General features: G+C 74.5%; 58 protein-coding genes and 1 pseudogene. 20 read left to right on the top strand and 39 right to left on the bottom strand.

Annotated elements, in window-relative coordinates; translation table 11 throughout:
- The 5 genes from AB0G56_RS29920 to AB0G56_RS29940 form a co-directional block, all read left to right on the top strand.
- A partial coding sequence (locus tag AB0G56_RS29920; protein WP_360975142.1) for a carboxyl transferase domain-containing protein occupies window positions 1-191 on the top strand: 191 nt, incomplete at its 5' end.
- 304 nt (window positions 192-495) lie between these two features.
- On the top strand, window positions 496-1,383 hold the full coding sequence (locus AB0G56_RS29925; protein ID WP_360975145.1) for an AfsR/SARP family transcriptional regulator: 888 nt from the start codon (window positions 496-498) through the stop codon (window positions 1,381-1,383).
- 70 nt (window positions 1,384-1,453) lie between these two features.
- The gene (locus tag AB0G56_RS29930; protein ID WP_360975148.1) at window positions 1,454-2,302 is read left to right on the top strand and encodes an acyl carrier protein; all 849 of its coding nucleotides are present in this window, start codon (window positions 1,454-1,456) and stop codon (window positions 2,300-2,302) included.
- A gap of 12 nt (window positions 2,303-2,314) precedes the next feature.
- Window positions 2,315-4,411: a polyketide synthase gene (locus AB0G56_RS29935; protein WP_360975151.1), complete on the top strand. Its 2,097-nt coding sequence runs from the start codon at window positions 2,315-2,317 to the stop codon at window positions 4,409-4,411.
- Window positions 4,408-5,325 (top strand): 4'-phosphopantetheinyl transferase superfamily protein, encoded by a 918-nt coding sequence (locus AB0G56_RS29940; protein WP_360975154.1) that lies wholly within the window; start codon window positions 4,408-4,410, stop codon window positions 5,323-5,325. The genes AB0G56_RS29935 and AB0G56_RS29940 overlap by 4 nt, the downstream gene beginning before the upstream one ends.
- Before the next feature lie 147 nt (window positions 5,326-5,472).
- Here the strand turns inward: AB0G56_RS29940 and AB0G56_RS29945 are convergent, their stop codons facing one another.
- The gene (locus AB0G56_RS29945; protein ID WP_360975157.1) at window positions 5,473-6,270 is read right to left on the bottom strand and encodes an alpha/beta fold hydrolase; all 798 of its coding nucleotides are present in this window, start codon (window positions 6,268-6,270) and stop codon (window positions 5,473-5,475) included.
- Between the two features lie 320 nt (window positions 6,271-6,590).
- Between AB0G56_RS29945 and AB0G56_RS29950 the strand changes: the two genes are divergently transcribed.
- Window positions 6,591-7,412, top strand: a complete 822-nt coding sequence (locus tag AB0G56_RS29950; RefSeq protein ID WP_360975160.1) for an AfsR/SARP family transcriptional regulator — start codon at window positions 6,591-6,593, stop codon at window positions 7,410-7,412.
- Window positions 7,413-7,556: 144 nt separating this feature from the next.
- On the opposite strand, the gene AB0G56_RS29955 is transcribed toward AB0G56_RS29950, so the two are convergent.
- From AB0G56_RS29955 to AB0G56_RS29965, 3 genes are all read right to left on the bottom strand, one after another.
- Window positions 7,557-7,808 (bottom strand): phosphopantetheine-binding protein, encoded by a 252-nt coding sequence (locus tag AB0G56_RS29955; protein WP_360975163.1) that lies wholly within the window; start codon window positions 7,806-7,808, stop codon window positions 7,557-7,559.
- A 141-nt stretch (window positions 7,809-7,949) separates the two neighbouring features.
- Window positions 7,950-10,544, bottom strand: a complete 2,595-nt coding sequence (locus AB0G56_RS29960) for an AAA family ATPase (protein ID WP_360975166.1) — start codon at window positions 10,542-10,544, stop codon at window positions 7,950-7,952.
- Window positions 10,545-10,643: 99 nt separating this feature from the next.
- Window positions 10,644-10,916, bottom strand: a complete 273-nt coding sequence (locus AB0G56_RS29965) for a PqqD family protein (protein WP_360975169.1) — start codon at window positions 10,914-10,916, stop codon at window positions 10,644-10,646.
- A 738-nt stretch (window positions 10,917-11,654) separates the two neighbouring features.
- Between AB0G56_RS29965 and AB0G56_RS29970 the strand changes: the two genes are divergently transcribed.
- Window positions 11,655-12,275 (top strand): acyltransferase domain-containing protein, encoded by a 621-nt coding sequence (locus AB0G56_RS29970; protein ID WP_360975172.1) that lies wholly within the window; start codon window positions 11,655-11,657, stop codon window positions 12,273-12,275.
- 728 nt (window positions 12,276-13,003) lie between these two features.
- On the top strand, window positions 13,004-14,275 hold the full coding sequence (locus AB0G56_RS29975) for a helix-turn-helix domain-containing protein (protein ID WP_360975175.1): 1,272 nt from the start codon (window positions 13,004-13,006) through the stop codon (window positions 14,273-14,275).
- A 54-nt stretch (window positions 14,276-14,329) separates the two neighbouring features.
- On the opposite strand, the gene AB0G56_RS29980 is transcribed toward AB0G56_RS29975, so the two are convergent.
- Both AB0G56_RS29980 and AB0G56_RS29985 read right to left on the bottom strand, forming a co-directional pair.
- Window positions 14,330-19,678 (bottom strand): amino acid adenylation domain-containing protein, encoded by a 5,349-nt coding sequence (locus tag AB0G56_RS29980; protein ID WP_360975178.1) that lies wholly within the window; start codon window positions 19,676-19,678, stop codon window positions 14,330-14,332.
- A 376-nt stretch (window positions 19,679-20,054) separates the two neighbouring features.
- Window positions 20,055-20,540: a hypothetical protein gene (locus tag AB0G56_RS29985; protein WP_360975181.1), complete on the bottom strand. Its 486-nt coding sequence runs from the start codon at window positions 20,538-20,540 to the stop codon at window positions 20,055-20,057.
- A 435-nt stretch (window positions 20,541-20,975) separates the two neighbouring features.
- On the opposite strand from AB0G56_RS29985, the gene AB0G56_RS29990 reads away from it, so the two are divergent.
- From AB0G56_RS29990 to AB0G56_RS30010, 5 genes are all read left to right on the top strand, one after another.
- A complete protein-coding gene (locus AB0G56_RS29990) occupies window positions 20,976-22,319 on the top strand; it encodes an aminotransferase class V-fold PLP-dependent enzyme (RefSeq protein ID WP_360975184.1) in 1,344 nt (447 codons plus the stop codon).
- A 310-nt stretch (window positions 22,320-22,629) separates the two neighbouring features.
- Complete coding sequence (locus tag AB0G56_RS29995; protein WP_360975187.1) at window positions 22,630-23,166, top strand: toxin-antitoxin system HicB family antitoxin; 537 nt, start codon at window positions 22,630-22,632, stop codon at window positions 23,164-23,166.
- A 95-nt stretch (window positions 23,167-23,261) separates the two neighbouring features.
- Window positions 23,262-24,104: a DUF4097 family beta strand repeat-containing protein gene (locus AB0G56_RS30000; protein ID WP_360975190.1), complete on the top strand. Its 843-nt coding sequence runs from the start codon at window positions 23,262-23,264 to the stop codon at window positions 24,102-24,104.
- Between the two features lie 130 nt (window positions 24,105-24,234).
- On the top strand, window positions 24,235-25,299 hold the full coding sequence (locus tag AB0G56_RS30005) for an ATP-binding cassette domain-containing protein (RefSeq protein WP_360975192.1): 1,065 nt from the start codon (window positions 24,235-24,237) through the stop codon (window positions 25,297-25,299).
- Window positions 25,296-26,090: an ABC transporter permease gene (locus AB0G56_RS30010; RefSeq protein ID WP_360975194.1), complete on the top strand. Its 795-nt coding sequence runs from the start codon at window positions 25,296-25,298 to the stop codon at window positions 26,088-26,090. Before AB0G56_RS30005 ends, AB0G56_RS30010 begins: the two co-directional genes overlap by 4 nt.
- A gap of 115 nt (window positions 26,091-26,205) precedes the next feature.
- Here AB0G56_RS30010 and AB0G56_RS30015 read toward each other — a convergent pair whose 3' ends face one another.
- From AB0G56_RS30015 to AB0G56_RS30160, 30 genes and pseudogenes are all read right to left on the bottom strand, one after another.
- Window positions 26,206-26,958 carry an alpha/beta fold hydrolase gene (locus AB0G56_RS30015; RefSeq protein WP_360975197.1) on the bottom strand — a complete coding sequence of 251 codons (753 nt, stop codon included), beginning with the start codon at window positions 26,956-26,958 and terminating at the stop codon, window positions 26,206-26,208.
- A gap of 140 nt (window positions 26,959-27,098) precedes the next feature.
- Window positions 27,099-28,439, bottom strand: a pseudogene (locus tag AB0G56_RS30020) (beta-ketoacyl synthase N-terminal-like domain-containing protein); the annotation flags it as partial.
- Between the two features lie 104 nt (window positions 28,440-28,543).
- Window positions 28,544-44,728, bottom strand: a complete 16,185-nt coding sequence (locus AB0G56_RS30025; protein ID WP_360975200.1) for a type I polyketide synthase — start codon at window positions 44,726-44,728, stop codon at window positions 28,544-28,546.
- A 119-nt stretch (window positions 44,729-44,847) separates the two neighbouring features.
- Window positions 44,848-46,203 (bottom strand): methylaspartate mutase, encoded by a 1,356-nt coding sequence (locus AB0G56_RS30030; RefSeq protein ID WP_360975203.1) that lies wholly within the window; start codon window positions 46,201-46,203, stop codon window positions 44,848-44,850.
- Window positions 46,200-46,700 carry a cobalamin-dependent protein gene (locus tag AB0G56_RS30035; RefSeq protein WP_360975206.1) on the bottom strand — a complete coding sequence of 167 codons (501 nt, stop codon included), beginning with the start codon at window positions 46,698-46,700 and terminating at the stop codon, window positions 46,200-46,202. Before AB0G56_RS30035 ends, AB0G56_RS30030 begins: the two co-directional genes overlap by 4 nt.
- On the bottom strand, window positions 46,697-47,944 hold the full coding sequence (locus AB0G56_RS30040; protein WP_360975209.1) for a type III PLP-dependent enzyme: 1,248 nt from the start codon (window positions 47,942-47,944) through the stop codon (window positions 46,697-46,699). The genes AB0G56_RS30035 and AB0G56_RS30040 overlap by 4 nt, the downstream gene beginning before the upstream one ends.
- Window positions 47,941-49,473, bottom strand: a complete 1,533-nt coding sequence (locus tag AB0G56_RS30045; RefSeq protein WP_360975212.1) for an AMP-binding protein — start codon at window positions 49,471-49,473, stop codon at window positions 47,941-47,943. The genes AB0G56_RS30040 and AB0G56_RS30045 overlap by 4 nt, the downstream gene beginning before the upstream one ends.
- A gap of 333 nt (window positions 49,474-49,806) precedes the next feature.
- Window positions 49,807-51,051, bottom strand: coding sequence for an FAD-dependent monooxygenase (locus tag AB0G56_RS30050; RefSeq protein WP_360975215.1), 1,245 nt, complete (start codon window positions 51,049-51,051; stop codon window positions 49,807-49,809).
- 443 nt (window positions 51,052-51,494) lie between these two features.
- Entirely contained in the window at window positions 51,495-52,274 is a 780-nt protein-coding gene (gene mftE / locus AB0G56_RS30055; protein ID WP_360975218.1) for a mycofactocin biosynthesis peptidyl-dipeptidase MftE, read from the bottom strand.
- A complete protein-coding gene (gene mftF, locus AB0G56_RS30060; protein WP_360975221.1) occupies window positions 52,271-53,713 on the bottom strand; it encodes a mycofactocin biosynthesis glycosyltransferase MftF in 1,443 nt (480 codons plus the stop codon). Before mftF ends, mftE begins: the two co-directional genes overlap by 4 nt.
- The gene (locus tag AB0G56_RS30065) at window positions 53,710-54,576 is read right to left on the bottom strand and encodes a mycofactocin-coupled SDR family oxidoreductase (protein ID WP_360975224.1); all 867 of its coding nucleotides are present in this window, start codon (window positions 54,574-54,576) and stop codon (window positions 53,710-53,712) included. The genes mftF and AB0G56_RS30065 overlap by 4 nt, the downstream gene beginning before the upstream one ends.
- Window positions 54,577-54,601: 25 nt before the next feature.
- Window positions 54,602-55,495 carry a mycofactocin-associated electron transfer flavoprotein beta subunit gene (locus tag AB0G56_RS30070; protein WP_360975227.1) on the bottom strand — a complete coding sequence of 298 codons (894 nt, stop codon included), beginning with the start codon at window positions 55,493-55,495 and terminating at the stop codon, window positions 54,602-54,604.
- Window positions 55,492-55,827, bottom strand: coding sequence for a 4Fe-4S dicluster domain-containing protein (locus AB0G56_RS30075; protein WP_360975230.1), 336 nt, complete (start codon window positions 55,825-55,827; stop codon window positions 55,492-55,494). Before AB0G56_RS30075 ends, AB0G56_RS30070 begins: the two co-directional genes overlap by 4 nt.
- Window positions 55,824-57,158: an FAD-dependent oxidoreductase gene (locus tag AB0G56_RS30080; protein ID WP_360975233.1), complete on the bottom strand. Its 1,335-nt coding sequence runs from the start codon at window positions 57,156-57,158 to the stop codon at window positions 55,824-55,826. The genes AB0G56_RS30075 and AB0G56_RS30080 overlap by 4 nt, the downstream gene beginning before the upstream one ends.
- The gene (locus AB0G56_RS30085; RefSeq protein WP_360975236.1) at window positions 57,148-58,164 is read right to left on the bottom strand and encodes a mycofactocin-associated electron transfer flavoprotein alpha subunit; all 1,017 of its coding nucleotides are present in this window, start codon (window positions 58,162-58,164) and stop codon (window positions 57,148-57,150) included. The genes AB0G56_RS30080 and AB0G56_RS30085 overlap by 11 nt, the downstream gene beginning before the upstream one ends.
- The gene (locus AB0G56_RS30090) at window positions 58,161-60,128 is read right to left on the bottom strand and encodes a mycofactocin system FadH/OYE family oxidoreductase 2 (RefSeq protein ID WP_360975239.1); all 1,968 of its coding nucleotides are present in this window, start codon (window positions 60,126-60,128) and stop codon (window positions 58,161-58,163) included. The genes AB0G56_RS30085 and AB0G56_RS30090 overlap by 4 nt, the downstream gene beginning before the upstream one ends.
- The gene (locus tag AB0G56_RS30095) at window positions 60,125-62,119 is read right to left on the bottom strand and encodes a mycofactocin system FadH/OYE family oxidoreductase 1 (RefSeq protein ID WP_360975310.1); all 1,995 of its coding nucleotides are present in this window, start codon (window positions 62,117-62,119) and stop codon (window positions 60,125-60,127) included. The genes AB0G56_RS30090 and AB0G56_RS30095 overlap by 4 nt, the downstream gene beginning before the upstream one ends.
- A 2-nt stretch (window positions 62,120-62,121) precedes the next feature.
- Window positions 62,122-63,435, bottom strand: a complete 1,314-nt coding sequence (gene mftC / locus AB0G56_RS30100; RefSeq protein ID WP_360975242.1) for a mycofactocin radical SAM maturase — start codon at window positions 63,433-63,435, stop codon at window positions 62,122-62,124.
- On the bottom strand, window positions 63,432-63,752 hold the full coding sequence (gene mftB, locus AB0G56_RS30105) for a mycofactocin biosynthesis chaperone MftB (protein ID WP_360975245.1): 321 nt from the start codon (window positions 63,750-63,752) through the stop codon (window positions 63,432-63,434). The genes mftC and mftB overlap by 4 nt, the downstream gene beginning before the upstream one ends.
- Before the next feature lie 14 nt (window positions 63,753-63,766).
- The gene (gene mftA / locus AB0G56_RS30110) at window positions 63,767-63,886 is read right to left on the bottom strand and encodes a mycofactocin precursor MftA (RefSeq protein ID WP_360975248.1); all 120 of its coding nucleotides are present in this window, start codon (window positions 63,884-63,886) and stop codon (window positions 63,767-63,769) included.
- Window positions 63,887-64,073: 187 nt separating this feature from the next.
- Window positions 64,074-64,670 (bottom strand): TetR family transcriptional regulator, encoded by a 597-nt coding sequence (locus AB0G56_RS30115; protein WP_360975251.1) that lies wholly within the window; start codon window positions 64,668-64,670, stop codon window positions 64,074-64,076.
- Between the two features lie 198 nt (window positions 64,671-64,868).
- Window positions 64,869-65,774, bottom strand: a complete 906-nt coding sequence (locus AB0G56_RS30120; protein WP_360975254.1) for a proline iminopeptidase-family hydrolase — start codon at window positions 65,772-65,774, stop codon at window positions 64,869-64,871.
- 66 nt (window positions 65,775-65,840) lie between these two features.
- Window positions 65,841-71,924 carry a type I polyketide synthase gene (locus AB0G56_RS30125; protein ID WP_360975257.1) on the bottom strand — a complete coding sequence of 2,028 codons (6,084 nt, stop codon included), beginning with the start codon at window positions 71,922-71,924 and terminating at the stop codon, window positions 65,841-65,843.
- A gap of 10 nt (window positions 71,925-71,934) precedes the next feature.
- Window positions 71,935-77,034 carry a type I polyketide synthase gene (locus AB0G56_RS30130; protein WP_360975260.1) on the bottom strand — a complete coding sequence of 1,700 codons (5,100 nt, stop codon included), beginning with the start codon at window positions 77,032-77,034 and terminating at the stop codon, window positions 71,935-71,937.
- A 19-nt stretch (window positions 77,035-77,053) separates the two neighbouring features.
- Complete coding sequence (locus AB0G56_RS30135; RefSeq protein WP_360975263.1) at window positions 77,054-85,570, bottom strand: SDR family NAD(P)-dependent oxidoreductase; 8,517 nt, start codon at window positions 85,568-85,570, stop codon at window positions 77,054-77,056.
- A gap of 383 nt (window positions 85,571-85,953) precedes the next feature.
- The gene (locus AB0G56_RS30140) at window positions 85,954-87,348 is read right to left on the bottom strand and encodes an FAD-dependent monooxygenase (RefSeq protein ID WP_360975266.1); all 1,395 of its coding nucleotides are present in this window, start codon (window positions 87,346-87,348) and stop codon (window positions 85,954-85,956) included.
- 16 nt (window positions 87,349-87,364) lie between these two features.
- The gene (locus AB0G56_RS30145; protein WP_360975269.1) at window positions 87,365-87,583 is read right to left on the bottom strand and encodes a ferredoxin; all 219 of its coding nucleotides are present in this window, start codon (window positions 87,581-87,583) and stop codon (window positions 87,365-87,367) included.
- Window positions 87,577-88,806, bottom strand: a complete 1,230-nt coding sequence (locus AB0G56_RS30150) for a cytochrome P450 (protein WP_360975271.1) — start codon at window positions 88,804-88,806, stop codon at window positions 87,577-87,579. Before AB0G56_RS30150 ends, AB0G56_RS30145 begins: the two co-directional genes overlap by 7 nt.
- A gap of 222 nt (window positions 88,807-89,028) precedes the next feature.
- Entirely contained in the window at window positions 89,029-99,714 is a 10,686-nt protein-coding gene (locus AB0G56_RS30155) for a type I polyketide synthase (RefSeq protein WP_360975274.1), read from the bottom strand.
- A gap of 42 nt (window positions 99,715-99,756) precedes the next feature.
- Entirely contained in the window at window positions 99,757-100,944 is a 1,188-nt protein-coding gene (locus AB0G56_RS30160) for a DUF993 family protein (RefSeq protein WP_360975277.1), read from the bottom strand.
- Between the two features lie 229 nt (window positions 100,945-101,173).
- Here AB0G56_RS30160 and AB0G56_RS30165 point away from each other — a divergent pair, with 229 nt between their 5' ends.
- Complete coding sequence (locus tag AB0G56_RS30165) at window positions 101,174-101,593, top strand: VOC family protein (protein WP_360975280.1); 420 nt, start codon at window positions 101,174-101,176, stop codon at window positions 101,591-101,593.
- Between the two features lie 36 nt (window positions 101,594-101,629).
- Here the strand turns inward: AB0G56_RS30165 and AB0G56_RS30170 are convergent, their stop codons facing one another.
- Entirely contained in the window at window positions 101,630-102,460 is an 831-nt protein-coding gene (locus AB0G56_RS30170; protein ID WP_360975283.1) for an SDR family NAD(P)-dependent oxidoreductase, read from the bottom strand.
- An 89-nt stretch (window positions 102,461-102,549) separates the two neighbouring features.
- On the opposite strand from AB0G56_RS30170, the gene AB0G56_RS30175 reads away from it, so the two are divergent.
- From AB0G56_RS30175 to AB0G56_RS30190, 4 genes are all read left to right on the top strand, one after another.
- A complete protein-coding gene (locus tag AB0G56_RS30175) occupies window positions 102,550-104,145 on the top strand; it encodes an MFS transporter (RefSeq protein ID WP_360975286.1) in 1,596 nt (531 codons plus the stop codon).
- A 326-nt stretch (window positions 104,146-104,471) separates the two neighbouring features.
- Entirely contained in the window at window positions 104,472-105,320 is an 849-nt protein-coding gene (locus tag AB0G56_RS30180) for a mycofactocin-coupled SDR family oxidoreductase (RefSeq protein WP_360975289.1), read from the top strand.
- Window positions 105,321-105,405: 85 nt separating this feature from the next.
- The gene (locus AB0G56_RS30185; RefSeq protein ID WP_360975292.1) at window positions 105,406-106,359 is read left to right on the top strand and encodes an ACP S-malonyltransferase; all 954 of its coding nucleotides are present in this window, start codon (window positions 105,406-105,408) and stop codon (window positions 106,357-106,359) included.
- A gap of 387 nt (window positions 106,360-106,746) precedes the next feature.
- Window positions 106,747-108,291 (top strand): AMP-binding protein, encoded by a 1,545-nt coding sequence (locus AB0G56_RS30190; protein ID WP_360975295.1) that lies wholly within the window; start codon window positions 106,747-106,749, stop codon window positions 108,289-108,291.
- Window positions 108,292-108,482: 191 nt separating this feature from the next.
- Here the strand turns inward: AB0G56_RS30190 and AB0G56_RS30195 are convergent, their stop codons facing one another.
- The gene (locus AB0G56_RS30195) at window positions 108,483-109,223 is read right to left on the bottom strand and encodes an SDR family oxidoreductase (RefSeq protein ID WP_360975298.1); all 741 of its coding nucleotides are present in this window, start codon (window positions 109,221-109,223) and stop codon (window positions 108,483-108,485) included.
- A 469-nt stretch (window positions 109,224-109,692) separates the two neighbouring features.
- Between AB0G56_RS30195 and AB0G56_RS30200 the strand changes: the two genes are divergently transcribed.
- Window positions 109,693-110,067, top strand: a complete 375-nt coding sequence (locus tag AB0G56_RS30200; protein ID WP_360975301.1) for a DUF805 domain-containing protein — start codon at window positions 109,693-109,695, stop codon at window positions 110,065-110,067.
- Between the two features lie 85 nt (window positions 110,068-110,152).
- Here AB0G56_RS30200 and AB0G56_RS30205 read toward each other — a convergent pair whose 3' ends face one another.
- Window positions 110,153-110,548 (bottom strand): nuclear transport factor 2 family protein, encoded by a 396-nt coding sequence (locus AB0G56_RS30205; protein ID WP_360975304.1) that lies wholly within the window; start codon window positions 110,546-110,548, stop codon window positions 110,153-110,155.
- Between the two features lie 458 nt (window positions 110,549-111,006).
- On the opposite strand from AB0G56_RS30205, the gene AB0G56_RS30210 reads away from it, so the two are divergent.
- The gene (locus AB0G56_RS30210; RefSeq protein WP_360975307.1) at window positions 111,007-112,461 is read left to right on the top strand and encodes an MFS transporter; all 1,455 of its coding nucleotides are present in this window, start codon (window positions 111,007-111,009) and stop codon (window positions 112,459-112,461) included.
- The last annotated feature ends 430 nt before the right edge of the window (window positions 112,462-112,891 follow it).

Consider the following 112,891-nt stretch of genomic DNA (forward strand, 5'->3'; position numbering starts at 1 on the left):
CCATGCGGCAGAAGATGGTCAAGGAGTACAAGGCCGAGCTGATGCACCCGTACTACGCCGCCGAGCGCGGTCTCGTGGACGACGTCATCGACCCGGCCGACACCCGGGAAGTCCTCATCCGGTCGCTGGCGATGCTGCACACCAAGCACGCCGAGCTGCCCTCCCGCAAGCACGGCAACCCGCCGCAGTGACGAAGGAAGAAACCGTCCAGTCTGTTATGTGTCGTCGGAGCGGGGTTAGGCGGTCTGTTTACCGGCGCGCCTCGTGGCGTCCACCCTGTGCAGATGGTGGCGTGAGTCCGTACGCGACCCTGGGCGATTGATCGTCAACCCGGCGTGTGGGCACGGTAGTTGCAGGTCAGGTAGATGTTTCTTGCTCCGCTCCAGGGTTGCTGAGGGCGTGCTAAAAACAGCCTATGCGGTCTACTATTGACAGACCGGGCGTGCTGTTTTTTAATCGAAGACGCCAGCAGCGCAGGCGGACTAGGGAGACGGCGTGGACATCGACGTACTGGGCGCACTGGACGTGAGGGAGAACGGGAAGTCCGTGGCTCCGACAGCGCCGAAGCCACGCCAGGTCCTGGCCTTGCTGGCCCTGCACGCGGGCCGGGTGGTGCCGGTCGCCTCGCTCGTCGACGAGCTGTGGTCGGACCGGCCGCCGCGCAGTGCCCGCACCACCCTGCAGACCTATGTGCTGCAACTGCGCGAACTCATCGCCGCGGCACTGGCCGAGGGGCCCGGCGTCGGGGGCGGGGGTGAGCCGGCCGGCGGGGACGGGCCGGTGCCGCGCACCGCCAAGGACGTGCTGATGACCCTGCCCGGCGGCTATCTGCTCTCCGCCGACGGCGGCAGCAGCGACGTCCGTACGTTCGAACGGCTGGCCGGTACGGGCTACCGGGCCATGGACGCCGGTGACTTCGCGGGCGCCTCCCGGCTGCTCGGCGCCGCGCTCGACCTGTGGTCCGGGACGGCCTTCGCGGACGTGCAGAAGGGGCCGCAGCTGACCATGGAGAGCAAGCGCCTGGAGGAGAGCCGGCTGTGCGCCCTCGACCAGCGCATCGAGGCCGATCTGCGGCTGGGCAGGCACCGCGAGCTCCTGGCCGAACTGACCGTGCTGACCAGCCGGTACCGCACCCACGAGAACCTGCACGCCCAGTTCATGCTGGCGCTGCACCGCTCGGGCCGCCGGGGCGAGGCGCTCGGCGTGTACCAGCAGTTGCGTACGACGCTCGTGCGCGACCTCGGGCTGGAACCCTCGCCGAGGCTGCACCGGCTCCAGCACTCGATCCTGGTGGCCGCCGCGGACTGCGCGCCCGCGCCGCAACCGGTTCCGGCGGAACCGGCGCAGTCGCCGCGGAGCCGCCGCCTGGCCCAGGCGAGTTGACGCGCCGCGCCCACCCGGCGCCCCCACCGTCCGTACTCGGGAGACCGGCACCTACCCAGGAGGCACCACCATGACCAGCCAGCCGCGGCCCGGGTCACGTACGGCACCCGTCGGCGCCCGAGCCGGCGTCGGCACCGGCCCCGGCAGCGGGTCCGGCGCCGGCGCCGGACCCGGAGTCCTCGCCGAGCTGACGGCTGTGCTGGCCGAGCTGCTGGAGGTCGCCCCCGAACGGATCGACCCGAGCGAGCCCTTCCACGTCCTCGGGTTCGACTCCATCCTCACCGCCGAGTTCGTCGCCGCGGTGAACGCCCGCTTCCGCACCCGCCTCGCGGCAGCCGTGCTCTACGACCACCCGACCCCCCAGGCGCTCGCCGCCCTCATCGCGGCCGACGGCGCACACTCGGGAGCCCCGGGCGCGAGGGCGACGGGGCCGGGCGCGGCCGGGATCCTGGAGGCGCTGCGCGCGCAGCTGGCCCGGATACTGCGCTGCGACCCCAGGGAGATCGACACCCGGGAGGCCTTTCCGCTGCTCGGTCTCGACTCCATCCTCGGCGCCCAGTTCGTCGCGGCGGTCAATGCCGGGTACGGGCTCACGGAGCGGCCCGTCACGCTCTACGACCATCCCGACCTCGCGGCCATGGCCGAGTACATCGCCGCCACGGCGACTGCTCCTGCTCCTTTCCCTGTCACTGCCGCCACCGCCACCGCCACCGCCACCGCCACCGCCGCATGCGACGCGGCGCCCGGCGGCACGGCGAGCGCGAGTACGGACGCGGGCGCCGGCAGGAGCACGGGGGCGGCCGACGAGCGGCGCACCATGACACCGGAAGAGGTCAACGCTTTGCTCGACGCGGTACGCGACGACATGCTCAGCGTCGACGAGGCGGTCACCCTCCTGTCGTCGTCCCGGCTCGCCTGAGCGAGGATCCGCATGGACGACAAGGAGATCCTGACCGGCTTCAAGAACGGCGCCCTCGCCCGCGAGGAGGCGGTGGCCCTGCTGACGGGGACGCCCGTCGTGCCGCCCGCCCCCGCCGCTCCGCACGCTCTCACCGTCGCGCCCGCGACCCCCGAGCCCCCGTCGGCGCGTGTCCCGACCACCGCGCCGACGGGCGGAGGGGAGCCGGAGCACGCCGATCCGTACGCGATCACTGCCGATCGGTACGCGAAGGCCCACCAGTGCGCCATCGCCGACCAGTACGCGATCGCCGACCAGTACGCGATCACTGCCGTACACGGACGCTTCCCCCAGGCCGACGACCTCCACGCCTTCTGGCGCACCGCACTCGACGAGCGCGACACCGCCTCCGCCCCGCCGCCCGGCCGCCCGGCCGGTACGACGCCGGGTTACTTCCTCGACGGCGTCGGCGAGTTCGACGCCGCCTTCTTCGGGCTCACCGCCGACCACGCCGCGCTGATGGACCCCCAGGAACGCGTGCTCCTGGAAACGGCCTGGCAGACCCTGGAGAGCGGCGGCTACACAGGCGCCCGCCTCGGCACCCTCACCGCCACGGACGGCGAAGTCCGCGACGTCGGCGTCTACGTCGCCCACGGTCCCGCCGACCACGTCCTGCTCGCCGCCGAACAGGGCGACGAGCGGCAACCCGCGCCACGGGCCGGCTGCCACGGCACACTGCCGGGCAGGCTGTCCGCGCTGCTGGACCTGCGCGGGCCCAGCCACTGCGTCGACAGCGGCGGCTCCTCCTTCCTCACCGCCCTGCACCTGGCGCTGGGCGCCCTGCGCGTCGGCGAGTGCGCGGCGGCCCTGGTCGGCGCCGTCGACCTGCGGCTGCACCCGGGCCGTCAGGTGTCGGGCGGCGGCGAAGGCGCCGGTGCCGTGCTGCTCAGACCGCTCGCCGCCGCCCGCGCCGCGGGCGACACCGTGCACGCGGTCGTCCGCGCCACCGCCGTCGCCCACACCGGACACGGGGCGCCCGGGGCCGTCACGGACCGGCTGACCCGGCGTACGGCCGCGGCAGCGGGGACCGACGCGGCCGACGTCACCCTGTGGGAGACCGGGGCCGGCGCGGCGGCCACCGCCGGGGACGCGGGCGCCGCCACCGGCTTCGTCGCCCTGGCACGGGCGGTGCTGCAACTGCGCCACGGCACCCTGCTGCCCGTGCCCGGCGGCCCGGCCGCAGCCCCCTGGCGCCGCCGGTACGACGCCGAGGGCCGCGAACGCCCGCGCCGTGCCGCCGTCACCGTGCACGGCGCGGCCGGCGCCGCGGCCCAGGTGATCCTGGAGGAGGCCCCGCACCCCTGGCCCGTTCCGGACCGTACCGCACCGCACCCGGTGCACGCGGCGGACCCGGCAGGCGCCGCGGGCCCCGCCCGGCGGCGGGAGGAACTGGTCCTGGTGTCCGCGCCCACCCCGGAACACCTGGCGGCCTCCGCGCGGCGGCTCGCCGATCACGTGGGCCGGAGTGGCGCGGTCCAGGACACCCCGCGGGAGCTGGCCGCGCTCGCCCGCGAACTCAGGCTGGGCCGCGCCGTCCTGCCCTGCCGGCTTGCCGTGATCGTCCGCGGCACGGCGGAACTCGCCGCCGCGCTGACCGCGTTCGCCGCGTTCGCCGCTGACTCCGCTGACTCCGCTGACTCCGCTGACTCCGCGTTCGCCGCTGACTCCGCTGACTCCGGCTCCGGCATCGGCTCGGCTGCCGATTCCGGCTCCGGCTTCGGCATCGGCTCGGCCGCCGACTCCGGCGCCCATGCCGATGCCGCCGGTCCCGGCGCAGACCAGCCCGGTACCGGTCCCGGCCCCGCCGGTGGCGCGGTCCGCCGGGCCGACCTGCGGGCCCGGCCCGACCGTTCCCCGCTCCTCGACGACCTGCCCGAGACCGACGCCTACCTGGCCGCCCTGTGGCGCGGGCGCCGGCTGGAGGCGCTGGCCCGGCTGTGGCTGGCGGGCGTCGACGTCACGGCGGGCAGGGCGGCCGGGGCCCACCCGGTGGTGCCGCTGCCCCTGACCCCGCTGCTGCGCCGCCCGCTGCGGGCCGGCCGCCCGAGGACGGACGAGCGGGAACGATGACCCTTACCACGACCGAGGCCCCCGGCCCTCGCACCGCCCACACCGCGCTCACCGCGTCCGCCGCCGGGCCGGCCACGACGCCCGCGCCGGTCAAGCTGTGGCTGTGCCCCAACAACGACCTCGCGCCCGCCCTCGCCCAGGTACTCGCCACCCACTGGTTCGACGAGCGGGAGCGCGAGACCGCGGGACGGTTCCTCTTCGAACGTGACCGGCGCCAGTATCTCGTCGCCCACACCCTGGTACGGCGGGCACTGGCCCTGGAGGCCGGACTCGCCGAGGCCGAGCTGGTCATCTGGCGCTCCCGGCGCGGACGCCCCTTCCTCCAGCCGATGCCCGGCGGACTGCCCCGCGGCGGCTCGCACCTCGACTTCAACCTGTCGCACGCCGGCGGCTACAACCTGCTGGGCATCGTCCGCAGCCACCGGATCGGCGTGGACGTCGAACGGCTCGACCGCGACGCGCAGGCCATCGAGACCATCACGAGCACCTTCGCGCCCGAGGAGCAGGAGTGGGTGGCGTGCGCGGCCCCGGGCCGGCCGCGGGACAGAAGGGTGCTGCGGCTGTGGACCCTCAAGGAGGCGTACTCCAAGGCGCTGGGCCTGGGACTCGGTCTGCCCTTCGACGAGTTCGCCTTCACCCTCGCCGAGGACCGCGGTGTGACGGCCTTCCGGCCGCCCGCCGAGGACCGCTCCGGGCGGTGGCGGTTCGTGGAACTGGAACCGGTGCCCGATGTCCTGGCCGCGGTGGCCGTACCGGACGACGGCGACCGGCCGCCGGTGCTCCAGCTCCACCACGGATTCCCCTGGGGAAGAGCGGCCCCACAGAACATCACCCTGCCCGCACCGGTAGGAGCGACAGGCAACGAGGCCAACCAGGGAGAACAAGCAGGGAGATCGAATAGGGGGAGCGAGTAAGGGGAGCGAGTAAGGGGAGCGAGTAGGGGGAGAAGGCAGGGAGGGAAATAAGGAGACGAATAAACAGAGCGCGTACGTGCCGATTGCCCACCGCGGTGATTTCCGCCGCGGTGGTTTCTCGTGTGCCGGCCGGAAAGGGATTCCGGGTCAGCGGCCGACCGCGCGGGCCTGCCGCGCGAGCAGGGCCGTACGGACCTCGCCGACGACCGCCTCGGTCAGGGTGCGCAGGTCGTCCTGGAAATAGAAGTGGCCGCCGGGGAAGAGGTGGACGCCCAGGAAGCAGGCGCAGTGCTCCGCCCACCGGGCCAGGGCCCCGGGGTCCGCCGCCCGGTCCTCGGCGCCGCCGAACACGGACACCGGCACGGGCAGCGGAGCCGTCGCGGGGGACGGGCGCCAGTTCGCCACCAGGTGCAGGTCGGCGCGGATGACCGGGGCGAAGACACGCCACAGGCCGGGGTGGTCCAGCACCTTCGCGGGGGTGCCGCCCAGCACGCTCATGCGCCGGTGCAGTTCGTCGTCGCTCAGGTCCCGCAGGGGCTCCGGCAGGCGCGGCTCGGCGGGCGAGGGGGCACCGCAGGCGGAGACACCCAGCCACACCGGCGCCGTTCGCCCCTCGGCGAGGAGCCTGCGGGTGAGTTCGTACGCGACCAGGGCGCCCATGCTGTGGCCGAAGAACGCGAACGGCGCGCCGTCCGACTGCAGTTCGGGGCCGAGCCGGCCCAGGAAGTGCTCGATGAGGGCTTCGCCGTCGGTGAGGAGGGGCTGTCCCAGGAGCGCGCCGTGCCCGGGGGCGTCCATGGCCAGCACCTGCCAGCCGGCCGGGACGTGGGCCGCCCAGCCCTGGAACGCCAGGGCGGAGCCGCCCGCGTGCGGGAACGCGTACAGGCGCAGTCCGCCACCGGCCTCGGACCGCTCGCCGCGGGGGACCGAACCGTGCGATGTCATCGGGACTCCGTCCTGGTGGGCGCCGGCGGGAGAAAAACACCGCGGCAGGAAACACGTGTGCCGCCAGGTTATCCACCGTTGGTCTTTTCGGCGCCCCATCGGCAGGCTTTCGGGGCGGAATCCACAGTTCATCTCCAGTGCTCGTGCAAGTGTTCTTGAGAGCGTTGAATGCCGTGCGCAACACCGCACTTGGAAGTCCGCTAGAGGACCACTACAGAAAAGCGCTCGGCGGGGACGGACGCCGCTAGCGTGCTTAGTGGCGAAGATTTCTGGCCAACGGCAGGAAATGAACAGGAAGTCGACGAGGTACGGAGGACACCGTGAAGATTCAAATTCTGGGTCCGTTGAGTGCCGAGGTCAACGGGGGGTCGATCGTTCCGTCAGCCGGCAAGCCTCGGCAGCTGCTCTCGCTCCTGGCCCTCTACCCGGGGCGGGTCATGCCCGTGCCGACCCTGATGGAGGAGCTGTGGAGCACGGAGCCGCCGGCGAGCGCGCTGACGACCCTGCAGACGTACATCCTGCAGTTGCGCAGGAAGCTCGGTACGGCGATGGGGCCGGGGTCCCCCGCGGGCGCCAAGGACATCCTGGCGACACGGCACGGAGGCTATCTGCTGCAGATCGAGGAGGACTGCGTCGACGTGCACCAGTACGAGAAGCTGGTGCGGGAGGGACAGGTCGCCTTCGAGGCGGGGGACAACGCGGTCTCCGCCGCCAGCTTCCGTGCGGCCCTCGGGCTGTGGAGCGGCGCCCCGCTGGTGGACGTCAAGGTCGGTCCGGTCCTGGACATCGAGGTCATGCGGTTGCAGGAGAGCCGCCTGGTCACCGTCGAGCGGCGCATCGACGCCGATCTGCGGCTCGGCCGGCACTGCGAACTCATCGCGGAACTGGCTGACCTGACGGCCCGTCATCCGCATCACGAGGGACTGCACTCGCAGGCGATGGTGGCGCTGTACCGCTCGGGGCGGCAGGCCTCCGCCCTGGAGGTCTACCGCAGGCTGCGCATGCGGCTCATCGACGAGCTCGGTGTCGAGCCCTCGCCGCAGTTGCAGCGCATGCACCAGGCCGTGCTCTCGGTCGACCCCCAGCTGGACGTGCTGGCCGGACCGCGCAACACCTCGACCTTCGACCTGTTCGCGGCCTGACCGCCCGACCGCCTGACCGCCCGACCGCCCGACCGAAGGGCACACGGGCACACGGGCACGCGGGCACACACACCGAGCGCACCGGCCCCCGAGGGGACCGGCGCGCGGTGGTGTTCGCCCGGCGGCGCGGAACGCCCTGCGGGGTCAGAGCCCCGCCGTCTGGAGCTTCCTGACCGTCTCCCACAGCACCTCAGGGGTGGCGAAGGTGTCCAGGGACAGTGCCTCGTCCACGAAGCGGACGTCGTAGGCGCTCTCCAGCGACCCCAGCAGCTCCACCGCGCCGAGCGAGTCGAGGCCGCAGTCCCGCAGGTCCGTGTCGGGAGCGAGCGGCTCGTCGCCGTCGAGGAACGGCAGGTACTCGCGAAGCAGTTCTTCGAACTTCTGGTCCCACGCCATGGTGACCCCACCTTTTCCACTGTGTTCGTCGGTCGTTCGGTCGGTCAGTCAGTCGGTCGTTCGCCGGGCCGGTGCCCGGGAACACGAGCTAAGGCCGGGGGAGCGGGACAGGGGAACCCGTCCCCCACCCCTGTCCCGCCTTCACTGCCCTGCCTGTACGGTTCCCAGGGCCAGGTCGATCGGAAGGTCCGCGCGGCCGTTGATCCGCAGCTTGCGGTAGACCTTCGTCAGATGCTGCTCGACCGTGCTCACCGTGAGGTACAGCTTGGTCGAGATCTCGCGGTTGGTGAGCCCCTGGGCCGCCAGGGTGGCCACCCGCTGCTCGGAACTGCTCAGCCTGTTCTCCGGCCGCTCGGGTCCCGGCTGGGGGACGCGTTCGGGCGCCGGATCGCTGAGCGGGGCGTCGGGCAGGATCTCCTTGCACAGCGCCGTGGCCCCGCACTGCCGGGCCAGGCTCCACGCCGCCCTGGTGGTCGCCGTGCCCTTCATCGGCGCGTTGCCGTCCGCCTGCATGGACTGGCCGAGGTCGGCCATCGCGCGGGCGGTCGCCAACCGGTCCCCGGAGCGGTGCAGTTCGTCCACCGCCTGCTCCAGCAGCGAGATGCGCTGCCGGAACGAGCTGACGCTCAGCGCCCGCCGGTGCAACGACAGCCCGCGCACCCACGGCCTGCGGGCATCGGGCAGGGCGAGCTGTTGCAGCACCAGGCGCTCGGCCTGCTGCGGCTTGCCCAGCCGTTGCAGGGCCTGCGCGGCGTCGCTGCGCCACGGCAGGCAGGCGGGCCGGTCGATGCGTCGGCTCTGCACGATCCGGCCGATCGCCATGAAGTCGGTGAGAGCCGCCTGCGGCTGGTTCCCGGTGAGGTGGTGCAGACCGCGGGCCCGCAGGAAGGCCAGGCCGTGCAGGCTGTCGAGCAGCCCGTCGGGCAGCGGCCGGTCACACTCCCGGGACGCCTCCGTGTAGTTCCCCATCGCGCTGTGGGCGCCCACCAGGACCGCGAGGGCCGCGTACCGGAACGTGCCGCCGCCGCCCTCCGGCAGCGCTTCCAGCGCCCGCCCGGCGTACGACGACGCGCCGGCGAGGTCGCCGATCCGCAGCAGCGCCTGCGCGTGCAGGGTGGCGAACACGGCGGCCCAGCCGGGCGCGCCCCGGCGTTCGGCGTCCTCCAGCAGCGTCCGGCTCCAGGGCACCGCCCGTTCCGGCTGGTCGCACAGGAGCAGCGAGCGCACGGCCTGGACGACGGCCGTCATCGTCGCCTCGGTCAGCGTGGCCGACCGCAGCAGGCGTTCGGCCGCCGTGGCCCCCGCGTCGATCACGACGTCCAGCGGTGAGACGCCCGGCTCCTCGTCCTCCTCGTCCCGCTCGCCCAGCAGCTCGGACGCCTCCGTCAGCCGGCCCTGGAGCAGCAGCAACTGGGCCAGCTGGTGCACGGGTTCGCCGTCGAGGCGGCCGGAGCGCAGGGCCGCCAGCGGGCCGGCGAGCCGCCGTTCGGCCGCCGCCGGGTCGAACCGCCAGGTGATCTGCGCCAGGCGGGCCTCGATGACGTTGCGCCGCCGTTCGTCCTCGCACACCTGGTGGGCCAGCTCCAGCAGCCTGAGGGCCGGACGGCCGTCGCCCGCGGCCAGCCGGATCTCGGCGGCCTCGCACAGCAGCTCGGTCTCCGCCGGGGAGGCCACCCAGCGGGTGTGCCGGTGGGCGGCGGCCGACTGGAGGTGCCCGGCGGCCTCGGTCGCCGGCCGGCCGGACCGGTGCAGGAGCAGCGCGGCCCGGCGGTGCAGCGCGATCAGGGCGGTGGGCGCCAGCCCGCTGAGGACGGCGTCGCGGACCGCCGGGTGGCGCAGCCGGACCCCGTCCACCAGGCCGGCCGCCGCCAGGGCGCTCAGGCCCTGGCGGACGGCGGCCGGGGCGAGTTCCAGCAGTTCGGCGGCCTCCTCCGCACGGGTGGCCGTGCGCAGCAGCGCGACGGCCTGGGCGACCGCGGCGGCGGTCGGGCCGGTGCGGTGCAGACAGGCGCGGACCGCCTGGGCGAACGAGCCGCCGGGCCCGGGGGCGACGTCGTCGCCCGCGCCGGTGCCCGACTCGTCGAGGAGCGCCCGCAGCAGCAGCGGATTGCCTCCGGAGATCTCGTGCAGGGCCCGGGCGCCGCCCCCGCGGCCGTAGCCCTCGGCGAGCGTCCGCGTCTCCTCGCGGGAGAGCCGGTCGAGGCGGATCCGCCGGAAGGCGGGCTGGCGCATGAGTTCCGTCGCGAAGGCCGGGTCGCCCGCCTCGTGGTGCGGCGCGTCGGTGACCACCAGCAGGACACGGCCAGAACGGGTGGTGCGGGCGAGGTACTGGAGGAAGGCCAGCGACTCGTCGTCGGCGTACTGCACGTCGTCCACGCACAGCACCACCGGGTGCCGCTCGCTCACCTCGCGCAGCTCGGCGCAGAGTGCCTGCATCGTCTCGGCGCGCGGCGGCGTGCTGCACGCCCGCTGCGCGCTGGTGAGGGCCAGGGCGCGGTCGCTGTCCAGGAGCTGGCGCAGCACGCCGTACGGGGTGCCGCGCTCGGCGGGGGAGCCGGCCGCGCACAGGGTCACCGCGTCGGTGGCCGCGGCCAGTTCGAGGAGCGTGTGCAGGAGCGCGCTCTTGCCGCAGCCCGTGGGCCCCTCCACCAGGACCGTGCGGGGCCGTCCCGCCGCGCAGTCCGCGAGGGTCTGGTCCAGTGTTCCGATCGCCGCCGTTCTGCCGACCAACGTCATAGTCGCCCCGTCCCGGTTGGTCCACCCCTAACCTGGGCCAGCATGCGCAGAGCGCCTACAGGGGTGGTCGAGCCGCGGCTGAACAGCCGGTCGGCGCCGTCAGGGGGAGCGCGGTTCGCTGCGCACCAGGCCGGCGTCGCGCATCTCCTCGACCCAGATGTCAAGGTCGGCACGGGCGTTGGCGGGTTCGGTCTCCCACAGGGACGCGAGCATGCGGGCGGCGGCGGCCACGTCCCCGTCGTGCTGGCACAGCGCGAGCCACATGGCGGTGCCCACGGGGCCGCAGCGGACGTGCCGGGCCGGGGCCGCCACGTCCAGCCGGCCGTCCGCGTCGACGCTGACGTTCAGACCGGGCACGGGTCGGACACGCACGCGCACCTCCAGCCGGCGAACTGACCACGGCTCCCACGGTCATGGCTCCCACGGTCATGGCTGCCACGGTCATGCCTCCCGTGGCCGCGGCTTTCATGACCGCGGCTTTCATGACCAACGGTTTCCCGTCGGACACGAGGGCCGGAAAACAATTGGCACCGGGCACGCTGGGGCGGCGAAAGCATGCAATCCATCGTCGTGTGCGCGGACGCGGGTGGCAACACTGACGCCCCCCTACAGGGGAGTGCGCGAGAGGCCCCGCCGTAGGGGTGTCCTGCGCGTTTGACCCGCGCGCCCCCGACGGCGGAGACCGGGGGGAGAGAACAAGCCGAATGCATTTCCGAAATCCCCGGGAAACTGGCCGAATAACATCGCAGCGGCCCGCGGAGGCCGGTGCCGGGTAAGGCGAGCAGAGCCGGCCGAGACGGAGTGCGGCGGGGTACCACTGCGTACGACGGAATTACGCGTCCGTGCTTTGCCGGGTTTCCGGTTTCCCCCGCCGCCCGGCGCGGAACGCCCCTGAGCGGGGGACTTGCCGCCCCCGCCCGGCGGACGGCGCGCGCGACCCCCGCTCCAGGACGTCTCGTCCCGGTCTCCGGTGCACCGCGAGACCGTCGGGGCCCCAGCCGCAACACGGGAGGAGGCCGAGCGATGACCACAGCACCGACCGGGACCGCCCCGCGGCCCGCGGGCCCAAAACGCACGCCCGCTCCGGGAGTCGGCGAGGGAGGCACAGCGGTGCTGTTCCCGACCGGTCGGCGGGTGCGGCCCGGGATGGCCCGCGCGCTGTACGGGACGTTCCCCGCCTTCCGCAGGGAGTTCGACACCGTGTGCCGGGCGCTGGACCCGCGCCTGTCGCTGCCGTTGGCCGTCGCGGTGTTCGCGCCCGAACGCGGCGTGGACACCCGGCTGCTGCACCGGATGGAGTTCGGCCGGGCCGCGCTGTTCGCCTACCAGGTGGCCCTGTTCCGGATGTGGCAGGACTGGGGGCTGCGGGTCGGCGCGGTGGCCGGCGACGGTATCGGCGCCCTCACGGCCGCGCACGTCACCGGCCGCCTGGGCCTGCCGGTCGCCGCACGGCGCGCGCTGACCGCGCGCCGGCTGCGCGAGCGCGAGGAGGCGCGGGCCGTACGGGCGCTGCGCACGACCGGACTGCGGCGCGTCCTGGCCTGCGGCCCGGGCGCGGAGGGGTCCCTCGCCGCCGGGACGGAGGGCTCCGTCGCCGTGGGGGACGTGCCGGGCCTGCTGACCGCCGTGGCGGAACTCCAGCTGTGCGGCCCGCGCATCGACTGGGAGGGCCTGTGGAAATCAGGCCACCCGGACCCCGAGGCACCGGGGGCAGCAGCCCACAGGCGCTGAGGCGGGGCCTGCTTCCCGCCCCGCTGACCAAGGCCGGCGTACGCGCTCCGCCGGCCTGCCGCCGCGACCGAACTGCCGGACAGGGACGCCTAGGTGGCCTGGTCTGATTCCGGCCGCCGCTTCCGCTTCGTCCGCCGTTTCGGCTTCGTCCGCCGTTTCGGCCTCACCCGCCGTCCAGGCCCCGCCCGCCGGATCAGCCCCGGCGGCACGGACCGTCCTGCGGAGCGCCGCCTGCCGAGGCGCCGCACCGGGGCTGCCTGCTCCCGTACGTCCCCTACGAAGACTGCGCCGCCATTGGCACTCGGCGCGGCACCTCGACCGGGCGGCCGACGGCGTCGAGGGGCGTCCGCTCGCGGGGAGTCAGGACTTGGGCCAGCCGATGTCGTCGTCGTCGGACGGCGCGCCCCGCGCCGGTCGCTTCGGCGTGCCGCCGCTCACGGGTGCGCCTGGCCAGGCGGCAACCGGGTGCTTCATGGACGACTCCCGGACGAGGACGGACGACGGACGGGCGTTTTCCCAAGGGGCACTGGAGATCCTGACCGGAACCGGTGGAGGACCACTTGAGGAACGCGTGAGAGGCCCGTGAGATCCGCAAGAGGACCAGGGCACGGCGCCTGGCAAAGGTTTGCCCGGTCGTTGCCCGCGGACCTACGCTCGACGAGGCGGCCCTGGTGGCCCCACCCGTCAGCGGTCGCCTCCGTCCGCGCGTCCTGTGAGGGAATGGTCACATGCTCCGACAGCCCGCGTTCGGCCGCCGCCTGAGGAAACTGCGCACGGCCCAGGGACTCTCCCAGACCGCGCTGGCCGGGGAGGGCATGTCCACCGGATACCTGTCCCGGCTGGAGTCGGGTGCGCGCCAGCCGACCGAGCGGGCCGTCGCCTACCTCGCCGAGCGGCTGGGCATGAAACCCGACGACTTCGAGGAACCCGCCGGCGGCTCCCTGGCCCACGCGCTCACCCTCGTCGCCTCCACCGGGTCCGAGGACGCCGTGGAGATCCTGCGCGAGGCGCTGGCGGCCGAGCAGCACGAAGCACCCGTACTGCGCTGGCAGGCGCTGTGGCAACTGGCCGGGCACCGGCGGCTGCAGGGCGACCACGAAGGCGAACGCGAGTACCTGGAGGGCCTGGTCCGGCTCGGCGACGAGGTCGCGCTGACCGAACTGAGGGTGCGCGGCCTGACGCGGCTCGCGCGCTGCCTGCGCTCCCTGGGCGAGATCTCCGCCGCGCTGGACGCCGCCGTGACCGCCCACCACCTCGCCCGGGACGGCGCCCTCGGCGCGGAGGACCGGGCCGCCGTGCTGCTGGCGCTGGTGTCGGTGGAGGCCGAGGCCGGCCGGCTGCCGGACGCCCGCGCGCACGCCGACGAACTGACCGCCCTCGTCGAGGGCCGCACCGACACCCTGTGGGCCGAGGCGATGTGGACCGCGGCGGCCGTCCGGATGCGCCAAGGCGACCACCCGGCCGCCGAGCACTGCCTGGAGCAGGCGCTGGAGGGGTTCAGCAGCAGCGAGGACCTGGTGCTGTGGCTGCGGTTGCGGCTCGCCGCCGGCCGGCTGCACCTGCAGAAGGTCCCCGCCGACCCGCAGGCCGCCGAGCGGTGCGTGGCCGCCGCCGAACCGGCCCTCGCCTTCGTCGGCAGCGTGAACCTGCGCCAGGAACTCACCGCGCTCAAGGCCGACCTGGCCTTCCTGACCGGGCGGTACGACGAGGCCCGCGCGCTGCTCGGCGAACTCGCGGAGGAGCAGCCCCGCATGACCTACCGCGACCGCGTCCGGCTCGACATCCTCCGCCACCGGCTGCGGATCCTGTCCGGTGACGCCGACGGCGTCGCGGGCGGCGTGGCGGGGCTGCGCGCCCTGGCGGAACAGGCGCAGGCGGACGCCAACATCGACCTCGCCGCGGAGATCTGGCGCATCCTCGCCGAGGCGCTCGCCCAGACCCGGCGCGCCCCGGCCGCCCCGGCCGCCCCGGCGGCGCAGGCGGTGCAGGACATCGCCTGAGGCGGGCCCGCCGGTCCGCCCGGCGTCGCCCGCCCCACCGCCCCCGCCCGCTCCTCAGAGCGAGTGGCCCAGACGGTCGTTGATGTGGTCGAGGCACAGTTCGTACAGGTCCTCGGCGTGGCTCTCGTGCCAGCCCTCGGGCACCCCCGCCGCGGCGGGCCACAGCGCGTGGTGGCCGGAGGTGTCCGCGAGGACGACGAACGTGGCGAACTCGTCGGCGAACGGGTCGTCCTGCGCCGGGTGGTCCAGGACCCGCAGGCCGCCGTCGGCGTCCAGGCGGGCCGCCCGGCCGGTGCGCCACATGAGCGCGGTGGAGCCGTCCTGCCCGGCGAACGGGTCGGGCAGGAACCGCTCGCCGGTGGCGCCCGGCGCCCCCGCGTAGCCCCGGGCCACCCCCGCACCGCCGACGTACAGCGCGCCGGTCTCGCCGGGGGCGACCGGACGCAGCCGCGCGTCGAGGACGTAGGCGCGGTGGCCAGGCGCGGGCCGGGCGGGCCGGCCGGGACCCTGCTCGACGACGAGCCGGCCCTCCGTCCAGCCGCCGCTCACGGTCAGCCTGACGCCGTCCGCGCGGGCCAGCGCCGTCAGCGCGCACATCATGTCGTCGGCGCCGCCGAGGACCACCCGGGCGTCGCGCTGCCGCAGCCACCGCAGCACCTCGTGCGGCACGGCGTGCACCAGGGACTCGTCCGGCACCCGCACCCGGGCGCCGCTGACCAGCGCGCCCAGCAGGCCGAGCGCCGCGTCCCCGTCCGGGTAGCCCCGTACCAGCCAGGCCGCGTCCGCCGGTTCCGCCAGGGTCGCCGCGGCCACAGCCTCGGGCCCGATCACCACCGTGCCGTCCTCGGCGGGCACCAGCAGGGCCGCGTCGTCCGCTCCCGGCGGGCGCGTCCGGTCGGCGTCGGTCACCGGCCAGCACCCCGCCGCCGGCAGCCGGTCGGCGGCGTCGTCACGGACCAGCCGCGCCGCCCCGGGTACGGCGGGCAGCAGCAGGTCGGCCGTCTCGTCGAGCAGCAGCACCACCGGCCGCGACCCCTCGGGGAGTTCCGCCGACGGGGCCACCGGCAGCAGCGCGGCACCCGTCTTCGCGACGGCGAGCGCCGCCACCGCGAACCCGCTGGGCGAGGACACCGCGGTCAGCACCGAGGTGCCGGGACCCGCCTGGTGCTCGATGAGGGCATGCGCCAACAGGTCGGAACGGGTGTCGAGTTCGGCGTAGTCCATGCCGGCCAGCGCGGGTGCCTGCGGGGCGCGTGCCACCTGCGCCGCGAACAGCGCCGCCACGCCCTGGGCCGGGACCGGGGCGCTCGGCACCGCCCACACTCCGCCCCGCGCGGCCGTGCCCGGCAGCAGCCGCAGCCCGCTGAGCGTGGTCCGCGGGGACTCCAGCGCCGCCTGGAGTACGGCGATCAGCTGGCCGGTGAACGAGGCCGCCGCCGCCTCCCCGACCGTCTCGGGCCGGTGCGCGGTGGTGACGGTGATGCCCGCGGGCGCGCCGGTGGGCGTCTGCCGCTCGGTGAGGACGAGCGCCACGTCGGCCGCGGGCAGCGGCAGTCGGGGGCGAGCCGGCTCCACGGTCAGCCCGGCCGCCTCGAACCGGCCCCCGCCCGCCTGGAGCACCGCCAGCGCCACCCCGCCCGGCCGGGCCAGCGCGGCCCCGCCGTCCCGGTAGGCGGCCAGGTCCGCCTCCTTGACCCGGCGCAGCAGCTCCGTGAAGGCCGGGTCGCCCGAGGCGTCGACCGGCAGGGCCAGGACCCGCCCGTACGGGCCCACCGCACCGCGCAGCCCGGCGCCGCCCCGGGCCGGGACCGGCGCCGCCACGGTGATCTCGCCGGGCGCGCCCAGCCGGGCGAGCAGCGCCGTGAGCGCGGCGTGCACCACCATGAACAGCGTGGTGCCGTGCTCGGCCGCGAACCGGGTGAGCCCTTCGTGCAGCTCCGCACCGAGTTCCGCGTCCAGGGCGGCGCAGGACCCGTACGCGGTGCCCGGCGCGCTGCCCGGCACGGCGGTGGCCGGCAGGTCGCCGAGGCACGCGCGGGCGGGCGCGTCCAGCCCCGCGGGCGAGCGGCGCGGGGTTGCGCCGGTGGCCCGCGCGCCGTAGGCCTGGGCGAGTTCGGCGGCCAGCGGCAGCTGGGACCACAGGTCGACCGAGTCGGCGGGCAGGGCCAGCTCCAGCAGGTGGTCGTCGGCGGCCTGGGCGCGCAGCCGGGTCCCGGCCGAGCCCAGCCGCGAGTTGCGCAGCACCTCGTGCCTGCGGCCCAGGTCCTCCAGCGCCTCGTCCAGGGCCCGCCGGTCCAGTGCGCCGCGCAGCCTGAGCGGCAGCACCGCGCTGTCGGTGCCCGCGCCGAAGGGGCCGGTGGCGGTGGCCGGGGCGTCGCCGACGAGCGCGGCGAACCGGGCCGGGGTCGGCGCCTCGTACAGGGCGCGGCTGCCGGGGTCGGCGCCCAGCGTCTCCCGGACCCGGGTCAGCAGCCGGGCCGCGGCCAGCGAATGGCCGCCGATGCGGAAGAAGTCGGAGTCGGCGTGCACCGCGCCGCGCGGCAGGCCCACGGCCTCGGCGAACAGGTCGCGGACGATCTCCTGGAGCGGTGAACCCGGCTGCGTGCCGGGGCGCTCGGCGGTGAACACCGGGGCGGGCAGCGCCCGGCGGTCGACCTTGCCGTGCGCGTTCAGCGGCAGCGCGTCCAGCGTCGTGAGCACCGACGGGATCATGTGGCCGGGCAGCCGTTCCCGCAGGTGGGTGCGGAGGACGACCTCCAGGTCGACGCTCCGGTCGAACGTGGTCGGTGTGTTGGCGAACGTCTCGACGGCCGCCGCGGGCGCGCGCTGCACGCCGGTCAGCACGCCGTCGGGGACCTGCGCCGGGTCGACGTAGACGATGTCGAGGAGGTGGGCGCCCTCGGCCGACCAGGTCGGCAGCGCGCGGTAGCCCAGGCGCTCGCCCGCCGCGCACAGCGCCTCCGGGTCGGGCGCGGGCGCGTCCTGGGGCGGCAGGTCGAGGCCTTCGAGCGGGTTGTCGAGCGCTTCCATGGCGGCGTACTCGTCGTGCACCCGCCGGTTGGGCACCCCGGCCAGGCGCAGCGTCGCGGGCCGGTGCGCGGCGAGGTGCGCCCCGGCGCCGTCGGCGGAGGCGATCTCGCGGCCCCAGGCGACGGCGGGGGCCTGGGCGAGGTCGGCGGCCGGCTCGGCGGTGGAGAGCACGGCATCGTAGCGGTAGCGGGTCAGCTCGTTGTGGTGGACGCCCCGCTTGACGCGTACGTCGACGGCGCGCACCCGGGGCAGTTCGCGGGCGAGGGCGTCGAACAGGGCCGGGGAGAGCAGCAGTTCGGTCTCCGTCGCCACCCGCTGGTCGATCCGGCGGCGCTGGGCGTCCCGGTCGGCCTCGTAGGCGTCGGGCCGGGCGAGTTCCACGCCGGTCTCCAGGCAGCGGGCCAGATCGAGGTTGCGCAGGTCGCCCAGGAACAGCGAGCCGCCGGGAGCGAGCAGGCCCAGCGCCCGTTCGATCACCGTGCGCAGGTAGGCCAGGTTCGGGAAGTACTGCACCACGCAGTTGAGCACGATCGTGTCGAAGTGCCCGGCGGGCAGGCCGGTGGTGTCCCGCGCGCTCTGGCAGCGCAGGCGGACCTTGTCGCGCAGGACGGCGTCGGACTGGACGCGGGCGGTGAGCGCGGTCACGGCGGACGCGGAGAAGTCGGTCGCCCAGTACTCCGCGCACTCCGCCTCGCGGGCCAGCCGGCTCAGCAGCGCGCCGGTGCCCACGCCGATCTCCAGCACCCGGCGCCGGGGCAGTTCGCGGATCCGCTCCAGGGTGGCGCGCTGCCACTCCCGCAACTGCTCGGCCGGGATCGGCAGGCCGTCGTAACTGCTGTGCCAGCCCGCGAAGTCGGTGCCCGGCCGGGCCGCTCCGGTGCCGGTGGCGGCCGTGTCCGCGTCCGTGCCGGGGGCGGCCGTGCCCGCGTCCGTGCGGGGTGCGTCGTAGAGGGCGTCGTAGATCTCCTGCCAGCCGGTGAGCTGCGCGTCCTGGTCCACGGGGCCGCCGGCCGGTGCGGCGGGCACCACGTGGGCGACGAGGTGCTTGTCGCCGTCCGGTGTCTCGTGCAGGGACACCGCGGCGGCGGAAACGCCCGGGTGGGCGGTGAGCACCGACTCGATCTCGCCCGGCTCGACGCGGAAGCCGCGCAGCTTGACCTGGTCGTCCAGCCGGCCGGTGAACTCCAGGGCGCCGTCCTCGCGCAGCAGCATCAGGTCCCCGGTGCGGTACAGCACGCCGCCGCCGGTGAACCGGTCGGTCACGAACCGCTGCGCGGTCAGCTGCGGCCGGTCCAGGTACCCGGAGGCCAGCCCCGGCCCGCCGAGCAGGAGTTCACCAATCTCCCCGGCGGTGACGGGGGTGCCGTCGCGGCCCACGACGACCGCGGTGGTGGCGCCGATCGGGCGGCCGACGGGGACCGTACGGTCGCCGTCGGCGGGCTCGGTGACCTCGTGCCAGGTGGCGAACGTGGTGGCCTCGGTCGGCCCGTACACGTGGAGCAGGCGCTCGGGCCCCCCGGCGGCGAACACCTCGCGCACCCGGCGCGGGTCGCACGCCTCGCCGCCGAACAGGAGGGCGCGCAGCGGGGCGAAGGCGGCGGGCCGCTCGCGGGCGACGAGGTTGAACAGCGCGGTGGTCAGGAAGGCCACGGAGATGCCGTGCGCGCGGACCGCCTCGGCGAAGCAGTCCGGGTCGGTGACGGTGTTCCGGCTCAGGCCGACCAGCCGGGCGCCGGCGGTGAGGGTCGCCCAGACCTCGAAGGTGACCGCGTCGAAGGCGGGGTTCGCGGCCTGCGCCACCACGTCGGAGGGTGTCAGCCGCAGGTAGTCCGTGGACCCTACGAGGTCCAGCACGGCCCGGTGCGGGACGACGACGCCCTTGGGCGTGCCCGTGGTGCCGGAGGTGTAGCAGACGTAGGCGGTGTCCTCAGGTGAGGCCGCGGGGGAGGGCAGGGCGGCGCAGCGCGCGGCGATCGCGGCGGCCTCGGCGTCCACGGCGACGACCGTGGCGTCCAGTCCCTGGTACTGGGCGGCGCCCGCGCCCTCGGTGAGCACCGCGCGGGCCGCGCTGTCGCGCACGACCAGCCGGCGCCGCTCGGCGGGGTCGGCCGGGTCCACCGGGACGTAGGCGGCGCCGGACCGCACGATCCCGAGGAGCGCGGTCACCAGCCCCGGGCCCGGCCTCAGCGAGGTCACGACCCGGTCGCCGCGCCGCACGCCACGCTCGCGGAGATGGGCGGCGAGGCGGTTGGCCGCGCGGCTCAGCTCCGTGTAGGTGAGGGACGCGCCGTCGCCGCCGAGCCCGGGGTAGGCGACCGCGATCGCGTCGGGCCGTGCCTGGACCTGCTGCTCGATGAGGCCGGAGATGGACATCGACTCGCTCCTTAGGACAGCGCCTTCCGGGCTTGGCAAAACCTTGCCTGAATAGTGGCAACCCCTTCCTGAGGCGGCGTCTCGGAATGCTGGAGTGCTGCTGGAGTCGCAGGTGGCGGGCGCGGTGTTTGTGCCAGGCGGAGGGGCGGGGGTTGCCAAAAGAGGGCTCGGGGCAGGCTGAGAGTTCGGGGCAGGGATGAGTGGGGGCGGAGGTCGGGGCGCGGGCGCAGGGTGCCGGGTTCGGGTCCGGGTCCTGGAGGCGGGCGCCGGGAGCCCCGTGCCGGAACGACCGAAGCCCCCGCTACGGCACAGGGCCGGCGGGGGCGTCACGGTGGAGCGGACTCCGGTTGCCCGTCAGGGCGATGGGCGGGGGTGCTCAGACGGCGGCGACGGTCGGCCAGCCGATGTCACCGGCGGGCTTCTTGGTGGAGGCGGTGGAGGCGGAGGCGGGGGCGACCGGCCAGCCGATGTCGTCGGTGTGCTCGGCGACGGCCTGGGTGGCGGTGGGCCAGCCGATGTCGCCGGCGGGCTTCTTGGCGGAGGCGGAGGAGGCGGGGGCGGCCGGCCAGCCGATGTCGTCGTTTGTACGGGCGGAGGCGGCGGTCACGGTCGGCCAGCCGATGTCGCCGGCCGGCTTCTCGGCGGAGGCGGTGGAGAGGGCGGAGGCGGTGGAGGCGGAGGCCGGGGCGACGGGCCAGCCGATGTCGTCCGAGTGCACGGCCGAGACGCTCGCGGCGGTGCCCGTGCCGGGCGCGGTCGGCCGGCCGATCGAGTCGGCGGAGGCGGCGCCGATCCCGGCGGCGGAGAGAGCGACGGTGGCGGTGGCGGCGGCGACGGCGGCGATCCGGGCGATGCGGTTCATGGCGGGCTCCTCTGTGACAAGTTCGTGTTCGACGCTTGGCAACCTCTTGCCAAGAAGGTTGGCAAGGGAATCTCGGGAATCGGTGGGGAATCGATCGAGATCGGGTCGAGGGGGCGGCCAGGAACCCTCCAGAACGCTGGACAGCACACCGGCGTTGACTCATCGAATCCGCTTTGAACTGGGAAGACACGGCAGGCTGGCAGAGCATCAGCCGCTTTGGCAACGCTCGGCAAATCCTCGGGAAGCGAGCCGGAACGGTTCGAGGAACGAGCCACAGAGGGGCGGCCGACGGCTTTCACCGGGCAGAAGGGCTTGCCAGGACTGCGTCACTAGAGCGCCGCCTGAGCGTACGTTGCCAACTCGCCCACGAGGTTGGCAATCTGTTGCCATGAAGGTGGCAACAGATTGCCCGCCGAACGGGGGGAGGCCCCGGAAGTGAACGCGATCTCCCACGGTGACCGATGGGTTCACCTCAACACCGCGGGCCTGGGCCGCATGCCGGCCCCCGCACGCGCGGTCCTGCTGGAATGGACGCGCCACGAGGACCGCCACGGGCCCCACGAGCTGGAGGAACACCTCCACGACGAGGTGCGGCACGAGCTGGACGACCGGCTCGCCGCACTGCTGGGCACACCGCCCGGCGACACCGTCCTGTTCACGAGCGCCGCCGACGCGTTCGCCACCGTCCTGTCCCGGCTGCCGCTCGGCCCGCGCGACCGCATCTGGACGACTCCGTACGAGGGCGCCGCCAACCTCACCACCCTGTTCGCGCTGCGCGACCGCGCCCGCTGCGGCCTGGACGTCGTACCGCTGCGCCCGGACGGCGACCTGGACCTGGAGTGGATGGCCGCGCACATCGACGACGACGTCGCGCTGGTCTCCGTGGCGTACGTCCCGGCGGGCTGCGGCATCGTCAACCCGGTGGAGGAAGTGGGGCGCATCCTCGCTCCGTACCGCTCGCTGTACGCTGTCGACGCGTCGTACGCCGTCGGCCAGCTCCCCGTGGACGCGGCCCGCATCGGCTGCGACCTGCTCACCGGAGACGGCTGGCGGTTCCTGCGCGGCCCGGAGTCCGTCGGATTCGCCTACGCCGCACCGAAGCTGAGGCAGGCCCTGGCGCCGCACCGCGTGGCACCGCTGGTCGCGCCGCACGGCGCCGCCGTCGCCGCGCTGAACACGGCCCTGGCCCACCCCGCGCCGGCCGCCGCCCACCGGGACCTGGCACCGGGGCTGCGCGCGGCCGTCGAGGAGGTGCCCGGCACCGAACTGATCGCCCCCGGGCGGACCCAGTCCGGCATGCTCACCTTCCGGCACGCCGGGCTGCCCGCCGCGCTCATCAGGCGGCGGCTGGCGGAGCGCGGGGTCGTGGTGTGGAAGACGGTGGGGCAGGAGACGCCGCTGTTCCTGCCGGGACGCGGGGTCACCACGGCCGTACGGGCCTGCGTGCACGGCGACAACGCGGCGCAGGACGTGGACCGCTTCGCCGAGGCCCTGCGCGAGGTCGTGCACGACGCCGCACGCGCGGCGGCCGTGCGGCACGAGACGGCCGCCGCGCCGGCCGCGCACGCGCTGTCCGGCGTGCCCGCCGCGTCCCGGGGCGGCCTGCGGGCGGTGGCGTCCGTGCCCGGGCAAGCCGGCCCGGCTCCGGCCCCCGCCCCGGCGCGTGCCGGAGCCGGGGATGCGGGAGCCGGGGGTGCGGGAGCAGGGGGTGCGGGAGCAGGGGGTGCCGGGCGGCGCCCGGCGGGTCGGCACCATCTGACCCTGGTCCCGGCTCCCTGAGCGAAGCCACCCCTGAACGAACCCCGGTCACGGACGGAAGCCGTGGCCGGGGTTCGCCACGTGTCCGGGCAGTGTCCGGGCAGGTGCCATGTGATGCCACTCTGCGCCGTGTGGCGCCAGGTGGTGCCGAGGTGGTGCCACTTCGACTCCGCGAAGAGCGGCTGTCGAGGCTTGACGCCACCCTGGCTCAGACTTCGGATTCTCGTTTCCCCAGGTCAGGCCAGGTAGCCTCGGGTGTGGCGCCATGGACGGTCCCGCGAGTGTGTCATCGGGCTTGCATGTGGCGCCATGGTGGTGCCATGATGACGTCATGGACCTCAACCCGTATGTCGACACCCTCCGCCGCGAACTCGCGGTGGCCGCCGAAGCCGGCGGGGAGGACGCCCGTGAGCTGGCCGAGCGGCTCACCGCCCCCCTGGAGTCGGCGACCCGGCTGACCATGCTCAACGTGCTCTCCGCCGCGATGGACGAGATCACCCGTGAACTCGCCCCCGGCTCGGTCGACGTACGGCTGCGCGGTCTCGACCCCGACTTCGTGGTGACGCTGCCGCCCACCGGCACCGGCCCCGCGGAAGCCGTCGCCGCGCCCGTCGAACCGCTCCGGGCCGCGGCACCGGCCGACAGCGAGGAGGGCGGCACCGCCCGCGTCAACCTGCGTCTGCCGGCCCACCTCAAGGCGCGCGCCGAGGAGGCCGCGAGCCGCGAGGGCCTGTCGGTCAACGCGTGGCTGGTCCGGGCCGTGTCGGCCGCGGTCGACGGCGGCGCCCGGCCGCGTACGCCGGACAGGACCCGCGCCACCGGAACCGCCGAGATCACCGGGAACAGCTTCTCGGGCTGGGTGCGCTAGCAGCGCCCTCGGCCGCACCACTGCACGCTCCCCACTTCACCCGCACCGCGCTCACCTGCGCGGATGCCTCCAGGACTCATGAGGACGGTACAGCCATGCCTTCTTTCGACACTCCCGGACCGATCGCGGTGACCGCCCACGTGGGCGCCGGTTCCGTCCAGTTCACCGCGGGCGACCGCACCGACACGGTCGTCTCGGTGCAGCCCGGCGACCCGAAGCGGGACAAGGACGTGCGGGCCGCCGAGCAGACGGAGGTGGACTACGCGAACGGCGTCCTGACCGTCAGGACCAAGGAGCGCCGGTTCATCGGACCCAGCGGCGCCGTCGGCGTCAGGGTGGAGCTGCCCGAGGGCTCGGACATCGACGTGACCGGCTCCTGGATCCAGGTGCTCGGCGAGGGCCGGCTCGGCGAGGTCCGGGTGAAGACGTCGGTCGGTGACGTCCGCCTCGACGCCACCGGGCCGCTCCACCTGACCTCCTCGCACGGCTCCGTCACCGTGGACCGGGTCGAGGGCGCGGCCGAGATCACCAGCAGCTCCGGCAGCGTGCGGGTCGGGCTCCTCGACGGCCCCGCCGTCCTGAAGAACTCGCACGGCACCACTACCGTCGACGTCGCCACCGGCGAGCTGCGCGTCAGCGGCGCCAACGGCGACATCGACATCCGGCGCGCCGAGGACTCGGTCACCGCCGTCACCGCGAACGGCACCCTCCGGGTGGGCGAAGTGGCGCGCGGCAACGTGCAGTTGAAGACCTCCTACGGTGCCATCGAGGTCGGCATCCGGGAGGGGACGGCCGCCTGGCTCGACGCCCACTCGGACTCCGGGCAGGTGCGGAACAGGCTCACCTCGTCCGACGCCCCGGCGCAGACCGAGGAGACCGTCGAGATCCACGCCCGCACCCGGCACGGCCACATCGACGTCGTCCGCGCCAAGGCCTGACCGCTCCGCACGCACCGGCCCCGCTCCACCCGCTTCTCCCGGCACTTCTCCTGGTACCTGGGCCGCCCTCTCTCCCGGCACCTCTCTGCCGTACCTCTCCCGCCACTTCTGCCTTCGAACGGAGGGCTCCATGCCTTCTTCTGTCATGCCCACGCCCAGGCAGGGCGACGGCCACCCGTCGCCGGCCGCCGTCTCCGCCGTCGCTCTGCGCAAGTCCTATGGCGACAAGACCGTCCTCGACGGCATCGACCTGCGGATTCCCGCCGGCTCCGTGTTCGCGCTGCTCGGGCCGAACGGTGCCGGCAAGACCACCACCGTGCAGATCCTCTCCACGCTCATCAGCGCCGACGGCGGACAGGCCCAGGTCGCGGGCCACGACGTCGCCGCCTCACCGGCCGGGGTGCGCGCCGCGATCGGTGTCACCGGGCAGTTCTCCGCCGTCGACGGGCTGATCACCGGCGAGGAGAACATGCTCCTCATGGCGGACCTGCACCACCTGTCCAAGCGGGAGGGGCGGCGCGTCACCGCCGAACTGCTGGAGCGGTTCGACCTCGTGGAGGCCGCGAAGAAGCCCGCCTCCACCTACTCCGGCGGCATGAAGCGCCGCCTCGACATCGCGATGACCCTGGTCGGCAACCCGCGGATCATCTTCCTCGACGAACCGACCACCGGCCTCGACCCGCGCAGCCGCCACAACATGTGGCAGATCATCCGCGCGCTCGTCGCCGACGGCGTCACCGTCTTCCTCACCACCCAGTACCTGGACGAGGCCGACGAACTCGCCGACCGCATCGCGGTGCTCGACGACGGGAGGATCGCCGCCGAGGGCACCGCCGAGGAACTGAAGCGGCTCGTCCCCGGCGGGCACGTGCGGCTGCGCTTCTCGGACCCGGCCGCGTACCGCGGCGCGGCCCTGGCGCTGGGCGAGGCCACCAGGGACGACGAGGCGCTGGCGCTGCAGATCTCCAGCGACGGCAGCCAGCGCGACCTGCGCTCCGTCCTCGACCGGCTGGACGCGGCCGGCATCGAGGCCGACGAGCTGACCGTGCACACCCCCGATCTCGACGACGTGTTCTTCGCCCTGACCGGCGGCACCGGACGGCCGGGGCAGCCCGACCAGACGCAGCAGCCGGGACGGCCCGGCCGGTCGCCGCAGTCACAGCAGCCGAACCAGTCCAAGGAGAACGTCCGATGAGCAACTCCCTCTCCCTCGCCCTGCGCGACTCGTCCACGATGCTGCGGCGCAACCTGCTGCACGTCCGCCGCTACCCGTCCCTGACGCTGAACCTGCTGCTCACGCCGGTCATGCTGCTGCTCCTCTTCGTCTACATCTTCGGCGACGTGATGAGCGCCGGCATCGGGAGCGGCCACGCGGACCGGTCCGAGTACCTCGCGTACCTCGTCCCGGGCATCCTGATGCTGACCATCGGCGGCACCACGATCGGCAGCGCCGTCTCGGTCTCCATGGACATGAACGAAGGCATCATCGCCCGCTTCCGCACGATGGCGATCCACCGCGGGTCGGTGCTCATCGGGCACGTCGTCGGCAGCGTGCTCCAGTGCGTGATGAGCGTGGCCCTCGTCGGGGCCGTCGCGGTGGCCATCGGGTTCCGGTCCACGAACGCCACCGTCGTGGAGTGGGTCCTGGCGTTCGGCCTGCTGGCGCTCGTCTCCCTGGCGCTCACCTGGATCGCGGTCGGCATGGGCCTGTCCAGCCCGAACGCCGAGGCGGCCAGCAACAGCGCCATGCCGCTGATGATCCTGCCGCTGCTGTCCAGCGCCTTCGTGCCGCTCGACGCGATGCCGGGCTGGTTCCGGCCGTTCGCCGAGTACCAGCCGTTCACGCCGGCCATCGAGACCCTGCGCGGGCTGCTGCTCGGCACCGAGGTCGGCAACAACTGGTGGATCGCCGTGGCCTGGTGCCTGGGCCTCGCGGCACTCGGCTACCGCTGGTCGAAGGCGCTCTTCGACCGCGACCCGAAGTGATCGCGGCCGGCAACGTGCGCGACGCCGAGGGCGGCGTACCCGGACATCACGTCGGGGTACGCCGCCCTCGGCGTCCGCGCGACCGCCCGGGGAGGGGGGAGGCCACGCGATCACCTCACTTCATGTGGTCCTTCAGGGCCGCGATCACCTCCGCGGCCTGTGTGTTGAGGTAGAAGTGCCCGCCGGGGAACACCCGCAGGCCGAACGGCCCCGAGGTGTGACTGCCCCAGGCGCGCGCCTCGTCCAGCGTGACCTGCGGGTCGTCGTCCCCGGTGAGGGCGAAGAGCGGGCAGGACAGCTTCGGGCCCGCCGTCCAGCGGTAGGTCTCCGCGGCCCGGTAGTCGGCGCGGACCGCCGGCAGGATCATGCGCAGCACCTCGGGATCGCCGAGCACCTGCGTGTCGGTGCCGCTGAGCCGGGTGATGTCCGCGATCAGGCCGTTGTCGTCCTTCAGGTGCACGCGCTCGTCCCGTACGGTCGACGGCGCGCGCCGGCCCGAGGCGAACAGGCCGTGCAGCACGGTGCCGCGCGCCTCCAGGCGGGAGGCGACCTCGAACGCCAGGGAGGCGCCCATGCTGTGCCCGAAGAACGTGACGGGCCGGTCGGCGCACCACGGCGCGAGTTCGTCCACCAGGACGTCCGCGAGCGCCGGAATACTGTCGAGGCAGGGCTCGTGCCGCCGGTCCTGACGGCCGGGGTACTGGATCGCCAGCACGTCCGCGTGCGGGGCGAGGGTGCGGGAGACCGGGAAGTAGAAGGAGGCGGAGCCTCCCGCGTGCGGGAAGCACACCAGACGGTGCGCGGCCTGCGGAGCGGGATGGAAACGCCGTATCCACGCACCGGTCTCGACAGTTGCCTCGGTGGTCACGTCAGGCTCCACTTCTGTTTCTGTGTCGTCGTCGTCACCAGTGACCTGACGGGACGTCAGGCAGCGGGTGCGGGTGCGGGTGCGGGTGCGGGTGCGGGGGTGGATGTGGGGGTGGATGTGGCTGCGGATGCGGATACCGCGGCGGGGGCTTCCTCGATGATCACGTGAGCGTTGGTGCCGCTGATGCCGAACGAGGAGACCCCGCCCCGGCGCGGCCTGCCGGTCTCAGGCCACGGCTGCGCCTCGGTGAGCAGCCGCACGTGCCCGGCCTCCCAGTCGACCTGCGGGGTCGGCCGGTCCACCCCGAGGGTCTTCGGCAACAGCCCGTGCCGCAGCGAGAGGACCATCTTGATGACGGAGGCCACCCCGGCGGCGGCCTGCGTGTGCCCCAGGTTGGACTTCACCGAGCCGAGCCACAGCGGCCGGTCGGCGGGCCGGGCGCGCCCGTAGGAGGCGAGCAGCGCCTGCGCCTCGATCGGGTCGCCCAGCTTCGTCGCCGTGCCGTGCGCGTCGACCGCGTCGACGTCGTCGGGCCGCAGCCCCGCGCTGTCCAGGGCCTGCCGGATCACCCGCTGCTGCGCGGGCCCGTTGGGCGCGGTCAGGCCGCTGGACGCGCCGTCCTGGTTGAGGGCGGAGGAACGGATCACGGCCAGGACGCGCCGCCCGCCCCGCAAGGCGTCCGACAGCCGCTCCAGCAGGATCATGCCGGAGCCCTCGCCCCATCCGGTGCCGTCCGCCGCCGCCGCGAAGGACCGGCACCGCCCGTCCCGGGACAGCCCGCGCTGCTTGGTGAAGTACTGGAAGGTCTCCGGGGTGACCATCACCGTCACCCCGCCCGCCAGCGCCAGCGAGCACTCTCCGGACCGCAGCGCCTGGCTCGCCAGGTGCAGCGCGACCAGCGAGGACGAGCAGGCCGTGTCGACGGTCACCGCCGGGCCCTCCAGGCCCAGCGTGAACGCGATCCGCCCGCTGATCAGACTGCCGCCGGTGCTGGCGCCCTCGTACTCGTGGTACATCAGCCCGGTGAACACCCCCGTCCTGCTGCCCTTCAGGGACAGCGGGTCGATGCGTGCGTTCTCGACGGTCTCCCAGGCCGTCTCCAGCAACTGCCGCTGCTGCGGGTCCATCTCCAGCGCCTCACGGGGCGAGATGCCGAACAGCTCGGCGTCGAACCCCGCGGCGTCGGCCAGGAACGCCCCCTGCCGGGTGATGCTCTTGCCGGGGGCGCCGTCCTCGGGGTCGTACAGGCCCTCGACGTCCCAGCCCCGGTCGGTGGGGAAGTCGGTGACGCCGTCCCGTTCCTCGACGAGCATCCGCCACAGATCCTCGGGGCTCTCCACCCCGCCGGCGAACCGGCAGGCCATGCCCACGATCGCGATCGGCTCGGCCTGACGGCTCGCGAGCCGCTCGTTCTCCGTGCGCAGCCGTTCGTTCTCCATCAGCGAGGCGCGCAACGCCTCGACGATCTCGTTGGTGTCCACGTGGCTCGGGGCCTCCCCCTCGGTCCTCGTTCTCGGTTCCTCGGTACGGAACGTCCTCGGTTCCCCGGTACGACACGTCCTCGGTTCCCCGGTCCGACGCGTTCTCAGTCCGACGTCCTGGCGGCGAGCGCGGCCCGCACCAGATCGTCGATGCCCATGTCCGCGATGGCGCCGGCCGGGGCGGACTCCTGGGCGGGCCGGGCGGCCTGCTCGTCCTCGGCGGCCGGCGGTGCCAGCTCCTCCAGCAGGAACTCCGCCAGGGTCTCCGGGTTCGGGTAGTCGAACATCATCGTCGCGGGCAGCCGCAGCCCGGTCGCCGCGCCGAGCTGGTTGCGCAGCTCGATCGCCGCCAGCGAGTCCAGACCCAGCTCGGTGAAGCCGCGCCGCATGTCGATGGCGTCCGGGTCGTCGTGGCGTACCACCGCCACCTGGGCCCGTACGACGTCCAGCAGGATCTGCAACTGCTCCTCCCGCGCGAGCCCGGCCAGCCGCCGCTCCAGCGACTCCGCCTCTCCGGCTCCGGCCCCGGCCGCGGCGCTCGCGTCCGCGGTGACGGCGTCGGCGCCGGTCGCCGCGGCCCGCGTCGTGCGCGCCCGGACCGTGGCCGCCACCTCGCTCAGCGCCGCGGGCACCGAGCCCGAGGCGGCCAGCGCGGCGGCGTCGAGGCGCAGCGGGACGAGCGCGCTCTCGCCGGTGGCGAGGGCCGCGTCGAACAGGGCGAGCCCGTCCCGCGGTGCCAGGGCCGGAGTGCCCAGGCGGCGCTGCCGCTCGAACACCGCCGGGTCGAGCCGGGACCCCATGCCGTCGCCCTCCCACAGGTGCCAGGCCAGGGAGACGGCCGGGAGTCCGGCCGCCCGCCGGTGCTGGGCGAGGGCGTCGAGGAAGACGTTGGCTGCCGCGTAGTTGGCCTGCCCGGCGTTGTCCAGGAACCCGGTCGTCGACGAGAACAGGACGAACGCCTTGAGTCGCGGGGCCAGTTCGGCGGTCAGCTCGTGCAGGTGCCAGGCGGCGTCCGCCTTCGGCGCGAGCACCGCGTCGAACCGCCGCGGTGTCAGCGAGGCGATCAGCCCGTCGTCGACGATGCCGGCCGCGTGGACGACTCCGGTGAGCGGGTGGGCGGGGTCGATGGCGGTGAGGAGGTCGGTGAGTGCCTGGCGGTCGGTGACGTCGCAGGCGGCGAGGGTGACGTCGGCGCCGAGGGAGGTGAGTTCGGCCTTGAGGTCGGCCGCTCCCGGAGCGTCGGGTCCGCGCCGGCTGGTGAGGACCAGGTGGCGTACGCCGTGCTCGGTGGCGAGGTGGCGGGCGACCAGCGCGCCCAGTCCGCCGGTGCCGCCGGTGACGAGCACGGTGCCCTCGCCGTCCCACGGCGCGGCCTCGTCGCCCGCCGTGGCCGGCCGCAGCCGCGGCACCAGGGCCGTGCCCGACCGCAGCGCCAGCTCCGGAGCCCCGGAGGCGACCGCCGCGGGCAGCGCCCGCTCGGACTCCGGCGTACCGTCCAGGTCCACCAGGACCAGCCGCCCGGGATGCTCGGCCTGCGCCGCCCGGACCAGACCCCACACGGGCGCCTGCGTCACGTCGACGGCGTCGCCGTCCGCCGCCCGTACGGCCCCGCCGGTCGCCACGACCAGCGCCGAGTCGGCGAACCGCGCCTCGGCCAGCCAGCCCTGCACCGCCGCGAGCACGTCGTGCACCACCGCGTGCGCCCCTGCCACCGTGCCGGCCGCGTCCGCCGTTCCCTCCGGAGCGGCACCGGCCACCCGCAGCAGGGCGTACGCGGGCACGGCGCCACCGTCCGCGTTGCCGCCGAGGACATCGGCGAGCGCGGGCAGGTCGGGTCCGGCCCCGGCGGGCGCCGGAGCGGGCAGCCAGCCGAAGCGGTACAGGTCGTCGGCCCGCGCGGCAAGCTGCTCGCGCGCCACGGGCCGGGACACCAGACGTTCGACCGTCGCGACCGGACGTCCGTGCGCGTCGGCGATCCGCAGTTCGGTGACCTCGTCCCCGCCGGCCCGGCGCAACAGCACCCGCAGCGCGGTGGCCCCGGAGGCGTGCAGGCTCACCCCGCTCCACACGAACGGCAGCAGCGTCGCGTCCGCGTCGTCGAGCAGGTCGACGTGGCTCGCCGCGTCCAGGAGCGCGGGGTGCAGTCCGTAGCGCAGGGCGTCGGCGCGGGCGGCCTCGGGCAGCGCGACCTCGGCGAAGACGTCGTCGCCGCGCCGCCAGGCCGCCTTGAGGCACTGGAAGACGGGACCGTAGTGGTAGCCCCGGCCGGTCAGGCGCTCGTAGACGTCGTCGAGCGGAACCGGTGTGGCGTCGGCGGGCGGCCATGCCGTGAGGTCGAAGGCGGGCGCCGGGGACGCGGTGGTGAGCGTGCCCGTGGCGTGCCGCTCCCACGCGGCCTGCGTGTTCTCCGGCCGGGTGTGGACGCCGACCGTACGGCGGCCGGTCGCGTCGGGCGTGCCGAGCACGACCTGGAGGGCCAGCGCGCCGCGCTCGGGCAGGGTCAGCGGTGCCTGGAGGGTGAGTTCCTCCAGGTGCGGGGTGCCGGTCTCGTCGCCCGCGCGGATGGCGAGTTCGACGAGTCCGGTGCCTGGCAGCAGCACCGTGCCCAGGACGTCGTGGTCGGCGAGCCAGGGGTGGGTGTCGAGGGACAGCCGGCCCGTGAGGACCACCCCGCCGTCCGGCAGGTCGATCGCCGCGCTCAGCAGCGGATGCCCCGTCGCGGCCTGCCCGTGCCCGGCCGCGCCCGTGGCCGCCGTCACCGCGTCCGCCGCCGGCGCCTCCAGCCAGAAGTGCCGCTTCTCGAAGGCGTACGTCGGCAGGTCGACGCGCCGGGCACCGGTGCCCGCGAAGTGCGCGGCCCAGTCGATCCGGCGGCCCGTGGCGTACAGCACGCCCAGCGCACCGGCGAGTTCCCGGTCCTCGCCACGGTCGCGCCGCTGGGCGGCGATGTAGGTGGCGTCGTCGTGGGTGGCGGGCCCGAGGGCGCTGAGGACGGCGTCGGGGCCGATCTCCAGGAAGGTGGCGGTACCGGTCCGCGCCAGCTGAGCCAACGCGTCGGTCAGCCTGACCGGCTTGCGGATGTGTTCGGTCCAGTAGGCGGCCGTGGTGAGTTCGTCGGTGACGGACTCACCCGTGACGGTGGAGACGAAGGGGATACGGGGCCGGCTGTACGTGAGTGATTCCGCGACCGCACGGAAGTCGTCGAGCACGGGGTCCATGAGGGGGGAGTGGAAGGCGTGGCTGACGGTGAGCTGTTTGGTCTTGCGGCCTTGGGCGGCGAAGTGCTGGGCGATGGCCCGTGCTTCCGCCTCCGCGCCGGATATGACGGTGGACTGGGGTGAGTTGAGGGCGGCGATGCCCACTTGCTCGGTGAGCAGTGGCAGGATCTCGTCCTCGGTCGCCTGTAGGGCGATCATGGCGCCGCCTGCGGGGAGGGCCTGCATGAGCCGTCCGCGTGCGGTGACCAGCCGTGCCGCGTCGTCCAGGGAGAAGACTCCGGCGACGTGCGCGGCGGCGATCTCGCCGATGGAGTGCCCGGCGAGATAGTCGGGGGTGACACCCCAGGACTCGACGAGCCGGTACAGGGCGACCTCGAAGGCGAACAGGGCGGGCTGGGTGTACTGGGTCTGGTTCAGCAGGTCCGCGTCCTCGCCCCACATCACCTCCCGCAACGGCCGCTCCAAGTGCGCATCGACGGCCGCGAACACGTCCTCCAGCGCCTGCGCGAACACGGGATACGTGTCCGCCAACTCCCGCCCCATACCCGCCCGCTGCGCACCCTGCCCCGTGAACAGGAAGGCCACGGGTGCGTCGGAGCGGTCGGGGCCGGTGACGACCGACGGAGATGCGGCGCCGTCAGCGAGGGCGGTCAGGGCGCGCAGGGCCTCGTCGGTGTCGGACGCCAGGACCGTGACCCGGTGGTCGAGAGCGGCGCGGGTGGTGGCCAGCGAGTGGGCCACGTCGAACAGGCCGGGGTGGCCGGGCGCCTCGAAGAGCGCCTTCAGCCGCTCCGCCTGCGCCGGCAGGCTCCGGGCGTCCTTGGCCGACAGCGGGAGCACCGCCGTACGGGCCGCGGGCACGCCGGCCGTCGGCGCCTGTGCCGGGGCGGCCTCCTGCCGTGCCGTCCGCGGCGCCTGCTCGACGATGACGTGCGCGTTGGTGCCGCTGAGCCCGAAGGAGGAGACCGCCGCACGGCGCGGGCGGCCGGTCTCGGGCCAGTCGCGGGCCTCGGTCAGCAGCCGGACGCCGCCGGCCGACCAGTCCACCTTCGGCGAGGGCTCGTCCACGTGCAGGGTCTTCGGCATGACGCCCGCACGGATGGCCATGACGGCCTTGATGACACCGCTGATGCCCGAAGCGGCCTGCGCGTGGCCGATGTTGGACTTGATCGAGCCCAGCCACACCGGCCGGTCCTCGGTCCGGTCCTGGCCGTAGGTGGCCAGCAGCGCCTGGGCCTCGATCGGGTCACCGAGGGTGGTGCCCGTGCCGTGGCCCTCGACCAGGTCCACGTCCTGCGTGGTCAGTCCGGCCGCCGCCAGCGCGCGCTGGATCACCCGCTGCTGGGAAGGGCCGTTGGGTGCGGTGAGGCCGTTGCTCGCGCCGTCCTGGTTGGTGGCGCTGGAGCGGATGACGGCCAGCACGGGGTGGCCGTTGCGCTCGGCCTCCGACAGCCGCTCCACGAGCAGCAGGCCCACGCCCTCCGACCAGCCGGTGCCGTCCGCGGCGGCGGCGAACGCCTTGCAGCGGCCGTCGGCCGCCAGACCGCGCTGCTGGCTGAAGTCGACGAAGATCTCGGGTGTCGGCATGACGGTCACACCGCCGGCCAGCGCCATGGTGACCTCGCCCTGGCGCAGCGCCTGGCAGGCCATGTGCAGCGAGACCAGCGAGGAGGAGCAGGCGGTGTCGACGGTCACCGCCGGGCCCTCCAGACCCAGGGTGTAGGCGACTCGGCCCGAGGCGATGCTGCCCGCGCTGCCGTTGCCCAGGTACGGGGAGAGTTCGTCGGGCGCGGAGCCGTGCAGGGTGGCGTAGTCGTGGTACATGACGCCGACGTAGACACCGGTCTGCGTGCCGCGCAGCGACGACGGGTCGATGCCGGCCCGCTCGACGGCCTCCCAGGAGGCCTCCAGGAGCAGCCGCTGCTGCGGGTCCATGGCCACCGCCTCGCGCGGCATGATCCCGAAGAACTCGGGGTCGAACTCGGCGGCGTCGTGCAGGAACCCGCCCTGGACGGTGTACGTCCTGCCGGGCGTGCCCGGCTCCGGGTCGTAGATGCCCTCGGGGTCCCAGCCGCGGTCGGCCGGGAAGCCGGACACCGCGTCGCGGCCCTCGGCGACCAGCTGCCACAGGTCCTCGGCGGAGCGCACCCCGCCGGGGAAGCGGCAGGCGATGCCGACGACGGCGATGGGCTCGTCGGCCGCCGCCGCGGTGCGCGTCGCGGCCTGCGCGGGCGCCGGGGCGCTGGTGCCGGAGATCTTCTCCTTGATCAGCGCGGCCACGGCGCGGGCGCTGGGGTGGTCGAAGACGAGGGTGGCGGGCAGCCGCAGCCCGGTGGCCGCGTTGAGGTTGTTGCGCAGCTCCACCGCGGCCAGCGAGTCGAAGCCCAGTTCCCGGAACGCCTTCTCCGGGCCGACCGACTCGATGCCGCTGTGCCCGAGCACGGAGGCCACCTCGCGGCGGACCAGCTCCAGCAGCGCGCGGTCGCGTTCGCCGTCGCTCAGCCCGCTCAGCCGTTGCGCCAGCGCGCCGGTCTCCTCGGCCGTGGCGGCCTGGGCGGTACGGCGGCCGGTGGTCCGGGCCAGGCCGCGCAGCAGAGCGGGCGGCGCGTCGGTGCGCGAACGCAGGGCCGTACGGTCCACGCGCACCGGGACGACCAGCGGCTCGCCGGTCGCGAGGCCCGCGTCGAACAGGGCCAGGCCCTCGGCACTGTCCAGCGCGGGCATGCCCAGCCGCCGCATCCGGTCCAGGTCGGAGTCGGCCAGCGGGCCGCCGAGGCCGGTGTCCACCGCCCACATGCCGAAGGCGAGGGCGGTGGCCGGGAGCCCGGCGGCGCGGCGGTGGTGGGCGAGGGCGTCGAGGAAGACGTTGGCCGCCGCGTAGTTGCCCTGGCCGGCCGCGAGGACGAGGCCGCCCGCCGAGGAGAACAGGACGAACGCCTTGAGCTGCGGGGCCAGTTCGGCGGTCAGCTCGTGCAGGTGCCAGGCGGCGTCGGCCTTCGGGCCGTAGACCTTCGCGGTCTGCTCCTCGGTGAGCGTGCCGACCAGGCCGCTGTCCACCACGGCCGCCGCGTGGACGACTCCGGTGAGCGGGTGGGCGGGGTCGATGGCGGTGAGGAGGTCGGTGAGGGCCCGGCGGTCGGTGACGTCGCAGGCGGCGAGGGTGACGTCGGCGCCGAGGGAGGTGAGTTCGGCCTTGAGGTCGGCCGCTCCGGGGGCGTCGGGTCCGCGCCGGCTGGTGAGGACGAGGTGGCGTACGCCGTGTTCGGTGGCGAGGTGGCGGGCGACCAGGGCGCCCAGGCCGCCGGTGCCGCCGGTGACGAGGACGGTGCCCTCGCCGTCCCACGGCGAGGCCGGGTCACCGAGACCGGCGGCCGGGACGAGACGCGGCACGCTCAGCGCGCCGGCGCGCAGGGCGGCCTCGGGCTCGCCGGAGACGGCCGCCGCCGCGAGCGCCGCCGCCGACAGCTCGGTGCCGTCGGTGTCCAGCAGCGCGAACCGTCCGGGGTTCTCCGCCTCGGCGGCCCGGACCAGACCCCACACCGGGGCCTGCGCCAGGTCCACCGCGTCCTGGTGACCGGTGGCGACGGCGCCGCCGGTCACCACCACCAGGCGCGAACCGCCGAACCGGTCGTCGGCCAGCCACGTACGGACCGTCTCCAGGACGGACGACGTCACCGCGCGCAGCGCGCCCGGCACATCGTCCGTGCCCGATACGTGGTCCGCGCCCGTGCCCCCGGTCACCACCGGGGCGAGCACGACCTCGGGCAGCGGCTGCCGTCCCGCCTCCACGGCGGCGCCCAGCGCGGCCAGGTCGGCGAACTCCGGCACCAGACCGGTCGGGTCGGCGGTGCCGGACAGGCGTACGACACCCGAGGCCGGAGCCTGCGGCAGCGGCAGCCCGGTCCAGCCGACGTGGAACAGCGCGTCCGCACGGCCGGACCTGGACGCCTCCAGCTGCTCACTGGCCACCGGCCGGGAGACCAGCTCGTTCACCGTGGCCACGGGACGTCCCGTGCCGTCGGCGACCCACATCGCGGAGACCTCGTCGCCGCGGACCCGGCGCAGCAGCACCCGCAGTTCGGTCGCGCCGGACGCGTGCAGGGTCACACCGTTCCAGGAGAACGGCAGCAGCGTCTCGCCGGACGCCTCGCCGTGCTCGTCGACGAGGTCGCCGTGCATGGCCGCGTCGAGGAGGGCGGGGTGCAGGCCGAAGCGGAGCGCGTCGGCGTGGGCGGTCTCGGGCAGGGACACCTCGGCGTAGACGTCGTCGCCGTGGCGCCACACGGCCTTGAGGCCCTGGAAGACGGGCCCGTAGTGGTAGCCCCGGCCCACCAGACGCTCGTAGACGTCGTCGAGGGGGAGGGGAGTGGCCTCGGCCGGTGGCCAGACGGTGTGGTCGAAAGCGGGGGCGGCGGACGCGGCCGTCAGGGTGCCGGTCGCGTGCCGCGTCCATCCGGACCGCCCGTCCTCGGGGCGGGTGTGGAGGGCGACGGTACGGCGTCCGGTGGCGTCCGGGGCACCGAGGACGACCTGGAGGGCCAGCGCGCCGCGCTCGGGGAGCGTCAGCGGTGCCTGGAGGGTCAGTTCCTCCAGGTGCGGGGTGCCCGCCTCGTCGCCCGCGCGGATGGCGAGTTCGACGAGTCCGGTGCCCGGCAGCAGCACCGTGCCCAGGACGTCGTGGTCGGCGAGCCAGGGGTGGGTGTCGAAGGACAGCCGGCCCGTGAGCACCAGGCCGTCCGAGTCCGGGGACGGTATCGCGGCGCTCAGCACCGGGTGGTCCACCGGAGTGAGGCCGGCCGAACCCACGTCGCCCACCGGGGCGGTCGGGTCCAGCCAGTAGCGCTCCCGCTGGAAGGCGTACGTCGGCAGGTCCAGACGCGCACCGTCGCGCTCCCCGAAGAACGCGGTCCGGTCCACGGCGACACCCCGCGCGTACAGCCGCCCGACACCCCGCACCAGTTCCGGCGCCTCGTCGTGGTCGCGGCGCTGGGCGGCCACGAAGACGGCGTCCTCGGTCACGGCCGGTCCGAGGGCGGTGAGGACGGCGTCGGGGCCGATCTCCAGGTGGGTGGTGGCCGGGAGGTGCGCCAACGCGTCGGTGAGCCTGACCGGTTTGCGGATGTGTTCGGTCCAGTAGGCGGGGGTGGTGAGTTCGTCGGTGACGGTGTCGCCGGTGACAGTGGAGACGAAGGGGATCTGTGGCTGCTGGTACGTGAGTGTTTCCGCGACCGCACGGAAGTCGTCGAGCACGGGGTCCATGAGGGGGGAGTGGAAGGCGTGGCTGACGGTGAGCTGCTTGGTCTTGCGGCCCTGGGCGGCGAAGTGCTGGGCGATGGCCCGTGCCTCTGCCTCGGCTCCGGATATGACGGTGGACTGGGGTGAGTTGAGGGCGGCGATGCCCACTTGCTCGGTGAGCAGTGGCAGGATCTCGTCCTCGGTCGCCTGTACGGCGATCATGGCGCCGCCTGCCGGGAGGGCCTGCATGAGCCGTCCGCGTGCGGTGACCAGCCGTGCCGCGTCCTCCAGGGAGAAGACTCCGGCGACGTGCGCGGCGGCGATCTCGCCGATGGAGTGCCCGGCGAGGTAGTCGGGGGTCACACCCCAGGACTCCACGAGCCGGTACAGGGCGACCTCGAAGGCGAACAGGGCGGGCTGCGTGTACTGGGTCTGGTTCAGCAGGTCCGCGTGCTCGCCCCACATCACCTCCCGCAACGGCCGCTCAAGGTGCGCATCGACGGCCGCGAACACGTCCTTCAGCGCCTGCGCGAACACGGGATACGTGTCGGCCAGCTCCCGCCCCATACCCGGCCGCTGCGCACCCTGCCCGGTGAACAGGAACGCCGGCTTCCCGCCGACGGCCTCCTCGATGTCCTTGCCCGTGGTGGTGATCCGGTCCAGGGACTCGGCCAGTTCCTCGCGGCCGGTGCCGGTGGCCACGGCGCGGTGGTCGAGGGCGGCGCGGCTGGTGGCGAGGGCGCTCGCCGCCGTGGTCAGGTCGCCGTCGGCGAGGGTGTCGAGGAACGCCCGCAGCCGTGCCGCCTGGGCGCGTACGGCCTGCGGGGTGCGGCCGGAGACCGGCCAGGCGACGACCGGAGCCTCCTCGGGCGCCTCCCCGGCCGCGGCCGTGGGCTCGGCGGCCGGCTGCTCGATGATGACGTGGGCGTTGGTGCCGCTGATGCCGAAGGAGGACACGCCCGCCCGGCGGGGGCGCCCGGTCTCGGGCCAGGCCCGTGACCCGGTGAGCAGTTCGACGGCGCCCGACTCCCAGTCGACCTGCGGGGACGGCTCGTCCACGTGCAGAGTCGCGGGCAGGACGCCCTCCCGCATCGCCATGACGACCTTGATGATCCCGGCGACGCCGGCGGCGGCCTGGGTGTGGCCGAGGTTGGACTTGATCGAGCCGAGCCAGAGCGGTTCGTCGCCCGCGCGGTGCTGCCCGTAGGTGGCGAGCAGGGCCTGGGCCTCGATCGGGTCGCCGAGGGTGGTGCCGGTGCCGTGCGCCTCGACCGTGTCGACGTCCGCGGGGGACAGTCCGGCCGATGCGAGGGCCTGCTCGATGACCCGCTGCTGGGAGGGGCCGTTGGGTGCGGTGAGGCCGTTGCTGGCGCCGTCCTGGTTGACGGCCGAGCCGCGCACCACCGCGAGGACGCGGTGGCCGTTGGCCCGGGCGTCGGAGAGGCGTTCCAGGACGAGCATGCCCGCGCCCTCGCCCCAGCCGGTGCCGTCCGCGGCGGCGGCGAAGGACTTGCAGCGGCCGTCCGAGGCGAGGCCCCGCTGGCGGCTCATGTCGATGAAGGTGTCCGGGGTGGACATGACGGTCACGCCGCCGGCGAGCGCGAGGGAGCATTCGCCCGCGCGCAGGGCCTGCGCGGCCCAGTGCAGGGCGACCAGGGAGGACGAGCAGGCGGTGTCGACGGTCACCGCGGGGCCCTCCAGGCCCAGCGTGTAGGAGACGCGTCCGGAGACCACGCTGGCCAGGCTGCCGTTGCCGAGGTAGCCGGCGACCTCGTCGGGGACGCGGTCGCCCAGCCGGGTGCCCCAGTCGTGGTACATGACGCCCGCGAAGACGCCGGTGCTGGTGCCACGGGCGGACAACGGGTCGATGCCGGCCCGCTCCAGTGCCTCCCAGGAGGTCTCCAGGAGCAGCCGCTGCTGCGGGTCCATGGCCAGCGCCTCGCGCGGGCTGATCCCGAAGAACTCCGGGTCGAAGTCGGCCGCGTCGTACAGGAAGCCGCCCTCGCGGGTGGAACTCTTGCCGGAGACGCCGGGCTCGGGGTCGTAGAGGGCGTCGACGTCCCAGCCGCGGTCGGAGGGGAACAGGGAGATCCCGTCGCGGCCCTCGGCGACCAGGTCCCACAGTTCCTCGGGGGTGGTGACACCGCCCGGGTAGCGGCAGCTCATGCCGACGATGACGATCGGGTCGTCGTCGCCGGCGGCCGGGGCCGGCGCGGGGGCCGCGGGCCGGGCGGCCGGGGCCTGCTCGGCCGGGACCAGCTTGGCGCCGATGTGCTCGGCGAGCGCGCGGGGGGTCGGGTAGTCGAAGACGAGGGTGGCGGTCAGCCGCAGTCCGGTGGCCGCGTTGATGCTGTTGCGCAGTTCGACGGCGGCCAGCGAGTCGAAGCCGCTCTCGCTGAACGCGCGGCCCGGGTCGACCGCGTCGGCGCCGTCGTGGCCGAGGACCGCGGCGACGTGGGTGCGGACCAGGTCCAGCAGGGCCGTGGCGCGGTCGTCCGGGGACAGGCCCGCCAGCTGGCCGGCGAGCGAGTCGGCGACGGAGACCGTACCGGTCGCGGCGGCGGACGCGGTGGCCGCCGCGCGGCGCGCGGGCCGGGCCGGGGCCAGGGCGCGCAGCACCGCCGGAACGCCGTCCGAACGGTCCTGGAGGGCGCGGGCGTTGACCCGTACGGGGACCAGGTGCGGGGTGTCCAGGCGCAGCGAGGCGTCGAGGAAGGCCAGGTTCTCCGCGGCCGACAGGGGCTCCAGGCCGAGCTTGGCGATGCGCTGGAGGGCGGCGGCGTCCAGCCCGGCGCCCATGCCCACGTCGCCGGTCCACAGGCCCCACGACAGGGCGGTGGCCGGGAGTCCGGCGGCGCGGCGGTGGTGGGCGAGGGCGTCGAGGAAGACGTTGGCGGCCGCGTAGTTGCCCTGGCCGGCTCCGTCGAGGAATCCGGCGGTGGACGAGTAGAGCACGAACGCCTTGAGCTGCGGGGCCAGTTCGGCGGTCAGCTCGTGCAGGTGCCAGGCGGCGTCCGCCTTGGGGGCGAGGACCGCGTCGACGCGCTCGGGGGTGAGCGCGGGGATCAGCCCGTCGTCGACGATGCCGGCCGCGTGGACGACCCCGGTGAGCGGGTGGGCCGGGTCGATGGTGCCGAGCAGGTCGGTGAGGGCCTGGCGGTCGGTGACGTCGCAGGCGGCGATGGTCGCTTCGGCGCCCAGGGAGGTGAGTTCGGCCGCGAGGTCCGCCGCGCCCGGGGCATCCGCACCGCGTCGGCTGGTGAGGACGAGGTGGCGTACGCCGTGTTCGGTGGCGAGATGGCGGGCGACGAGGGCGCCCAGGCCGCCGGTGCCGCCGGTGACGAGGACGGTGCCCTCGCCGTCCCACGGCGAGGCCGGGTCACCCGCGCCGGTGGCGGGGGCGAGGCGCGGCACACGTATCTCGCTCGCGCGGACGGCGACCTCGGGCTCGCCGGTGGCGAGGGCGGCGGGCAGCAGGTCGCGGGCCGTGTCGTCGTCGAGGTCGACGAGGACGATGCGGCCGGGGTTCTCCGCCTGGGCGGCCCGGACCAGACCCCACACCGGGGCCTGCGCCAGGTCGGGGCTCTCCCCGTCGGCGGCGGGGACGGCGCGGCGGGTGACGAAGACCAGGCGGCCGTCGGCCTCCGGGTCCGCGAGCCAGGTGCGCAGCCGCTCCAGCACGGTGGCGGTGAGGGTGCGGACGGCGCCGAGCGGCTCCTCGCCGGCCGGCGTGGCGACCTCGACGACCGTCACGGCCGGGGCGTCGGCCGCCGCCGGGGCGGCCAGGGCCGTCCACTGGACGCGCAGCGGTGTGCCCGCGCCGTCCTGGGCGGCCCGCAGCTGCTCGGTGTCGACCGGGCGCAGCACGAACGACTCGATGCGCGCGACCGGCGCGCCCGCCGGGTCGGCGACGGCCAGGGACACCGAGTCGGTGCCGTTGGCGGCGATGCGGACCCGGACGGCCGAGGCGCCGGAGGAGTACAGGGACACACCGGTCCACGCGAACGGCAGCCGGGTGGTGTCCTCGACGGGTTCCGGGGAGGCGAAGTCGGTGGCGTGCAGGGCGGCGTCGAGCAGCGCCGGGTGCAGGCCGAAGGCGCCCGCCTGCGCGGCGGCCTCGCCGGGCAGCGCGACCTCGGCGAACACCTCGCCGCCCGCCCGCCAGGCGGCGCGCAGGCCGTGGAAGGCGGGCCCGTAGCCGTAGCCCTGGGCCTCCATCTGCGGGTACAGGCCGCTGATGTCGACCGGTTCGGCGCCGGCCGGCGGCCACTGGGCCATGCCGAAGGCGGCGGCGTCGGCGGCGGGCGCGGTGGACGGCGCGAGCACACCGGTGGCGTGCCGGGTCCACTCGGTGTCCTCGGGCGCGTCCTCGGGGCGGGAGAAGAAGTCGACGCCGCGGCAGCCCCGCGCGTCGGCGGCGCCCACCACGACCTGGAGGGCCACGCCTCCGGAGGGCGGCAGGACGAGCGGCGCCTGGAGGGTCAGTTCCTCGACGAGGTCGCAGCCGACCTCGTCACCGGCCCGTACGGACAGCTCCACGAACGCGGTGCCGGGCAGCAGCGCCACCCCGGCGATCATGTGGTCGGCGAGCCACGGGTGGGTGCGCAGCGACAGCCGGCCGGTCAGGACGACCCCGCCGCCCTCGCCGGCCAGGCGGACCACCGAGCCGAGCAGCGGGTGGCCGGCGGCGAGCTGGCCGAGGCCGGCCGGGTCGCCGGCGCCCTCGGGCGCGTTCAGCCAGTAGTGGCGGCGCTGGAAGGCGTACGTGGGCAGCTTGACGCGCCGCGCGCCGCTCCCCGCGTAGCAGGCGCCGAAGTCGACGGCGGTGCCGCAGGTGTGCAGCAGGGCGACGGCGGACAGCAGTTCGCGGTGCTCGTCGCGGTCGCGGCGCAGCGCGGAGACGAACGTGGCGCCGGGACGGGAGACGCACTCCTGGCCCATCGCGGACAGCACGGCGTCCGGGCCGAGTTCGAGGAAGCAGGTGACGCCCGCCTCCTGGAGGAAGCGGATGCCGTCGGCGAAGCGGACCGCCTCGCGCACGTGCTCCACCCAGTACTCGGGCGAGCACAGCTGCTCGGCGCCGGCCAGCTCCCCGGTGACGTTGGAGACGACGGGGATCCGCGGCGCCTTGTACGTCATCACCTGGGCGACGCGCCGGAACTCGGTCAGCATCGGCTCCATGAGCGGCGAGTGGAAGGCATGGCTCACCCGCAGCCGCTTGGTCTTGCGGCCCTGCTCGGCCAGGCGGGCGGCGACGGCCAGGGCGCGTTCCTCGTCGCCGGAGATCACCACGGAGTTCGGGCCGTTCAGGGCGGCGATGCCGAGCAGGCCGGTGTGCTCGGCCAGCAGCGGCAGCACCTCCTCCTCGGTGGCCTGGAGGGCGATCATGGCGCCGCCCGGGGGCAGTTCCTGCATCAGCCGGCCGCGCGCGGCCACCAGCGTCGCCGCGTCCTCCAGGCCGAGCACACCGGCCGCGTGCGCGGCGGCGATCTCGCCGATGGAGTGCCCGGCGAGGTAGTCGGGGGTGATGCCCCAGGACTCGACGAGACGGAACAGGGCCACCTCGACGGCGAACAGCGCGCACTGCGCGTACCGCGTCTGGTGCAGCAGTTCGGCCTCGGCGGTGCCCTCCGCGGCGAACAGCACGTCCCACAGGGAGACGTCGAGCTGGAGGTCCAGGTGACCGACGGCGTCCTCCAGCGCCTTGGCGAAAACCGGGTGGGCGCGGTACAGCTCGCGGCCCATCGCCAGGCGCTGGCTGCCCTGCCCGGTGAACAGGAACGCCAGCCGGCCGGGCGTACCGCTCACACCCTGCGGGTCGGCGAACAGGCCCGGCGCGGAGTGCTCCTCGACCAGGGCGCGCAGGCCCCGCTCGAACTCCGTGCGGTCCTCGGCGAGCACCACCGCCCGGTGCGACAGCGCGGCCCGGGTGGTGGCCAGCGAGTGGCCGATGTCCGCGAGGGGCACCTCGGGGCGCTGAGCGAGGAACGCGAGCATCCGCTCGGCCTGGGCGCGCAGCGCGGTGCCGCCGCGGGCGGAGAGCACCAGCGGCAGCGCGCGTGCGGCGGGCGCGGCCCCGGTGGCCGCGTCGTCCGTGTCGCAGGCCGGCGGGTCGAGGGTGTCGTCCTCGTCGTCGGCGGGCGGTTCCTCCAGGATGACGTGGGCGTTGGTGCCGCTGATGCCGAAGGCGGAGACGCCCGCGCGGCGCGGCCGGTCCGGCTCGTGCTCCCAGGGGCGGGCCTCGGTCAGCAGCTCGACGTTCCCGGCCGACCAGCGGATGTGCGGGGAGGGCGCGTCGACGTTCAGGGTCCGGGGCAGCACACCGTGCCGCATCGCCATGATCATCTTGATCATGCTGGCCGCGCCGCCCGCCGCCTGGGTGTGCCCCAGGTTGGACTTGACCGAGCTCAGCCACAGCGGCCGGTCCTCCGGCCGGCCCTGGCCGTACGTCGCGATGATCGCCTGCGCCTCGATCGGGTCGCCGAGCCGGGTGCCGGTGCCGTGCGCGTCCACCGCGTCGACGTCCGCCGACGCCAGGCCCGCGTTCGCGAGCGCCTGCCGGATCAGCCGCTGCTGGGAGATGCCGCTGGGCGCGGTCAGGCCGTTGCTCGCCCCGTCCTGGTTGACGGAGGTGCCGCGGACCACCGCGTACACGGTGTGCCCGTGCCGCCGCGCGTCGGAGAGCCGCTCCACGACCAGCAGGCCGATGCCCTCGGAGAACCCGGTGCCGTCGGCGGCGGCGGCGAACGCCTTGACCCGGCCGTCGGCGGCCAGGCCCTGCTGGCGGCTGAAGGAGGTGAAGATGCCCGGCGAACCCATCACGGTGACACCGCCGATGAGTGCCAGCGAGCACTCGCCGCTGCGCAGCGCCTGCGCCGCCAGGTGCAGCGAGACCACCGCACCCGAGCAGGCGGTGTCCAGGGTCATCGCCGGGCCTTCGAGCCCGAGGGTGTACGAGACCCGGCCGGAGGCGACGCTGGGCGCGTTGCCGATCATCAGGTAGCCGTCGAGCCCCTCGGGCGCCTCGTGCGCCTTGACGCCGTACTCGTGCACCTCGGCGCCGATGAACACGCCGGTGCGGCTGCCGCGCAGCGAGTCGGGGGCGATGCCGGTGTTCTCCAGCGCCTCCCACACCGTCTCCAGCATCAGCCGCTGCTGCGGGTCCATGGCCAGCGCCTCGCGCGGGCTGATCCCGAAGAAGTCCGCGTCGAACCTGGTGGCGTCCTGGAGGAAGCCGCCCTTGTTCACATAGCTCTTGCGGGGCGCGGAGGGATCGGGGTCGTACAGGTCGTCCACGTTCCAGCCGCGGTCGGTGGGGAAGTCACCGAGCACGTCACGGCCCTCGTCGACCAGCCGCCACAGGTCCTCGGGGCTCTCCACCCCGCCCGGGAAGCGGCAGGCCATGCCGACCACGACGATCGGGTCGCTGTCGTCGACGGCGACGGCCACCGGCTCGGGCACGAACACGTCCGGTTCCACGCCGAGCAGTTCGCCGCGCAGGAACGCGGCGAGCGTGCCCGGGGTCGGGTGGTCGAAGGCGACGGTGGGCGGCAGGTTCAGACCGGTGGCGGCGTTCACCCGCAGCTGGAGCGTGGACAGGCCCAGCGAGTCCAGGCCCTGCTCCTTGAACGGCAGGTCCGGGCGCACCGACGAGGGGGGCTCCGGGTGCACCGAGCGCAGCACCGCGAGGGCCTGAGCGCTCACCAGGTCGAGCAGCACGCGCGTCTGTTCGGCGGCCGGCAGGTTCTCCAGCCGGTTCACCAGAGCGGACCGGGTCGCCAGTGCTTCGTCCGGTCCGTGCTGGGCATCAGAAACATGGCTTCCGGACCCACTCATCTGCACACTCCACACCTGATCACTGTTGCCACAGCCAGAAATTGGGAACAACCCGAGAAAAGGTCCCGGATTCTTGACTCTAGGTCGGGCCGCCGTGCGGACCCACCCCTATCCCGCCCCTACCGGTGCGGCTGCACCGGGAGGAGTTCGGACCCGGCGCCGCCGGTGATTTCCAGCGCCGGTTCGTCGTACATCCGCCGGACGTGGAAGAGGTCCTTGAGGAGATCGGACGAGGTGATCCTCCGCGCCCCGCCCTGTTCCGCGATGCCGCGCAGCGGGAGCCGGCCGAGGTCGGCCCAGCGCACCCGCCCGTCGGCGCCGATGTAACTGCGCGCCCGGCCCGCGTTGTCCGGGTGGACGCAGTAGGGCACGTCCAGGTAGCCGAGCCGGAACGCGGCCAGCAGCGCCCGCCCCAGGTCGTCGTCCAGGCCCAGCACCGCGTCGACCAGCGCGCGGGCCTCCGCGTACGTCGGGGAGTCACCGAGCACGTCCGGCACCCCGGCGCGGTCCGGGGCCGCGCGCCGGGCCACGGCCTCCGCGTACTCCAGGGCCAGCACGTTCTCCGCGATCGTCGGAATGCGGCGCGCCTCGGCGACCGTCTTCACGATCAGCCGGTGCGCGCCGGTGGTCACCGCCAGCTCGGCGGCCCGCCCCAGCAGGTGGTGCGCCCCCCGGTACGTCTCCGGGTACACACCCATGTACGCGTAGATGACGACGTGCCAGTTGTCCGTCGGCAGCAGCTCGTGGCAGAGCCTGCGCAGCGCGCCGACCGCCTCCCGGTCCTGGCCCATGTCGGTCTGCTGCGCGTAGCTCAGCGAGAGCGAGCGGATGCCGTGCTGGGCGAAGAACATCGCCTCCAGGAAACTGATGGCCACCAGCTGCGACGGCGGGCACAACTGCCCCATCATGCAGCCGCCGAACGTCTCCAGGTGCGGCTCGATGCCCGTGTCCCGCAGCCGCGTGTACAGCTCGCAGCAGGCCTCCCAGTTCTTCACGCCGTCGGCCAGCGGGGTACGGCCGTAGGGCAGGCAGTAGGAGACCGGGCCGCCCTCCGTGGCGTTGAGCCTGAGCCGCAGCAGCGCCCAGAAGATGTCGATGGGCGTCGCCGAACCGTGTCTGACCTGCACCGGGAAGGAGGCGTCGCGGACGCCGGACAGCACCGACTCGGTGGTGGCCGGCGGATGGTTGACGACCGGGTATCCGTTGAGCTTGATGCCCTCGCGCAGCGCCTCCTCGACGGCGCCCAGCTCCCCGACGCGGGTGTAGCTGTCCAGGGTGAGCGTGCCCACCGTGATCGCGTCCGCCTCCTTGGTGGCGAGCAGCCCCTCCCGCATCAGGAAGGGATCGCCGAACCCCATGCGCGGCTGCACGACCAGCCTGCCGCCGGCGCCCGCCGCGCGCACGAACGCCCCGAAGTCCACGGGCGCCGGTTCGGTGGCGGCCCTGCGCTGACGGAAGGGGTGTCGGGCGGTCACAGGGCCACCCGGCCCGCGTCGTCGAGGCTGCGCTCGTGCGGCACCAGCGTGGTCAGGAAGCCGCGGAACGCGCCGACCGGGTCCTGGCCGTCCTCGAACACGGCGTCGAACCCGGCGGCGGTCAGCTCCTTGGCCCGTACGGCCGCCTCGGCGTCATCGGTGCCCAGCTTGCCGCCGATGACGACGGGCGTGGCGGCCAGCGGGGTCAGCGCCCTGAGCTGGCCTATCACCCGCAGGCCGTCCTGGTAGCCGTGTCCGTTGACGCTGCTGACGACGACCATGTCCGGCTCCAGCGCGTGGCACTCGCTCACCAGCAGGTTGTCGGGCACGCACGGGCCGAGGTTGACCACCGTGTACCCGCACTCCTCGATGAGCAGTTGCAGGAACACCAGGTTCCAGGTGTGCGAGTCGGAGGCGACCGAGGTGACGATGACGGTGCCCTTCGCCCGGTCGGCGTCCTTCGGCCCGCTCTCCTCGGGCAGCAGCGGTCGGCTCACCTGCGGCCTCCCTTCTCCACCGGCGTGCGGACGTGCTCGATCCGGGTGGCGGAGACGACCTCACCGCCGGACACCGCGACCTCGACCGGCGCCGGCCGCCCCAGGAACATCAGCAGACTGGACGTCGGCCCGTACGCGCCCGTGTTGGGGATGGCCAGCAGGTCGCCGGGGCGGACGTCGGCGGGCAGCTCGATCTGCCGGCCCAGCACGTCGCCCGGCGTGCACAGCGGGCCGACCAGGCTCGCCTTCTCGGTCCCGGCGTCCGTGGGCACGTGCACGGTCACCGGCATCAGCCGGCCCAGCCCCGACATGCCGCCGAAGGTGTTGATGCCCGCGTCGGCGATCACGAACTTCTTGCCGCGGCTGACCTTCACGTTGCTGACCCGGGTCACCAGCGTGCCGCAGTCCCCGGCCAGGTAGCGGCCGGACTCCACCGCCAGGCGCGGGGTGCCCTCGCGCCAGGACGGGAAGTGCACGTCGAGGGCCGCCTCCAGTTCGGTGCGCAGCTTCGGGTAGCCGTCCCGGCCGCCCCGCTGGGCGTACGGCACGGAGAAGCCGCCGCCGATGTCCAGCAGCCGCAGCGGGACACCCAGGTCGTCCTGGATGGCGGCGGCCACCGCCAGCGTGTGCGTCAGCTCGCCGATCAGCGCCGCCTCGTCCTTGGCGTTGGACTGCGAGAACAGGTGCAGCCCGGCCAGCCGGGTCCCGGCCACCGACCGCAGCTCGGGCGCCAGTTCGGCGACCGTCTCGCTGTCGATGCCGAACTGGGTGGGCGCCCCCGTCATCCGGATGCTGGTCGTGGCACTGGCCGTGGCGCTGTTGATGCGCAGCAGGCAGTCCACCACCGTACGGTGCGCGAGCGCCGCCTCCCCGATGTGCCGCAGGTCGCCCAGCGACTCCGCGGAGAAGGTCCCGACACCCCGGCCGACCGCCTCGGACAGCTCGCCGGGGGTCTTGCCCGGCCCGGTGTAGAGGATCTCGGAGCCGTGGTACCCGGCCTCCAGCGCCGCCTCCAGCTCACCGGTCGAACTGATCTCGGCCCGGCACACCGGCCCGTCGCCACTGTGCAGGGCGCGCACCAGGTCCACGTGCGGGTTGGCCTTGAAGGCGTAGAACACCTCGAAGCCCTCGGGCAGCCAGGAGAACAGGTCGCGCCGGGCCGCCCGAGCGCGGTCCAGGTCGTAGACGTACAAGGGGGTGCCGAACCGGCGGGCCAGCTCGGTGGGGTTGGTGGACTGGGTCATTTGCCGCTCCCGTCGAGCATCATGGCCAGCTCCTTGCGTGCGTTCTTGCCGTGCTGGGTGAGCGGGAAGTCACTGAGGACCCGGCAGATCGCCGGAACCTTGGCGGGCTCCAGGCGCCGGGTCAGCTCCTTCAGGACGGTGCGCGGCGGCAGGTCGCTCTCCACGAACAGCGCCAGGTCGTGCGTGTCGCTCGGCGGCAGCACGGCCGCCGCCCGCACCCCGGGGACGTCCATGGCGGCGCCCTCGATCTCCAGGGTGCTCATCCGGAAGCCCTTGCGCTTGAACATGTCGTCGCGCCGGCCCTCGAAGTACAGGTAGCCGTCGTCGTCCAGGCGCCCGTAGTCGCCGGTGTGCAGCCGCCGCTCCCCGGTCTCCGGGTCGGTGCGGAACGCCTTCGCGCTGACCTCGGGGTTCATCCAGTAGCCCGGCATCACGTGCGGTCCGACGGCGACGATCTCGCCGGTCTCGCCGGTGGGCACCGGCCGGCCGTCCGCGTCCAGGATCAGCACCCGGGTGCCGGGCAGCGGCAGCCCGACCGCTCCCGGGCGTTCGGTGTCCTCGTCGGGCGGCATGACGGTGATGCGCTTGGCCTCCGTCTGGCCGTACTGGCGCACCACCCGCACGCCGGGGAAGTGCCGGCGCAGCGCGTCGATGGTCGTCTGCGGCAGGGCGGCCCCGGTGTTGGTGAACAGCCGCACCGGGGCCTGCGGCCCGTCCTCGCGCTCGGCCAGGGTGACGATCATCGACGCCAGCGAGGGCACCAGCGGGACGACGGTGGCGCCCGTCTCCCGCATCCGGCGCAGCAGCAGCAGGTCGGAGTCGCGGTCGGCGAGGACGGCCTCGCAGCGCGCGACGCACGTCATCAGGATCTTGTACAGGCCGTAGTCCCACGACATCGGGAACCGGCAGAAGACCACGTCGTCCGCGCGGTAGCCGAGGCACTCGGTCAGCGCCCGGGTGGCGAAGGTGACCTGGGCGTGCGGGCAGATGACCGCCTTGGGCGCGGCCGTGGACCCGGAGGTGTAGATCAGGGTGGCCACGTCGCCGGGACGGACCTCCTCGCCGTCCTCCGCTCCCGCGCCCCGGGCCCGTAGCTCCTCCACCTCGGGCCACAGGTCCTCGAAGAGCTGGACGGACCCCGCGGTCTCCGCGAGCCCGGGCCCGCTGGCCGCGTCGCCGACGACCAGCACCGGTCCGGCGTTGGCGACGACCTGGCGCAGGTGGAAGGTCTTCATCGCCGGGTTCAGCGGGACGAAGACCGCACCGGCCCGGGACGCGCCGTGGAACATGGCCGCCAGGTGGCGGGTGGTGGGCAACTGGAGGACCACGCGGTCGCCGCGGCGCACCCCGCGCCCGCGCAGCCAGGCGGCGAACGCCTCGCTGTAGCGGGCCAGTTCCCGGTAGCTCCAGCAGCCGGTGGCGTCCCGGACCGCGGGGGCGTCGGGCGCCTCACCGGCGGCCTCGTCGAGGAGGCCGTGGACGAGCCTGCTCCGGGCGGCCCGCCCGTCATGCGCTTCGGATTCTTCCACTGACGAATACGAGTGGCTGACCAACGTCGCACCCCGCTTTGAGTTGTGGCTCGGTTCGCCGAAATCCGCTTTCGCCGATAACCTCGTTGGCCACGGTATGGGGGGTGCGACGGCGGTCAAACCCCTAACTCCCCCTATCCGACCCGGCGTTGGCCGGAGAGATTTCCGGGGGAGGCCTCCTGGGGATGACGGCGGGGGACAGACAATTCGCGGGGTTTTCCAGCCCGTTTCCGTTTGTCGGCACGGCCTCCGGGTCGGCTGCGGGGGCAGTTGCAGGGAAGTCGCGGGGCGGTCGCGGGGTGGTCGCGGGGCCGATTCGTATTGTTCCTGGATTCAGTCTCGAATTCCGCTTGAACGGACGTCGCCCGCCGGCAGCGGATAGTCCTCCAGCTCGATGTTCTCGGCGGCCCGCACGGACAGCCGGGAGAAGAGCGCGGACAGGGGGCCCAGTTGCAGCACGCGGTACGTCAGGTTCCGCAGGCGGATCCGCCGGTCGGTGGCGGGGGCGAGCATCGGGCCCGCGCTGTCGGCGTTCTTCTGGCAGCCCAGCGCGTAGGCACGGATCCGCTCCTCGTAGGCGGCGAAGGCGCTGCGGTGGTCGGGCCGGGTGGCCAGCTCCCCGGCGAGCACGTACGCGCACACCAGCGCGAGCCCGGTGCCCAGACCGCCCATGGTCGCCCCGTACCCGGCGTCGCCCAGCAGCACGACCCGGCCCTCGGAGAACCGGTCGAGCCGGACCTGCGCCATCGCGTCGAAGTACAGCTCCTCGGTCTCCTCCAGCGCCTTCAGCGCCCGCGGCACCTCCCAGCCGAGCCCGGCGTACCGCTCGCGCAGGATCTCCCGGTGCCGGTCGGCGCCCTGGCGGGCGTACCCGGCGTCCCGCTCGGCGAACACCATCGTCACCAGGCACGTGTCGGGGTCGCCGCCGTAGTGCGCGAGCCCCACGGCCCGGCCCGGGGCGTTGAACCAGCGGGCGGTGCGGTCCAGGCCCAGGTGGTTGGGGGCGTCGTAGACGGCCACGTAGTGGTCCAGGAAGCGCAGGTGACGTGCCTCGTCGCCGAAGACCAGGCGCCGCACGGTCGAGTGCAGCCCGTCGGCGCCCACCACCAGGTCGAAGGTGCGCGGCGCGCCCCGCTCGAACGTCACGTGCACCGCGTCCGGGGTCTGCTCCAGCGTGGCGAGGGAGTCACCGAAGACGTATTCGACGCGGTCCCGTGTGTGCTCGTGGAAGATCTCCGACAGGTCGCCGCGGAAGATCTCCACCTCGCCGCTCATGAACTCCGGCGGCAGGCTGGCCTGTTCCCGACCGTCGGGGCCGATGAAGTGCTGGGTGCCCATGTGCGTCTGCCGGGCGCGGACCTCGTCCCACAGGCCCATCCGGCGCAGGACGGTGCGGTGGGCGGCGCCCCGGAAGTCCACGGCGAAACCGCCCCGGCGCAGCGCGGGGGCCCGCTCCACGACGGTCACGGCGCAGCCGTGCGCGGCCAGCCAGTGGGCCAGGGCCGGTCCGGCGACGCTCGCCCCGGAGATCAGGACGCGCCGGCCGCGCAGGGCGTCGGGACTGGCTTCTTGGCGCACGATGTCTCCCCCGTGGAAAGGCCCGGAACACTCACGCCGATTGTGTCCCAGGAGCCGCCCCCGAACCGCGGGGCACGGCCGAGGCGACCGGAAACGAACCCTCAGGGGCGGGGAGCCGGGGTGGTTGCGGGGCACGCGGGGAGGCGGTGGTCGGGGCAGGGTCTGGGGGCGCCTCACGTCGGCGGCCGTCGGCGGCCGTCGGTCTGCCAGGGCCGCGGTGGCTGCGGTGACCGCGGTGGCTGCGGCTCGTGCCGGTGGCGGCGGGGCGGCGCGGGTGGCGGTGGGTGCTCCTGGCCGGGGCCGGAGGGCCGTGGTCCGGTGGTGCGCGGTGTGCGTGGTCCGGAGGGCCGTGGTCCGGTGGTGCGCGGTGTGCGTGGTCCGGAGGACCGTGGTCCGGTGGTGGATGGTCCGGTGGGGCGCAGCGTGGCGCGGGCCGTCCGCCGTCAGGCGGGGCGCCGGCCCCGGGTTCCCGCGGTCGCCGCCGTTCCCGCCGGGGCCGCGGCGGGTGTGGCGCGTGGCGGGCGGGGTGGGGAGCAGCACGGGTGCCAGCGGGTGCTCGCCGTCAGGAGGTCGGCGGTCCAGGTGTCGAGGCGGCGGCGGCCGTGGTCGGCGCGCGCGCCCGTGGGGTCGCCGAGGACCCCGTTGGCGGTGACCGCCCGCAGGCCGCCGCGCCGCAGGGCCGGCAGCACGGCCAGCAGCGGGCGGGTGTCGCCCGGCTCGGCCCGCTCCCGGCGCACCGCGCCCGGCCGCAGCGCCAGCATCGCCGAGGTCTCGTCCCGCCCCGCGTGGCTGTCGGCCGGGTCCCCGGCCGGCTCCCAGAAGAACGCCCGGCGCCCCTCGCCGCGCAGCCGCGCCACCGCACGCCGCACCGGTACGGCGTTGCCGCCGTGCCCCGACACGAACGCCACCCCCGCGAACGCGTCGGCGGAGCGCCCCAGTTCGGTCAGCAGCAGCTCGGTCGCCGCCTGCCCGATCGAGAGCGTGCCGGGAAAACCCGCGTGCTCACCGCTGGAGCCGTAGTGCACCGGCGGCGCCAGCACCACCCACTCCCGGGCCGCCGCCAGCCGCTCCGCGAGCGCCAGCGCGATGTCCGTGTCCACGGTGAACGGCAGGTGCGGGCCGTGCTGTTCGGTCGAGCCGACCGGGACGGCCAGCACACAGTTCGCGGCCACCGCCGCCACCTCGGGCCAGGCGGTGTCGGACAGCCGTCGCGGTCCGCTCACGCCCGCCGCACCCCGTCCCGTCCGGGCCACGACGCCGGGTCCGGCAGCAGCGGCGCCAGGGTGCGGTGGCGCAGCGCGCCCCACCACACACCGGCGCCGTAGGCGAGGTCGTCGGCGACGCGGGCGGCCACCCAGTGGGGCAGCGGCACCGGGGGCCGCCCGGCCCGCCAGTCGGCCACGTGCCGGCCCCAGGCCGCGGCCAGCAGCAGCCGCCCGTGCCGGGACGCCGCCAGCGCGGGCACCGCCACCGGCCACCACGAACGGGTGACCGCGTCGGCGAACATCCGGCCGGCCCCCCAGTGGCCGCGCAGCGCCAGCGCCACGGACTCCTGCGCGGGCACCCCGACGCCGTGCAGCTTGCGCGGCAGCAGCGAGGCGGTGATCAGCGCGGTCCCCGCCGCGGCGGCGGGCCGGCCGGCGGCGACGGCCGCCCAGCAGGCCAGCGTCCACGGCGACACCCGCAGCGGCGCCGCCGCGGCCCCGTGCCGCAGCGACAGCGGCGCCGCCGAGGTGCCGTAGTCGAAACGCTGCCGCGCCCACGCCGACCAGCGGGCCCGGGGGGCGTGCCGGACCTCGGAGCCCGGCTCGTAGCGCACGAGGAGCCCCCGGCCGGCCAGCCGCCACACCAGGTCGACGTCCTCGCCGTAACGCATCGACTCGTCGAACCCGCCCAGCGCGCGCAGCGCCGAGACGCGGACGACGAGCGCGGCCGTGGGCACGTAGGCGACCCGGCTGCCGGGGCGGACCACGGCGGGCAGCGGGCCCAGGTCGAGCGGGGAACGCTCCTGCTCGTAGCGTTCCAGCACCGAGCCGCCCGGCCTGCTGCGCACGCGCGGCGCGACCGCCGCCACCCGGGGGTCGGCGAAGTGCGGCAACAGCGCGTCCAGCCAGCCCGGTTCGGGCACCACGTCGGCGTCCAGGAACGCCACCAGCTCCGTACCGGCGTTGCGCCAGCCGCTGTTGCGGGCGGCGGCCGGGCCACGGGAGACCGGGTGGCGTACCGCCGCGCCGGGCAGCGGCACCCGCGAACCGTCGTCCACGACGACCACCCCGGCCGGTCCACCGGGCGACCGCAGCACCTTGAGCGCCCCCGTCACCCCGGGGTGGTCGCGGACCGGCACCACCGCCGTCACGTCCGCCGCGGTGAACGGGCCCGCCGAGTACCGGGGATGCACCAGCCCGGCCGCGATCAGCCGGCCGGCCAGCCGCCGCGGCCCCGGCCGGTCGGCGACCGCCTCCCCGGCGAGCCACCCCTCCACCAGCCGGGCCCCGGCCTCGCTCAGCCGCAGCACCCGGTAGGGGGAGCCGCCGAGCAGGGTCCGGCCGCCGCAGTGCCTGCCGAGGGACGGATCGGGCTCCAGGCGCAGCCGCGCCGGGCCCAGGACGGCGGCCGCCTCGGCGGACGCGGAAGGGGTGGCGGGGGAGGGTGGGGAACTCACGGTGTGAAACCTCCGTCGGCGTGGACGACCGTACCGGTCAGGGCGGACGCCTCCGGGCCGCACAGCCAGCACACGGCGGCGGCGACCTCCTCCGGCTCCAGCAGGCGTTCGAGCAGGTGGTGCCGGGCGAACTCGTCGGTGTCCGCGAGCCCGTACAGGTCGGCGCTGGCCCGCAGCATCGGGGTCCGGGTGGAGCCGGGGGAGACGGCGTTCGCGGTGACCCCGGTGCCGCGCAGGTCGGTGGCCAGGCCCCGGATCAGGCCCACCACCGCGTGCTTGGCCGCGTTGTACCCGGCCAGGTGCCACAGCCCGTGGTGGGCCGCCGCCGAGGCGAGCGCGACGAACCGCCCCGAACGCGGCTCGGGCCGCTCCAGCAGCCGGGGTACGGCGGCACGCGCCAGGTTGGCCACCCCGCGCACCCCCGTCTCGAACAGGGCGTCCCACTCGTCGTCGGTGGTCTCCCACAGCGGCCGGCCGCCCGCCATCACCGCCGCCGCGGCCACGGCGGCGTCCAGGCGTCCGCCGCTGTGCCGGCACGCCAGCTCGACCGCGTCCTCCAGGGCCGCCTGGTCGCGTACGTCGGCCACCACCGGCAGCACCGCCTGGGGCCGGCGTTCCGCGAGCGCGTCGAGTTCCTTGTCGGTGCCCAGCGGGTAGCCGACGCCGGGCAGGTCACGGCAGACGTCCACCGCCACGACCAGCCAGCCGTCCGCGGCCAGCCGCTCCACCACGGCCGCGCCGATACCGCGCGCGGCCCCGGTGACGACGGCGGTACGGCGACCGGCGGCGGGCGCGGAGGCGGGGGTGCCGGTGGGCGAGGGGGCGGGGGTGCCCGTGGGCGAGGGGGCGGTGTCCGTTCCCATGCTGCGGGTGTCCTTCCAGGTGTCCTCAGACGGGCTTCGGCACCACGCCCTGCTCCCGCAGATGCGCGAGCAGCAGGTCGGCGGCCTCCTCCGGGGAGCCGGGCGTCACCACCCGGGGCGGCGTCCGGGGCGGGGTCAGGGCGCCGGTGAGGGCCAGCAGCCGCTGCCGGGTGCCGCCTTCGGGGGCGGGCAGCGCCTTGGCCCGCGGCCGGTAGGGGCGGACCCGGCCCGCCCGCACCTCGCCCGGGGCGCCGCCGTCCGTGCCGGTGACCCGCACCACGGGAACCACGGCCCGGCGCGCGGCGAGGGCCGCGCCGAGCGGCGCGCGGCGCGGGCGCGCCGTCCCCGGCTCCACCGAGCACACCGCGGGCAGCGGGACGTCCAGGCGCTCCGCGCGCCCCCCGTCGAGCCGCCGCACGGCCCGCAGCAGTACGCCGGCGCCGTGCCGCGCGCCTTCCGGTGCTCGCGTGGACGGTTCCAGTTCCAGCAGTCCCAGCGCCTGCGCCGCGCCGAGCCGGGTTGCCAGGTGGGCGGGTGTGGCGCCGGTGCCGCGGTCCACGGAACGGTCCCCGCAGACCACGAGGTCGGGCGCCGGGAAGCCCGCCGCGGCCAGCCCCGCCAGCAGAGTCTGCGCCGTGGCCGCCTCGTCGCCGTCGGGACCCTCGATGCGCAGCGCCTCGTCGGCGCCGGAGGCCAGCGCCTCGCGCAGCATGTCCTGCGCGCCGGCGGCCCCCACGGTCACCGCCAGGCAGCGTCCCCCGAGCCGGTCGGCCAGGCGCAGCGCGTGTTCCAGGGCGCACCGGTCCGCCGGGCCCGCACCGGCCGCGTACGGCGCGCTGGGGACCGTACCGGTCAACGGGTGCGCCAGGGCGCGCGGATCGGCGCTGCGCAGCGCGGCCACCACCAGCACGGCGCTCACCCCTGCCGGAAGGCGACGCCGTGGCCGCCCTCGGGGTAGGTCCAGGTGATCGCTCCGGGCGCGTCGCAGACCTGGTAGCAGGTGCCGCACTCGAAGCACTGCTCGTAGTTGAAGAGGATCCCGCCGTCGCCGGTGGGCACGAACAGGGCGGCGGGGCAGGCGTGCACGCAGGTGCGGACCTCGCAGGAGCGGCACACGTCGGTGTCGACCGTGATGTGCGCCCGCTCGGCGACGCGGAAGTCCACCGTGGCCATGCGGTCCTCGAAGGAGACGTCCGCTGTCCCCGCCGTCCCGTCCGCCTCGTCCGCCGTCATCCGATGCATCCGGTTCATCCGAAGGACCTCATTCCCGTGACCGCGTCGGACAGCAGGTGGCGCAGCCGCAGGCCGCGCCGGCGCGCAGCGCCGGTCAGCAGCCGGCGCAGGCCCGGCTTGGGACGCGGGTTGTCGACCGTGAAGAACCCCTGCGCCACGTCGCACAGCAGCGCCGGGTACGTCCGCTGCACCCGCTCGGAGAAGACCAGCCCCGGCACCCGGCGCAGCCTGCGGTGGTCGGCCAGCACGAAGGACTCCTGAAGCCGCCTGCGGTATCCGGCGAGACCGGCGCGGGAGGTGTCGCCCGCGGTGACGGCCGCCGCCGCGGCCCGCCCGGCGTGCATGCCCGCGCCCAGCGCGTAGTTGACGCCTTCCAGCCAGACCCCGGCCGCCAGGCACATCGCGGCGGCGTCCCCGGCGACGAGGATGCCGTCCCCGGCCAGGTCGGGCATGGTGTCGTAGCCGCCCTCGGGGATCAGGTGGGCGGAGTACTCCTTGAGTTCGGCGCCGCGCAGCAGCGGGGCGACGGCCGGGTGCCGCTTCAGCCGGGCCAGCACCTCCTCCGGGCGGGTGCCCGAGGCGGCGAGCCCGGTCAGCGACAGCACGACGCCCACGCTGACCGAGTCCAGGTTGGTGTAGAGGAACCCGCCGCCGGGGACGGAGCCGGTGCAGCCGAGGATCTCGATGTCCTGGCCGTGCCGCCCGCTCACCCCGAACCGTTCCTCGATGGCCTCGCGCGGCAGCGCCAGCGTCTCCTTCACCCCCAGCGAGGTGTGTTCGGCCTGCCGGCCCGGCACCTTCGCGAACAGGCCCGCCTCCTTGGCGAGGAAGGAGTTGACGCCGTCGCAGGCGATGACGACGCGCGCGGTCAGGTCGCCGTCGGGCCGGTCGGTGCGCACCCCGCTCACCCGGCCGCCGGGGCCGCGGAGCAGGCCGGTCGCGGTGGTGGCGGGTACCAGGACGGCGCCCGCCTCCTCGGCGAGGGAGGCGAGCCAGCCGTCCAGTTCGGCGCGGAAGGCGGTGGCGCCGTTGTACGGGGGGCGGCCCCAGTCCTCGGTGCGGAAGTCGACGGTGAGGGCCTGGTGCCCGGTGAGCACCATCGTGGAACGCCGGGTCACCCAGCGCTGCACGGGCATGTGCTCCCACCAGTCGGGCACCAGTTCGTCCAGGACCCTGCCGTAGACGACACCGCCGTACACGTTCTTGGCACCCGGATAGGGTCCGCGTTCCAGGAGCGCCACCTTCATCCCGGCGCGGGCCGCCTCCAGCGCGGCGGCCGACCCGGCGGGACCGGCGCCGACGACGACCACGTCGAAGTCCGTTTCCTTCTCAGGCTTCTCAAGCGGCATCGCGCACCTCCGCGGCCTCCGCGGGGAGTTCGCTCTCCCCGCCGTCTCCGTCCCCGCCGTCTCCGTCCTGGCCGTCCTCCTCCCGCAGGCGGCGCAGCAGCGCGGCGAGCACGGCCGGCGCGTCGGCCACGACGCCCAGGTCGGCCATGGCGGTCATCGGGCAGTACGGGTCCGTGTTGACGCTCACCACATGGCGGGGCGAGCCGAGCCCACCGGTGTGGTGCGGGGCGCCGGAGACACCGAAGGCGAGGTACAGGTCGGGGTCGACGGTGACTCCGGTGGTGCCGATCTGCCGGGCGTACTCCAGCCAGCCCGCGTCCGTGACCACCCGGGTGCCGCCCACCGCCATGTCCAGGGCCGCGCCGAGTTCGCCGAGCAGTGCGACCGCCTCCGGGCCGCCGAGCCCGCCGCCCGCACCGAGCAGTCGCCGGGAGGCGGCCAGGTCGGCGGTGTCGGCCGAGGTGTCGAGGGCGCCGGTGTGCACCGCGTCCGGGACGGGGGGTGCTCCCGGTGGCAGGGTCACCTCGGTCACCTCGGGCGGCCCGGCGACCGGTACCGCGCCGCGCACCCCGGGCTCCAGGGTGGCCACGAACGGTCCGTCCACGGTGAGTTCGACCAGCGCGCTGCCGCCCAGGCGCAGGACGTCGGCGCCGTGCGCCAGGACCTCCAGGGCGCCGGCGAGCAGCGGCCTGCCCAGTTCCGCCGCCAGCCGCGGCGCCAGATCGCGGCCGTCGGGGGAGGCGGGCAGCACCACCGCGTGCGCCGGCGTCAGCAACGGCGCGAGCGCGCGGGCCAGTGCGGCCGGAGCCGTGGTGCTCTCGGCCACCCGGACCCGCCGCGCGGCGACGAGGCGCCCGGCCCCCGCCCGCGCTCCGGTCCCGGCGACGACGGCGTTCCCGTCCGCCTCGGCGACGGCCTCGTCCGCGCCCGGCGGCAGCTCACCCTCCCGTACGACCAGGACGGCGACCCGGCCGCGGGGCGCACCGGCCGTCTCCTGCCCGCTCACAGCGCCACCCCCGCCCGGTGCCCCTCGACGACCGCCGCGTGGGCGCGGCGCGGGGTGAGGCAGTCGCCGGCGCGGTGCACCGGGAAGGGGGCGTCCTTCAGGGCGTGCCAGAGGCTGTCCTCCGGTGCCTGGTGCAGGGCGCACACCACCCAGTCGTAGCGCTCCCGCGCCACCTCTCCCGTGGTGTGGGTGAGGATGTCCAGCTCCACCGCCGCGTCCCCCTCCGTGCCCGGCCGGGCTCCTGTCACCACCTGGTCGGTGGCGTGTTCGATGCCTTTGGTGTGCGCGCGCACGCTGTACGTCTCCAGGTCGAGGGTGACGCCCAGGTCCTGGCCGACCACCATGCCGGGGGTGCTGATCCGCACCCGGCAGCCCCGGTCCGCCAGCAACTCGGCCACGGACGTGGCCTGGTGGAAGCCCAGTTCGTCGACGATCAGGACCCGCTGCCCGGCGGCGGGCGCGGCCCGGCCCTCCAGGACGTCCCGCACGTCCACGACCCGCTCCAGGCCGCCCGCCCAGTACGGCGGCTGCGGCCGGGCCCCGGTGGCGAGCACGACCGCGTCGGGTGCCTCGGCGCGCAGCGCCTCGGCGGTGGCCTCCACCCCGGTGCGGATGTCCACGCCGTGGCGTACGCACTCGGCGAGCAGGTTGCGCACCACGTCGAGGAACTCGGCCCGGCCCGGCGCGGTCGCGGCCGTCGCCACCTGGCCCCCGGTCGCGGGCGCGCGTTCGTACAGGGTGACCGCGTGCCCGCGGCGCGCCGCGGTCGCCGCGGCCTGGAGCCCGGCGGGGCCGCCGCCCACCACCAGGACGCGGCGCGGCCGGGGCCCCGGCGCGGGCAGCGCCACCGCCTCCCGCCCCGCCCGCGGGTTCTCGACGCAGCCCAGCCAGCGGTTCAGGCCCATCCGGCCCACGCACTCCTGGTTGCACGACAGACAGGTCCGGATGCGCGGGGTGTGCCCGGCGCGGGCCTTGGCGGCGAAGTCCGGGTCGGCGATCTGCCCGCGCACCACGCCCACCAGGTCGCAGTGCCCCTCGGCGAGCGCCCGTTCGGCCTGCACCGGGTCCTTGATCCGGCCCACCCCGATCACCGGCAGCCGTACCGCCTTGCGGATCGCGTTGGAGACGAACAGGGCGTAGCCGGGCGGCACCGACATCGACGCCTCGATCATGTACAGCGTCGAAGTGGCGACGCCGATCGAGGTGTTGATGTAGTCGACCTTGCCGGTGGCCTCCACCAGGCGGGCCGTCGCGACCGCCTCCTCGACGGTGGTGCCGCCGTCCATCAGCTCGTCGCCGCACAGCCGCACCCCCAGCACCCGGCCGGGCCCGATCGCCTCGCGCACCGCGTCGACGATCTCCAGCAGGATCCGCGCCCGGTGCTCCAGCGGGCCGCCGTAGGCGTCGGTGCGCAGGTTGGTGGCGGGGGAGAGGAAGCCGCGCACGATCGAGGAGTGCGAGCACTGGAGTTCGACCCCGTCGAAACCGCCCTCGGCGCAGTGCCCGGCCACGGTGGCGTACCCGGCGACGATCTCGGCGATCTCGGCGGCCGTGACCTCCTTGGGCACCTCGCGGAAGAGCGGGTCGGGCACCGGCGACGGCGCCCACACCGGCAGCCGGGAGTACATCGAGGACGCCTGGCCGCCGTTGTGGTTGAGCTGGGCGAGGATCGGCGTGCCGTGCGCGTGCACCGCCTCGGTGATACGCCGGTACCCGGGCACCACCCGGGGGCTGAACCCGTGGATCAGCTTCTCGTACGGCCAGTCGGTGACGTGGGTCGAGTGCTCCTCGGTGATGATCAGCCCCGTCCCGCCGGCCGCCCGCGCCGCGTAGTACGCCGCGTGCTGCTCGCTGGGCAGGCCGTCCTCGGCGTAGTTGGTCAGGTGGGCCGAGAACACGATCCGGTTGGCGAGCGTCAGCGGACCGAGCCGCAGCGGGGAGAACAGGTGCCGCAGAGCGCTCATCGGGCCGCACCCCCGTCCGCCCCGCACAGCGCGAGCGCCGCCCGCCGGCCCTCCAGCAGGGCCTCGTGCACGGTGCGCGGCGCGACGCGGTCGCCCGCGCGGACGGTGCCCTCCGGCCCGGTCAGTGCCGTGTCGGGCAGCCGGTGCCCGCAGTGCACCACCGCCGCGCACCCCACCTTGCGCTGCTCGCCGGTCAGGACGTCCTCCACCAGGGCGGCGCCGGCGGACACCGACCGCAGGACGGTGCGCCGCAGCAGGGTCACCCCGGCGCGCGTCAGCCGTACGTGGGCGTCGGCGAGGTCCCCGGTGAGCGCCAGCTGCGTGCCGGCCACCGGGTCCTGGGTCACGAACGAGACGGCGGCGCCCGCCGCGGCCAGCCGCTCGGCGAGGGCGACCCCGGTGGCGTCCCCGACGGGGTCGTCCACCAGCACCGGCCCGTCGGGCACCTCGGCCCGGCCCGCGAGGACGTCGGCCGCCTCCAGGACCGTACCGCCGTCGACGTCGTAGCGGCGCGGCCCGGGGCGCGACCCGGTGGCCAGCACCACCCGGCGTCCGGCCAGCTCTTCCTCACCGGCGGCCGTCGAGGTCCGTACGACGACACCGAGCCGCCGCACCTCCGCCTCCAGCCAGGCCAGCAGCGGCGTCCAGCGTTCCCCCGCCACCCGCAGCATGCCGCCGAGCCGCTCCGCGCGCTCGACCAGCTCCACGGGCCGCCCGTGCGCGGCGAGCACCCGGGCCGCCTCCAGGCCGGCGGGTCCGCCGCCCACCACGAGCACGGCGTCCGGCCGCCGCTCGCCGGACGTCCCGGCAGGCACGTCGCCGGGCCTGGCGGGCGCGCCCGTTCTCCGCTCCGCAGCGGCCCCGGCCGGCGGGCGCCCGCGGGGGATGTCGGGCGGGTCCTCGGTCTCGTGACCGCTGCGGGGGTCGACGGCGCACGAGACGACCGGGTTGCGGTTGTCCCGTACGCGGCACTTCTGGTTGCACAGCACACACGGCCGCACCCGCTCGGGAAGCCCTGAGCGCACCAGCGCCACCAGCTCGGGGTCGGCGATCTGCGCGCGGGTCATCTCCACCAGGTCGGCGACGCCGCCGGTCAGCGCCTCCTCGGCGAGAGCGGGCCGGGTCACCGACCCCTGGAGCACCACGGGGACCCGCCCGGCCACCGCCGTGCGCACGGCCGCGCACAGCTCGGTGTTGAAGGCGGGCCGGGTGTGGAAGTCGGGCCGGGTGGCGGACGTGGCCATGGCCGAACCGCGCACCACCACCAAGTAGTCGACGAGCGGCGCGAGTTCGCGGGCGAAGTCCTCGGCGTGCCGCGGGGTGATGCCCGCCCAGGGGGCGAGTTCGTCGCCGGACAGCCGCAGTCCCAGCAGCCGCCCGTCGCCCACCTCGGCGCGCACGGCGGTCAGCACCTGGCGCAGCAGCAGCGGGCGGTCGGTGCCGTAGGCGTCCTGGCGCTGGTTGGTCAGCCCGGACAGGAACTGGCGGAGCAGACTGAACTGCCCGGCCTCGACCTCCACCCCGTCCAGGCCGCTGTCGGCGGCCAGCCGCGCCGCGGCGCCGAACCCCGCGCGCAGCGCGTCGAGCCCGTCCTCCTCCAGCTCCATCGGCAGCTCCCGGCTCACCACGTCGGCGACCCGGGACGGCGCCCACAGCGCCGACTGGTGGTACGCGGACGAGCCCTGCGAGCCGGCGTGGCCAAGGGAGGCCACCACCAGCGCCCCGTACGGCGCGCACGCCGCCGCGGTCGCCGCCCAGCCCGGACCGCACTCCGCGGCCAGCGGGGCCCGCTCGTAGGGCCAGTCGGAGGGGTGCACGCTCGCCGTCTCGGTGACGATCAGACCGGCGCCGCCGGCCGCGCGCCGCGCGTAGTAGGCGACGTGCCGGTCCGACAGCGCCCGCCCGCGGGCGAGGTTGGTCTCGTGCGGCCCGAACACGACCCTGCTGGGGGCGGTGCGCGGGCCCAGGGCGACAGGCTCGGTCAGACGCATGCTCACGCCGCCCCCGGACGGCCGGTGTCGTACCCGGCCAGCGGGCTTGCCACCTCGCCGGCCGGGCGGCCGGTGCCGTACCGGGCCGACGGACCGGTGGCGCCGGTGTCCGGGCGGCCGGTGTCGTACCCGGCAAGTGGGCTGGTCGCGCAGGCGCGGTCCGGGGGCGCGGCGGGTCGGGCCGGGCGGCGGCCGATGGTGACGGGGACGGGGCCGCGGACGGGCCGGGTGCGGTGCGAGTGGTCGCCCGCGGGCCGCGGCGCCGCGCCCGCCCCGACCGCCGCCAGCGCCCGTTCCCCGTTGCCCTTCACGCACTCGGGGTCCGGGCCGTCCAGCGGCAGCCCGGTGAAGAACTTCGCCGCCATGCAGCCGCCCCGGCAGGCGTCGTACGCCGAGCAGGCCGTGCAGGCGCCGCCGGTCCGCGGCGAGCGCAGCTCGGTGAACAGCTCGGACTCGCGCCACACGGTGGTGAACCCGCCCGGGGCGCGCACGTTGCCCGCCAGGAAGGTGTCGTGGATCGCGAACGGGCAGGCGTACACGTCGCCGACCGGGTCGATCAGGCACACCACCCGGCCCGCCCCGCACAGGTTCAGGCCCGGCAGCGCGGCCGGGCCGAGGGCGTTGAGGTGGAAGAAGGAGTCACCGGTCAGCACGTCCTCGCCGTGCGTGAGCAGCCACTCGTACAGGGTGCGCTGCTGCCCGGCGGTGGGGTGCAGCTCGTCCCACACGTCGGCCCCGCGCCCGGAGGGCCGCAGCCGGGTCAGCCGCAACTGGGCGCCGTACGCGTCCGCGATGGCCTTGAAGCCGTCGAGCTGGTCGGCGTTGTGCCGGGTCACGACCACGCTGAGCTTGAAGCCGCGGAACCCGGCGTCCGCCAGGTTGCGGATCGCCGTCATCGCGGTCTCGTACGAACCCGGGCCGCGCACCGCGTCGTTGACCTCGGCGTCCGCCCCGTCGAGGGATATCTGTACGTCGACGTAGTCGCTCGCGGCCAGCCACCGGGCTCGCTCGGGGGTGATGCGCACCCCGTTGGTGGAGAACTTCACGCCGACGCGGTGGGCGGTGGCGTACTCGACGAGTTCCCAGAAGTCGGGGCGCACGGTGGGTTCGCCGCCGCCGATGTTGACGTAGAAGACCTGCATGCGCTCCAGTTCGTCGATCACGGCCTTGCACTCGGCCGTGGTCAGCTCCCGCGGGTCGCGCCGGCCGGAGGAGGACAGGCAGTGCACGCACGCCAGGTTGCAGGCGTAGGTCAGCTCCCAGGTGAGGCAGACGGGGGCGTCGAGGCCGCGTTCGAAGTGGTCGACGAGCTTCACGCTGTCTCCTCCAGACGGTCGCCGGACCGGCCCGCCGGGCCGGCCGGCGCGCTGCCGCGCGGTTCGATCACGCCGCCGGCGGCCAGCGCCGCGAGGGCGTGCAGGGTCGCGGCGCGCCGCCCGGTGGGCAGCCCGGCCGCGTCGAGCGCGGCGTGCACGTCGCAGTGCGCGGCGAGCGAGGTGACGACCGTGACGAGTTCGGGGGTCTTCAGGAAGCACAGCCGGCGGGTGCCGAAGTGGTAGGCGAGCGCCCCGAAGGGCTCCGGGCGCAGTGCCACGCTGGGGGAGCACCGGTAGGGGCGCTCGGGGGTGAACACGACCTGGCCTCCGGTCAGTAGACGCCGCACATGCCGTCGATCGAGACCTCCTCGACGAGCAGTTCCTCCGCGTACTCGGCCTCCGCCGGGAACTCGGGCGCCTCGGCGGTCCGGTTCGTCTCCTCGCCGTCCACAGTCGGCCCTCCTTCGCTGTGATGGGGTGGGGTGACCGTCCTGGAAAAAGCGTGCAGGAGGATGTGGAAAAGGACCACCCCTAACAAATCAGGGGTGGTCCTGTGAGTCCATCGCGTGGGAAGGCGGAGGGAACGAAAGGGAAAGGAACCGAGCCCCCTCAGCCGTATGTCGCGTATATCGGCCCGCTCACTCGGACATCTCCTTCTCCCGCAGCCCGGCGGTGATCGCGAGCAATGCGTACGAAAGGTCCTGGCCGGTGGGTGCGGATTCCGGGTCGATCAGCCATTGGGCCATGACTCCGGTCAGGAGTGCCTGGAAGAAGGAGCCGACCGCGCGCACGGCCCGCTCGTCATGCCCTTCCGCCAGCCGGGCCAGCAGGCTTTCCCCCATGCCGAACCGGGCCTCCTGGAGGCCCTTGGCGAGGGCCTCGCGGATTTCCGGCGAGTGCTCGATCTGGGTGAACGCCTCGAAGTTGGCGGCCCACAGCCGGCGGTGACCGGAGAACAGCTCGATCACCTTGGTCCAGATCGCCTCGAACTGCTCGTGCGGCGGGGCGACCGCCTCGGCGTCGTAGACCATGGATTTCTCCAGCGCCTCGCCCCACTCGGCGTTGGCCTGGATCAGCGCCTCGTTGAGAAGCGCTTCCTTCGAGCCGTAGTGGTAGCCGATGGAGGCCAGGTTCGCGCCGGAGGCGGCGACGATGTCACGGGCGGTCGTGCGCGCATAGCCTTTTTCGGTCAGGCACTGCTTCGCACCTTCGAGTAGAGCGTCGCGATGTCCCATTCCACGACCTTACCACATTTTCCATACGTCCGTCTAAGTCAAGCGTCTTATACAGTCGTCTGGTGTCTGTTGCTTCGTCGGGTGCCCCTCGGCGGTGCGAGGGAGCGCATCCCCGGCGGTGCGAGGGGGCGCGTCCCTGGCGGTGCGAGGGGGCGCGTCCCTGGCGGTGCGAGGGGGCGCGTCCTCGAACGGCGTCCGTCAGCCGGGCAGCCCCTTCAGGTACTCGATCATCGTGGCGATGAACCGCTCCGGCTCCTCCAGGTGCGGCAGGTGGCTCGACTCCTCGAAGACCTCCCACCGCGCGTCCGGGATCAGCTCCGCGTACGGCCGCACCGTTGTGGGCGTGGCCTCGTCGTGGCGGCCGGACAGGACCAGGGTGGGCACCGCGATGTCGGGCAGGCAGTCCTCCACCCCCCAGTCCTTGAGCGTGCCGATCACATGGAACTCGCTCGGCCCGTTCATCGCGTGGTAGACGGTGGGGTCGTTGGTGATCTCGTAGAACGACGCCTGGTAGTCGCGCGGCCACGGCTTGAGCCGGCACACGTGCCGGTCGTAGAAGACCCGCATCGCCTCGTGGTACTCCTCGCTGTCCGTCGTCCCGGCCGCCTCGTGCCGCAGCAGGACGTCGTTGACACCGGGCGGCAGCTGGGCGCGCAGCACCTCCATCTCGCGCAGCCACAGCGGGTACGACGCCGGGGCGTTGGCGACGACGAGACCGCGCAGCCCCCGGGGCCGCGCGGCGGCGTGCCTGGCGACGACCAGACCGCCCCAGGACTGCCCGAACAGCACGTAGTTGCCGGCGACGCCGAGCCGGGTGAGCAGGTTGTCCAGCTCGTCCAGGAACAGCTCGGGCGTCCAGAAGTCCGCGCCCTTGTCCGGCAGGTGCGTGGAACCGCCGTTGCCGAGCTGGTCGTAGAGGACCACCGGCCAGCCCACCGCGGCGAACACCTCCAGGGCGCGCAGGTAGTCGTGGGTGCTGCCGGGCCCGCCGTGCACGGCCACCAGCGTCGGCCGCGGTGAGCCGCTCGGGTCGCCGCTGACGCGGTACCAGGTCTTGTACTCGCCGAAGGGCACGGTCCCCTTGACGGAGTTGGGTACGGACATGTCGGACACCTCGTCGGGTACGGGGACTGGACTCGTCGGCTGCGGCGGGACCGGTCGGGTGTGTGTTCAGGTACGGGCGGGAACGGGAGCGAGGGTGCCGAGGAACTCCTCCACCAGGCGGGCGGTGGCCTCGGCGTCGTCCTCGATGACGGTGAAGTGCGTGGCCGGCACCGGGCGGTAGGCGTGCTCGGGCCGCCAGGGCCTGGCCCGCCACTCCTCCTCGGCCGCCGCCGACTCCGCGGGCAGGAACGACCGGTCGGCGCCCAGGAACAGCACCGGCGCGGCCACCGCCTCCAGGGTGCAGTGCGGCAGCAGGTCGAAGTAGCGGGTCATCGCCGACAGCCCCGTACTGCCGAACAGGCCGAACTCCGCGTCCTGTTCGACCAGTGTCACGGCCATCTCCTGGAACACCTGGGCACTGACCCCGCCGCCGGACACCTGGTAGCTGTCCACCAGCACGACACCCGCGGGGCCGGCCCCCATCCGCTCCAGGCGCGCGGCCGTGGCGTAGGCGATCAGCCCGCCCGACGAGTAGCCGAACAGGACGTACGGTTCGCCCTCGGCGGCGGTCACCACGGCGTCCGCGAGGATCGCGGTGAGCGCGTCCACCGAACCGGGCAGGCTGTCCCCGGGCGTGAAGCCGGGCGTCGGCAGCGTGCTGACCGGGCGCACCCCCCGGAAGTACGAGGCCAGCCGGGCGTGCTGGTGCGCGCCCCCGGTCGCCATGGGCGTGCTCAGGCACACCAGCCGCGGCCTGCCGGGACCGTCGGCGAGCCGGATCGGGCCCAGCTCGCCCGCGAACTCCCCGGCCGAGGCGAAGTGCGGCCGCAGATCGGCCACCGCCCGCAGCAGCGCGAACCCCGCGTCCGAGTCACCCGCGAGCACTGCGTCACGGAACAGCTCCGGGACCGTCTCGCCCCCGGCGCCGGACGGCCCGGCCGCCGGCTCGGCGGTGAACTCGTCCCGCAGTCTGCGCGCCAGCCCGGCGGGCGTACGGCTGTCGAAGACCGCCGTGGACGGCAGGGTCACCCCGAGGTCGTCGTGGAGGGCGGAACGCAGCTCCATCACGCTCAGCGAGTCGAACCCCGCCTCCAGGAAACCCCGTTCGGGGTCGACCGCGTCGGCGCCGCCGTGCCCCAGCACCGTCGCCGAGTGCCGCAGCACGAGCGCCAGGATCTCCCGCTCCCGCTCCCCGTCCTCCAGCCGGGCCAGCCGGGCGCGCAGCGCCGCCGGGTCGTCGCCCGCGGCCCGCCGCCGTACGGCCGTCCGCACCAGCGAACGGAACAGCGCGGGCGGCTCGCCCGCCGCGGCCAGCGCCTTGAAGTCGAACCGGATCGGCACCAGCGCCGGCACGTCCAGGGCGCACGCGGTGTCGAAGAGCGCCAGCCCCTCCGCCTCCGGCATCTCCCGCACCCCGGAGCGGTCCAGCCGCGCCCGGTCGGCCTCGGCCAGCTCGCCCGCCATGCCGGAGCCGCTGCCCCACAGGCCCCAGGCCAGGGAGGTGGCGGGCAGTCCGTGGGCGTGGCGGTGGGTGGCGAGGGCGTCGAGGTAGGAGTTGGCGGCGGCGTAGGAGCCCTGCCCCGCGTTGCCGATGGTGCCCGCGGCGGAGGAGAACAGGACGAAGGCGGTCAGCCGGCGCTGCCGGTCCTGGGTGAGGTGGTGCAGGTTCCAGGCCGCGTCCACCTTGGGCCGCAGGACGGCCGCGACCCGCTCGGGGGTGATGGAGGTGACGAGGCCGTCGTCGAGCACGCCGGCGACGTGCACGACGGCGTCCACCGGGTGCGCGTCCAGCAGCGCGGCGGTCGCCTCGCGGTCGGCCAGGTCGCAGGCCGTCAGGGCGATGTCCGCGCCCAGGGCGGCGAGTTCGTCGCGCAGGCCGGTCATCGCCGGGTCCGAGGGACCGCGCCTGCTCGCGAGCACCAGGCGGGTGACCCCGTGCACGGTGACCAGGTGACGGCTCACCGCCCGGCCGAGCGCGCCTCCCGCCCCGCTGACCAGGACGGTGCTGTCGGGGGTGAAGGCGGCGGTGGGCCGGTCGCTGTGGGTGGGGGTGTGCCGGGTGAGGCGGGCGGCGTGGAGTTGCCCGCCCCGGATCAGGACCTGGGGTTCGCCCGTGGCGAGGGCGGCCTCCAGGAAGGTGTTCCGGGCAGGATCGGTGTCGGTGTCGGTGTCGGTGTCGGTGTCGGTGTCTGTGTCTGTGCCGGTGTCGACGAGGAGGAACTGTCCGGGGTTCTCGGCCTGTGCGGAGCGTACGAGGCCCCATACGGCGGCTCCCGCCGGGTCGGTGACGTCCTCGCCGGGCAGCGCCACCGCCCCGCTCGTCACCACCGCGAGCCGGGCCCCGCAGGCGACGGCCTCCTGGACCTCACCGAGGACGCGCAGCACTTCCGCGTGGGTCTCGGCGGCGCTCATCCCCGGCCGGGTCCGCAGGACCGTCACCCCGGAGGCGTCGTCGCGCGCGGCGGAATCGGCGGCGGAGCCGGACAGCGGGGTCCATTCGACCCGGAAGAGGCTGTCCCCACCGGCCGGACGCGGCGCCGCGACCTCGCGCAGCACGAGCGACCCCACCGACAGCACGGGCGAACCCTGCGCGTCCGCGACGTTCAGGGACATGCCGTCCCCGTCCGGCGACGGAGTCAGCCGCACCCGCAGCGCCGACGCCCCCCAGGCGTGCAGCGCCACCGACGACCAGGCGAACGGCACCCGCGCCGACTCGCCGTCCGACACAAGACCGAACACGTGCAGGGAGGCGTCGAAGAGCGCCGGGTGCAGTCCGTAGCCCTCGGCGTCGGTGCCGTCGGGCGGGGTGATCTCGGCGTACAGGTCGTCGCCGTCGCGCCAGGCGGCGGTCAGCCCCTGGAAGGCGGGCCCGTAGCCGAACCCGGCCTCGGCCAGTTCCTCGTACATCCCCTCGACGGGCAGCGGCTCGGCACCGGCCGGCGGCCACACCGTCAGGCTCCCGCGCGTCGCGGGCGCGGCGGGCGCGGCGGAGGTGAGCAGACCGGTGGCATGCCGGGTCCAGGCTCCCCCCGCGTCCTCCTCACGGGCGTAGACGGCGACGGAACGCGACTCCGTGCCCTCCCCGACCACGATCTGGAAGGCCGCCCCGCCCTGCTCGGGCACCACCAGCGGCGCCTCCAGGGTCAGTTCCGCCAGCGTCTCGCAGCCGACCTGCGCGCCGGCGGCCAGCGCCAGTTCGACGAAACCCGTCCCGGGGTAGAGCGTGGCGCCCCCGACCTGGTGATCGGCGAGCCAGGGCTGGCTGTCGCGGGACAGCCGCCCGGTGAACACCACCCCGTCCGACTCCGGCGACGGCACGGCCGCGCCCAGCAGCGGGTGCTCCGGCGCCCACAGACCCGCCTCGTACACGTCGGCGCCGCCCGCACCCGGCCAGGAACCGCCCGAGTACTCCTTCGGGGTCAGCCAGTAGCGCGTGCGCTGGAAGGCGTACGTGGGCAGGTCGTCGACGCGCCGGGCACCGGTGCCCGTGAAGTGGGCGGCCCAGTCGATCCGGACGCCCGTCGTGTGCAACTGGCCGACGGCTGCGATGAGTTCCCGCACCTCTTCGCGGTTTCGGCGCTGGGCGGCGATGTAGGTGGCGTCGTCGTGGGTGGCGGGCCCGAGGGCGGTGAGGACGGCGTCGGGGCCGATCTCCAGGTGGGTGGCGGCCGGGATGTGTGCCAGTGCGTCGGTGAGCCTGACCGGTTTGCGGATGTGTTCGGTCCAGTAGGCGGCCGTGGTGAGTTCGTCGGTGACGGTGTCGCCCGTGACCGTCGAAACGAAGGGGATCTGTGGCTGCTGGTACGTGAGTGTTTCCGCGACCGCACGGAAGTCGTCGAGCACGGGGTCCATGAGGGGGGAGTGGAAGGCGTGGCTGACGGTGAGCTGCTTGGTCTTGCGGCCTTGGGCGGCGAAGTGCTGGGCGATGGCCCGGGCTTCCGCTTCGGCTCCGGATATGACGGTGGACTGGGGTGAGTTGAGGGCGGCGATGCCCACTTGCTCGGTGAGCAGTGGCAGTATCTCGTCCTCGGTCGCCTGTACGGCGATCATGGCGCCGCCTGCCGGGAGGGCCTGCATGAGCCGGCCGCGTGCGGTGACCAGCCGTGCCGCGTCCTCCAGGGAGAAGACTCCGGCGACGTGCGCGGCGGCGATCTCGCCGATGGAGTGCCCGGCGAGGTAGTCGGGGGTCACACCCCAGGACTCCACGAGCCGGTACAGGGCGACCTCGAAGGCGAACAGGGCGGGCTGGGTGTACTGGGTCTGGTTCAGCAGGTCCGCGTCCTCGCCCCACATCACCTCCCGCAACGGCCGCTCAAGGTGCGCATCGACGGCCGCGAACACGTCCTCCAGCGCCTGCGCGAACACGGGATACGTGTCCGCCAACTCCCGCCCCATCCCCGCCCGCTGCGCACCCTGCCCGGTGAACAGGAACGCCAGCTTCCCTGTGCCCCGCGCCCGGCCCCGCAGGACGCCGGGTGCGGTGCGGCCCTCGGCCAGCGCCTCCAGGCCCCGGAGGGCGTCCTCGTGGGTGCTCGCGCACACGACGGCCCGGTGCCGCAGGGCGCCGCGTGCGGTGGCCAGGGTGTGGGCCACGTCGGGCAGGGCGGCGCCGGGGTGGGCGGTCAGCCAGTCGCGCAGTTGCCGGGCCTGGGCGGGCAGCGCCTCGGGGGAGGCCGCCGACAGCGGCAGCGGCATCACGCGCGCCGGACGCGTGCCGGTCCCGGAGGTCCCGGAGGTCCCGGACGTCGCGGGCGTCCCGGGTGTCGCGGGTGTCGCGGGTTCCTCGGAGGGTGGGGGTGCCTGCTCGATGACGAGGTGGGCGTTGGTGCCGCTGAGGCCGAAGGAGGAGACGCCGGCGCGGCGGGGGCGGCCGGTGTCGGGCCAGGCGCGGGACTCGGTCAGGAGGCGGACCGCTCCCGACTCCCAGTCGACGTGCGGGGTGGGCTCGTCGACGTGGAGGGTCCTGGGCAGGACGCCCTCGCGGATGGCCATGACCATCTTGATGACACCGCCGACACCCGCGGCAGCCTGGGCGTGGCCGATGTTCGACTTCAGCGAGCCCAGCCACACCGGCCGGTCCTCGGGCCGGTTCTGCCCGTAGGTGGCCAGGAGCGCCTGCGCCTCGATGGGGTCGCCGAGGGTGGTGCCCGTGCCGTGGGCCTCGACCGCGTCGACGTCGGCGGTCGTGAGCCCGGCGGCGGCCAGCGCCTGCTGGATGACACGGCGTTGGGCGGGTCCGCTCGGCGCGGTCAGGCCGTTGCTGGCGCCGTCCTGGTTGATGGCGGAGGAACGCAGCACCGCGAGCACGGGGTGGCCGTTGCGGCGGGCGTCGGAGAGCCGTTCGAGCAGGAGGAGACCGGCGCCCTCCGCCCAGCCGGTGCCGTCGGTGGCGGCGGCGAAGGACTTGCAGCGGCCGTCCGGGGCGAGTCCGCGCTGCCGGCTGAACTCCACGAACGTCTCCGGGCTGGCCATGACGGTGACGCCGCCGGCCAGGGCGAGGTCGACCTCGCCGGTGCGCAGCGCCTGCGCGGCCAGGTGCATGCCGACCAGGGACGACGAGCACGCCGTGTCCACGGTGACGGACGGGCCCTCGAAGCCGTACGTGTACGAGACCCGGCCGGCCAGCACGGAACCGGTGTTGGAGTTGGCCGGGTAGTCGTGGTACATCATCCCGGCGTAGACGCCGGTGGCGGAGCCCTTGAGGGTCGCCGGGTCGATGCCGGCCCGTTCGAACACCTCCCAGGAGGTCTCCAGGAGCAGCCGCTGCTGCGGGTCGATGTAGCGGGCCTCGCGCGGGCTGATGCCGAAGAAGTCCGCGTCGAAGTCGCCCGCGTCGTGCACGAAACCGCCCTCGCAGGCGTAGCTGGTGTCGGGCCGCTCGCCGCCCGGGTCGTAGAGCCGCCCGAGGTCCCAGCCGCGGTCGGCGGGGAACGGGCCGACGGCGTCGGTGCCCTCGGCGACCAGCCGCCACAGGTCCTCGGGCGAGCGGACCCCGCCCGGGAAGCGGCAGGCCATCGCGACGACCGCCACCGGCTCCCGTGCGGCCTCGTCGAGTCTGCGGTGGTGCGCGCGCAGCCGTTCGTTCTCCTTCAGCGACGCGCGCAGCGCCGCCACCAGCTTGTGATCGGTGCCCGTCTGGGGGTTGGTCATCGCTGCTGTCCTATTCGCGGATCGAGTCGACATCGAGTCCGAGCGTGGTGTTGATGAAGTCGAACACGTCGTCCGCACTGGCGGACTCGAGCGTGGCCTGAGCGGACTCGCCGCCCTGTTCACCGCCGCCCGTCAGGCGGGCGGCCAGCGCGTGCAGCCGGGAGACGACACGGGAGTCCTCGACCTGCTGGGCGGTCAGCCCGGTCAGGTACGCGCCGAACCGTTCCAGTTCCTCGTCGACCGAGCCGCCCGCTCCGCCCGAGCCGCCCGTGCCGCCTTCCGGAGGGCACAGCTCGGTACGCAGGTAGTCGGCGAGGGCGCGCGGGGTGGTGTAGTCGAAGACCAGAGTGGTGGGCAGCTTGCGGCCGGCCGCCGCGCTGAGCCGGGTCCGCAGGTCCACGGCGGACACGGAGTCGAAGCCGAGATCCTGGAAGGACCGGTTCGGTTCGACCGCCGTGCCGTCCTCGTGGCCCAGGATCGCGGCCACCTGCGTGCGCACCAGGTCCAGCAGCGCCGCGGACTGCTCGGGGCCGGTCAGGCCGGCCAGCCGTGCGGTCAGATCCCGCCGGGCGCCGTCGCCGCCCGCGGTCTCCTCCGGCCCGCCCTCGGCGGCCTCCGGCAGCAGGTCCAGCAGGGGGCGGGGCCGGGCCAGGGTGTAGGTGGGGGCGAACGTGACCCAGTCGATGTCGGCGACCACCACATGGGACTCGCCGTGCTCCAGGATCCGGCGCAGCGCGGCCAGCGCGGAACGGGGTGCCATGGCGGGCGCGCCGATCCGCCGCGAGGCGGCGGCGATCTCCGGGGTGACCATGCCGCCGTCCCATGAGCCCCACGCCACCGACGTGGCGGCCAGGCCGCGCGCCCGGCGCCGCCGGGCCAGCCCGTCGAGGTAGGCGTTGGCGCCCGCGTACGCCGTCTGCCCGGCGCCGCCCCACACCGCCGCACCGGAGGAGAACAGCACGAACGCGTCCAGCGGCCGGTCACCGAGCAGTTCGTCCAGGTGGGCTGCGCCCCGGACCTTGGCGGTGCCGACCGAGGCGAACTCGGCCAGCGACAGTTCCGACAGCGGTACCGGCCGCTGCGCGGCACCGGCCGCGTGCACGACGGCGGTCAGGTCGGGCAGCTTTGCCAGCAGGGCGGCCAGCTCGTCCCGGTCGGAGACGTCGCAGGCGGCCACCGTCACCCGGGCGCCGAGCGCGGTCAGTTCGTCCGTCAGCTCGGGCACGCCGGGCGCGTCGGTGCCCCGGCGGCTGGTGAGGACGAGGTGGTCGGCGCCGCTCCGGGCCAGCAGCCGGGCCACATGGGCGCCGAGGCCGCCCGTACCGCCGGTGATCAGCGTGGTGCCGTGCGGCTGCCAGGGCCGGGCGGGGGTACGGTCGCCCAGCGGGGCCCGCTCCATACGGCGGCCGAAGGCGCCCCGGTCGCGCAGCGCGACCTGGTCCTCGCCACCGGCGGCGGACACGACGGCGTGGAGCCCGTCGAGGACCGTGGCGTCGACGACCGTGGAGCCGACGGCGGCCACCGCGCCCGCCCCGGCCGGAGGAGTCGCCTCGGCCGGGGAAGTCGCCCCGACGGGCGGAGCCGCCGGCAGGCAGGCCGCCGCCGGCAGGTCGACCAGGCCGCCCCACGTTTCCGGGTGGTCCAGGGACAGCCCCACGCCCAGGCCCCACAGGGAGGCCGTCAGGGGTTCCTCGACGGTCTCGGTGTCGTCCACGGCCACCGCGCCCGCCGTCACGCACCACAGCGGCGCGGTGACGCCCGCGTCGCCCAGCGCCTGCACCAGCAGGACCGTCGCCGCGGTGCCGCCGGACAGCTCCGGGTGCCGGGCGTGCGGCGCCTGGTCCAGGCCGAGCAGCGACAGCACCCCGGACGGGCGGGCGCCGGCCGCCGCCGCGCCGAGCCGCCCGGCGAGGACGTCCCGGGCGTCGTCCGAGCCCACCTCCACCACGGTGACGTCCCCGGCGCGCTCCCGGAAGCCCTCCACGAGGGCGGTCACCACCGGGTCCGCGGCCCGCCCGGCCGGTACGGCCAGCAGCCAGGCGGCGGACCCGGCCGCAGCCTGCGGTCGCGGCAGCGGCTGCCAGGTGACCCGGTAGCGCCAGGAGTCGGTCAGCGCCCTCTCGCGGTGGGTGCGGCGCAGCTCGCCCAGTGCGGGCAGCACCTCCCCGAGGGCGTCGCCGGACACGCCCAGCCGCTCGGCCAGCGCGGCCGCGTCGCCCTCCCGCTCCAGCGCGTCCCAGAACCCCGCGTCCAGCGGATCGGCGCCGGAGCCCGTACCCGTGGACGGCTGCCACAGGTACCAGCGGTGCTGGAAGGCGTACGTCGGCAGCTCCACCCGCCGCGCGCCCGGGAAGAACGCCGTCCAGTCCACCCGTACCCCGCGTGTGTACGCCGTGGCGAGCGCGCCCACGGCCTCCTGCCGCTCCGGCCGGCCCCGGCGCAGCAGCGGCGCGAACGCGCCCTCCTCCGGGGCCCGCAGGCACTCCGGTCCGGTCGCGGACAGCGCGGCGTCCGGCCCCAGTTCCAGGTACGTGGTCACCCCCCGGGACTCCAGTGTGCGCACCCCGTCCAGGAACCGCACCGGCTCCCGCACGTGCCGCACCCAGTAGTCGGCGGAGCACAGCTCCTCGGCGGTGGCCAGGCGGCCGGTGACATGGGAGACGACCGCGAGTACGGGCGGAGCGTACGTGAGCCGTCGGGCGACCGCGGCGAACTCGGCGAGCATCGGCTCCATCAGCGGTGAGTGGAAGGCGTGCGACACGCTCAGCCGCTTGGTGCGGCGGCCCAGCGCCCGCACCGCCTCCGCCACCGCGAGCACGTCGTCCTCCGGTCCGGAGACCACCACCGAGGACGGGCCGTTGACCGCCGCGATGCCGACCTGACCGCTCAGCAGCGGCAGCACCTCCTCCTCCGTGGCGTCCACGGCGGCCATCGCGCCGTCCGCGGGCAGCGCCTGCATCAGCCGGCCGCGCGCCGCCACCAGCGCGGCGGCGTCCTTCAGGGAGAACACCCCGGCGACATGCGCGGCGGCGATCTCACCGATCGAGTGCCCGGCCAGGTAATCGGGCGTGACCCCCCAGGACTCCAGCAGCCGGAACAGGGCGACCTCGACCGCGAACAGGGCCGGCTGGGCGTACTCGGTCCGGTTCAGCAGGCCGGCGTCCTCGCCCCACATCACCTCGCGCAGCGGCCGGTCCAGCTGCGGGTCCAGCTCGGCCAGCACCGCGTCCAGCGCGGCGGCGAACGCAGGGTAGGCGCCGTGCAGTTCACGGCCCATGCCCGGCCGCTGCGCGCCCTGGCCGGTGAACAGGAACGCGCTGACCGCGTCCCCGCGCGCCACCCCGCACACCACGTTCCCGGCCGGGTCGCCCGCCGCCACCGCCGCCAGGCCGCGCCGCACCTGCTCCCCGTCGGCGGCGGTCACCACCGCGCGGTGCTCCAGGGCCGCCCGGCCGGTCGCCAGGGAGAAGCCCACATCGCGCAGGTCGACGTCGCCGGCCTCCGCCAGGTGCGCGGCGAGCCGTGCGGCCTGCGCGCGCAACGCCTCCTCGTTCTTGCCCGAGACCGTCAGCGGCAGCGGCCCGCCGCCGTACGCCGGCCGCCCCTGCGGCCTTCCCGCCGCCTCGACCCTTTGAGAACTCCGAGTCCCTTCAGACCCTTCAGACCCTTGCGATCCTTCAGAGCTTTCGGACCCCTCGGGGCCCTCGGTCCGCGCGGTCTCCTCGATGTCCTCGGTGTCCTCCGCGGGTGCCTGCTCCACGATCACGTGCGCGTTGGTGCCGCTCAGCCCGAACGAGGACACCCCCGCGCGCCGCGGCTGCCCGCTGTCCGGCCACGGCGTGTCCTCGGCGAGCAGCCGCACCGCGCCCGCCGACCAGTCGACCTTCGGCGTCGGCTCGTCCAGGTGCAGCAGCCTCGGCAGCACGCCGTGCCGCATCGCCTGCACCATCTTGATGACCCCGCCCACCCCGGCCGCCGCCTGGGTGTGCCCGATGTTCGACTTCAGCGACCCCAGCCACAGCGGCCGCTCCGCGGGCCGGTTCTGCCCGTACGTCGCCAGCAGCGCCTGCGCCTCGATGGGGTCGCCGAGCACCGTGCCCGTCCCGTGCCCCTCCACCGCGTCCACGTCGGCGGCCGTCAGCAGCGCGTCGTCCAGCGCCTGCCGGATCACCCGCTGCTGCGAAGGCCCGTTCGGCGCGGTCAGGCCGTTGCTCGCGCCGTCGGAGTTGATGGCGCTGCCCCGCACCACGGCCAGCACCGGGTGCCCGTTGCGCCGCGCGTCCGACAACCGCTCCAGCACCAGCACCCCGGCGCCCTCGCCCCACCCGGTGCCGTCCGCCGACGCGGCGAACGACTTGCAGTGGCCGTCCGGCGCCAGCCCCCGGTCCTGGCTGAACCCGACGAACGCGTCCGGCGTGCTCATCACCGTCACCCCGCCCGCCAGCGCCAGCGAGCACTCACCCGCCCGCAGCGCGCGCACCGCCCAGTGCAGCGCCACCAGCGACGACGAGCAGGCCGTGTCCACCGTGACCGCGGGCCCCTCGAAACCGAAGTTGTACGCCACCCGCCCGGACACCACACTGCCCAGCGTGCCGATGCCGCGCTCGCCGAGCCCGCTGCGCCCCGCGTAGTCGTGGTAGGCCACCCCGGCGAACACCCCGGTACGGCTGCCCTTGAGCCCGGTCGGGTCGAGCCCCGCCCGCTCCAGCGCCTCCCAGGAGATCTCCAGCAGCAACCGCTGCTGCGGGTCCGTCTCCTTCGCCTCGCGCGGACTCATCCGGAACAGGTCGGCGTCGAAGTCCCCCATGTCGTGCAGGAACCCGCCCCGGGTGGAGTACGTCCGCCCCGGCGTCGCCGGCTCCGGGTCGTACAGTGCCTCGGCGTCCCAGCCCCGGTTGTCCGGGAAGGACGTGATGCCGTCACCGCCCGCGGCGACAAGCTCCCACAACTGCTCCGGTGAGGTCACACCCCCCGGGTAACGGCACGCCATCGCCACGATCGCGACGGGTTCCGCCTTCTGCCCCTCCAGCTCCCGCAACCGCCGCCTGGCCTGCTGGAGTTCTCCGGTCGCACGCTTGAGGTAGTCCCTGAGCCTGTCGTCGTTCGCCATCGGTTCCCACACTCTCCGGTCAGGACAAGCCGAGTTCGCGGTCGAGCGCCTCGAACAGTTCGTCGTCGGTGGCCGCGCCGAGGTCTTCCCCGACGGCCTCGTCCTCGCGCCCCGCGAGGTCCTGCCAGCGGCGCACCAGCGCCTCCAGCCGTGCACCCACCCGGGCCCGCTCTCCGCCGTCGGCGACGGGCACCGACGCCAGGGCCTCCGCCAGGCGGTCCACCTCCGTCAGCACCGTCGCCACCGGATCCACCGGCGGCGGCGCCAGTTCGGACCGCAGGAACGCGGCCACGGCCCGCGCGCTGGGCTGGTCGAAGGCGAGCGTCGCCGGGAGGTCGAGGCCCGTCGCCGCACCCAGCCTGCGGCGCAGTTCGGTCGCGGCCAGCGAGTCGAAGCCCAGCTCCTGGAACGCCTCGTCCGGCTCCACCGAGGAACCCGACGGATGCCCCAGCACCTCGGCGACCCGGGTACGCACCAGGTCCAGCAGCTCCCGGTCCCGCTCGCCCTCGGGCAGCGCGTCCAGCCGCTTCCGCAGGCCGGGACCGGCCTCCGCGCCGCCCCCGGCCCGGCGGACCGGCGCACGGCGCCGCACGGGGGCCCCGGCGCCCTCCTCCCCCGCGCCCGGCCCCTCGGCGCCCAGTTCGTCGGCCGTCACCGCGCGGAAGCCCACGGAACGCGCCGACAGCACCGGCAGACCCGAAGGGTCGACCGCGCTCACCGTCACGCCCCCGCCGTCGGCCGGGGCGAGCCGCACCCGCAGCACCGAGGCGCCGACGGCGTGCAGCACCACACCCCGCCAGCCGTCCGCCAGCACGGGCCCGGGCCCGGAACCCTCGTCACCCCCGGCCGCCGCCCACACCGGGTGGAACACGGCCTCCAGCAACGCCGGATGCACCCCGAAGCCCTCGGCCGACGCCTCCGCCTCGGCCTCCAGAGCGACCTCGGCGAACACCTCGCCGCCGCGCCGCCACAGCGCCCGTACCAGTTCCAGCCCGGGACCGTAGTGGTGCCCCCGCCCGGCCAGCACGTCGTACGCCGCGTCACACGCCTCCGGCACCGCCCCGGCCGGCGGCCAGACGTCGGCCGACCAGTCCTGCGAACGGGCGCCGGACCCGGCCTCCTCCTCGTCGGCGCCTTCGGGGCGCAGGGTGCCGGCCGCGTGCCGGACCCAGCCGCCGGACTCCTGCCGCCGGGAGTGCACGGCCACGGCACGGGCGCCCGACTCGTCCGGCGCCTCGACCACCACCCGCAGCGTCACCCCCGCGTCCGCCGGAAGCACGAGCGGCTTCTCGACGTCGAACACCGCCAGCGTTCCGCAGCCCAGCCGGTGGCCGGCGCTCAGCGCCAGCTCCACCAGGGCCGACGAAGGCAGTACCGGTGTGCCCAGCAGCACGTGCTCGGCCAGCCACCCGTCCGCCTCCTGAGCCTCCGGAGCCAGGGCCCCGGTCAGCACCAGGCCACCGCCCGGCAGCTCCACCGCCGCACCGAGCAGCGGATGCCCGCCGGGCGCCTGTCCGATGCCCGAGACACCCTCGCCCGAGGGCTGCGGCGCCAGCCAGTAGCGGGATCGCTGGAACGCGTACGTCGGCAGGTCCACGCGCCGTGCACCGCTGCCCCCGAAGTACGCGGCCCAGTCCACCCGCACACCCAAGGTGTGCAACCGCCCTGTCGCAGCGGCGAGTTCCTGCGTCTCGTCCCGCTGACGACGCTGCGCCGCCACCGCCGTGACCCCCGGAACGATGTCCTGGGCGAGGGCGGTGAGGACGGCGTCGGGGCCGATCTCCAGGTGGGTGGTGGCCGGGAGGTGCGCCAATGCGTCGGTGAGCCTGACCGGTTTGCGGATGTGGTCGGTCCAGTAGGCGGCCGTGGTGAGTTCGTCGGTGACGGTGTCGCCCGTGACCGTCGAAACGAAGGGGATCTGTGGCTGCTGGTACGTGAGTGATGCGGCGACCGTGCGGAAGTCGTCGAGCACCGGGTCCATCAGCGGGGAGTGGAAGGCGTGGCTGACGGTGAGCTGTTTGGTCTTGCGGCCTTGGGCGGCGAAGTGCTGGGCGATGGCCCGGGCTTCCGCTTCGGCTCCGGATATGACGGTGGACTGGGGTGAGTTGAGGGCGGCGATGCCCACTTGCTCGGTGAGCAGTGGCAGTATCTCGTCCTCGGTCGCCTGTAGGGCGATCATGGCGCCGCCTGCCGGGAGGGCCTGCATGAGCCGGCCGCGTGCGGTGACCAGCCGTGCCGCGTCGTCCAGGGAGAAGACTCCGGCGACGTGCGCGGCGGCGATCTCGCCGATGGAGTGCCCGGCGAGGTAGTCGGGGGTGACACCCCAGGACTCCACGAGCCGGTACAGGGCGACCTCGAAGGCGAACAGGGCGGGCTGGGTGTACTGGGTCTGGTTCAGCAGGTCCGCGTCCTCGCCCCACATCACCTCCCGCAACGGCCGCTCCAAGTGCGCATCGACGGCCGCGAACACGTCCTCCAGCGCCTGCGCGAACACGGGGTACGTGTCCGCCAGCTCCCGCCCCATCCCCGCCCGCTGCGCACCCTGCCCCGTGAACAGGAAGGCGAGCCCCTCACCGCTCTGTACGCGACCGCGCACGATCTGGGGCAGTTCGCGGTCGTCCGCGAGGGCGCTCAGGGCGTCCAGGGCGTCCAGGGCGTCCTCTCGGTCCGTGGCCCAGACGACGGCGCGGTGGTCGAGCGGGACACGGGTGACGGCGGTGGAGTAGGCGATGTCGGACAGCTCCGGGGCCTCGTCCTGCGCCAGCAGCCGGCGCAGCCGTTCCGCCTGCGCGGGCAGCGCCTCGGCCGTCCGTGCCGACAGCAGCAGCGGCACCAGGGCGGGGCCCGAGCCGCGTTCCGCCCCGCCGAGCGACTCCATCGCGGCGGTGAACTCCGCCCGCTCCCCGTGGCCGCGCCGCTGGGCGGCCGTGAAGACGGCGTCGTCGGCGATGGCGGGTCCGAGGGCGGTGAGGACGGCGTCGGGGCCGATCTCCAGGTGGTCGGTGGCCGCGATGCGGGTGAGGGCGTCCGTCAGCCTGACCGGCTTGCGGATGTGCTCGGTCCAGTAGGCGGCCGTGGTGAGTTCGTCGGTGACGACGTCGCCGGTGACCGTGGAGACGAAGGGGATACGGGGCCGTTCGTACGCCAGTGTTTCCGCGACCGCGCGGAAGTCCTCCAGGACGGGGTCCATCAGCGGTGAGTGGAAGGCGTGGCTGACGGCGAGCTGCTTGGTCTTGCGCCGCAGGCTGTCGAAGTGCGCCTTGATGGTGAGGACGGCGTCCTCCGCGCCCGAGACCACCACCGAGGAGGGGCCGTTGACCGCCGCGATACCGACCTGCTCGGTCAGCAGGGGCAGCACCTCGTCCTCGGTGGCCTGCACGGCGACCATCGCCCCGTCGGCGGGGAGGGCCTGCATGAGCCGTCCGCGTGCGGTGACCAGCCGTGCCGCGTCGTCCAGGGAGAAGACTCCGGCGACATGTGCGGCGGCGATCTCGCCGATGGAGTGCCCGGCGAGATAGTCGGGCGTCACACCCCAGGACTCCACGAGCCGGTACAGGGCGACTTCGAAGGCGAACAGGGCGGGCTGGGTGTACTGGGTCTGGTTCAGCAGGTCAGCGTCCTCGCCCCACATCACCTCCCGCAACGGCCGCTCCAAGTGCGCATCGACGGCCGCGAACACGTCCTCCAGGGCCCGCGCGAACACGGGGTACGTGTCGGCCAGCTCCCGCCCCATACCCGCCCGCTGCGCACCCTGCCCCGTGAACAGGAACGCGAGGGCGCCCGCGTCGGGGGACTGTTCCAGCACCACGTGCGCGTTGGTGCCGCTGATGCCGAAGGAGGAGACGCCGGCCCGGCGCGGACGTCCGGCGCGGGGCCACGGGGTGGCCTCGGTCAGCAGCCGTACCCGGCCCTGGGACCAGTCGACCTTGGGGGAGGGCTCGTTCACGTGCAGGGTCCTGGGCAGGACGCCGTGCCGCATGGCCTGGACCATCTTGATGATGCCGCCGACCCCGGCCGCCGCCTGGGTGTGGCCGATGTTCGACTTGAGGGAGCCCAGCAGGAGGGGGCGGTCGGCGGGCCGGTCGCGGCCGTACGTCGCCAGCAGGGACTGGGCCTCGATCGGGTCGCCGAGCACGGTCGCCGTGCCGTGGGCCTCCACGGCGTCGATGTCGTCGGGGCCGAGACGGGCGTCGCCGAGGGCCTGCCGGATCACCCGCTGCTGCGCGGGCCCGTTGGGTGCGGTCAGGCCGTTGCTCGCGCCGTCCTGGTTGACGGCCGAGCCCCGGATCACCGCCAGCACGGGGTGCCCGTTGCGGCGGGCGTCGGACAGCCGCTCGACGAGCAGCAGGCCCGCGCCCTCGCCCCAGCCGGTGCCGTCCGCGGTGGCGTCGAAGGAGCGGCAGCGGCCGTCGGCGGACAGTCCGCGCTGGCTGCTGAACTCGATGAACGTCTCCATCGTCGACATCACGGTCACACCGCCGGCCAGCGCCAGGGTGCACTCGCCCGCCCGCAGCGCCCGTATCGCCAGGTGCAGGGCGACCAGTGAGGACGAGCAGGCCGTGTCCAGGGAGACGGCCGGGCCCTCCAGGCCGTAGTGGTAGGCCAGCCGGCCGGAGATGATGGAACCGGTCGCGGACGCGAAGGGGTAGTCGTGGTACATCACGCCGGTGAACACGCCCGTGGCCGAGCCCTTGAGGGCGGCCGGGTCGATGCCGGCCCGCTCGAACAGTTCCCAGGACGTCTCCAGGAGCAGCCGCTGCTGCGGGTCCATGCCGACTGATTCGGCCGGGCTGATGCCGAAGAAGCGGTTGTCGAAGTCGGCGGCGTCGTAGAGGAACGAGCCGGAACGGGTGTAGGTCTTGCCGGGGGTGCCGGGCTCGGGGTCGTAGGTGCCCTCGACGTCCCAGCCCCGGTCGGCGGGGAAGTCGCCGACCGCGTCGACCCCGTCGGCGACCAGCCGCCACAGGTCCTCGGGGGAGGCCACACCGCCGGGGTAGCGGCAGGCCATGGAGACGATGACGACCGGATCGTCGTCGTCGGCCGCGGCACCGGCCGCGGGGGCGGTGGCCGCCGCCTGGTCCTCGGTGCCCGACAGGAGGGTTCCCAGGTACTCGGCGACCGCTCGGGCGCTCGGGTGGTCGAAGACCAGGGTGGCGGGCAGGCTCTGGCCGACGAGGGTGCGCAGCGCGTTGCGCAGTTCGACGGCGGCGAGCGAGTCGAAGCCCATCTCCTGGAAGGCGCGGTCGGGTTCGACGGCGTCGGCGGAGTCGTGACCGAGCGCGGTGGCGGCCTGGGCGCGTACCACGTGCAGCAGTTCCCGGGCGCGGTCCTGCTCGGAAAGACCGGCCAGCCGTTCGGCGAGCGTGCCGGTCGCGGCGCGTGCCGTGGCGCCCGCCGCGGCTCCCCGCGGGCGGTGTGCCGGGGACGGCACCAGGTCGCGCAGGACGGTCTGGGCGGAGCCCGCCGCGGCCTGGGCGCGCAGGGCGGCGACGTCCAGGCGCAGCAGCAGCAACAGCGGCTCGGCGCTGTGCAGCGCCGCGTCGAACAGGTCGAGGCCTTCGTCCGCCGTCAGCGGCGGGAAGCCCTGGCGGCGCAGCCGCTCCACGTCGGCGCCGGTCAACTGCTCGGCCATACCGCCGCTCGCCCACAGGCCCCAGGCCAGGGCGGTGGCCGGCAGTCCGGCGGCCCGGCGGTGGCGGGCGAGCGCGTCGACGAACGTGTTGGCGGTGGCGTAGTTGGCCTGGCCCGCGGCGCCCAGGACGCCGGCGGCCGAGGAGAACAGGTGGAAGAACGTCAGGTCGTGGCCGGCGGTGAGGTCGTGCAGGTGCCAGGCGCCGTCCGCCTTGGCGGCCAGGACGGTGTCGAGGCGGTCCGCGGTCAGGGACTCCACCACGCCGTCGTCGAGGACACCGGCCGCGTGCACGACACCGGTCAGCGGGTGGGCGGCGGGCACGGCCTCCAGGACGCGGGCGAGGGAGGCGCGGTCACCGACGTCGCAGGCGGCGACGGTCACCTCGGCGCCCAACGCCTCCAGATCGGCGGCCAGTTCGGCCGCGCCGGGAGCTTCGGGGCCGCGCCTGCTGGTCAGCAGCAGGTGGCGCACGCCGTGGCCGGTGACGAGCCGGCGGGCGACGAGCGCGCCCAGGCCGCCGGTGCCACCGGTCACCAGGACCGTGCCCCCGGGGTCCGGCGCACGGTCCGTGTCGGGGCCCGCGCCGCGCACCAGCCGCGGCACCCGCAGCTCGCCGCCGTGCAGCGCGAACTCCGGTTCCCCGGTGGGCAGTACGGTGGGCAGGCAGTCGTGGGCGGCCGGGCTGCCGTCGAGGTCGGCCAGGACGAACCGGCCGGGGTTCTCCGCCTCGGCCGCCCGGACCAGGCCCCACACCGGGGCGAGTACGACGTCCGTGGCGTCCGGCGCGGCGGCGCCCTCGGTGACGAACACCAGCCGGGAGGCGGTGAAGCGGTCGTCGGCCAGCCACCGCTGGACGAGTTCCAGGGTGCGGTGGGTGACGGTGCGCACCGCCTGCGGCACGTCGCCCTCGGGCCGTACGACCGGGCACAGCACCCACTCCGGTGCCGTGAGACCGTCGTCCACGGCCGCGCCGAGGGCCGCCAGATCGGCGTAGGCGAGCCCGCCGGACGCGTGCGGCAGGGTCCCGAGTGTGACCGGGGAGACGGCGCCCTGCGTGCCCGCGGGCAGCGGCCGTGCCGTCCACTCCAGGCGCCAGGGCCGCTCGCCCAGGCTGCCCGCGGCGACCGGCCGGGCCACCAGCGAGCCCACGGACAGCACCGGGCGCCCGGTGGCGTCGGCGGCGCTGATCGCCGTACCGTCCCGGCCCGCCGGGCTGAGCCGCACCCGCAGCTCCGAGGCGCCCCTAGCGTGCAGCGACACCCCGGTCCAGGCGAACGGCAGCACCGTCTCGGCGGCCTCGCCCGTCCCGTCGGTCCCGTCCGTCCCGTCCTCCTCGACGGCCAGACTGGCGTGCAGGGCCGCGTCGAGGAGGGCGGGGTGCACACCGAACCGTCCGGCCTCGTCGCGGGTCTGGCCGGGCAGCACGACCTCGGCGAAGACGTCCTCGCCCGCGCGCCACACCGCGCGCAGGCCCTGGAACACCGGCCCGTAGTCGTAGCCGCGGGCCCGCAGTCGCTCGTACAGGCCGTCCAGGGCGACCGGTTCGGCGCCGGCGGGCGGCCACTGGGACAGGTCGGCGCCCTCGGCGGTGCCCGTGGTCAGCACTCCCGTGGCGTGCCGCGCCCACGCGGCACCCTCGTCCTCCGGCCTGCCGTGCACGGTGACCGTACGGCGTCCGGTGGCGTCCGGCGCGTCCAGCATGACCTGGAGCAGCACCGCGCCGTCCTCGGGCAGCACCAGGGGCTCGTGCAGGGTCAGTTCCTCCAGCAGGTCCAGTCCCGCCGCGGCGCCCGCGTGCGTCGCCAGTTCGACGAACGCGGTGCCCGGCAGCAGCGTGCTGCCCAGCGCCGCGTGGTCGGCGACCCACGGGTGGGTGCGGGCCGAGACCCGGCCGGTGAACACCAGCCCGCCCCGCTCGCCCAGTTCCACCGCCGCGCCCAGCAGCGGGTGGGACACGGTGGCCAGGCCCAGCTCGGCGGCGTCGGCCGCGACCACCGGCACCGACCAGTACCGGCGCCGCTGGAAGGCGTAGGTGGGCAGGTCGACGCCCGTCGCGCCGGTCCCCTCCAGCAGGGCGCCCCAGCGCACGGTCACGCCCCGCACATGGGCCTGCGCCAGCAGCCCGAGGAGTCCGTCGCCGCCCGGTTGCAGGACCCGCTCCGCGCCGGCGACGGACGCCACCCGGGCGGCGAGGTCCGCGTCCGGCACGACGAACACCTCGTGCCGCTTGTCCCGCAGCGCCCCTACGGTCTCCTCCAGCGTGCCGCCCCGGGGCACGTGGCCGCCGGTGCGGGGCGTGGCGGCGCCGGGCCGCCCGCCCGAGACGACCAGCCGGGCCCCGTCCTCCAAGGAGAGCGCCCCGGCCGCGCAGGCCGCCGCCGTCTCCCCGTCACCGTCGCCCGTCAGCGCGGCCGGCCGCACCCCCAGCGCCCGCCACAGCGCTACCAGGGACACCGACACCGCCCAGCGCAGCGGCCCGGACGCGCCGGGCGCAGGGCGGGTCGCGCGGGCCGCCTCCAGCAGGTCGCCGCCCGTCAGCGGGTCCAGTGCCCGCGCGCACTCGGCCATGCGCTCGGCGAACGCCGGGAACGTGTCGAGCAGTCCGGCGACGTCCGCCGGCAGCCCCTCGCCGGGCAGGACGAACACCGGGCGCGGATCGCCGTGCGCCGCGCCCGCGAGCACGTGTTCGCCGGTGTGGCCCTCGGCCACCGCGTCCAGCCCGGCGAGCAACTGTGCGCCGTCCTCACCGAGGACGACGGCACGGTGCTCCAGAACGGCCCGTGTGGTCAGGGTCCACGCCACGTCGACGGGCCGGGTGCCGGGTGTCGCCACGAGATGATCGCGCAGTCGCCGGGCCTGGGCACGCAGTGCGGCGGCGCTCTTGCCCGAGACCGGCCAAGCCACCAGATTCCTTGCCAACGCCATCCCTCTTAAAGTCAGCGGCGGACGATTCAGCGGCGACGGCGGTCGCGGCGACCGCCGCCGGGTGGGGCGGGCGGCGGCCCGTTCGGCCGCCGCCCCGGGCGCCATGCCGGTACTCGGCGCAACGCCCGTACTCGGCGCAACGCCCGGTGCACGGAGCAACGCCCGGTGCGCGGCGCAACGCCCGGTGCACGGAGCAACGCCCGGTGCGCGGCGCAACGCCTGGTGCGCGGCGCAACCGGCGCAACGCCTGGTGCGCGGGCGGCGTGCTCGATGCCGGGCGGAGTGCTCGATGCCCGGCGGGGTGCCCGGTGCTTCACGCAGTGCCCGGCGCTCGGCGGAAGGCCCAGCGCTGGGCGGGGTGCCTAGCGCACGGCCGCCGGGGTGAGGAGGCCGCCCAGTTCGGGGAACTGCGCGATCGCCTCCTCGGCGGTCAGCTGCGGCCGGCTCGGACCGCGCAGCACCAGCTCCTGGATCTCGGGCGTGACCATCGCGTCCGCCGGTGACATCAGCGTGAAGACGCCGAACAGGGCGTTGGCGACGGCGGGTTCGCTCAGCGAGGTCGCCGCGAGCCGCGCCATGAACTCCTGCTCCTCGGGGCCCGGGGCCGTCACGACCACGTTGTCGGTGCGGACGTCGGGGAAGGCGACGTCCTGCTGCACGGCCATCGACCACGGCGTCTCGACGGCCGCCGCGACCGCGCTCTGCGCCGTGGCGGCGAGCCCCGGCTTCAGGCCGACCTCCTCCAGCGCGCCGCGCAGCGCGAGCGCGCCGAACGCGGAGGCCGACATGCCGTGCGCGTACACCGGGTTGAGCGCCGCCACGGCGTCACCCACCACCGCGAAGCCCTCCGGCAGCGGCAGCCGCTCGTAGTGCCTGCGCCGGTTGACCGTGCCCTTGTAGGGGCGTACGTCGCTGATGGGCTCCGCCTGCGCGAGCAGGTCGGCGATCATCGTGTGCCGCTGGCCGCGCGCGAACGCGTCGAACCCGGCCTCGTCGGTCGGGGGCTGTGCGCCGCGCGTCCCGGTCATGGTGGCGATCCAGCGACCGCCCTCGATCGGGAACAGCGTCGCACCGCGCCCCGGCTGCCCGGTGCCCGACTGCGGCTGGATCAGCACGGCCGGGAAGTCCGGGTGCACACCGTCCGGCGCCCGGTACAGCCGCGTGGAGTAGGCGAGGCCGGGGTCGACGGACTCCTCCTCGACCCGGGGGACACCGATCTCCTCCAGCCAGTCGGGAGCCTTGGAACGGCGGCCGGTGGCGTCCACCACGAAGTCCGCGGTGAGCACCCGCTCGTCGTCCTCGTCCTGCACCCGCACACCGGTCACCCGGCTCGCGTCACCGGCGAGACCCACGACCTTCGCGCCCTGGACGACCTCGATCGCGCCGGCCTCCAGCACCCGCTCGCGCACCACGTGGTCGGTCAGCTCACGGCTGCACACCACGATGAACGCATCACCGCGGTGCCTCGGGAACCAGCCCCCGGCGGAGAGCGTCAGCGTGTTCCACGGCATCCCGCGCCGGCGGGCGCCGGCGGCTCGGAGCCGGTCCAGGACGCCGGGCAGCAGGTCCTCCAGGGCCAGCGCCCCGCCGCCCATGAACATGTGACTGTGGTAGCCCTGCGGCAGCCCCCGCCGCGGCGCGGGCCCCTCGGGCAGCCGGTCGCCCTCCACGATGGTGACCTCGTCGGCGTGACGGGTCAGGACGGAGGCCGCCAGCATCCCCGCCATCCCGCCGCCGAGCACTACTGCCTTGGTCATGGTGATCTCCGATACGTCATCGTCGGTGCAGCTTGATCGCGGCCACGGGGCAGACGTCGGCCGCCTCCTGCACGTCGTCCGACTCACCCGGCTCGGGGTGCTCCCGCAGCAGGACGACGCGGCCGTCGGTGTCGTCCTGCTCGAACACGGCGGGGGCGGCGAACACACACGAACCGGTGCCCGTGCACCGCTCCCGGTCGACGCTGACCCGCAGTCCGCCCACTGTGCTCACCATGTGACCGGGCACTCGTACATGCCGTACATGAGCGTGTCGTTCTTGAACGCCAGCTCCTCGAACGGCACCGCCAGCCGCAGCTGCGGTATGCGGCGGAACAGCGTGTTGAAGACGATCTCCAGCTCGACCTTCACCAGGCTCGCGCCGGGGCACTGGTGGACGCCGCCGCCGAACGCCACGTGCCCCCGGGTGTCGCGGTGGATGTCGAACACGTCCGCGTCCTCGAAGACGGCCTCGTCCCGGTTGGCCGAGCCGTACAGCAGGATGACGCCCTCGCCCTCGCGGACCGTCACGTCGCCGAGCCGGGTGTCCTCGGTGGCCACCCGGGCGCTCGCCGAGTCGTTGATCGACAGGTAGCGCAGCAGCTCCCCGATCGCCTTCGGGGCCAGCGACGGGTCGGCCTTGATCTGGTCGAGCTGGTCCGGGTGCTGGAGCAGGGTGACCGTGCCCAGGGAGATCATGTTGGCGGCGGTGTCGAAGCCGCCGTACATCAGCATCCGGGCGATCGCCACCAGGTCGTGGTGGGCCAGCGCGCCGTCTTCCTTGTTCTTGGCGATGATGCGGCTGAGCAGGTCGTCGGTGGGGTTCTGCTCCTTCTCCGTGACCAGCGCCGCCAGATGCTTCTCCATCTCCATCTGGAGCCGGTCCAGTTCGGCGAAGTCCACCCCCCGCGTCATGGTGCCCTCGGCGTGCTCCCGGAACGACGTGGCGTCCTCGGCGGGCGCGCCCATCAGCTCGGCGAACAGCAGCGTGGGCACCGGCACGGCCAGCTCCTGCACCAGGTCCACCGGGCCGCCCTTGGCGAGCATCCGGTCGATGCAGGCGTCCACGAACTCCTGGATGCGGGGGCGCAGCGCGGTCACGCGCTTGACCGTGAACTCCGGGATCAGCAGCCGCCGGCGCTCGGTGTGCTCGGGCGGGTCCAGGGCCAGCAGGGGCAGGTCGAGGGTGTTGAGGATCTCCTGCGACAGCGCGACCTGGTGCGGGTAGCCGGGGTTGCGCCAGTTGGAGCTCATCGCCGGGGAGGTCAGCACCTGCTTGACGAGGTCATGGGTGGCGACCACCCACGCCTCCTTGCCGGAGACCTCCAGCTTGACCTTCGAGACCGGCTCTTCGGCCCGCAGCCGCGCGTATTCCGGGGTGTGCCGGAACGGGCACTTCTCCACCAGCGGAAAAGAGGGGATCTCGGTTTCCGTTCGTTCATCGTTGGCGAGGTCTGCCATGTGACAGTTACCTTCTCGATCGTGGGCGCGAAACGGTTGTCCGGACCGAAGAGAAAACGATCCTTCATCCTGAAGCTATCCAGTCACCGCACGCGGGCCCACCCCTAGCCGCCCCCTAGGGACACCCACCGGAACCGGCCCGCGCACACCGACGGCCGCCCCCGGGCACGGTGGCGGCCGCCCCCGGGCGAGGGCGGCCGCCACCTGGCCGTCGCCGTACCTTCAGACGTCGCCGAGAGCCAGGTTGATCAGGGCGTCCGCGTCCAGGTCGTCGATCGACCCCCCGTCCTGCGCCGCTTCCCCGCCGACTGCGGCACCGGCGCCGGAACCGGCTTCGGACACCCCCGCCTCGCCGGCCAGCGACAGCAGCGCGTCGGCCAGTCCGCTCGTGCGCAGCCGCTCCACCGGAATCGACCGGATGATGTCCCGCAGCCTCTCCTCCTCCTGGGCGGAGACAGCACCAGAAGCGGAGAGGGAATTCTCCGGGGAATCCCCGGCGGGCGCCAATTCGGAGGAAAGGTGCTCGGCCAGCGCCCGCGCGTTCGGGAACTCGAAGACGAGCGTCGCCGGGAGCCGCAGACCCGTCTGCGCATTGACACCGTTTCGGAATTCCACCGCGCCGAGCGAATCGAAACCGAGATCCTTGAAGGACCGGTCCGGGTCGATCGCCGCCGCCGACGCGTGCCCCAGGATCGCCGCGGCCTGGTCGAGCACCAGGTCCAGCAGCACCCCCGTGCGCCGCGCTGCAGGCAGCCCCGCCACCCGTTCGCGCAGCCCGCCGGCCGCGGCCGATCCGGCGGCGGCCGTCGCGCGCCGCGCGGTGGCCCGCACCAGCTTGCGCAGGATCGCCGGTACGTCACCCTCGTACGCGCCCGACGCGAACCGGATGGGCACCACCACGGGCGAGCCCTGCCCGCCCGCCGCGTCGAACAGCGCCAGCGCCTCCCCGGGCGCGAGCGCCCGCACCCCGGAGCGGTCCAGCCGTTCCCGGTCCGCTTCAGCCAGCTCGCCCGCCATGCCCGTGCCGCTGTCCCACAGGCCCCAGGCCAGGGAGAGGCCGGGCAGTCCGCGGTGGTCGCGGTGGGTGGCGAGGGCGTCGAGGTAGGAGTTGGCGGCGGCGTAGGACGCCTGGCCCGCGTTCCCCAGGACACCCGCCGCCGAGGAGAACACGACGAACGCGGTCAGCGGGCGGTCCTGGGTGAGCTCGTGCAGGTTCCAGGCCGCGTCGACCTTCGGCCGCAGCACCGCCGTCACCCGTTCCGGGGTGAGGGAGGTGACGAGGCCGTCGTCGAGGACACCGGCGACGTGCACGACGGCGTCCACCGGGTGCGCGTCCAGCAGCGCGGCGGTCGCCTCGCGGTCGGCGGCGTCGCACGCCGCGAGCGTCACCTCCGCACCGAGAGCGGCCAGTTCGTCCCGCAGTTCCGTGGCCCCCGGCGCGCTTTCCCCGCGCCTGCTCGCGAGCACGAGGCGGGTGACCCCGTGCGCGGCGACCAGATGGCGGCTGACGGTGCGCCCCAGGGCACCGGTGGCTCCGGTGACCAGGACCGTGCTGTCGGGGGTGAAGGCGGCGGTGGGCCGGTCGCTGTGGGTGGGGGTGTGCCGGGTGAGGCGGGCGGCGTGGAGTTGCCCGCCCCGGATCAGGACCTGGGGTTCGCCCGTGGCGAGGGCGGCCTCCAGGAAGGCGGTGCCGTCGAGACTGCCGTCGGTGTCGGTGTCGGTGTCTGTGTCGGTGTCGATGAGGAGGAACTGTCCGGGGTTCTCGGCCTGTGCGGAGCGTACGAGGCCCCATACGGCGGCTCCCGCCGGGTCGGTGACGTCCTCGCCGGGCAGCGCCACGGCCCCGTTCGTCACCACCGCGAGCTTCGTCCCGTCCGCCAGCCGCGCCTGGACCTCCGCCAGCGCCCGTACGACGGCGGCGTGCGCCTCGGCGGCACTCACCCCCGGCTCGGAGCGCAGCACGGCGAACTCCGCCGCCGGGACCTGGGCCCCGCCGGGACGCGGTACGGCCGCCACCCACTCCACCCGGTACAGGTCCTGGGACCCGGCCCGCGGCACCTCGGTCAGCTCGCGCAGCGCCAGCGACTCGGCCGTCAGGACCGGCGCCCCCAGCGCGTCCGCGATCAGCACGGACACGGCACCGCCCGGCAGCGCACGCAGCCGCACCCGCACCCGGGACGCGCCCGAGGCGTGCAGCGCGACCCCCGACCAGGCGAACGGCAGCCGCGCCGTGGAGTCCTCCCCGGCCGCCCCCAGCACGTGCAGGGACGCGTCGAACAGCGCCGGGTGCAGCCCGAAGCCCTCGACATCGGTGCCCTCGGGCGGGGTGATCTCGGCGTACAGGTCGTCCCCGTCCCGCCAGGCGGCGGTCAGCCCCTGGAAGGCGGGCCCGTAGCCGAACCCGGCCTCGGCCAGCCCCTCGTAGAGCCCCTCGACGGGCAGCGGCTCGGCACCGGCCGGCGGCCACACCGCCAGGTTCTCGGACGGGACGGGAGCGGCGGTCGTGAGCAGACCGGTGGCGTGCCGCGTCCACACCCCCGCGCCGCCCTCGTCCCGGGTGTGCAGGGCGAACGTACGGCTGCCGCCCGCGTCCTCGCCGACCGTGATCTGGAACGCCACGCCCCCGCGCTCCGGGAGCACCAGCGGCGCCTCCAGGGCGAGGTCGTCGAGCAGTTCGCAGCCGACCTGGGCGCCGGCCGCGAGCGCCAGCTCCACGAACGCCGTGCCCGGCAGCAGCACCGCACCGCGCACCGCGTGCCCGGCCAGCCAGGGCTGTGCCTCCAGCGAGAGCCGCCCGGTGAAGACGACCCCGTCCGACTCCGGCGACCACACGGCCGCCCCGAGCAGCGGGTGCGCCGCCGTCTCCAGGCCGGCGCCGACGACGTTCGCCGCCCCGGCCTCGCCGTGCCACAACTCGGTGAAGTAGTCCTTCGCGTCCAGCCAGTAGCGGGTGCGCCGGAAGGCGTACGTCGGCAGGCCGTCGACCCGCCGGGCACCGATCGCCCCGAAGTGGGCCGCCCAGTCGACCCGCACCCCTGCGACATGCAGTCGCGCCACACCCCGCACCAGTTCCGGCGCCTCGTCGTGGTCGCGGCGCTGGGCGGCCACGAAGACGGCGTCCTCGGTGACGGCCGGTCCGAGGGCGGTGAGGACGGCGTCGGGGCCGATCTCCAGGTGGGTGGCGGCCGGGATGTGCGCCAACGCGTCGGTGAGCCTGACCGGTTTGCGGATGTGGTCGGTCCAGTAGGCGGCCGTGGTGAGTTCGTCGGTGACGACGTCGCCCGTGACCGTCGAAACGAAGGGGATCTGTGGCTGCTGGTACGTGAGTGATTCCGCGACCGCACGGAAGTCGTCGAGCACCGGCTCCATCAGCGGGGAGTGGAAGGCGTGGCTGACGGTGAGCTGTTTGGTCTTGCGGCCTTGGGCGGCGAAGTGTTCCGCGATGGCCCGTGCTTCCGCTTCGGCTCCGGATATGACGGTGGACTGGGGTGAGTTGAGGGCGGCGATGCCCACCTGCTCGGTGAGCAGTGGCAGGATCTCGTCCTCGGTCGCCTGTAGGGCGATCATGGCGCCGCCTGCGGGGAGGGCCTGCATGAGCCGTCCGCGTGCGGTGACCAGCCGTGCCGCGTCGTCCAGGGAGAAGACTCCGGCGACATGTGCGGCGGCGATCTCGCCGATGGAGTGCCCGGCGAGGTAGTCGGGGGTCACACCCCAGGACTCGACGAGCCGGTACAGGGCGACTTCGAAGGCGAACAGGGCGGGCTGGGTGTACTGGGTCTGGTTCAGCAGGTCAGCGTCCTCGCCCCACATCACCTCCCGCAACGGCCGCTCCAAGTGCGCATCGACGGCCGCGAACACGTCCTCCAGGGCCTGCGCGAACACGGGGTACGTGTCCGCCAACTCCCGCCCCATACCCGCCCGCTGCGCGCCCTGCCCCGTGAACAGGAAGGCAAGCTTCCCGCCCGTGACGCGTCCCCGGGCGGCCACACCGGGGAGGTTCCGGCCCTCGGTCAGCGCGTCGAGGCCGCGCAGCAGGGTCTGCGTGTCCCGGCCGGTGACGGCGGCGCGGTGGTCGAGGGCGGCGCGGGTGGTGGCCAGGGTGTGGGCCACGTCGGCGGGGGAGTGGTCCGGGTGGTCGGTCAGCCAGTCGCGGAGCTGCCGGGCCTGGGCGGGCAGCGCCTCGGCCGACTTGGCGGACACCAGCAGGGTCACCGGGAGCGGGGCGCCGCTGTCCGCGGTGTCCGCCTGGGTCTCGGTGGCCTCGGCGGGTGCCTGTTCGACGATGACGTGGGCGTTGGTGCCGCTCATGCCGAAGGAGGAGACGCCGGCGCGGCGGGGGCGGCCGGTGTCGGGCCAGGCGCGGGACTCGGTCAGGAGGCGGACCGCTCCCGACTCCCAGTCGACGTGCGGGGTGGGCTCGTCGACGTGGAGGGTCCTGGGCAGGACGCCCTCGCGGATGGCCATGACCATCTTGATGACACCGCCGACACCCGCGGCGGCCTGGGCGTGGCCGATGTTCGACTTGAGCGAGCCCAGCCACACCGGCCGGTCCTCGGGCCGGTTCTGCCCGTAGGTGGCCAGGAGCGCCTGCGCCTCGATGGGGTCGCCCAGCGTCGTCGCGGTGCCGTGGGCCTCGACCGCGTCGACGTCCTCGGCGGCGAGTCCGGCCGTGGCGAGCGCCTGCTGGATTACCCGCTGCTGCGCGGGTCCGCTCGGCGCCGACAGGCCGTTGCTCGCACCGTCCTGGTTGATGGCGGAGGAACGCAGCACCGCGAGCACGGGGTGGCCGTTGCGGCGGGCGTCGGAGAGCCGTTCCAGCAGCAGGAGGCCGACGCCCTCGCCCCACCCTGTCCCGTCGGTGGCGCCCGCGAAGGAGCGGCAGCGGCCGTCCTTCGACAGGCCCCGCTGCCGGCTGAACTCCACGAAGAGTTCCGGGCTGGCCATGACGGTGACGCCGCCGGCCAGGGCGAGGTCGACCTCGCCGGTGCGCAGCGCCTGCGCGGCCAGGTGCATGCCGACCAGGGACGACGAGCACGCCGTGTCGACGGTGACCGCCGGGCCCTCGAAGCCGTACGTGTACGACACCCGGCCGGAGGCGATGGCGCCGGTGCCGCTGTTGGCGGCGTAGTCGTGGGACATGACGCCCGCGTAGACGCCGGTGGCGGAGCCCTTGAGGGTCGCGGGGTCGATGCCGGCCCGTTCGAACACCTCCCAGGAGGTCTCCAGGAGCAGCCGCTGCTGCGGGTCGATCGCCTCGGCCTCGACCGGGCTGATGCCGAAGAAGTCCGCGTCGAAGTCGCCCGCGTCGTAGACGAACCCGCCCTCGCGGACGTAGGTCGTGTGCGGCCGGCCGCCGTCCGGGTCGTAGAGCTGTTCGAGGTCCCAGCCGCGGTCGGCGGGGAACGGACCGACGGCGTCGGTGCCTTCGGCGACCAGCCGCCACAGGTCCTCGGGCGAGCGCACGTCGCCCGGGTAGCGGCAGGCCATCGCGACGATCGCCACCGGCTCGTCGTCGCCCGAGCCGCCGCGGGCCGCGGGCGCCGCGACCGCGGCGGCGGCCTGGTCGCCGCAGGTCTCGGTCACCAGGTGCCGGGCGAGCGCGGTCGGGTTGGGGTGGTCGAAGACCACGGTGACGGGCAGCCGTACGCCCGCCGCCTCGCCGAGCCGGTTGCGCAGTTCGACCGCGCTGAGCGAGTCGAAGCCCAGCTCGCGGAAGGCGCGTTCGGCCTCGACCTCGTCGGGGGAGCCGTAGCCGAGGACCGCTGCGACCTTCTGGCGTACGAGGTCGAGGGCCGCCGCGACGCGCTCGGCCTCGGGCAGCCGCAGCAGTCGCTCGGCGAAGGAGCCCGCGGCCGAGGCGGCCTGGGCGGCGGCGCCGCGGCGCACGGCCGGCACCAGCGCGGTGAAGATCGGCTGCGGGGCGGCGTCGTCGGCGCGGATCCCGGCGAGGTCGAACCGGGCCGGCACCAGCAGGGCGGCGTCCGAGGCGGTGGCGGCGTCGAACAGGGCGAGGCCCTGCTCGTCGGCGAGGCCGAGCAGCCCGTTGCGGGACATGCGGCCGCGGTCGGTGTCGTCCAGGGCGCCGGTCATGCCGCTGGCCTGGCTCCAGAAGCCCCAGGCGAGGGACTGCCCGGCGAGCCCCGCGGCCCTGCGGTGGGCGGCGAGGGCGTCGAGGAAGGCGTTGGCGGCGGCGTAGTTGCCCTGGCCGGGGGCGCCGATGACGCCGGCCGCCGAGGAGAACAGCACGAACGCGGTCAGGTCCGGGCCCGCGGTCAGCTCGTGCAGGTTGAGCGCGGCGTCGGCCTTCGCGGCGAGGACCCGGTCCACGCGCTCGGGGGTGAGCGAGGAGAGCGTCCCGTCGTCGAGGACACCGGCGGCGTGCACCACGCCGGTCAGCGGACGGTCGGCCGGGACGGTGTCCAGGACGGCGGCGAGCGCCCGGCGGTCGGCCGCGTCGCAGGCGGCCACGGTCGCCTCGGCGCCCAGTTCGGCCAGTTCGGCCACCAGTTCCGCCGCCCCGGGGGCGTCGGGACCGCGCCGCCCGAGCAGCAGCAGGTGCCGTACGCCGTGTTCGCGGGCCAGGTGCCGGGCGACGAGCCGGCCGAGCATGCCGGTGCCGCCCGTGATCAGGACCGTGCCCTGCGGGCCGAACGCGGGCCGGGACCCGGTCTCGCCGGTGGGGACGGCGCGCGCCAGCCGGGCGGCGCGGACCGTGCCGCCGCGCACGGCGACCTGCGGCTCACCGCAGGCGAGGACCGCGCCGAGCACGTCGTCGAGCGCCGTGTCCTCGTCGAGGTCGGCCAGGACGAAGCGGTCCGGGTGCTCGGACTGCGCCGAGCGCACCAGGCCCCACACGGCGCCGCCGGCCAGATCGGTGACCGCTTCGCCGTCGGTGGCGACCGCGCCCCGGGTGACCACGACCAGGCGGGACGTCTCCAGCCGTTCGTCGGAGATCCACTGTTGCAGTACGTCGAGGACGTGGTGGACGGCGGCGTGCACGGCCTCGGTGCTGTTGCCCTCTTCGGTGGCCAGGACGACGACGTCCGGTACGGCGGCCCCCGGCCCGCCCGCCTCGGGCAGGCGCAGGTCCGGCCAGTCGGTCCAGGGGACCGGTCCGGCCGGGGAGCCCTGCGCGGCGGCGGGCTGCCAGGTGATCCGGTACAGGGAGTCGACGCGGCGCGGTGCCGCGGCGCCCGCGAGGGGGCGCAGGACGAGCGAGTCGACGCTGACCACCGGAGCGCCGGACGCGTCCACGGCGGTCAGCGCGACCTCGCCGGCGCGCACCGGGGTCAGCCGCACCCGCAGTGTGCGGGCGCCGGACGCGTGCAGTCGCACGCCCGACCAGGCGAAGGGCAGGGCCGCCTCGTCGCCGACCGCGTCGGTGAGGGCGACGGCGTGCAGGGCGGAGTCGAGCAGCGCGGGGTGCAGTCCGAAGCGTTCCGCGGAGGTGGTGTCGGCGAGCGCGACCTCGGCGTACACGTCGTCGCCCGCGCGCCAGGCGGCGGTCAGCCCCTGGAACTGCGGTCCGTAGCGCAGTCCTGCCCCGGCGAGATCCGGGTAGAGCGCGGAGACGTCCAGCGGTTCGGCGTCGCGCGGCGGCCACTCGGACGGCCCGGACACGGGCGCGGGCGCGGCGGCGGTGGCGGTGGCGAGCGTGCCGGTGGCGTGCCGGGTCCACGGCTCGTCCGGGTCGGCCTGCTCGGGCCGGGAGTGGATGCTCAGGGCGCGGCGGCCGCTGTCGTCCGGGCCGCCGACGACGACCTGGAGCTGCACCGCCTCGCCGGCGCCCGGCACCAGCGGCGCGTTCAGGGTGAGTTCGTCCAGCAGGCCGCAGCCGACCTGGTCGCCCGCGCGCACCGCGAGTTCGACGAATCCGGTGCCGGGGAAGAACACGGCGTCCTGGACCACGTGGTCGGCGACCCAGGGCTGGGTGTGCGCGGACAGCCGCCCGGTGAGGGTCACGCCGCCGTCCTCCGGGGCCACCACGACCGCGCTCAGCAGCGAGTGCCCGGCGGCCGACAGACCGGCCGAGACGACGTCACCGGCCGCGCCCGGCGCCGGCTCCAGCCAGTAGCGCCGGTGCTGGAAGGCGAACGTCGGCAGCTGGACGCGCCGCCCGGGCCGTCCGGCGAGCAGCGGGGAGAAGTCCACGGCCGCGCCGTGCGCGTAGGCCTCGGCGAGTGAGGCGGCGAACCGGGTCAGGCCGCCCTCGCCGCGGCGCAGCGACCCGACGGCCACCGCGTTCGCCCCGGCGTCGGCGAAGGTCTCCGCCACCCCGAGCTTGAGGATGGGGTGCGGGCTGGCCTCGACGAACACGGAGAACCCGGCGGCGAGCAGGGCGCGGGTGGCGTCCTCGAACAGGACGGTCTGGCGCAGGTTGGTGTACCAGTACTCGGCGCCCATCACGGTGGTGTCGATGAGGTCGCCGGTGACGGTGGAGTAGAAGGCGACGTCGGCGGGGCGCGGCGCGACCGGCGCGAGGACGTCGAGGATGCGTTCCCTCACGTTCTCGACGAAGACCGAGTGGGAGGCGTAGTCGACGGGGATCATCCGGGCCCGTACGCCCTCGCCCTCCAGGGTGCCGCGCAGCTCCTCCAGCGCGTCGACGTGCCCGCACACGACGGTGGATCCCGGCCCGTTGACCGCGGCCAGGGAGAGTTTGCCCGGCCAGTCCCCGATGCGCCGGGCGGCCTCCCGGGCGGGCAGGCCGACCGACATCATGCCGCCCAGGCCCGCGAGTTCGTCGCGGATGACCTTGCTGCGCAGGGCCACGACGCGGGCGCCGTCCTCGACGGTGAGCGCCCCGGCCACGGTGGCGGCGGCGATCTCGCCCTGCGAGTGGCCGACGACGGCACCGGGCCGCACACCGAAGGACTCCCACAGCCGGGCCAGCGACACCATCACCGCCCACAGCACTGGCTGCACGACGTCGACCTCGTCGAAGGTGGGCGCGCCGGGCCGCTCGCGCAGCACGTCGAACAGGTCCCAGTCGGTGAACTGCCGCAGCGCTTCGGCGCACTCGGTCATCGACGCGGCGAACGCGGGAGCCGTCTGAAGGAGTTCGACGGCCATGCCCGCCCACTGCGAGCCCTGCCCGGGGAAGACGAAGACCGGCGGCGCGTCGCCCACGACGGTGCCGCGCACGACGTTCGCGGACTCGCCGCCCTCGGCGAGGGCCCCGAGAGCGCCGAGGAGTTCGCTGCGGCCGGCGCCGAGCGCCACCGCACGGTGTTCCAGACCGGCCCGCCCGGTGGCCAGCGCGTGCGCCACGTCGCGTACGTCGTCCTCGGCCGTGGAGTTGTCCGTAGAGGTGTCCGGGGAGGTGTCCGAGGAGGTGTTCTCGGAGTGAGCGTGCGCGTCGCCGGACAGCGCGGCGTGCAGGCGCGCGGCCTGCGCGGCGAGTCCGGAGCCGCTGCGGGCGGAGACCACCCAGGGCACCACCGCGCCCGCCGGGGCCGCGGCGCCCGCCGGAGCCGCGTCCGGTGCGCCGGCGGCGGACGGCGGGGCGGCTTGCGGGGCGGGCTCCTCGGGCGCCTCCTCGATGATGACGTGCGCGTTGGTGCCGGAGACGCCGAAGGAGGAGACGCCGCCGCGCCGCGGCCGGCCGTCCTCGGTGTGCCAGGGCCGCGCCTCGGTGAGCAGTTCGACGCGGCCCGCGTCCCAGTCGACGTGTGTGGTGGGCCGCTCGATGTGCAGGGTCTTGGGCATCACGCCGTTGCGGATGGCCATGATGGTCTTGATGACACCGGCGACCCCGGCGGCGGCCTGGGTGTGCCCGATGTTCGACTTCAGGGAGCCCAGCCACAGCGGCCGGTCCTCGGGCCGGTTCTGCCCGTAGGTGGCGAGCAGCGCCTGCGCCTCGATGGGGTCGCCCAGGGTGGTGCCGGTGCCGTGCGCCTCGACGAGGTCGACGTCGGACGTGGTCAGCCCGGCGCCTGCCAGCGCCTGCCGGATGACGCGCTGCTGGGAGGGCCCGTTGGGTGCGGTGAGCCCGTTGCTCGCGCCGTCCTGGTTGACGGCGGAGGAGCGCACCACCGCGAGCACGGGGTGGCCGTTGCGGCGGGCGTCGGAGAGCCGTTCCAGCAGCAGCAGGCCGGCGCCCTCGCCCCAGCCGGTGCCGGCCGCGTCGTCGGAGAAGGCCTTGCAGCGGCCGTCGAAGGAGAGGGCGCCCTGGCGGCTGAAGGCGACGAAGACGCCGGGCGTGGAGATGACCGCGGCGCCGCCGGCCAGGGCGAGCGAGCACTCCCCGGCGCGCAGTGCCTGGGCCGCCAGGTGCAGGGTGACCAGCGAGGACGAGCAGGCGGTGTCGACCGTGACGGCCGGGCCCTCCAGGCCGAGGGTGTAGGAGACGCGTCCGGCGAGGACGGCGGCGGCCGTGGCGGTGGCGCCGTAGTCGGCGACGGCGTCGGGGTTCTGGGCATGGACGTACTCGTAGTCCTGGGCGCCGGTGCCCGCGTAGACGCCGACGCGTTCGCCGCTCAGGGCGTGCGGGTCGAGCCCGGCGCGTTCGCAGGCCTCCCAGGCCAGTTCGAGCAGCAGGCGCTGCTGGGGGTCCATCGCCACCGCCTCGCGGGGCGAGATGCCGAAGAAGGCCGCGTCGAAGTCGGCGGCCTCGTGGACGAAGCCGCCCACCCGCACGGCGGTGCGGCCGGGGCCGTCCGCGGCGAAGAGCGCGTCCAGGTCCCAGCCCCGGTCGGTGGGGAACTCACCGATGGCGTCGCGGCCTTCGGCGACCAGCCGCCACAGGTCTTCGGGACCGGCGACGCCACCGGGGTAGCGGCAGCTCATGCCGATGACGGCGATCGGCTCCTGGCCGGCCGTCTCGACCTCCTGGAGTCGCTTGCGGGTCTGCGCCAGGTCGGCGGTGACCGCCTTGAGGTAATCGAGCAGCTTCTGGTCGTTCGACATCGGTGATCACCAATCTCCGGGCGGGCGGGGGCGGCGGCGTGTTCAGTCCAGGCCGGCGGTGGCCAGCACCACCCGCATCCGGCGTTCGGCCAGGTCCGGGTCGGGGAACAGGCCCAGCCCGTCGGCGAGCCGGTACACCTGGGCCAGGTGCGGGACCGAACGGGCGGACTGCTCGCCCCAGACCATCCGGAAGTGGTCCTGGTGACCGGAGAGCCAGGCGAGGAAGACGAACCCGGTCTTGAAGAAGCGCATGGTCAGCGCGTTGCCTTCGAACAGGTGCTGGGCGAGCGGGAGCGTCGTGCGCAGCTCCTTCGTGAAGCCCGCGGTGTCGCCGTCGTCCAGGGCGCGGAAGGCCTCGGCGACGACCGGCGCGAGCGGGTCGAAGACGGAGGCGAGAGCGTCGCTGTGGCCGTGCTCGTCGCCGGCGATCAGCTCGGGGAAGTCGGTGATGTCGCCGTTGTAGACGTGCACGCCGGCGGGGACGCGGCGGCGCAGTTCGATCTCCTGCTCGCGGCCCAGCGGCCACACCTTGACGCCGTCGACGCGGTCGACGTTGTCGGTGACGACGGCGAGGAACGCCTCCAGGGCCTTGTCCCATTCGGTGTAGCCCCAGTAGCCGGTCAGCCGGGGGTCGGACTCCGGCAGCACCCAGTGCAGGATCACCTTGCGCTCGGCCTGGCCGAGCAGCCGCTCGTAGACGCGGGCGTAGTCGTCGGGGCCCTGGGCGACCGCGGGCAGTTGCGGGCTGGCCATGATGATCAGTTCGGCGCCCGCGTCCTGGACGGTCTCGATCTGCTCCTCGTAGGCGGCGACGACCGCGTCCAGGGTGTGCGGACGCATCGGGTCGAGCTGGTCGGTCCACACGCCGCCGCCGATGCGTCCGCCGACCGCCTTGGCCTCGGCGGCGGAGCGGCGTATCAGCTCGGCGGAGGTGGCCCAGTCCAGGCCCATGGCCCGGTTCTGGGTGTCGAGCGCCTCGGCCAGCGCGAAGCCGTGCGCCCAAAGGTGGCGGCGGAAGGCGAGGGTGGCGTCCCAGTCCAGGGCGGGCGCGGTGAAGGGCTCCCAGCCCATCAGGAGCGGGGAGTTGGACGCGAGCGGGTCGGCCACCACGTGTGCGGTGGAGAACACCGCCCGGCTGCGGACGGGGTCGGCCGAGGGTGTGAACACCCGGGGCGTGGTCCGCGGCTGATGCGCCGTCAGTGTGCCGTCGTATTCCGGAAGTTCGATCACGGATGTGGCTCCAAGACTCGATCGGCGATGGCCTCGGCCGCGTGCTGAAGGCGCGGTCTTTCCGCCACATTCAAGCCGCGTGCGCCGGGAGATCTCCACCGCTGACGCCCCCTGAAAACACCCCTGAACTCCTCGCCCGGGCCCGGTAGGGGTGCTCTGGGGCGCCCCGGGCTGGCTACGGTCGGCGAGTCGTGCACACCCCTGTCACCGACCAGGAAACGGAGTGAAGATGAGCCCTCGTCCGCCCATTCTCGTGGGGACCCTCCATCCACGGCTGCTGGTCGACGACTTCGCCGCCTGCTTCCGCTTCTACGACGCCGTGCTCGGCGAACTGTGCGGTGCCAAGGTCGCCGAGGGCGTCCCGCAGGGGCCGTACGCCCGCTGGAACGTCGAGGAGGAGCCGGTGCTCGCGCTCATCGACCGCGCGGCCATGCGCACCATGCTCGACGTGCGCGAGGGCGCGGCCGACACCGCGCTGCTCTGCCTGCGCCTCGACGACGTCACGGCGGCGCAGAGCCTGTGCGAGGAGTACGGCGCCACGGTCGTCGCCGAGGCGGCGCCGCAACCCGAGTGGGGCCCGGAGACCGTGCTGGCCTACGTCCGTGATCCGGCGGGCCACCTGATCGAACTGCAGGCGTCGCCGGACTGACCCGTGCGGGCCGGTCCGGCGGCGTCCGGAGCCAAGTTACCGGAGCGGAAGGCCGGTGCCATGAGCGCAGATGTCCCACAGGGCGGCCGCGGTGGCGGTGTCCTCCGCGGTGGCGCCCGGGTCGGTGCGGCGGCCGTCCTTGTAGTACTCGCCGCGCAGCGGCGTGTCGGTGCCGGCCAGGTGGAGCAGGGTGTCGACGCCCTTGTCGGGGGTGCCGACGAACCGCTCCACGGTCCCGCGCAGCGGGCTGTTGGTCAGCAGCCGCTCCCGCCACAGTCCGCGGGCCAGCCCGCCGACGAAGACACCCGGGTGGAAGTCGGCGACCCCGACCTCCGGGTGGCGGCGGGCGTACTCGCGGGTCAGCAGCGCGAGCGCGAGCTTGCTGTCGGCGTAGGCCTCGTACGGCTCGTACTTGGCCTTGCCGTTGACGTTCTCCGGATCGATCTGGCGGCGGCCCTCGATGGTCTGCGACGAGGTGACCACCACCCGGCCGCCGCTGTCGCGCAGCCGCTCGGTCAGCAGCCTGGTCAGCAGGTAGGGGGCCAGCGCGTTGACCTGGAAGGTCTCCTCGAAGCCGTCCTTGGTGACCGTGTGCTTGGCCATGATGCAGCCGGCGTTGCTGACCAGCACATCGATCCGGGGGCAGCGGTCGAGGAGCACCTTGGCCAGCCGGCGCACCTCGGTCAGCTCCGAGAAGTCGGCGGTCAGCGGGTCCACGCCCAGTCCGGCGGCGACGGCCGCGGTCTTCTGTGCCGAACGTCCGACCGGTACCACGTTGGCTCCGGCAGCGTGCAGACGGCGTACCGCCGCCTCGCCGAGGCCCGAGCTGGCACCGGTCACGACCACAGTCTTGCCCTGCAGGTTCATGGCTTTCTCCGTTCTCGGACTGGCGCTGGGCAGATCACTTCTTCGTCCACCAAGCATCTATACATCCGTACTATACAGGAGTCTGAGACGTGCGTATAGATACACCCCCCACAACGCCCGTCACGACCAAGGCGGGACGCCGGGAGTGGATCGGGTTAGCCGTACTGATCCTCCCGGTGCTGCTGGTGTCCATGGACATCACCGTCCTCTACTTCGCGCTCCCGTCGATCTCGGCGAGCCTGCACCCCTCCGGCACCCAGCAGCTGTGGATGATCGACATCTACGGCTTCGTCCTGTCCGGGCTGCTCATCACCATGGGCGGCGTCGGCGACCGCATCGGACGCAGGCGCCTGCTCGTCCTCGGCAGCATCGTCTTCGGCGGCGCCTCGGCGCTCGCCGCGTTCGCCGGCTCGCCCGCCGTGCTCATCGCGGCGCGCGCGCTCCAGGGCGTCGGCGGCGCCACCCTCATGCCCTCCACCCTCGGGCTGATCCGCAACATGTTCCACGACGCCGGACAGCGCCGGAACGCGATCGCGGTGTGGACCGTCGGCATGGGCATGGGCTCGGCCATCGGACCGGTCCTGTCGGGCCTGCTGCTCACCAAGTTCTGGTGGGGCTCGATCTTCCTGGTCAACCTGCCGTTCATCGCGGTCCTGCTGCTCGCGCTGCCGCTGCTCGTGCCCGAGTACCGCGACCGCGCCACCCGCCTGGACCTGCCGTCCGCCCTGCTCTCCATGGGCGCGGTCCTGCCCACCGTGTGGGCGCTGAAGAAGTTCGCCGCCGACGGCTTCTCCGTGACCCCGGCCGTGTCCGTGGCCGTCGGTGTCGTCCTCGGCGTCGCGTTCGTACTGCGCCAGCGCACCCACGCGCACCCGATGATCGACCTCACCCTGTTCCGCAGGCGCGGCTTCGGCCCGTCCATGAGCTGCAACGTGGTGGCCTACTTCACCATGGTCGGCTTCGGCATCTTCACCACGCAGTACCTCATGGAGGTGCTGCGGATGAGCCCGCTCGAAGCCGCCCTGTGGACCCTGGCCAGCCCCGTGGCGATCATGTTCTTCGCGCCCGTCGCGGTGAAGACGGCCAGTGTGGTCCGCCCGGCCTACGTCATCGTCGCCGGGTTCCTCATCGCGGCGACCGGCTGCTTCCTGGTCACCCGGCTCGGCACCGACCGCAACATCCCGCTGATCATCAGCGGCACCGTGTGCATGGGCGTGGGCGTGGTCATCTCCAACACCATCGTCACCGACCAGATCATGGGCTACACCTCCGAGGCACAGTCCGGGCGGGTCTCCGCCATGCTCCAGACCTGCCAGGAACTCGGCGGCGCCCTCGGTGTCGCGGTGCTCGGCAGCATCGGCGCCTCGGTCTTCGGCAACACCATGGACCGCACCATCCCCGCGGGCCTGCCCGACGGCGCCCTGGACGCCTCCCGCCAGACCCTCGGCGGAGCGCACAACTACTCCATGACCCTGAAGGAACCCCAGGCCGGGCACCTGTTCCACACCGCCCAGGAGGCCTTCGTCAAATCCCTCACCCCGGCGGGCCTCACCGCCATCGGCGTCCTCGCCGTCATGTCCGTCTTCGTACTGATCTCCCTGCGGCACGTGGTCCCCGCGGCCCCGGCCGCACCCGCCGCGCAGGAGACGGACACCGAACGCGAACACACCCCCGCGGCGGCCTGACCGGCCCGACCGCGAGAGCCCGTACGCGCCCCGGACACCACGACCTGGTGCCCGGGGCGCCGCGCTGCTCCTCCCTCAAGCCGCTTCCAGTCGAAGCCGCTTCCAGTCGAAGGCGCTTCCCGTCGAAGACGCTCCTCTCGAAGCCGCTTCCGTGCAGTTGCTCCCCCTAAAGTCGCCTGCCCGCGCCGGTTAGGGGGCCCCGATCCGGGCCCGCGGGGCCGGGTTCGCAGTAAGAAGGACGGCGGACCCACCCGCGTACGGCACGTTTGCGCCGGCGGGACCCCACCGAACCGGACGAGCGAACCGGACGAGCGAAGGAGCCAGGCATGGGCCGGGTTACGGGCAAGGCAGTCCTCATCACCGGAGCGGCACGCGGCCAGGGCCGCAGCCACGCCGTCCGGCTGGCCGAGGAGGGCGCCGACATCATCGCGATCGACATACCCTCCGACACCGGCATCACCGAATACCCGATGGCCACCGCCGACGAACTGGCCGAGACCGCCCGCCTGGTGGAGAAGACCGGGCGCCGGGCGATCGTCCGCCAGGCCGACGTGCGCGACCGCGCCGCGCTGCGCACGGCCATCGACGAGTCCGTCGCCGAACTCGGCCGCCTCGACGCCGTCGTCGCCAACGCCGGCATCCTGCCGATCGGCGCCCACCGCCCGATCGAGGCCTTCACCGAGACCGTCGACACCAACCTCACCGGCGTCCTCAACACCGTGCACGCCGCACTGCCGCACCTCGGCGAGGGCGGCTCCGTCGTCGTCACCGGATCCGCCGCCGGCCTCATGCCCGGCCACGGCGACGTCGCCCAGGCGGGCCCCGGCTTCGCCGCCTACAAGTACGCCAAGCGCACCCTGGTCGACTTCGTGAACACCCTGGCCGTCCAGCTCGGTCCCACCGGCCGCCGGATCAACGCCGTCCACCCGACCAACGTGGACACGGCCATGGTGCAGAACGACGCCATGTACCGGGCCATCCGCCCCGACCTGGAGAACCCCGGCCGCGAGGAGGCCGAACAGGGCTTCGTCGCCATGCACTCCATCGCCGTCCCCTACGTCGCCCCGGCCGACGTCTCCCACGCCGTGGTGTACCTCGCCTCCGACGAGTCCCGCTACGTCACCGGCCTGCACCTCAAGATCGACGCGGGCGCCCTGGTCAAGGCCGGACTGTGACACCGCGCGCCGCCCGGTGAGAGGGGCGGTTGTAAGGGGCCGTTAGGGGTTCTTGCCCGGCGGCCCCTTCACCACACTGGGCCGCATGGAGACTGACAACCGGACGAAAAGCGCCCTGGTGTTCCCAGGAATGGGGCCCTCACCGTTCGCCGAAGTCGGCAAGTTCATGCTGGTCAACCCGTTCGCCCGGAAGCTGGTCGCGGAGGCCGACGACACCCTCGGCCGCTCCCTCTTCGACGGCTTCCGCGAGGCGGAGGGCGACTACTCCGTCGCCGCCCAGCTCGCCTTCTTCGTGAACTGCCTCGCCCTCGCCGCATGGGCCGAACACGAATTCGGTGTCGAGCCCTCCTACGTGACCGGCCCCAGCTTCGGCGGCAAGGCCACCGCCGTACGCTCCGGCGCCCTGTCCTTCGCCGACGGCGTCCGCCTCACCGAGCGGTTCGCCCACACCCTCGACGCGTTCTTCGCCGAGGAGTACCCCGAAGAGGTCGCCACCCAGTCCTTCGCCCGCACCCCGCGCGCCGTGCTCGACGAGATCCTCGCCGAACTCACCGCGCGGGACGAGTGGCACGACGTCACCTGCGTGGTCGACGAGGACTTCGCGATGGTCACCCTGCGCGCCTCCCGGCTGGAATGGCTCCAGCAGCGGCTGCGCGCGGCGGGCGGACTGCCCCTCTACGTCATGCGCCCGCCCATGCACTCGGCCGCCTTCGCGGGACTGCGCCGCCGGGCCGCCGTCGAGGTGATGGACGGCCTGGAGTTCCGCGACCCCACCCTCGCCGTCGTCTCCGACCAGGACGGCACCGTGCTGACCACCGGGGAGGAGGTCAGGGACCTGCTGCTCGACTGCTGCGTCCGCGCGGTCGCCTGGCCCACCGCACTCGGCTCCCTGCACGACCGGGGCGTCGGCACGCTCTACGTCGCCGGCCAGGACGCCCTGTTCGGCCGCGTCGGCGCCGCCTCGAAGAACTTCCGCGTCGTCTCGGCCAACCCCCGCCTGGCCCTGCGCCCCAAACGCCGCCGCCCCCTGGCGGCTTGAGGCACGCACCCCTTTCGCCCTGTCGCCCTGGCGGCTGAAGGCCCGCCGGCGGCTCGGCGCACAGGCGCCCCGGCGGCTTGAGGGCCCCTGGCCCGACGCCATCCGGCGCCCCCGACCGGGCGCGTCCCGTCTCGGCCCGGCGCGAACCCTCTTCGCCCGGCCCGGCGCGAACCCTCTTCGCCGGGCCCGGCGCGCACCTCTCCGCCCGGCCCGGTGCGAACCGTCCCCGCCCGGCCCGGTCCCGTTCGGACTGGAACGGCCGGGAAGGGCGGGGAGGAGCGAGGACCGGTCCAGAACGATCGGCGCGCGTGTCCCGGGTATCGCCGCGTCCCCCTACGGAGAAAGCGCGCGTGTCCCGGGCATCGCCGCGTCCCCTACGGAGGAACCATGACCCAGCACCACCACCCCGGTGGCCTGCACGAACGCTTCCTGCGCGGACTGGCCCTGTCCGCCGACCGCCCCGCCCTGCGCATCGGCTCCGAGACGATCACCTACCGGGACCTGCACCACCAGGCCCTCACCTGGGCGGGCTCCCTCGGCGAGGCGCGGACCGTCGGCGTCCTCGCGGGCAAGACCGTCACCGCGTACGCGGGCATCCTCGGCACCCTGTACGCCGGTGCCACCGTCGTCCCCCTGCACCCCGACTTCCCTGCCGCCCGCACCCGGCACATGCTCGAACTGTCCGGCGCCACCGCCGTGATCGCCGACGACCGCGGCCGGGCGGTGCTGGCGGGCCTCGGCGACGACCTGCCCGCCCTGGTGGTCGCCGAGCCGGACCCGGCCCGCGTCCTGAGCGGACCCCGCCCCGGCACCTCGCCCGCCGACACCGCCTACATGCTGTTCACCTCGGGCTCCACCGGCCGCCCCAAGGGCGTGCCGATCAGCCAGGGCAGCACCCGCCACTACTTCGAACTCCTCGACAAGCGCTACGACTTCACACCGGACGACGTCTTCTCGCAGACCTTCGACCTGAACTTCGACTGCGCGATGTTCGACCTGTTCTGCGCCTGGGGCAGCGGCGCGACCGTCGACGTCACCCCCCAGACCGCCTACCTCGACCTGCCGGCCTACCTCGCCGGGCACGGCGTCACCGTCTGGTTCGCCACGCCCAGCGCCATCTCCCTGGCCCGCCGCATGAACGGGCTCGCGCCGGGCTCCCTGCCCGGCCTGCGCTGGAGCTTCTTCGCGGGCGAGGCCCTGCGCGCCCACGACGCCGCCGACTGGCAGGCAGCCGCGCCCTCCTCCACCCTGGAGAACATCTACGGCCCCACCGAGCTGACCGTGACCATCACCGGCCACCGCTGGGACCCGGCGACCTCGCCGGAACGCTGCGTCAACGGCCTGGTGCCCATCGGCCGGGTGCACGAGGGCCACGACCACGTCCTGGTCGACGGCGACGACCGGGAGACACCCGTCGAGGGCGAACTCCTCATCACCGGGCCGCAGACGTCGGCCGGCTACCTCGACCCCGCCGACGACGCCGGCCGCTTCGTGGAGCGGGCCGGACGCCGCTGGTACCGCACCGGGGACCGGGTGCGCCGGCTGGCCGACGGCGAACTGGTCTACCTGGGACGCCTGGACTCCCAGGTGCAGCTCCAGGGCTGGCGGGTCGAACTGGCCGAGGTGGAGCACGTCCTGCGCTCCTGCGAGGGCGTCGAGGAAGTGGTGGCCGTCGGCGCCCCGACCGCCTCCGGCACCGAACTCGTCGTCTACTACACCGGCGAGCCCCGTCCCGCCTCCCGCTTCGCCCGCGCCCTGCGCGAACTGCTTCCCAAGGGCATGCTGCCGCGCCACTACCAGCACCTGGCCGACTTCCCCCTCAACTCCAACCGTAAGGTGGACCGCAAGGAACTCACCCGGCGCGCCGCCGACCTGCTCGAACGCCCCGCCCAGCGGACCGGGGCCGCCCTGGCGCCGGGCGCCGCCGGCTGACCGTCCGGGCTCCGGGGCGGCGGTGACACGGTCCCGGGGGCGGCGGCCCCCGCGCGGCGGCACACCACCCCCGGGCGCGGCCCGGACCGTGAACCCCGGATCACGAACCGCGGACCGCGCTCGCCACACTGCGCTCGCCGGGCCGCGCACTCCGGGGCGCGCACGCCGGACCGCACATCAGGCCATGAGCCTCAGACCATGAACCCGCCGTCCACGGCGATCGCGGTCCCGGTGATGAACCGGCCGCCCTCCCCGGCGAGATGGGCTACGGTCGTGGCGATCTCGTTGGGAGTGCCGTAGCGGCCCACCGCCGTCATGGCGGCCTGCATCTCGCCGCCGGGTCCCTCGGCCGGGTTCATCTCCGTGTCCGTGGGCCCGGGCTGGACGAGCACCGCCGTGATGCCCTGCCCGCCCAGGTCGCGGGCCAGGCCCTTCGTCATGCCGGTGAGCGCGGCCTTCGTCATCGCGTACAGGGTCATGCCGGGGGAGGAGACTCGCTCGGTCACACAGGTGCCGATACTGATGATGCGGCCGCCCGGGCCCATGTACGCCGATGCCGCCTGCGCCGCCAGGAACGGGCCGCGCGCGTTGACGGCGAGGGCCCGGTCCAGCTCCTCCGTCGTCACCGCCTCCAGCGGCCCCCAGGGCAGCACGCCCGCGTTGTTGACAAGGATGTCGAGGCCGCCGAAGACCTCGGCCGTGTGGTCGACCGCGGCGCGCACCGCGGTCGGATCCGCGCTGTCGGCCTTGAGGGCGAGCGCCGTGCCGCCGTCCGCGGTGATCTCCGTGGCCACCTTCTCGGCGGCTTCCGCGTCGCGGTGGTAGGTGAGGGCGACCGACGCGCCGTCGGCCGCGAGCCGTTTGGAAACAGCCGCACCGATGCCGCGGCTGCCGCCGGTCACCAGTGCCACTTTTCCGGCCAGTTCAGACATGGGGGGTTCTCCGTTTCGTGTTCGTCCGCGCAGGGGCAACGAAGCCGGACCAGGGCTGATCGCCCCCTCGAAGGCAAACACTCGGCAATGTCCGGGTCAAGGCGGCCCCGGACGCGGCGAAGCCCGGGGCCGGGACAGGGGTTGCGGCCGGGCGGCAGTGCGGCCCGGGCGCACGCGCGGCCGTTCCGGCCGTGCCCTGTCGTCGAATTCCCGCACACACGACGGTGGCCGGGGTCACCCCTGACCCCGGCCACCGTGGACCGCCGTACTGCACAACCGATCGAGGCCCGATCGAGCCGCGCTCGTCCCCGTACCGCCCGCGCCGCCCGCGAGTCCCCCTTCTCCAGCGAAATTCGAGCGGTCACTGAGACGGTCTCCACGCAAGGCCCGCAGACGCCTTGGTGACGTGCGCCCGGGCGGCGGCGGGTCCGACGAGACCGTCAGTCCGCAGCAGTGAGGGAGCCCCCGTATGCACTGGTACACCGATGTCTTCGCGAAGTACGCCGTTTTCGAGGGCAGGGCGCGGCGCCAGGAGTACTGGATGTTCATGCTGATCAACTTCGTGATCGCATGCGCCCTGACCAGCCTTGAGACCGGAGTCGGCATCAGGCCCGCGCTCTCGGGCGCCTACTCGCTCGTGGTGCTGCTGCCCCTCATGGCCGCGGCCGTGCGGCGACTGCACGACACCGGCCGCACCGGCTGGTGGCTGCTCATCGCCCTCATCCCGCTGGCCGGCGCGATCGTACTGATCATCTACCTCGTCGACGAGTCCCAGCCCAAGGCCAACGCCTATGGGCCGCCGGTCGCCGACGGCGTGGCCGGCGCGGAACCCGCTACCGGCTGACCTCGTGAAGCCGGACCCGCCGCCACCGGCCGGGCGGCGGGACATCCCCCCGAAGGACGAGTGAGTGACCCCCCTTCTCGGCCCCTCAGACGGCGATCTGGCTCGCGTGGATGGCGAGCACCCGCCACCCCTGGCCGGTGCGCACCCAGGTGCGCGTGTAGCGCAGTCGTGTGACGTACTCGTGGCCGGCGTAGGAACCGATGACGGTGAGCAGCGCGCGGGTGATGCCCGTGTCGCCCTCGACGATCACCTGCGCCGGCTCGGCCTCCTCCAGCTTGTCGATGACCAGCAGGCCGTCCCGGAAGGACGCCAGGTCCTCGGCCTTCGGCACGAGGGTGCCCTCGGGGTCGACCCGGATGGACCGGTCGTCGAGTATCGCGTCCATCTCCCGCACGTCGCAGTGGCGGTGGGCCGCCTGCAGACGGTGCTCCGCGGCGAGCAGTTCGTCGATCCGGCCCTGGCCTCGGCCTCGTGCGGACATGTCGTCCCTCTTCTCTCTCGTCCAGGATGAGCCGCTTGCCCCCCGGCCCTCCCGCATTCTGCGCACCCCGGCCACGGGCGTGCTACGCGCAAAGACCCTGCTCCTCGGGTTAAGGGTGGGGGCCGTCGAGCCCCTGCCGGGTGGCCGGATCTAGGGGGTCGCGGACGGCCGCCCGGCCGGCGCCCTCTGGACAGACGACGGTCCTTTACCCATAGTGGGAACTCCCTTTTCCTTTCCTTGGGGAAGAGCGTTTTCCTCGCGGGGCATGCGGTGAAGGGCGTCCGGGGCAGGCCGTTCCCGCGCCGTGGACGCCGAGCCGCCCGCGCTCCCCGCGGCACCGGCCTCCTGACCAGGGACTCCAGCAGGACTCCAGCGGCGCTCAGTCGCGCCGTGGAACTTTCCCCTCGGATGCGCACCGTGTGCATCCCAGACGTGCCAGAGTCCTGAGCGGAGTCGCCATGAGCACTAGTTCCACCCGGTCAGCTCCCGCGAGCGGGGCTATCGTCGGCGTACTCGCCGCAGCCGGAATCATGGTCTCGCTGATGCAGACCTTGATCGTTCCCCTGATCCCCGAACTGCCCGAGCTGCTGCACACCTCGGCCGCCAACGCCTCGTGGGCCATCACCTCCACGCTGCTCGTCGGCGCGGTGGCCACACCGGTTGCCGGGCGGCTCGGCGACCTCTACGGGAAACGCCTCGTCCTGAACATCAGCCTGGTCGTCATGACCGTCGGCTCCCTGGTCTGCGCCCTCTCCGACTCGATCACCCCGATGGTGACCGGCCGGGCGCTGCAAGGCGTGAGCATGGGCGTGATCCCCCTCGGCATCAGCGTGATGCGCGACGTGCTGCCTCCGCAGAGGCTCGGTTCCGCGATGGCCATCATGTCGTCCTCGCTCGGCATCGGTGGCGCGCTGGGCCTGCCCATCGCGGCGATCGTGGCCGAGAAGACCGACTGGCACGTGCTGTTCTGGGCGTCCGCGGTGCTCGGCGTCGTCGTCCTCGCCCTGATCCTGATGATCGTGCCCGCCTCGGAGGTCCGCGGCACCGGGACGTTCGACGCCCTCGGCGCCCTCGTCCTCTCCGCCGGACTCGCCTGCCTGATGCTCGCCATCTCCAAGGGCGGCGACTGGGGCTGGGGTTCGAGCACCACGCTCGGCCTCTTCGGCGCCTCGGTCGTGCTGCTGCTGGTCTGGGGGGCCTGGGAACTGCGCAGGACCTCCCCGCTGATCGACCTGCGCACCTCCGCGCGCCGGCCGGTCCTGATGACCAACCTGGCCTCGATCGTCGTCGGTTTCGCGATGTACTCCAGCCAGCTGATCATCCCCCAGCTGCTCCAGCTGCCCAAGGCCACCGGCTTCGGCCTGGGCCAGTCGATGCTGGCCTCCGGTCTGTGGATGGCGCCGTCGGGCATCGTCATGATGATCGCCTCCTCCTACGCGGCGAAGATCTCCGCCGCCCGCGGCCCGAAGGTGTCGCTGCTCGCCGGTTCCCTGGTGATCGCCGTCGGCTACGCGCTGGCGCTGCCGCTGATGAAGAACGTGTGGGGCGTGCTGGCCTTCAGCTGCGTCGTCACGATCGGTGTCGGCTTCGCCTTCGCCTCGATGCCCGCCCTCATCATGAGTTCGGTGCCGCCCACCGAGACGGCCGCCGCCAACGGCCTCAACAGCCTGATGCGGGCCATCGGCACCTCCACGTCGGCCGCGGTGGTCGGAGTGATCCTGGCCCACATGACGGTCAAGGTCGGCCCGCTGGCCCTGCCCTCCGAGAACGGTGTCCGTGCCGTGCTGCTCGTCAGCGCGGGGGTGGCCGTCATCGCCGCCCTGGTGGTCCTCGCCATCCCGGGACGCGAGCGCCCGGCCGCCCAGCCGGCGGTCGCCCCGCCGCTGAAGGCGGACGCGGCCCGCGCCAACTGACCGCCGCCGCACGGCACCACCACAGCGCTCGGCCCGCGGGCCGCACCGGACCGCTCCGGTGCGGCCCGCACCGCTGTGCGGCCGGCGGCCCCGCCGTCCGCACAGCCGTACGCCACCCTGCGTCCACGGCACGCCCATGACGACACGAGTGGGCCTCTAACGGGTCTGGTTAGCCTCTGGCCAGGTGTACGACCCATGCGGCACCCGACCGAGAACAGGGCGCTGTCCGCCACCACACCCGACAGGAGCCGACACACGTATGTCTGTGGAAACCATCGTGCCGTCCGCAACAGGGACATCGCTCACCAAGGAGATCCGCCGTGTGGACCGGGTGGTCATCCGTTTCGCGGGGGATTCGGGTGACGGTATGCAGCTCGCCGGGGACCGGTTCACTTCGGAGACGGCGTCGTTCGGGAACGATCTGTCGACG

It is taken from the genome of Streptomyces sp. NPDC021356, from assembly GCF_040641015.1.
Taxonomy (GTDB): Bacteria; Actinomycetota; Actinomycetes; order Streptomycetales; family Streptomycetaceae; genus Streptomyces.

Bases quoted from the DNA above. Each gene is read 5' to 3' on its own strand.
- AB0G56_RS29930 (WP_360975148.1), top strand. From the start codon at position 1,454: ATGACCAGCCAGCCGCGGCCCGGGTCACGTACGGCACCCGTCGGCGCC.
- AB0G56_RS29935 (WP_360975151.1), top strand. From the start codon at position 2,315: ATGGACGACAAGGAGATCCTGACCGGCTTCAAGAACGGCGCCCTCGCC.
- AB0G56_RS29940 (WP_360975154.1), top strand. From the start codon at position 4,408: ATGACCCTTACCACGACCGAGGCCCCCGGCCCTCGCACCGCCCACACC.
- AB0G56_RS29945 (WP_360975157.1), bottom strand. From the start codon at position 6,270: ATGACATCGCACGGTTCGGTCCCCCGCGGCGAGCGGTCCGAGGCCGGT.
- AB0G56_RS29955 (WP_360975163.1), bottom strand. From the start codon at position 7,808: ATGGCGTGGGACCAGAAGTTCGAAGAACTGCTTCGCGAGTACCTGCCG.
- AB0G56_RS29960 (WP_360975166.1), bottom strand. From the start codon at position 10,544: ATGACGTTGGTCGGCAGAACGGCGGCGATCGGAACACTGGACCAGACC.
- AB0G56_RS29975 (WP_360975175.1), top strand. From the start codon at position 13,004: ATGCTCCGACAGCCCGCGTTCGGCCGCCGCCTGAGGAAACTGCGCACG.
- AB0G56_RS29980 (WP_360975178.1), bottom strand. From the start codon at position 19,678: ATGTCCATCTCCGGCCTCATCGAGCAGCAGGTCCAGGCACGGCCCGAC.
- AB0G56_RS29985 (WP_360975181.1), bottom strand. From the start codon at position 20,540: ATGAACCGCATCGCCCGGATCGCCGCCGTCGCCGCCGCCACCGCCACC.
- AB0G56_RS29995 (WP_360975187.1), top strand. From the start codon at position 22,630: ATGGACCTCAACCCGTATGTCGACACCCTCCGCCGCGAACTCGCGGTG.
- AB0G56_RS30000 (WP_360975190.1), top strand. From the start codon at position 23,262: ATGCCTTCTTTCGACACTCCCGGACCGATCGCGGTGACCGCCCACGTG.
- AB0G56_RS30005 (WP_360975192.1), top strand. From the start codon at position 24,235: ATGCCTTCTTCTGTCATGCCCACGCCCAGGCAGGGCGACGGCCACCCG.
- AB0G56_RS30010 (WP_360975194.1), top strand. From the start codon at position 25,296: ATGAGCAACTCCCTCTCCCTCGCCCTGCGCGACTCGTCCACGATGCTG.
- AB0G56_RS30025 (WP_360975200.1), bottom strand. From the start codon at position 44,728: ATGAGTGGGTCCGGAAGCCATGTTTCTGATGCCCAGCACGGACCGGAC.
- AB0G56_RS30040 (WP_360975209.1), bottom strand. From the start codon at position 47,944: ATGACCCAGTCCACCAACCCCACCGAGCTGGCCCGCCGGTTCGGCACC.
- AB0G56_RS30065 (WP_360975224.1), bottom strand. From the start codon at position 54,576: ATGGGAACGGACACCGCCCCCTCGCCCACGGGCACCCCCGCCCCCTCG.
- AB0G56_RS30075 (WP_360975230.1), bottom strand. From the start codon at position 55,827: ATGAACCGGATGCATCGGATGACGGCGGACGAGGCGGACGGGACGGCG.
- AB0G56_RS30080 (WP_360975233.1), bottom strand. From the start codon at position 57,158: ATGCCGCTTGAGAAGCCTGAGAAGGAAACGGACTTCGACGTGGTCGTC.
- AB0G56_RS30090 (WP_360975239.1), bottom strand. From the start codon at position 60,128: ATGAGCGCTCTGCGGCACCTGTTCTCCCCGCTGCGGCTCGGTCCGCTG.
- AB0G56_RS30095 (WP_360975310.1), bottom strand. From the start codon at position 62,119: ATGCGTCTGACCGAGCCTGTCGCCCTGGGCCCGCGCACCGCCCCCAGC.
- AB0G56_RS30115 (WP_360975251.1), bottom strand. From the start codon at position 64,670: ATGGGACATCGCGACGCTCTACTCGAAGGTGCGAAGCAGTGCCTGACC.
- AB0G56_RS30120 (WP_360975254.1), bottom strand. From the start codon at position 65,774: ATGTCCGTACCCAACTCCGTCAAGGGGACCGTGCCCTTCGGCGAGTAC.
- AB0G56_RS30125 (WP_360975257.1), bottom strand. From the start codon at position 71,924: ATGACCAACCCCCAGACGGGCACCGATCACAAGCTGGTGGCGGCGCTG.
- AB0G56_RS30130 (WP_360975260.1), bottom strand. From the start codon at position 77,034: ATGGCGAACGACGACAGGCTCAGGGACTACCTCAAGCGTGCGACCGGA.
- AB0G56_RS30140 (WP_360975266.1), bottom strand. From the start codon at position 87,348: ATGACCAAGGCAGTAGTGCTCGGCGGCGGGATGGCGGGGATGCTGGCG.
- AB0G56_RS30145 (WP_360975269.1), bottom strand. From the start codon at position 87,583: ATGGTGAGCACAGTGGGCGGACTGCGGGTCAGCGTCGACCGGGAGCGG.
- AB0G56_RS30150 (WP_360975271.1), bottom strand. From the start codon at position 88,806: ATGGCAGACCTCGCCAACGATGAACGAACGGAAACCGAGATCCCCTCT.
- AB0G56_RS30155 (WP_360975274.1), bottom strand. From the start codon at position 99,714: ATGTCGAACGACCAGAAGCTGCTCGATTACCTCAAGGCGGTCACCGCC.
- AB0G56_RS30165 (WP_360975280.1), top strand. From the start codon at position 101,174: ATGAGCCCTCGTCCGCCCATTCTCGTGGGGACCCTCCATCCACGGCTG.
- AB0G56_RS30170 (WP_360975283.1), bottom strand. From the start codon at position 102,460: ATGAACCTGCAGGGCAAGACTGTGGTCGTGACCGGTGCCAGCTCGGGC.
- AB0G56_RS30180 (WP_360975289.1), top strand. From the start codon at position 104,472: ATGGGCCGGGTTACGGGCAAGGCAGTCCTCATCACCGGAGCGGCACGC.
- AB0G56_RS30185 (WP_360975292.1), top strand. From the start codon at position 105,406: ATGGAGACTGACAACCGGACGAAAAGCGCCCTGGTGTTCCCAGGAATG.
- AB0G56_RS30190 (WP_360975295.1), top strand. From the start codon at position 106,747: ATGACCCAGCACCACCACCCCGGTGGCCTGCACGAACGCTTCCTGCGC.
- AB0G56_RS30195 (WP_360975298.1), bottom strand. From the start codon at position 109,223: ATGTCTGAACTGGCCGGAAAAGTGGCACTGGTGACCGGCGGCAGCCGC.
- AB0G56_RS30200 (WP_360975301.1), top strand. From the start codon at position 109,693: ATGCACTGGTACACCGATGTCTTCGCGAAGTACGCCGTTTTCGAGGGC.
- AB0G56_RS30205 (WP_360975304.1), bottom strand. From the start codon at position 110,548: ATGTCCGCACGAGGCCGAGGCCAGGGCCGGATCGACGAACTGCTCGCC.
- AB0G56_RS30210 (WP_360975307.1), top strand. From the start codon at position 111,007: ATGAGCACTAGTTCCACCCGGTCAGCTCCCGCGAGCGGGGCTATCGTC.